This is a genomic window from Gloeocapsopsis sp. IPPAS B-1203 (assembly GCF_002749975.1).
Taxonomy (GTDB): Bacteria; Cyanobacteriota; Cyanobacteriia; order Cyanobacteriales; family Chroococcidiopsidaceae; genus Gloeocapsopsis.
Genome location: NZ_PEIG01000021.1, coordinates 1 through 83,981 on the forward strand (window position 1 = coordinate 1; position 83,981 = coordinate 83,981).

Annotated in this window: 71 protein-coding genes, 2 pseudogenes and 1 CRISPR repeat array; of the genes and pseudogenes, 34 read left to right on the forward strand and 39 right to left on the reverse strand. The window is 41.7% G+C overall.

The genetic code is table 11. The features are described 5' to 3' along the window. A pseudogene (locus CSQ79_RS24900) lies at positions 1 to 102 on the forward strand (IS1 family transposase); the annotation flags it as partial. Positions 103 to 237: 135 nt separating this feature from the next. On the opposite strand, the gene CSQ79_RS24905 reads toward CSQ79_RS24900, so the two are convergent. Then, entirely contained in the window at positions 238 to 5,442 is a 5,205-nt protein-coding gene (locus CSQ79_RS24905) for a translocation/assembly module TamB domain-containing protein (RefSeq protein WP_099703808.1), read from the reverse strand. Between the two features lie 184 nt (positions 5,443 to 5,626). Between CSQ79_RS24905 and CSQ79_RS24910 the strand changes: the two genes are divergently transcribed. The 3 genes from CSQ79_RS24910 (at position 5,627) to CSQ79_RS24920 (ending at position 8,075) form a co-directional block, all read left to right on the forward strand. After that, complete coding sequence (locus CSQ79_RS24910; RefSeq protein ID WP_502693966.1) at positions 5,627 to 5,992, forward strand: DUF3110 domain-containing protein; 366 nt, start codon at positions 5,627 to 5,629, stop codon at positions 5,990 to 5,992. A gap of 34 nt (positions 5,993 to 6,026) precedes the next feature. Beyond that, positions 6,027 to 6,944: an N-acetylmuramic acid 6-phosphate etherase gene (gene murQ, locus CSQ79_RS24915; protein ID WP_099703809.1), complete on the forward strand. Its 918-nt coding sequence runs from the start codon at positions 6,027 to 6,029 to the stop codon at positions 6,942 to 6,944. 300 nt (positions 6,945 to 7,244) lie between these two features. Continuing rightward, on the forward strand, positions 7,245 to 8,075 hold the full coding sequence (locus tag CSQ79_RS24920; RefSeq protein ID WP_099703810.1) for a DUF4351 domain-containing protein: 831 nt from the start codon (positions 7,245 to 7,247) through the stop codon (positions 8,073 to 8,075). Positions 8,076 to 8,233: 158 nt separating this feature from the next. Here CSQ79_RS24920 and CSQ79_RS24925 read toward each other — a convergent pair whose 3' ends face one another. The 6 genes and pseudogenes from CSQ79_RS24925 to CSQ79_RS24945 form a co-directional block, all read right to left on the reverse strand. After that, positions 8,234 to 9,229, reverse strand: a complete 996-nt coding sequence (locus tag CSQ79_RS24925; RefSeq protein ID WP_099703811.1) for an ABC transporter substrate-binding protein — start codon at positions 9,227 to 9,229, stop codon at positions 8,234 to 8,236. A gap of 75 nt (positions 9,230 to 9,304) precedes the next feature. Beyond that, the gene (locus tag CSQ79_RS28485; RefSeq protein ID WP_354000932.1) at positions 9,305 to 10,270 is read right to left on the reverse strand and encodes a TonB-dependent siderophore receptor; all 966 of its coding nucleotides are present in this window, start codon (positions 10,268 to 10,270) and stop codon (positions 9,305 to 9,307) included. After that, positions 10,240 to 11,952, reverse strand: a complete 1,713-nt coding sequence (locus CSQ79_RS28490; protein WP_289501528.1) for a TonB-dependent receptor plug domain-containing protein — start codon at positions 11,950 to 11,952, stop codon at positions 10,240 to 10,242. Before CSQ79_RS28490 ends, CSQ79_RS28485 begins: the two co-directional genes overlap by 31 nt. 129 nt (positions 11,953 to 12,081) lie before the next feature. Beyond that, positions 12,082 to 12,354: pseudogene (locus tag CSQ79_RS28730) on the reverse strand (ParE family toxin-like protein). Further along, positions 12,351 to 12,572 carry a hypothetical protein gene (locus CSQ79_RS24940; protein WP_099703812.1) on the reverse strand — a complete coding sequence of 74 codons (222 nt, stop codon included), beginning with the start codon at positions 12,570 to 12,572 and terminating at the stop codon, positions 12,351 to 12,353. The pseudogene CSQ79_RS28730 and the gene CSQ79_RS24940 overlap by 4 nt, the downstream one beginning before the upstream one ends. Before the next feature lie 109 nt (positions 12,573 to 12,681). Then, positions 12,682 to 13,665: an AraC family transcriptional regulator gene (locus CSQ79_RS24945; protein ID WP_099703813.1), complete on the reverse strand. Its 984-nt coding sequence runs from the start codon at positions 13,663 to 13,665 to the stop codon at positions 12,682 to 12,684. Positions 13,666 to 13,963: 298 nt separating this feature from the next. On the opposite strand from CSQ79_RS24945, the gene CSQ79_RS24950 reads away from it, so the two are divergent. The 5 genes from CSQ79_RS24950 to CSQ79_RS24970 all read left to right on the forward strand — a co-directional run bounded on the left by CSQ79_RS24950 (position 13,964) and on the right by CSQ79_RS24970 (position 19,580). Further along, positions 13,964 to 15,745: an ABC transporter ATP-binding protein gene (locus tag CSQ79_RS24950; protein WP_099703814.1), complete on the forward strand. Its 1,782-nt coding sequence runs from the start codon at positions 13,964 to 13,966 to the stop codon at positions 15,743 to 15,745. 12 nt (positions 15,746 to 15,757) lie between these two features. Beyond that, positions 15,758 to 16,342 (forward strand): protein-S-isoprenylcysteine O-methyltransferase, encoded by a 585-nt coding sequence (locus tag CSQ79_RS24955; RefSeq protein WP_289501529.1) that lies wholly within the window; start codon positions 15,758 to 15,760, stop codon positions 16,340 to 16,342. Positions 16,343 to 16,575: 233 nt separating this feature from the next. Beyond that, complete coding sequence (locus tag CSQ79_RS24960; protein ID WP_289501530.1) at positions 16,576 to 16,980, forward strand: SpoIIAA family protein; 405 nt, start codon at positions 16,576 to 16,578, stop codon at positions 16,978 to 16,980. Further along, the gene (locus tag CSQ79_RS24965; protein WP_289501531.1) at positions 16,964 to 17,836 is read left to right on the forward strand and encodes an ABC transporter substrate-binding protein; all 873 of its coding nucleotides are present in this window, start codon (positions 16,964 to 16,966) and stop codon (positions 17,834 to 17,836) included. Before CSQ79_RS24960 ends, CSQ79_RS24965 begins: the two co-directional genes overlap by 17 nt. A 4-nt stretch (positions 17,837 to 17,840) precedes the next feature. Beyond that, a complete protein-coding gene (locus CSQ79_RS24970) occupies positions 17,841 to 19,580 on the forward strand; it encodes an ABC transporter ATP-binding protein (protein WP_099703817.1) in 1,740 nt (579 codons plus the stop codon). Positions 19,581 to 19,757: 177 nt separating this feature from the next. On the opposite strand, the gene CSQ79_RS24975 is transcribed toward CSQ79_RS24970, so the two are convergent. From CSQ79_RS24975 to CSQ79_RS25035, 12 genes are all read right to left on the reverse strand, one after another. Beyond that, positions 19,758 to 20,873 (reverse strand): LptF/LptG family permease, encoded by a 1,116-nt coding sequence (locus CSQ79_RS24975; RefSeq protein WP_099703818.1) that lies wholly within the window; start codon positions 20,871 to 20,873, stop codon positions 19,758 to 19,760. Positions 20,874 to 20,999: 126 nt separating this feature from the next. Beyond that, entirely contained in the window at positions 21,000 to 21,731 is a 732-nt protein-coding gene (gene lptB / locus CSQ79_RS24980) for an LPS export ABC transporter ATP-binding protein (protein WP_099703868.1), read from the reverse strand. Positions 21,732 to 21,776: 45 nt separating this feature from the next. Beyond that, complete coding sequence (locus CSQ79_RS24985; RefSeq protein WP_099703819.1) at positions 21,777 to 22,268, reverse strand: LptA/OstA family protein; 492 nt, start codon at positions 22,266 to 22,268, stop codon at positions 21,777 to 21,779. Positions 22,269 to 22,383: 115 nt separating this feature from the next. Then, on the reverse strand, positions 22,384 to 22,788 hold the full coding sequence (locus tag CSQ79_RS24990; protein WP_099703820.1) for a DUF309 domain-containing protein: 405 nt from the start codon (positions 22,786 to 22,788) through the stop codon (positions 22,384 to 22,386). Further along, positions 22,785 to 23,150, reverse strand: coding sequence for a ferredoxin thioredoxin reductase catalytic beta subunit (locus CSQ79_RS24995; RefSeq protein WP_099703821.1), 366 nt, complete (start codon positions 23,148 to 23,150; stop codon positions 22,785 to 22,787). Before CSQ79_RS24995 ends, CSQ79_RS24990 begins: the two co-directional genes overlap by 4 nt. 281 nt (positions 23,151 to 23,431) lie before the next feature. Further along, positions 23,432 to 24,580: a DUF58 domain-containing protein gene (locus CSQ79_RS25000; RefSeq protein WP_099703822.1), complete on the reverse strand. Its 1,149-nt coding sequence runs from the start codon at positions 24,578 to 24,580 to the stop codon at positions 23,432 to 23,434. An 80-nt stretch (positions 24,581 to 24,660) separates the two neighbouring features. Next, the gene (gene typA / locus CSQ79_RS25005; protein ID WP_099703823.1) at positions 24,661 to 26,451 is read right to left on the reverse strand and encodes a translational GTPase TypA; all 1,791 of its coding nucleotides are present in this window, start codon (positions 26,449 to 26,451) and stop codon (positions 24,661 to 24,663) included. 267 nt (positions 26,452 to 26,718) lie between these two features. Beyond that, the gene (locus CSQ79_RS25010) at positions 26,719 to 26,874 is read right to left on the reverse strand and encodes a type II toxin-antitoxin system HicA family toxin (RefSeq protein ID WP_289501533.1); all 156 of its coding nucleotides are present in this window, start codon (positions 26,872 to 26,874) and stop codon (positions 26,719 to 26,721) included. A gap of 78 nt (positions 26,875 to 26,952) precedes the next feature. After that, positions 26,953 to 27,174 carry a type II toxin-antitoxin system HicB family antitoxin gene (locus CSQ79_RS25015; RefSeq protein ID WP_099703824.1) on the reverse strand — a complete coding sequence of 74 codons (222 nt, stop codon included), beginning with the start codon at positions 27,172 to 27,174 and terminating at the stop codon, positions 26,953 to 26,955. A 406-nt stretch (positions 27,175 to 27,580) separates the two neighbouring features. Further along, positions 27,581 to 28,450: an alpha/beta fold hydrolase gene (locus CSQ79_RS25025; RefSeq protein WP_099703825.1), complete on the reverse strand. Its 870-nt coding sequence runs from the start codon at positions 28,448 to 28,450 to the stop codon at positions 27,581 to 27,583. Between the two features lie 5 nt (positions 28,451 to 28,455). Beyond that, the gene (locus CSQ79_RS25030; protein ID WP_289501534.1) at positions 28,456 to 28,812 is read right to left on the reverse strand and encodes a DMT family transporter; all 357 of its coding nucleotides are present in this window, start codon (positions 28,810 to 28,812) and stop codon (positions 28,456 to 28,458) included. Positions 28,813 to 28,822: 10 nt separating this feature from the next. Then, positions 28,823 to 29,413, reverse strand: coding sequence for a TetR/AcrR family transcriptional regulator (locus CSQ79_RS25035; RefSeq protein WP_289501535.1), 591 nt, complete (start codon positions 29,411 to 29,413; stop codon positions 28,823 to 28,825). A 512-nt stretch (positions 29,414 to 29,925) separates the two neighbouring features. On the opposite strand from CSQ79_RS25035, the gene CSQ79_RS25040 reads away from it, so the two are divergent. Then, complete coding sequence (locus tag CSQ79_RS25040; protein ID WP_289501536.1) at positions 29,926 to 30,510, forward strand: BUD32 family EKC/KEOPS complex subunit; 585 nt, start codon at positions 29,926 to 29,928, stop codon at positions 30,508 to 30,510. Here the strand turns inward: CSQ79_RS25040 and CSQ79_RS25045 are convergent. Further along, positions 30,475 to 31,617, reverse strand: a complete 1,143-nt coding sequence (locus CSQ79_RS25045; protein WP_099703827.1) for an IS4 family transposase — start codon at positions 31,615 to 31,617, stop codon at positions 30,475 to 30,477. The two genes, CSQ79_RS25040 and CSQ79_RS25045, sit on opposite strands and share 36 nt — an antisense overlap. Positions 31,618 to 31,739: 122 nt before the next feature. Here CSQ79_RS25045 and CSQ79_RS25050 point away from each other — a divergent pair, with 122 nt between their 5' ends. Continuing rightward, on the forward strand, positions 31,740 to 32,144 hold the full coding sequence (locus tag CSQ79_RS25050; protein WP_289501537.1) for a hypothetical protein: 405 nt from the start codon (positions 31,740 to 31,742) through the stop codon (positions 32,142 to 32,144). A 25-nt stretch (positions 32,145 to 32,169) separates the two neighbouring features. Here CSQ79_RS25050 and CSQ79_RS25055 read toward each other — a convergent pair whose 3' ends face one another. Beyond that, the gene (locus CSQ79_RS25055; RefSeq protein WP_099703828.1) at positions 32,170 to 32,622 is read right to left on the reverse strand and encodes a hypothetical protein; all 453 of its coding nucleotides are present in this window, start codon (positions 32,620 to 32,622) and stop codon (positions 32,170 to 32,172) included. Between the two features lie 203 nt (positions 32,623 to 32,825). Here CSQ79_RS25055 and CSQ79_RS25060 point away from each other — a divergent pair, with 203 nt between their 5' ends. From CSQ79_RS25060 to CSQ79_RS25075, 4 genes are all read left to right on the forward strand, one after another. Next, positions 32,826 to 33,038 carry a helix-turn-helix domain-containing protein gene (locus CSQ79_RS25060; protein WP_099703829.1) on the forward strand — a complete coding sequence of 71 codons (213 nt, stop codon included), beginning with the start codon at positions 32,826 to 32,828 and terminating at the stop codon, positions 33,036 to 33,038. A gap of 91 nt (positions 33,039 to 33,129) precedes the next feature. Beyond that, a complete protein-coding gene (locus CSQ79_RS25065) occupies positions 33,130 to 33,342 on the forward strand; it encodes a helix-turn-helix domain-containing protein (protein ID WP_099703830.1) in 213 nt (70 codons plus the stop codon). Positions 33,343 to 33,876: 534 nt separating this feature from the next. Beyond that, positions 33,877 to 34,344, forward strand: coding sequence for a hypothetical protein (locus CSQ79_RS25070; RefSeq protein ID WP_099703831.1), 468 nt, complete (start codon positions 33,877 to 33,879; stop codon positions 34,342 to 34,344). Positions 34,345 to 34,641: 297 nt separating this feature from the next. Further along, entirely contained in the window at positions 34,642 to 35,298 is a 657-nt protein-coding gene (locus tag CSQ79_RS25075; RefSeq protein ID WP_099703832.1) for a response regulator, read from the forward strand. Here CSQ79_RS25075 and CSQ79_RS25080 read toward each other — a convergent pair. Then, on the reverse strand, positions 35,284 to 36,750 hold the full coding sequence (locus CSQ79_RS25080) for a sensor histidine kinase (RefSeq protein WP_099703833.1): 1,467 nt from the start codon (positions 36,748 to 36,750) through the stop codon (positions 35,284 to 35,286). The two genes, CSQ79_RS25075 and CSQ79_RS25080, sit on opposite strands and share 15 nt — an antisense overlap. Before the next feature lie 779 nt (positions 36,751 to 37,529). Here CSQ79_RS25080 and CSQ79_RS25085 point away from each other — a divergent pair. The 5 genes from CSQ79_RS25085 (at position 37,530) to CSQ79_RS25105 (ending at position 44,780) form a co-directional block, all read left to right on the forward strand. Continuing rightward, on the forward strand, positions 37,530 to 39,539 hold the full coding sequence (locus tag CSQ79_RS25085; protein WP_099703834.1) for an alpha/beta hydrolase: 2,010 nt from the start codon (positions 37,530 to 37,532) through the stop codon (positions 39,537 to 39,539). Between the two features lie 75 nt (positions 39,540 to 39,614). Further along, on the forward strand, positions 39,615 to 39,743 hold the full coding sequence (locus CSQ79_RS25090) for a hypothetical protein (protein ID WP_289501538.1): 129 nt from the start codon (positions 39,615 to 39,617) through the stop codon (positions 39,741 to 39,743). A 150-nt stretch (positions 39,744 to 39,893) separates the two neighbouring features. Then, positions 39,894 to 41,591 (forward strand): urease subunit alpha, encoded by a 1,698-nt coding sequence (gene ureC / locus CSQ79_RS25095; protein ID WP_099703870.1) that lies wholly within the window; start codon positions 39,894 to 39,896, stop codon positions 41,589 to 41,591. Between the two features lie 489 nt (positions 41,592 to 42,080). Continuing rightward, entirely contained in the window at positions 42,081 to 43,187 is a 1,107-nt protein-coding gene (locus CSQ79_RS25100; RefSeq protein WP_099703835.1) for a hybrid sensor histidine kinase/response regulator, read from the forward strand. A 195-nt stretch (positions 43,188 to 43,382) separates the two neighbouring features. Continuing rightward, positions 43,383 to 44,780, forward strand: coding sequence for an amidase (locus CSQ79_RS25105; RefSeq protein ID WP_099703836.1), 1,398 nt, complete (start codon positions 43,383 to 43,385; stop codon positions 44,778 to 44,780). An 83-nt stretch (positions 44,781 to 44,863) separates the two neighbouring features. Here the strand turns inward: CSQ79_RS25105 and CSQ79_RS25110 are convergent, their stop codons facing one another. Then, complete coding sequence (locus CSQ79_RS25110) at positions 44,864 to 46,258, reverse strand: glycoside hydrolase family 1 protein (protein ID WP_289501540.1); 1,395 nt, start codon at positions 46,256 to 46,258, stop codon at positions 44,864 to 44,866. Between the two features lie 272 nt (positions 46,259 to 46,530). Here CSQ79_RS25110 and CSQ79_RS25115 point away from each other — a divergent pair, with 272 nt between their 5' ends. The 3 genes from CSQ79_RS25115 (at position 46,531) to rpaB (ending at position 49,422) form a co-directional block, all read left to right on the forward strand. Further along, positions 46,531 to 47,187 (forward strand): HAD family hydrolase, encoded by a 657-nt coding sequence (locus CSQ79_RS25115; RefSeq protein WP_099703838.1) that lies wholly within the window; start codon positions 46,531 to 46,533, stop codon positions 47,185 to 47,187. Positions 47,188 to 47,277: 90 nt separating this feature from the next. Beyond that, positions 47,278 to 47,982, forward strand: coding sequence for a Crp/Fnr family transcriptional regulator (locus CSQ79_RS25120; RefSeq protein WP_099703839.1), 705 nt, complete (start codon positions 47,278 to 47,280; stop codon positions 47,980 to 47,982). Positions 47,983 to 48,693: 711 nt separating this feature from the next. Next, positions 48,694 to 49,422: a response regulator transcription factor RpaB gene (rpaB, locus tag CSQ79_RS25130; RefSeq protein ID WP_099703871.1), complete on the forward strand. Its 729-nt coding sequence runs from the start codon at positions 48,694 to 48,696 to the stop codon at positions 49,420 to 49,422. A 93-nt stretch (positions 49,423 to 49,515) separates the two neighbouring features. On the opposite strand, the gene CSQ79_RS25135 is transcribed toward rpaB, so the two are convergent. From CSQ79_RS25135 to CSQ79_RS25170, 8 genes are all read right to left on the reverse strand, one after another. Then, positions 49,516 to 51,819: a nitric-oxide reductase large subunit gene (locus CSQ79_RS25135; RefSeq protein ID WP_099703840.1), complete on the reverse strand. Its 2,304-nt coding sequence runs from the start codon at positions 51,817 to 51,819 to the stop codon at positions 49,516 to 49,518. Between the two features lie 207 nt (positions 51,820 to 52,026). Continuing rightward, entirely contained in the window at positions 52,027 to 52,356 is a 330-nt protein-coding gene (locus CSQ79_RS25140; protein WP_099703841.1) for a hypothetical protein, read from the reverse strand. A gap of 8 nt (positions 52,357 to 52,364) precedes the next feature. Next, entirely contained in the window at positions 52,365 to 53,315 is a 951-nt protein-coding gene (locus CSQ79_RS25145; RefSeq protein WP_099703842.1) for an NAD(P)/FAD-dependent oxidoreductase, read from the reverse strand. Positions 53,316 to 53,336: 21 nt separating this feature from the next. Next, positions 53,337 to 53,795 (reverse strand): transposase, encoded by a 459-nt coding sequence (locus CSQ79_RS25150; protein WP_099703843.1) that lies wholly within the window; start codon positions 53,793 to 53,795, stop codon positions 53,337 to 53,339. 126 nt (positions 53,796 to 53,921) lie between these two features. After that, complete coding sequence (locus CSQ79_RS25155; protein ID WP_099703844.1) at positions 53,922 to 54,284, reverse strand: group I truncated hemoglobin; 363 nt, start codon at positions 54,282 to 54,284, stop codon at positions 53,922 to 53,924. Between the two features lie 180 nt (positions 54,285 to 54,464). Next, positions 54,465 to 54,812, reverse strand: coding sequence for a cupin domain-containing protein (locus CSQ79_RS25160; RefSeq protein WP_099703845.1), 348 nt, complete (start codon positions 54,810 to 54,812; stop codon positions 54,465 to 54,467). A 38-nt stretch (positions 54,813 to 54,850) separates the two neighbouring features. After that, the gene (locus tag CSQ79_RS25165) at positions 54,851 to 55,666 is read right to left on the reverse strand and encodes an SAM-dependent methyltransferase (RefSeq protein ID WP_289501541.1); all 816 of its coding nucleotides are present in this window, start codon (positions 55,664 to 55,666) and stop codon (positions 54,851 to 54,853) included. A 114-nt stretch (positions 55,667 to 55,780) separates the two neighbouring features. After that, positions 55,781 to 56,644 (reverse strand): helix-turn-helix transcriptional regulator, encoded by an 864-nt coding sequence (locus CSQ79_RS25170; RefSeq protein WP_099703847.1) that lies wholly within the window; start codon positions 56,642 to 56,644, stop codon positions 55,781 to 55,783. A gap of 106 nt (positions 56,645 to 56,750) precedes the next feature. Here CSQ79_RS25170 and cas3 point away from each other — a divergent pair, with 106 nt between their 5' ends. From cas3 to cas2, 10 genes are all read left to right on the forward strand, one after another. Next, positions 56,751 to 58,877 carry a type I-D CRISPR-associated helicase Cas3' gene (cas3, locus tag CSQ79_RS25175; RefSeq protein WP_099703848.1) on the forward strand — a complete coding sequence of 709 codons (2,127 nt, stop codon included), beginning with the start codon at positions 56,751 to 56,753 and terminating at the stop codon, positions 58,875 to 58,877. Positions 58,878 to 58,931: 54 nt separating this feature from the next. Further along, on the forward strand, positions 58,932 to 58,994 hold the full coding sequence (locus tag CSQ79_RS28740; RefSeq protein ID WP_502693968.1) for a hypothetical protein: 63 nt from the start codon (positions 58,932 to 58,934) through the stop codon (positions 58,992 to 58,994). A gap of 73 nt (positions 58,995 to 59,067) precedes the next feature. Then, positions 59,068 to 62,352 carry a type I-D CRISPR-associated protein Cas10d/Csc3 gene (gene cas10d, locus CSQ79_RS25185; protein WP_099703849.1) on the forward strand — a complete coding sequence of 1,095 codons (3,285 nt, stop codon included), beginning with the start codon at positions 59,068 to 59,070 and terminating at the stop codon, positions 62,350 to 62,352. A 35-nt stretch (positions 62,353 to 62,387) separates the two neighbouring features. Continuing rightward, entirely contained in the window at positions 62,388 to 63,407 is a 1,020-nt protein-coding gene (gene cas7d, locus CSQ79_RS25190) for a type I-D CRISPR-associated protein Cas7/Csc2 (protein WP_099703850.1), read from the forward strand. A 5-nt stretch (positions 63,408 to 63,412) separates the two neighbouring features. Further along, positions 63,413 to 64,117 (forward strand): type I-D CRISPR-associated protein Cas5/Csc1, encoded by a 705-nt coding sequence (gene cas5d, locus CSQ79_RS25195; RefSeq protein ID WP_099703851.1) that lies wholly within the window; start codon positions 63,413 to 63,415, stop codon positions 64,115 to 64,117. Positions 64,118 to 64,375: 258 nt separating this feature from the next. Then, complete coding sequence (locus CSQ79_RS25200) at positions 64,376 to 64,993, forward strand: 2OG-Fe(II) oxygenase (protein ID WP_099703852.1); 618 nt, start codon at positions 64,376 to 64,378, stop codon at positions 64,991 to 64,993. After that, on the forward strand, positions 64,983 to 65,804 hold the full coding sequence (gene cas6 / locus CSQ79_RS25205) for a CRISPR-associated endoribonuclease Cas6 (protein WP_099703853.1): 822 nt from the start codon (positions 64,983 to 64,985) through the stop codon (positions 65,802 to 65,804). The genes CSQ79_RS25200 and cas6 overlap by 11 nt, the downstream gene beginning before the upstream one ends. 10 nt (positions 65,805 to 65,814) lie before the next feature. Next, the gene (gene cas4 / locus CSQ79_RS25210) at positions 65,815 to 66,408 is read left to right on the forward strand and encodes a CRISPR-associated protein Cas4 (protein WP_099703854.1); all 594 of its coding nucleotides are present in this window, start codon (positions 65,815 to 65,817) and stop codon (positions 66,406 to 66,408) included. Positions 66,409 to 66,425: 17 nt separating this feature from the next. Next, positions 66,426 to 67,430, forward strand: coding sequence for a type I-D CRISPR-associated endonuclease Cas1d (gene cas1d / locus CSQ79_RS25215; RefSeq protein WP_099703855.1), 1,005 nt, complete (start codon positions 66,426 to 66,428; stop codon positions 67,428 to 67,430). A gap of 13 nt (positions 67,431 to 67,443) precedes the next feature. Next, a complete protein-coding gene (gene cas2 / locus CSQ79_RS25220) occupies positions 67,444 to 67,713 on the forward strand; it encodes a CRISPR-associated endonuclease Cas2 (RefSeq protein WP_099703856.1) in 270 nt (89 codons plus the stop codon). A 264-nt stretch (positions 67,714 to 67,977) separates the two neighbouring features. Further along, positions 67,978 to 70,899: a CRISPR direct-repeat array (repeat unit 37 nt; unit sequence ATTTCAATTAACATAAATCCTTATCAGGGATTGAAAG). Between the two features lie 111 nt (positions 70,900 to 71,010). Here cas2 and CSQ79_RS25225 read toward each other — a convergent pair. From CSQ79_RS25225 to CSQ79_RS25240, 4 genes are all read right to left on the reverse strand, one after another. Then, the gene (locus tag CSQ79_RS25225) at positions 71,011 to 73,242 is read right to left on the reverse strand and encodes a glycoside hydrolase family 57 protein (protein WP_099703857.1); all 2,232 of its coding nucleotides are present in this window, start codon (positions 73,240 to 73,242) and stop codon (positions 71,011 to 71,013) included. Between the two features lie 123 nt (positions 73,243 to 73,365). Next, positions 73,366 to 73,596, reverse strand: a complete 231-nt coding sequence (locus tag CSQ79_RS25230) for a NifU family protein (protein ID WP_099703858.1) — start codon at positions 73,594 to 73,596, stop codon at positions 73,366 to 73,368. A 116-nt stretch (positions 73,597 to 73,712) separates the two neighbouring features. Beyond that, entirely contained in the window at positions 73,713 to 74,363 is a 651-nt protein-coding gene (locus tag CSQ79_RS25235; protein WP_099703859.1) for a DUF3386 domain-containing protein, read from the reverse strand. A 183-nt stretch (positions 74,364 to 74,546) separates the two neighbouring features. Next, positions 74,547 to 75,923 carry an S-layer homology domain-containing protein gene (locus CSQ79_RS25240; protein ID WP_502693967.1) on the reverse strand — a complete coding sequence of 459 codons (1,377 nt, stop codon included), beginning with the start codon at positions 75,921 to 75,923 and terminating at the stop codon, positions 74,547 to 74,549. Positions 75,924 to 76,190: 267 nt separating this feature from the next. Between CSQ79_RS25240 and CSQ79_RS25245 the strand changes: the two genes are divergently transcribed. Next, a complete protein-coding gene (locus CSQ79_RS25245; RefSeq protein WP_099703861.1) occupies positions 76,191 to 77,348 on the forward strand; it encodes a histidine kinase in 1,158 nt (385 codons plus the stop codon). A gap of 21 nt (positions 77,349 to 77,369) precedes the next feature. Here the strand turns inward: CSQ79_RS25245 and mutT are convergent, their stop codons facing one another. From mutT to carB, 4 genes are all read right to left on the reverse strand, one after another. Beyond that, complete coding sequence (gene mutT, locus CSQ79_RS25250) at positions 77,370 to 77,780, reverse strand: 8-oxo-dGTP diphosphatase MutT (protein WP_099703862.1); 411 nt, start codon at positions 77,778 to 77,780, stop codon at positions 77,370 to 77,372. Between the two features lie 227 nt (positions 77,781 to 78,007). Further along, positions 78,008 to 78,349 carry a DUF760 domain-containing protein gene (locus tag CSQ79_RS25255; protein ID WP_099703863.1) on the reverse strand — a complete coding sequence of 114 codons (342 nt, stop codon included), beginning with the start codon at positions 78,347 to 78,349 and terminating at the stop codon, positions 78,008 to 78,010. 259 nt (positions 78,350 to 78,608) lie between these two features. Beyond that, positions 78,609 to 79,565, reverse strand: a complete 957-nt coding sequence (locus tag CSQ79_RS25260) for an RNA polymerase sigma factor, RpoD/SigA family (RefSeq protein ID WP_099703864.1) — start codon at positions 79,563 to 79,565, stop codon at positions 78,609 to 78,611. Positions 79,566 to 80,529: 964 nt separating this feature from the next. Beyond that, entirely contained in the window at positions 80,530 to 83,796 is a 3,267-nt protein-coding gene (gene carB / locus CSQ79_RS25265; protein ID WP_099703865.1) for a carbamoyl-phosphate synthase large subunit, read from the reverse strand. Positions 83,797 to 83,981: the final 185 nt, after the last annotated feature.

Consider the following 83,981-nt stretch of genomic DNA (forward strand, 5'->3'; position numbering starts at 1 on the left):
CGCAAAACTTTGTGTTACTCAAAGTCTACTGAAATGTTAAAAGCATCCGTTCGCTTGTTACTTGATTATCTTAAGTATTGGACTATCCCTCTGCCACTTTAATCATGACTTTATTGTGCAACACCTAAATTAGGGCTAAGTAGCATATCTTGGTTTAGAGTTAGTACTGTGTAAGACATAGTAAAAACAGTATAAGAAGCACACTGCAGCAGATGTCATGAAGAATTATCAGTAGATTCAAAACCGATTTTCATATTCTAAAATTGCCCGTGTTTCTCCTGTAATATCTGTGGCAGCACGTAAGCGAAATTCTTCATTGAGTCGATAATTCAGACCAATGCGTGTTGGATCGTCAGATGTCAGAACTCGCAAAACAGAAACAGAAAGATTACCTGAGACATCAATACCAGCTTCTGCGGCTAAATCAAGTGCGGAAGTCCGTCCGCCAGATTCTGTGCCAACCGTCGGAAATAAACGTAACTCCGATAAACCAAAAGCATTACCAATATTTGTGACAGCGCTTTGGAAGTTACCTAATAAAGCTGTCCCTGCTATATTAGCAAGTCCTAACACACTATCTCCACGTCCTAAAGTGTCGATAAAACCACCACCCAGTAAAGCAACAATCTCAGATTCACTGCGAGAAGGATTGCTAGTTAGTTCTAAATTATCAAAAAGTTGACTTGCAGGACCTTGAACCTCAGCTTGGACGCGTACTGTCTCAAAACCACCTAAGTCTGTAGAAAGCGGTTGTGTAATATCACCTGATAAAGGAGTCGTTGCAACTCTAGTCCGCGTGACTTCTGGAACTCGCGTAACAAGACGAATATCTAATTCAGGATCAAGTCCTTGATTTGGTCTAAAGGTTGCTGTGTGTTCATAACCACGCGATAGCACAAATTGAGTTGTAAATAAATTCACACCACCACGACGTAACCGAACTACACCATCTGGACGCAGATCGTTGAGTGCGCCACTAATATTAAGCGAACCTGTTGCTTCTATATTGATAATAGGTGGACGAGTGACCGAAATACCATTACCCAAAGTCAACTGTAAGTTATTAAACTCTGGAACTGTAATTCCATCTTGATTTGCACCAACTGGTGTCGCAGTCTCTGGTGTAACACCATTACCATTTTCTTCAGGAATAGATATTTCACCTTGTGCAAGTTCAACTTCACCGCCAATAACTGGGTTAAGGACATTTCCAGTCACAACCACATTTCCACTAGCCCCACCACGATATAATCCATCAAGATTAAGAGCTAACTGATTGAGGTCGATTGTCAGAGGATTGCCAAAATCTGGATCAGTCGGTGAAAAACTACTGAAAATTGGTACAACTCCCTGAGCAACAACATTACCGCGTGAGAAATTACCTTGAAGACGATCAACTTGAATTCGGTCAAGATTAAAGTTAATTGTGCCTGTGACATCAGTGAGAGGTTCCGGCAAAGCTTGGGCAGTAATTGTCGCATTACTAACTGTCGCAATTCCTGTGGCAACAGGTTCTTGAGTTGTCCCACTGACTTGAAGTTGAACTTGTCCTTGTCCTCCTTCCCAAGCAACGGCATCGGTGAGTAAGTTAATTAATGATAAACCTTCGTTTTGGACGTTGATATCTAAACTAATTTGATCGCTATCAGGTGTAACAGTTGCAAAAGGTAGCTCTAGAGGTATGCTACCAGTAACTGTGATTGGTTCAGGTCCAGCCACAACGACATTACTACCAATATTAAATCGGGCATTAGCATAACTAAAGCTAGCAGTTGCCGACTCTACAGGTCTTTCATTGAGTGTTCCGGCGCTGAGTTCCACTTCTCCGATCGCTTGAGGATTTTCAATTGTTCCAGCTAAAGTTGCTGAACCGTTTAATTGTCCTGTGACATCTACTGGTAAATCGACAAAATCAGTTAATGTAGCAATTGGGAAGTTTGTCACTTGTAATTGACCGGATTGTTCTGCACCCCCTACTTGCCCTGTAAAAGCAACAAGAGATTCATCTGATTGAATCCGCAAAGGTAATAATGTTAAAACACCATCTTCAAAATTGCCTTGGGCAATGACTTGATCGGCATTATAAGAACCCCATTGCCAATCTTGACCTTGTAAATCAAAATTAGCGGTGACACCAGCGCTTATCGAACCACTTACTGCTACAGTTCCACTAAACGTCCCTTGAAAATCTGCAAGTTCAGGTAATGGCGATGCATCTTGACGTTGCTGACGCTGTTGTTGCAATAGTGTTGTAATTTCTGAATAACGGCGGATTTGTGTGAGTAGTGGTGCGTCTGGTAAACCTACTGGTGTGGTGTTGAGAGTGTCCGCACCAGCATAGGTGGGTGGTTCTATACCGCGTTGGAAATCTTCTAAATTAAAGTACCGCAGTGCAGCTAAAACAGTTTGCACTTGACCGTTAGCAATATTAACTTGAGCATCAAATTCTGACCCTGTAGGAGTTTGCGTTAAGCTACTTTTCAAAGCATAACGACTGTCTCCCTGAACAAACTCGCCTCCTGTGAGTGTTCCTGTACCATCTGCAAAACGAATTTGTCCGACAAATTGATTTCCGGTGAGAGTTCCAATTGTGGGTTCAGCGATCGCAATATTTCCGGCAACAGCAAGTGTTGTCGGATTAACTCTTAAATCGCCTGTGAGTTGTCCTGAAACTGGTGCATTACCTAATACGGGAAGATTAGGCGTTAAATCTAATACTGCTAAAGGAAAATTTTCAATATTGACTAATAAATCTTCGCCAACGCTACGCCCTCTGGCAATTGCTGCATCGCGCCGAACTAAAAAAGAAACTGGACGATTCTCAGGATCTAAGTTCAACGCAATTTGATCTTGACCGCCAGAAACATCTAATTGCAATCCCTCAGCAGCAGTTAGTTCAACATTTCCCGTTAACTGTGGGGCAAAGGCTAAATCGTTAACTGCCAAGTTTTGTAATTGTAATGCACCTACTACATTCGGTGCAGTTAAAGTTCCTGTGATATTACCAGCAAAATTTGCACTTCCTGCAAGGTTTACTGCCGCAGGCAACTCAAAAGGTAAATCTTGTAAACTGTAATCTTGTGCTTGAACATTGAGATCTAACTCAGTAACTTCCGGCGCACCCGATGGAGTCACTTGGGCAAAAATTAGTCCACTTGCTCTTAAATTTGGTGCTGTTGCTTGCTCAACAATCAGGCGATCGCCAGCCCAACCCACCCTTGCTGTTAGGGGTTGTTGTACAGGCCCAATTCCTTGAGAAAAGCGCAAATCTCCCACAGCGCGAACATCTGCTAAATCAAACGAATCAACTGTACCTGCTACGCGCAATTGACCATTCAGCTGACCTTGGAGTTGTTCTGAAAACCGTGCAAGTTGCACTTGTGAGGCATTAACTAGCGCTTGCCAACGACCTTGGGCAAGTTGAATATTGGAGGCGGTGACTGTTCCTCCTGCAACATTTAAACGTCCCGAACCGATCGCTTGAATTTGATTTGGCTGAAACGCTGTTGTCGTGCCAGCAACAGTAAACGTTCCTGTGAGCGCGCCTTGAAACTGTGGTGGAGCTTGGGGAACTAAATTTCCGAGTTGGACACCTGATGCTTGTACTTGCGCCCGCCAGCGACCTTGGGCAAGTTGAATATTGGAGGCGGTGACTGTTCCTCCTGCAACATTTAAACGCCCCGAACCGATCGCTTGAATTTGATTTGGCTGAAACGAGGCAGTAGAACCTGCAACATTAAATGTCCCACTAATCGGTGCTTGCAGTGCTGGGGGAACTTCTGTGACACGTCCTAACTGTACATTTGACGCTTGGACAGTTGCTTGCCACTGATCGTTTGTTAACTGTCCGGCAGCGCGTAGCGTACCACCAGCAAAATCGACAGTAGTATTGCGAAATAGCAAGTTTTGTGCATTGGCAATTAAAATTTGACCGCGTGCGGGATAGGTTGCATTTGCTGCTTGCCAATTGACAATTGTTTGGGGTTGTGTTGGCGAACCAACAACATTAGCTTTTGCTTGAATTGTGCCAATTTGAAATTCAGGTGTTGCACCATAAAGACGGGCGATCGCATCTCCAGGAATATTCCGTGCCTCGAGGTTAAATCCCAAGCCTGGAGTTTCTCCAATTTTGATTGTACCGCCACCAGTAATTTGACCCCCGACTGTCGGAACTGCTTGAATGTCTTTAAAAGCAACTACCGATGCCGTAGGAGAAAAAGCAAATCGTGCACTGGCATTTTTAAAATCTACGCGGTCGATTCGAGCTTGCTTAGTAGTGGTTACACTGCCCGATAATGTTGGCTTTTCGATGGGTCCGCTGAGTTGAACTTCTGCTCTTGCTTCACCTGCTACAGGTACGGGAAGATCTAATTCCAACGTCTTTTGGGCATTGGCAAAACTAACTGCTGGGACTTTGGCAGCAATATTAAAACCAACTTCCGTATTTAGGACACCGTTAGCGATCGCTGGAATACTTCCGTAACTGGTTTGGACGTTATCAAGCCAAATTTGCGTACCTTGAAACCCTAGCGTGCCATTAGATTTATTAAATGCTTGTGGTAGTTGCTCGACTTGTGCTGTAACTTCTTTCAGTTGCGCAGTACCAAATAGCTGTGGGTCTTGCTCTTGTTGCCAGCGAACATTTAAATTACCATCAACTCGCCCACCTTGCAGGTCAATTGGTAAATCAATTAAGCGCGTCACTTCTGAGGCGAGGACGTTTTGAGCTTGAATTTGTAAATTAGTGCGTTCGGTGCTAAATTGCGATTCGCCTTGAATCTCAATATTGCCTTCTGTTGCTATGCCACTAATTTGGTATCTAATTAATTCATTATTATCTAAAAACTGCCCAAATCCATTGACTTGGCTGACTCTAACTGGTTCTGACGATCTCGCAATAGGTTTGCCTCTTGCCTCTGGATTTGCTAATAGAGCAACATTGGCATTACGAAACTGAATGCGATCGAGTTCAGTTCTAATTAGCCCTGTCCCTTCTTCAGTTGCTAAAGCAGTAGAAATCCAGCGCCCTTGGGCATCTTGCTCTAGATAAACGTCAGGATTAACTAATGTAACATCAAGTCTGAGTGTGCGAGTAATTAATAGTTGTAATGGGTTAAACGCAACATCTACGGCTGCTACTGAAGCGCGGTCTGGGTCGGTAGCCGTTGCCGGAATCGCAGAAGCACCAAAGCGTAAACCAGTTAGAGAAAAGCTTTCTACTCGTCCTAATTCTACTGGTCGATTCAGTGTTTGTGTTAAATTGCGTTCCACAAGTGGTGCTAACTGTTCGTTCACAAAAGTCCACAACCACCACCCACCTGCTATGAGTCCTAACAACACAGGCGCACCAATGGCGATTCCAGTGCGATAACTTAGTAACGATCGCGAATTTCTTTGAGAACGTGGTTCGGTTTGGTTATCTAAATCAGGAGGATTCTTCATTGAGCTTTAGGGGGTGTCAGCTGAAGGCAGCTAATAACGCAAAAGACAAATGGCACACTTATAAAATACCGATATCCGCATCCGCTGGCTACTAAATTATGCGATGGTAGTTGGGGTTTTATAACAAATGTTTGCAGAAATAGTTTGTAACTGTACCATAGTTCACTAAAGAAGGAGGAGACAAATGATTACTCCCATGCGAGTTTTTGTTTTATTATTTAATGCGCGAACTGAAAACGAAGGTATTCACACCATCCGAGTTGGCGATCGCAATCGAGTTTTGATGTTTGAATCTGAAGATGATGCCACTCGCTTTGCACTTATGCTAGAAGCTCAAGACTTTCCGACACCAACTGTTGAAGTCATGGACGCTGAGGAAATTAAAGAGTTCTGTGAAAGTGCCGATTATGATTGGGAACTGATTCCCGAAAATGGTTTAGCGCTTCCCCCAGAACAGAACATCGAACAAACAGATTGGCAGATAGAAACTGAACCCGAATCTGATCCAGATATAGACGATATTCGTCGTAAATTGGAAGGGTTATTATAGTACAACCTACCAAGGTGCAAGCGAGGCACGCAACATGACTCAGGTGGAGGGGCGGGGTTACTTGTTGACAGAACAGGTCAATCTCAATAGTCGCAATTTAGATCAATTAAGTTCCTTAGAGTTTGTCGAACTTTTTAATCGCGAGGATCAACACGCGATCGCTGCTGTTGAGAAGGCAAAACACGACATTGCTGTGGCGATTGATCGCACTGCCAAAGCTTTACATCACGGGGGACATTTGTTCTACGTTGGTGCAGGTACTAGTGGTAGATTAGGTGTATTAGATGCTGCAGAGTGTCCGCCAACATTTTGTACTTCCCCAGATCTTGTGCAAGGAATTATTGCTGGTGGCGCTGGGGCTTTAGTCCGCAGTTCGGAAGATTTAGAAGACAAAGCCGAAGATGGCTATGATGCGATCGCCCAACGTCACATTACACAACTTGATGTTGTTGTTGGGATCACAGCAGGTGGGACAACTCCCTACGTTCACGGTGCTTTACAAGCCGCCCGCGAACGCGGCGCTACTACAATCTTTATCGCTTGTGTTCCCAAAGAACAAGTCAGTGCTGAAGTTGATGTTGATATTCGCCTTTTGGTAGGACCAGAAATTTTAGCAGGTTCAACACGCCTCAAAGCCGGAACCGCAACAAAGTTAGCCTTAAATATTCTCTCAACTGGGGTGATGGTGCAGCTCGGAAAAGTTTATGGCAATCGCATGGTAGATGTTGCTGTTACTAATAGCAAGTTACGCGATCGCGCCATTCGGATTTTGCACGATTTAACAGGACTCGACCGCGCTGCTGCGGCTACACTACTATCACAAAGTGGAAATTGGGTCAAGCTTGCGTTACTCATGCATTGGACAGGCGTTACCAAAGAAGAAGGCGATAAACTTCTAGCTCAACACAATGGCAATCTTCGCGCTGCTGTTTCTAGCTATAAAGGTGTCTAGTCATTTCTCCCGATCTGCAACCGATTAACTCGTGGCGCAATACTGTTATGACCGATCTTTATTTGCGATCGCTCAATAACTCAATTTATTTAGAAATGCGATCGCGGAGTGTGTGTCGCACAATCGCTTCTCCCAGAATTCTCAATGCGATCGACTAACTACATTTAGTGAAACGTAGACTTATCAATTATATTTTCCCTCTTCATTTTTTAGTAGCTTTAATTATGCGTCATCATTAACTTTTTTCAACTTATAGTAATATCTTCTTACAAGAGTTAGTGGAACTACCATCAAGTTTTAATGTCGTTTGATAACTTATGCAAACTTCTATCTGAAAAATATCCTGCCATCTTTGCCAGTTGGGTACTAGGTACACCGCAAACAAACGTTAAAGTCCTCAAAACTGAATTAAGTATTGAACCAATTCGCGCCGATTATGTCACATTTTTACAGTTACAAGGGCGCATTTTACATTTAGAATTTCAAACTCAACTCGCATCAACGCCACCGCTACCGTTGCGAATGCTCGATTACTGGGTACGGTTGTATCGGTTATATCGCCTTCCCATTACGCAAGTCGTCGTTTTATTACTTCCAAGCGCACCAGAGACAACTATTGAAACTTCATTCAATGTGGAAACGACTCGTCATGAATATCGTGTGCTGAGACTGTGGGAGGAAGATGCTACACAATTTCTAGAGAATCCAGCGTTGTTACCATTCGCGCCCTTAACCGCAACAACACAACCGCAAAGTTTGTTACAGCAAGTTGTACAACGAGTGAATCAACTCGAAGCAGTGGAACAACGTTCCGAAATTTCCGCTTATACGCAAATTTTAGCAGGGTTAAAATACAACAAGGAGTTAATACAGAGAATATTTCGGGAGGGAATGATGCGCGAATCCGTAATTTACCAAGAAATCTTGGCTGAGGGTGAGCAACAAGGACGGGAAGTGGAAGGGCGATCGCTTGTACTGCGTCAACTGAATCGGCGTGTAGGAGAGTTACCCCAAGATCTGCAAACTCAAATTGAATCTTTGTCGTTAGAACAATTAGAAAATCTGGCTGAAGCACTCTTAGATTTTCAAGAAATTACAGATATTGACGCTTGGTTAGCCGAGAATCGTTAGCGATCGCTCATTAGCTCAATTCAATTTGTCATAAATGCGATCGCACGAGCGGTTTTCATGAAATAATTTTGCTGGGTAGGGTAGATCATTGCTTTTGTATGAGAGTGTTTTAGGATACATTTGAAACAGTTATCAAGCATAATGTGTTCTGAAGTTAATTATGATCTCTCAAAATAGGGGTCTTTTTTACCCTCTAACAAATATTTGGAAATATCGTCAAGGAAAAGATTCATCCCTATGGGTCCACCAAAATCCCAGATCTTTCGACTAACGATGTACGCTCGGTTATTCTTAACGGATTCCAGAGATTGTATTAAGGGCTGTTGAGACAGGTAAGATGCCGATCCATCTTCAATAATAAAAAGAATATCAGCATCATATTGGTCAATTGCTTCTATGCTAAAGGTGGCTGCTTCGTTGTATTCCAATAACATGGGTTTAATTGGTATACCAACTTCCTTGAATACTTGAAAAATCGCTGAATCCTTTGGTCTTAACCAAAAGTTTTTGCCGAAATGATCGATTACAGAAATTTCTAATCCTGCCAGTTTGTTGCCCAGTTTCTCTTGAAATTCTGCGACTCGTTTTTCATATTGGCTGAGAAAGATTTCTGCTTTTTCTTCTCGGTTTACAAGTTGAGCAATATACCGAAAGGTGTCTTTAATAGAATCTCTAATTCTGTAAACATCAATCACCGCAGTAGGAGCAATGTCAGATAACTGTTCGTAAGTTTGAACGTTTCCATCTCTAACCAACAAGATCAAATCTGGCTTTAGCTTTAGAACTTTTTCGAGGGAGGGGGTTCCCTCTCTGCCAACTGTCTCAATTCCTGCAACTTCATCAGGCAACAGATTTGGAAAGTATCGTTCTCCTCCTAGATAATCAACGACCCTACCTACAGGTTTGATGTCGAGAGCTATCAAAGAGTCTAGTACTGTTGGAATATCTAATGCAACAATGCGCTGTGGTTGTAAGGGAATGCATATTTCACCAAGACTGTGTTGAATGATTCGACACTCAGACGAATTAGCTAACTGTCTTGCTGAACTGTCAGGTTCTTGAGTGGCTGGATTGTAGCAAGCCACAGTTGTTAAGAGAAAGGATAAAGCTACTAGCAGTAATGATCTTACGAAACGGAAGCGTTGATTTTTCATCAATAAGTTTGTCAGTATTTACAAATCAAATTACACTGCAAGGTGCGACTCTGCTGGTAACAATTGAAAAACTAATTAAAATGTCCAACTGATGGAACCAACAACTGTAAAGGGATCGCCTCTTTCAACAAAATTTCTGTCGAAACTGAAAGTGGCATAATCTAAGTCAAATAGATTACGGATATTGATTGCTGTATTAAAATTGCCTCTGCGGTAGTAGAGCGCTGCATCAGTTCGTAAATAGCTTCCTAGCTCAAACGAGTTTGCAGAGTCGCCTGGTCGTTCACCTACATAGAACAGTCCAAGCCCAAAGCCCAATCCTCTCAAACCTCCCTCTGGAATGGTGTAAGTTGTCCAAATACTGGCTTGATGCTCTGGTGCATTCGTTAGGCGGTTGCCTACTGGAGTCGTGTTATCTTCTGTAACAATTGCATCAGTGTAAGCATAAGCAGCAATGATATTCCAACCAGGCAAAACTTCACCTGTAACATCTAACTCAATTCCTTGGCTGCGTGCTTCTCCCGTTTGAATGGAGAACAGAGGATTGTCGGGATCAGGGGTTGTGATATTTGTCCTGGTGAGATAATAAGCTGCCAGATTTGTAGAGAGTTTACCCTCTAGAAAATCAGTCTTGACTCCGATCTCATATTGGGTTCCTCGTGTTGGCTCAAATTCTCTTCCATCGGGATTGAATCCTGTCGTTTGACGAAATGAGCGGCTGTAGCTGGCGTACAGAGAAACCGTATCACTAGGCTGATACACTAAACCAATTCGGGGACTGAATGCGCCATCAACTTGTACTGGATTGCCCGTTGGGCTACCCACGCCAAAGTCAGCGATTTCTTGTATGTAAGACACCCAATCATAGCGACCGCCAATTAATAATTTCAGATTGTCGCTAAAAGCGATTTGGTCTTGAGCGTACACCCCGTAAGACTGAATGGTCTCGTCATACTTGAAATTGGGAAATAATTCGGGTCTCGAAATGTTGTAATCTGGGTCAAAAATGTCTAAAAGAGGAATATCTGCTGCTCTAGCAATCCTGTTTTCAAATTTTGCACATAGCGATTAACATCAAAACCGATGAGAACTTGATGTGAAATCGATCCGGTATCAAAATTCCCAAGTAGTTCAATCAGCCCAAAATAATTAGTAAATGTAAAGTCAACCTCTTCAATCGCAACTGTTAAGAAGCGATCGTCTTCCAATCCAGTAGGAAAAACGGAATTGTGGTCAAAATCATTCAGAGTGACGGCAAGATTATTACGAACCTGCCAATCACCACTAAACTCGTGGTTTAGGACATAGCCAAATCTGTGAGTAGTGATATCAATTGAGGCAAAATCGGGATAGCCAGGATAGAGACTTCGTGGTAGAAGGTTATCATCACTGAGGAGGGGAGCCGCGTTGACAAAGTATGGATCTCCTGTAAAATCAATATGCTCGTAATATAAATTTACGCTTGTCTGATCTCCCAAGTTTAAGGTGATAGAAGGAGCAATCGTGATGAGGCTCTCCTCAACAAAGTCTTGATAACTCTCTTCACCTTGATAGGCGGCAATAAAGCGGTAAAGCAGTGTGTCATCATCCGTCAGAGGACCTGATAGATCGATACTGGGCTGATAGAAGCCATAATTGCCTGCCTCAAATCTTAAATTATAATAGGGTTCACTCAACGGTTGCCGAGTAATTACATTGATAACTCCACCAGGCTCTACAGCGCCAAACAAAACCGAAGCAGGTCCTCTCAGAACCTCCACCTGCTCGACTGTTTCAATTGGTCTAACGCCATAGAAACCACCATCGCGAGCACCATTTCGCAGGTTTCCACCCCCATCAGCAAAACCCTGAGAAAATCCTCTAATGATTCTATTGTTCAATCCTGGCGCACCGTAGATGCTTCCACCCTCAACCACACCAGGAACCGTTTCTACTGCCTCAGTCACTGTTCTGACGTTGCGATCTTCCAGCACTTGTCGTGGCACAACGGTAATTGACTGGGGAATATCTCTTAGTGGTGTATCTGTTCGCGTTGCTGTTGAAGCACTCGATGGGTTATAGCCTTCATCCTGCTCACCTGTCACGACGATCGCAATTGAGTCATCCCCCTGTGGTGTTTCACTTGTCGGCGGCGTGGGGGATGTTGCAGTCACTACCCCAACAATCAAACCCGCATCACTATCAAACAACTCAACAGTGGGTAACGCGGTTTCTCCTGTGACTGTTACTCTTAGAGTATTTGCATCAAGATTTGTGACTGTTATTTCCGTAACACCATCAACGGGTTTTTCGGAACGGAATGTAAAAGCATCGCCACTGGGTAAACGCAGTTGTGCATTTGGAATATCTGCAATATAGTTATTACCACTACTGCGATTTGTAATTTGCAGTTGTTCGCCAAAAGGAGTTTCTAAAATCACCTCCACACCTTGCTCAGTGGGAACTGCTCTTACTGCTGTAATTTGGATGGGAGATGAAACATTAGGAGTTGAGGATTGCGACAATAAATCTTTGACGCTTGTTGCTGGTAACTCAATTTCGCTGAGTCTTTGAATATTTGTAGTAGTAATGGGCTGGTTGCGATCGCTTCGTTGTGTATTACTCCTCTCAATCCTCCCTTGCAAAATGGGGACACTCGATTTTACTCCCTCAGCCCGTGCAGTGGAAGCCATCAAAACCGACAGCGCCATTACCATCAATGCCAATTGCAATCGACCCCTCATCCTCTCACACCTTTTGAAAATCTTTATCAAGAAATATCAGGGTGATGCCATGCTTGAAAAGCCATTATGAGGGGCTAGACGGATTTTATTTGAGGGTTAGACGGATTTTTTTAAATTTCTACTTTACTTTTACAATTTTTTAAATAATTTGTCATAACTACTGTGCGAACCGATCCAAAACCAAACAATTGTTTCAGGATCTTTCATTACGCCTACAGCACGCCAACCTATTCCTGCTCTTACCGAATATATAGGTTGTTTTGTATTCAGCTTCTTGAACTCCAAACTAGGATGAGATGGATTTTGCTTCCATAGTTGATAATTTTTTCTTGCTGTTTTCTAAACTCTTTCTGGTAACTCAGCAAAATATTCGATGAACTCTATGGTCAATTCTGACTTCATAGCTCATCAAAACCTATTTGTCTTGTCCTACCATTAATAGAATCATTTAACGCTTTTGTTGCTAACTCCTCTAATTGGCTATGTTGTGGGTGAGATAAAGATTGCTGCCAGTTAAGTTCATTTTCAATACCTTCAATTAACTGTTCTGCAAGTTCATCTTGTAGATGAGGAGGTAAATTTTGTGCTTTCTTAAAAGCCTCTGTAAGTAACTCAGTCACAACTGTAGTTTGTATGATGTTAATTCAATTTTATCAGGAGCAAGTAGTATTTAATTGCTACTTTATTTAGTATTTAAGGATTGGTCGCAAGTTATAGAATAATTCAAATTCAAAACTTGATTTTTAAATAATCTCTGGGACTCACGCCAAACTTTTTGCGAAATGCTGCTGCAAAATACTTGCGATCGCCAAACCCCACTGCTTGCATGACTTCAGTGACTCTCATGTCACCAGACATTAACAGTTGACTTGCTTGTTCCATGCGATAATCGTGGAGATAGCCAAATACCGTTTTGCCAAAACAGTAGCGAAACCCGCGTTTGAGCGAACAATCATTCAAGCCAACTTGCCGCGCCAATGTTATCAACGAAGGCGGTTGATGTAGATTTTGCTTCAAAATTTCGCGGGCGCGATGGATGCGATCAATATAATCGGGTTTTAGATTGTTTTGCGATCGCCTCCCCTGCTGTACCTCTTGCTCTTCTTCCAACACCAACGCCGCCACCTCTAGCACTTTTCCTTCTAAATACATCCGTTTATGCAACCCCTGATACGGACAGCGGATAATTTGCCAAAGGATGCGCTGCATTGCAGGCGAGATTGTCCCCACGCGGGTGTAGTATCGTTGACTCTGTTGGCGAATCAAGTGTTGTAACTCAGTTGGCAGTTCGCCACCCGCTCCTATAAACGACAATAAAACCTCTAGTTGCATCCAGATTATGACTTCTAAACTGTGGTATTCGCACGGACCAACGATAGTTTGCTTGGGAGATAGACCACTACCATAGAGCGCATATTCCAAATTACTCACTTCCGTAAAAGCATCAAGATGCTGTCCTGACAAATGGAAATGAAAACACAACTGTCCTTCTTCTTCTGGTAATGTAACTTCCCAGCGATCGCACAGCCGAAAATTATCGATTCTCAATTCTAGCCCTTCGCGCAATTCAATTTCCCGAACGTAGCCTTCAGACAACCACGACGGGCAATGCAGCAACAAATCCAGGTCATCTTTGGGGTCTGGATATTTTGCATGAGCAAGCATCTCTTCGTACAAATCATCAGCGGCTTGCTCGGACATAGAAATCGTCATCGCGATAGGATTACTGAGATTAATTATTATTAGTAGATTATCACATTAATTTTTATATTTGTGGTAGTAGGTAATGGGTGATGGGTAATGGGTAATAGATATTCTGTTCAATTACCACTTACCAATTCTCATTGCCAATACTTAAAAACTTGTGACTACCGAGTTATAACAAAACCTTAAAGATTTATTTAATCAAAGCAAACAAAGTTTATTTTCGCTATAATGCGTTCAAATTATTGATACATATTCTCATTAGATAAGAGATTAAACGTTGATATCCTGCACTTCATCTAAAGTCATGATCCATCAAGCATATCCCAAACCACCTACCAGCATTTGGGACATTATCGCTCCGGTCAAAGGTAGGATTATAAGTGCGATCGCGCTAGCAGCACTAAGTTCAATTGCTGGAATCGTTTCATTGCTAGCAATTCCGCCGATTGCAGCCGCGCTATTGTCTGAGTCATCACCTATTCAAGTTTGGCAATGGATTGCAATAGCATTAGGAATGGTAGCGATCGCCTTTACCGCCAGAGTTTTTGCATTTCATGTTTCCCATATCGCGGCGTTTAAACTTGAAGTCATCTTAAGAACAGCACTGACTACACACCTGGCGCAAGTTCCCCTCGGATATATTATTACAACAGGCTCAGGTGCAATTAAGAAAATTGTGCAAGATGATGTCAAATCACTTCATGCTTTTGTCGCCGACAGCACGCCCTTATTTGGGCAAGCATACACAATTCCAATGCTGTCATTAATTGCAATGTTTATTGCCGATTGGCGATTAGGATTAGTGACATTAGCACTACTTCCAATAGGCATGATTTTCATTCGGCTGGCATTACGCGACTACGCCGAACAACGAGATGCATACGATCGCGCCAACGAACAGATCAATAGCGTCATCATTGAATTTGTGCAAGGAATGCAAGTTGTTCGCACCTTTGACGATGGTAGTAGTTCCTTTGCTCGATTTCAAAATTCACTCGATGCATTCACCCAAAAGCTGCGTGAATGGAATGAAAAAACGCAAACTTCCGGTCGATTCGGAACATTGCTATTTGAACCGTTACCCACACTACTAGTTGTATCTGCGGTGGGAGCATGGTTCATGATGCAGGGAACTTTATCATTTCCGCGCCTGTTGGTATTTCTATTACTCGCCCCGCGATTATGTGGAGCCTTCAAGCCCATTTTCACACTCTCCTATTTCATCAATCAGGCAAATGCCGGAGCATTGCGGATTGGGGCAATACTAGCAGAACCGATACTACCACAGCCAGAACATTCTCAACAACCTGCCAATTCTTCAATTGCACTACGCAATGTGACTTTTTCCTACAGTGACGATCGTCCAGCATTACAAGATGTGTCGCTTGATATGCCAGCCGGAACCGTAACAGCGTTAGTAGGTCCTTCAGGTGCAGGCAAAACAACATTAGCACGACTCATTCCGCGCTTTTGGGATGTTGATCGTGGCTCAATTGAGATTGGCGGTGTAGATGTGCGGGAAATGAACTCTGATACTTTGATGTCCTGGGTTTCATTTGTCTTTCAAGATACCTTTTTATTGCACGACACGATCCGCAACAATATTAAATTAGGGAAACCAAACGCGACCGATGAAGAAATAGTCGCAGCAGCTTCTGCGGCACAAGCGCACGAGTTTATCCTCACTTTACCTAACGGCTACGATACCATCGCTGGCGAACGAGGAACTCGACTTTCAGGCGGACAGCGCCAGCGCATTACGATCGCCCGTGCAATTCTCCAAGATAATCCGATTGTGGTATTAGATGAAGCTACTGCCTTTGCCGATCCAGAAAATGAAGCATTGATTCAACAAGCGATCGCATCATTAACAACGGGAAAAACCTTGATCGTTGTCGCACATCGCTTAGCAACAATTATAAGTGCCGATCAGATTGCAGTCTTAGATCAAGGACAATTAGTTGAATGTGGCAAACATGAAGAATTACTTGCTCATGATGGTGTTTACGCACGACTCTGGTTGCGTCATCAGCAAGCACAAAATTGGGAATTGAAAGTGAGACAAGCCTTAGTTGAAATGCAGTAGTGAGGTAAAAATATGGACACGCAAATCCTCAAAATCGCCTTCCTGATTGGGCTAGCGGCAAGTACAATTATCCGCATTCCTTACCAGCGAGAAACTAAACAAAACACCATCATCGATAATCGCAAAACTCCTCAAGAAAACGGATTGCTGTTTTTGGTGTTTTTAGGGATGGTTGCTTTGCCACTCGTATACGTTTTTACTCCCTGGCTTGATATTGCCAACTATCACCTACCAATTTGGGCTAATGGCTTGGGCGTTGTGACATTTGCGATCGCAATGTGGCTATTTTGGCGATCGCATCACGATCTCGGTCGTAACTGGTCGCCCACGTTGCAAGTACGAGAAGCACACACACTGATCGTCAGCGGTATTTATCAAAAAATTCGCCATCCCATGTATACATCGATCTGGTTATGGAGTATTGCCCAAGCGCTATTACTACCCAACTGGATTGCAGGATTATCAGGAATCATCGGCTTTGGCATTTTATACATCGTCCGAGTTCGCAATGAAGAACAAATGATGCTCGATCAATTCGGCGATCAGTATCAAGAATACATGCACAAAACCAAGCGATTAATACCCTATCTCTTGTAGGCGTTAGAACTTCATTAAGGTTGGTAACTGGTAACTGGTAATTGGTAATCGGTAATTGTTTCCTTCCACACTCCTATTACCTATTACCCGACAGATGTTGTATGCGATCTTTAGTTATCCACACCTACTTAAAAATCCCTCTGCAACTCTTTTCTTTGTGTACTACCCTGCGGGAAGGCTGCGCCAATGTGGTTTGTTTCCAAAAAATTCTACAACTCAAATCATTTTCCCCTATGTTAACCATCACCGAAAAAATTCCCATCATTACCTTTACCTACGAAGGTCGCATGACAATGGACGACGCCAATCAATATATCTCCAAGTTAGAGGAACTCATTACCCAGAAAGAACCCTTTGCAATTCTTGCGATCGCCCATGAAGACAATAGTAAAAACCGAGAAAAAGGCGTTAATTCAACAATTGGTAAATGGATTAAGTACAACAAACCGCAACTAACCAAATTTTGTTTTGGGTACGCCACCGTAACAACATCAACAGTATTTGCCCTTTATAAACCAATGACAAAACTCATCGGAACCAAAATGATGGGATGTCCTTGCGATGTCTTTGTATCAGTCGAAGAGGCGATCGCGTGGTTAGAACAACAAAAGAGTCATGTTTATGCAACGCTCCAGTGATATACAAGTCATAGATGATACAGGAACATTGCTCACTCTGTTAAAACCTGCCAAGCGGATTGTGAGTTTAACAGCAACAGGTTTAGATACTTTATTTGAATTAGGGTTACAGCCTGTGGGATATCTAGCTAAAGGTATTGCCGATCAACCTGAATTTTATGGCGTTCAGGCACAGCAGATTGCATCAGTCGGTTCGTGGATGTTTCCCCAAATCAATCGCATCAAAGCACTACAACCAGATTTAATTCTCGGATGGGCGTTTCCGCATCGATTTTATAAACCTTGGTTGAACAACATTGCACCTGTGTATTTGATGAACAAAACTGGCTATGAAGTTACGCTGCAACGATTGCGAGATGTAGGGGATTTATGCGATCGCACCTATGCCGCAGAAAAAGCGATCGCCCAGTTTGAACAGTGTCTCAACATCCATCGTAACTCCATTACGACACCTCATAAAACAGTGCTGATGATGGGCGGTTCGAGTCTAAATCGTTGGATGGGTAAATTCCTAGTTGAGACAGATCGAGGCACACTTGGTAGCATTTTGCAACAACTCACAGATTACCCGTGGTATCAGCCACAAAACCATCGTGGAGAACCAGGGTTAATGACGCTCTCGCTGCGGGACATCTTAGCAGTCAACCCCGATATTATCTTTGTGCAAACTTATTCACCTGCCAAGGTTCCTCTTTCGCAACAGCTAACAAATCATGCGTTGTGGCAACAACTGCAAGCAGTACAAAACCACCAAGTCTACGAAGTCGATCAGTTTTGGCACAGTGGTACTGGCACTCGAATGCTGCGCCTGATCCTCGATCAACTGTTACCAAAAATTTATCCAAACTTAAGATAAAGCCATGCTTAATACCTATCGTCGGATGATGGATGTTGCCGGATCGTATAAGTCGCAGTTGCAATCTGCACTGCTGCTGTCTGTTATCGCCTCTATTATTCAAGGAGTCATCTTTGCTCTTTTCTTTCCCTTACTATCAGCATTGATGACGCAACCGATTGATGTTCAAAGAGTTTGGACACTCTTAGCTTTATTCGGATTTTTAGTTATCGTTGAAGGATTGATTCGCTGGCGAGAACTAGACTTTGCTTGGATAACATCTACTGATGTTGCCCATGAAACAAGATTACGACTCGCAGAACAACTGCGACGGATGCCTTTAGAAGAATTGAATCAACGACAGTCGGGCGATCTCAATGTTGTGCTGAGCGGTAATGTGAGTGAGATTGTGTTGTGGATTGGCAGTTTGGCAACACTGATTATTCAGACGTTAGTTGTGCCACTTGTTGTCATTATCGTCACGCTGTTCATCGATTGGCGATTAGCGGTGGCATTGTTAGTTACATTTCCCTTAGCTGTGCCAATTTACCGCCAAATGCGATCGCTTGTCAAAAGTTTGCTACGCGAAATAACAGACGCTGATGCCAACACGGCTTCACGGGTGGTGGAATATACCCAAGGTTTACCTGTACTGCGAGCGACAAAACAGGTTGGAGAGCGATCGCAACTTCTTCAAGCTGCACTCGTTCATCAACGTGATGTGCAATCGAAAGGACAGCGACTAGTCAATTTACCGCTAATCGCTATGGCAACTGTCGTTGAAGTTGGTATTTTTACAGTTATTGGCTTAGGAACACTGTTTGTTCTGCAAGGAAGCCTTTCAACTCCGGCTTTATTTGCGCTGGTGGCGATCGCCATGCGTTTTAGCGAACCACTCGCTCAACTAACAGGGCTTGCTAGTGTCTTCGACTTAATGGAAATTGGATTAGAGAGGATTGAAGCTTTGATGAGTATTCCTCCGCTTCCTGTACAAACACCACCCACTCAACTTAATTCTTTTGACATTACTTTTGAAAATGTTTCGTTTCGCTATGCCGATCAATCCGAATGGACGCTGCAAGATGTATCGTTTCACTCGCCTGAACGCACGTTGACAGCTTTAGTAGGATCGTCCGGTAGCGGTAAAACCACAATTACTCGTCTAATTAGCCGCTTTGCCGATGTGCAACAAGGTAGTATTCGCATCGGTGGGGTAGACGTGCGCCAAGTAGAACCAAGTCAACTTATGCGCTATATTTCTGCGGTGTTTCAAGATGTCTATTTATTTGATGACACGATTCGCAACAACATCCGCATGGCTAAACCTGACGCAACAGATATTGAAGTTGAAGCAGCTGCACGCGCCGCAAATTGTCATGAGTTTATTAGCCGTTTACCCAAAGGATACGATACTTCAGTGGGTGAGATTGGTGGTACGCTATCGGGTGGAGAACGTCAACGTATTTCCATCGCGCGTGCGATTCTTAAAGATGCGCCAATTGTCATATTAGATGAACCCACATCAGCTTTAGATACCGAAAGTGAAGTTGCTGTACAACAAGCCATCGATCAACTTGTTGCTAATAAAACCGTGATAGTCATTGCTCACCGTCTGTCTACTGTTATTGGTGCAGATTCGATTTTAGTCCTAGAAGACGGGTGTATTGTGGAGAGAGGAACTCATCCAGAATTATCACAACAAGGGCGCTACGCTACATTATGGAATGCACAACAGTACGCTCAGGGATGGCGAATTGCAGCGTGAATCCGCTTGCGAATAAATTCGCTACTGCGTAAACAAAGTCCACCTCCGTGGACTACGGGTAAGGCATGCTTTACCCTCTTAAATATATTGTTTACAGTGTGCGGAGGCACACTTCGTTTGAGTAGCCCCGACTTCAGTCGCAGGGCATTTGTGATTCGTGCAGGAGGTCTATTCTCTCTATCGTGCTGCGCGAACTAACAATAGCCCACCTGCAGTAAAGCCAAAGAGATTAGGTAGCCAGGCTGACATCACAGGAGTTAAAATCCCTGCTACTCCTAAAGCACTAGAGATAAAACTAAATAAGTAGTACGTAAAAATAATCACTACACTGACACCAAAGCTGGTTGCTTTTCCGGCGCGACGTTGCGGTTTAGTTCCTAAAGCAGTACCGACTAAGCCAAATACAACACAAACAAATGGAAACGCAATTTTTTCTTGAATGCGGACTCTCAGTTTGCGAATTTTTTGTTCGTCACCGCTAAAACGAATAATTTCTAAGCGATCGCGTGCTTCTGCAATATTCATTTCATTGTAATCTCGCCCTTTGCTGGAGATATCTAACGGCGCACGAGGTAACTGTAGTTGCTGATGTTTAAATCTGACAATGTTGCGATAAGAACTATCTGACGAAACAAGATAAATCGTACCATCATAGAAATCCCAAAGGTTTTGTTGCGGATTCCACGCCGCATTCTCTGCCATGACAATTTGATTTAAACCATCTTTAGAGCGATCAATAATAGTCAAGCCTGTCATTGTTTGACCGTCAAAGCGATCTGCATAAAATAACCGTGACAAGATCCTCATCCTCTCGCCATCAGCTTGTTCCACGTCTTCGTATTCAGGATAAATTATATTTTCTTCTTGAAATGTGGGGGTATCTCGCTTAAGTGCTTGATTTAAAGTTAGTGTCGCTTGATAGTTTGATGCAGGAACAATTTGCTCGTTAAATAAAAACGTAATTCCAGTAACAACTAAACTGAGAATGATTGCAGGTAAAGCGATACGATAAACACTAATTCCACAACCTCGTAAGGCAATAAGTTCGCTATCACTAGAAAAGCGACCGTATGTCATCAACACAGCCAATAGCGTAGACATTGGAAACGCCAACACTACAAACGAAGGAAACTGCAAGAGAAACACCTGCAACGCAATTTCCAATGGTAGTCCCGACTCTACGACTCGCCGTACTAAATCAAATAATGTCCCGATCGCAACTCCCACCGAAGAAAAAGCACCAACGCCAAATAAAAATGGTGGTAGCAGTTCCATCGCAATGTAGCGATCCATCACTGAAAACAGAGTCAGTGATGGGATTTTTGCAAATTTGTGACTAGCGATTGTCATTACATTGGGTAATAGGTAATAGGTGATGGGTAATTGGCATGATTTGCTGTATAATGTTTATCCTAGTTACTAAATCTGAAATTTATCGCCTAAATAGTATTGCCGTACTAAAGGATCGTTGTAGAGTTCTTCGGCGTTACCTGCTGCGAGGATTTGCCCTTCACGCATGATATAGGCGCGATCTGTAATTGCCAGTGTTTCGCGGACATTGTGGTCAGTGATCAGGATACCCATATGGCGATCGCGTAATTTTTTTACCATAGCTTGAATTTCGGCAACAGCGATCGGGTCAACACCTGCAAAAGGTTCATCTAAGAATAAAAAACTTGGTCCATTACGCCCAGATGCTAATGCCCTTGCTAATTCGGTACGTCGCCGTTCGCCACCAGAAACTTGGATTCCTTTTGTGTTAGCAACTTTTTCTAAGCGAAATTCTTGTAATAATTCATTTAACCGCCATTGCCATTCCCGCCGAGGAACATTTGTTTGTTGTAGAACTAATAAGAGATTATCTTTAACACTGAGGTTACGGAAAATACTTGGTTCTTGGGCTAAATAGCCAATTCCTAACCGCGCGCGTTGATGCATTGGTAGTGAAGTGATGTTCTTGTCGTCTAGCCACACAGTTCCTTCATTTGGCTTTTCTAGACCTGTCGCAATGTAAAATGTTGTTGTTTTTCCGGCACCATTAGGACCAAGTAACCCGACAACTTCGCCTTGCGCCACAGAAATATTGACGCGATTAACAATAACGCGTTTACCGTAAGATTTGTGGATATTTTCTAAGACAATCTTGTTCACTACCACTCCACTAACATACCCACAAGCATAACCAACTGATTTAGTTTACGATCCTGGGTTGGGTGCTAACGGTGGGACTGCGGGTGCAGGTGGGGTTCCTGGTAGTTGATTAGGATTAGGATCGGAAACAATATAGATAGATTGCACTTGCTGGTTTGCTTTAGGTGTCGCGATAAATCGCCCTTCGTCGATCAGATACGTGACATTTTCACCTCGAATGCTGTTTCCTTGTTGTAAAATATACACATCACCACTTAAAATAATTCTTCGTTCTTCGCTAAAATATTGTGCTTGCGCCGCAGTTGCTTGAATTTGCCGCGCTGGGTAATTCATTTGAACATTACCGCGTGCTGTAAAAATTCCTGTTTGCGAGTTAGCTTCTTGAACATCAGAATTGATGATCAATGAATTTTGGTCAGCAGTTTGACCTCTAGCACTTGGTAAAGGACTGTTTAAGGCGATCGCACTTAGTAACGTAAATGGTAGCAGTGCGATCGCTAAACGATGACGGATCAGAGAAGGCAAATGGGGCATCATAAGTTAGCATGAAAAAGAGCAACAACCCTGGCAGCGCAGACTTTATTTCATCTGACGATTACCGTTACGCTTAAGTTTCGACTTCTCAAGCATAACCAATTCAAATTTTACTCACTTATTCTGATTGCGCTATTGTAATTATTGGTAGCAAGTCTGAATTTTCGTTAACTTCTTTTTGAACTATCCACTCATGAACTTTTTCTGGTCCTGCTTGCTGCAATTGTGTCAATAACTGACAACTGGAATCAATGAGTTCTTCGACATCAATACCGCCAAAAGTCGGTGAGTACCGTTGCAGTTTATTTGTGCCTTCTCCCAGTAGAATAACTGCTCCCCGCCAGTTACTATTACCCAAGTGATAAAGCGCGACAGCAAGTTGTAAGATCCCTTGATAAAATGTTTTCTCTGGATCTGATGCTTCCATCCACAAAGCCTCTAATGTATCGTGACAGGCGTAGAACTGTCGTGTATTAAATTGCTCTACGCTTTGCCAAAACTCATCTGGTATTGATTCATTCATCCCATGCTAGAGCGTACTTCTTGAATCGTCTCTATAGGAATATCTTGCTGTTCGCCAGCAAACTCATTATCTGGCGTCAAAAACAACATACAGTGACACTCTTTACGTTCGCGCATAGGAACACAAGGACAATTCCAAAAAGCTGCACCTGCTTCTGCCTTTTTATCTTCGTAGTGACGGCAAGGACATAAAGGCGCACCTAAATCATCTTTATGTTTGGCAAGTCCTTCAATCACCACAGCTGTCACTGAAGGTTCAGCACAAAAGTAAGTTCCTGTGCGCTTAGCGTAAGTTTGAGCAAACTGCCACATCGCTTCCAAACTTTTATCCGTAGATAAGTTGCTGCTATCTGTGGGTTTCATAATCTTAAAAGTTCGTAATCAAGACGTTTCCTGCATTTTAACGTAGGTAGACACATCACATTCTGAGTTCTACAGCAAACCTAAATTAATTGTGACTTGTAGAAAATAGTAATTGGGAACGCGGTAATCGGTAATAGGGTAAGAATAGCTTGGATTGACATGACTTAAAGGCGATCGCCATAGAATCCTCAGTTATTAACTTTAATACTCTTCCTACGTCCTTTCTTTGTGACCTACGTGCCTTTGTGGTAGCATAAGGCAAGCTGCTACGCGTCTACGTTTCAAACACCACGCCCTACTCGCACAACCTGCTGTAATTGAGATGGCAATGGCTGATCTTTATCAATGACAATACCAAAAGAATTATGATTAACTGTTGAATCATCCCCCCATAGTATCCAATAACTATCGGGAGAAATTGTCTTCAAAATTGATGGATTTTGACTCAACCAAACAAGACAACTTTGAGGTACATTTGCTACTTGCACTTCATTAAAATGCGTTGCAGCTAAAGCGTGTAAGACTGCTCTATTTCCCTGAACTAAACCTGTTGCGGCTGTCCAAAGTTGTACGCTTAATTGTTGCTTTTGCGCATAAAAATATAATGATGCAGCAGTAATCACGGCTTGTTCAAAACTATTTTCTTCCCAAGTTGCAGCGCTATCTAAGCAAATGACTAGTTCGCGTCCTTCGGTCATTAATTCTAATTCCCTGACACGAAACTCTCCGTAACGGGCACTACTGCGCCAGTGGATTAAGCGTAAAGGATCTCCTTGACGATAAGGACGAAGCGATCGCGTTAATCCTTCAGTTGCTAATTCGACACGCTGTTGGTTATTTGACTTAGCATGATTTTCCTGTCCTATACTGTCAATAATCGGACACGTTGTTAGTGGCAAAACAGTAGGGTAAACAATGGCTGTAGCAGGGGTTTCTTGCTGACGACGACACCAAAATAACCCTACAGGTGCAGCAGTTCTTAATTGTACATTATGCCAACGGTAGACACCCCGTTGTTGTGTCGGCTGATGATAAACCCATTGATAACTTGATTGTGGTGGAATTATTTCGATGGGTGCTTGTACTGGTTGACCTAAAACAAAAGGTAATAAATCTTGAATTTGCAGGAGATTTTTAGGACGTGTTGTGTGGTTAGCAATTTCAATTTCTACAGTTAATGCTTCACCTGCACTCACTGGTTGAATGGTTGCACGACGAATTTGGATACCGCGAAGCGATCGCACAGGGACAACTGCAGCAATTCCTAATAAGGCAAAACCCAAGCCGCTTAAAACATATAGCCATCCTGCCATTGTATTAACAGCAGCACCAAAAAAACAGCTAGTGACTCCGATGAGTACCCAACCACTGTAAGCTGGTGTGACCCAACGAGACTCTAGCCAGTCAGCCATTTGTTTGTTTAAGGTCATTAGTAAAAAATAAGTGCAGGCAGGATGCCCACACTACTGATTTTATTCTCTAAGAATACCCTTCGCTAATTACTTTGCTATCAACGCTTTGCCAACTTTTTCGCCATTTTCCGCAGACGAATTGATTGTGGTGTGACTTCTACTAGTTCGTCAGAGCTAATATACTCTAAAGCACGTTCTAAACTCATTTCCATCGGTGCTTGCAACTGGACTAATTCTTCACCGCCAGAAGCACGATGATTCGTCAGTTGTTTTGTTTTGCAAACATTAAGTTCTAAATCTTGCTGGCGGTTGTGTTCGCCAACAATCATGCCTTTATAAACTTTAATCCCTGGAGTAATAAAGAAAACACCGCGATCTTCAGCGTTTCTCATTGCATAGAAAGTTGCGGTTCCTTCCTCAAAGGCAATTAATACCCCATTACGACGCGCTTCAATTTCGCCACTAAGTGGACGGTAATCGAGGAAGCTATGGTTCATAATGCCATCACCACGAGTCAGGCGCATGAATTCACCGCGAAAACCGACTAAACCGCGTGCTGGAATCACAAATTCTAATTGCGTGCGACCATTACCACCAACTTGCATATCTTGCATTTCGCCGCGACGTTGCCCTAAGCGTTCAATACAGCCACCGACACCTTCTTCAGGAATATCTAGCACTAAATATTCGTAAGGTTCGCAAGGTTGACCGTTAACTTCGCGGTAAATAACTTGTGGCTGGGAAACTTGAAACTCGTAACCTTCACGTCGCATTGTTTCAATGAGAATTCCCAAGTGTAATTCACCTCGACCAGACACTAAGAATTTATCGGGTGAATCTGTTTCTTCAATCCGCAGGGCGACGTTTGTTTCCAATTCGCGGAATAGGCGATCGCGTAATTGTCGCGAGGTGACAAAACTTCCTTCTTGTCCAGCAAACGGCGAATCATTCACTGAGAAAGTCATTTGCAGTGTTGGTTCATCGACTTTAATCAGTGGTAGCGCCTGCGGTTCGTTCGGACAGGTTATTGTTTCCCCAATGTTTGCATCTGCAAATCCGGCAACCGCAACAATATTGCCTGCAGACGCTTCTTGCATTTCAATGCGCTTGAGTCCCTCAAAACCCATCAACTTGGTAACTTTGGCTTTAACAATGTTGCCTGTTTCGGTAATTAAAGCCGCTTGTTGACCCATGCGGATTGTACCGTTGTGGATTCTACCAATGACAATTCGCCCTAGGTATTCAGAATAATCTAAGGTTGTGACTTGCAATTGTAAGGGTTTGTCAGGATCGCCTACTGGGGGTGGGACATGGTGGAGAACCGCTTCAAATAGGGGTTGCATATCTACCCCTTCAGCATCAAGATCTTCTTTGGCGTAGCCTTCTAAACCAGATGCGAATAAATAAGGAAAGTCGCACTGATCGTCGTCTGCACCCAATTCAATAAACAGATCCAAGACTTTATCAACTGCGCCATGCGGATCAGCTTGGGGACGGTCAATTTTGTTGACGACAACAATTGGACGTAAGCCTTTTTCTAGTGCTTTTTTCAAAACAAAGCGTGTTTGAGGCATTGGTCCTTCGTTTGCATCCACAATCAGGATACAGCCATCAACCATTCCCAGAACGCGCTCAACTTCACCGCCAAAATCTGCGTGTCCAGGAGTATCAACAATATTAATCAGCGTATCTTTGTAGCTAACCGCTGTATTTTTTGCCAAGATTGTAATGCCCCGCTCTCTTTCTAAAGCGTTAGAGTCCATGACGCAGTCTGGAACGTCTTCCCCTTCGCGAAAAATACCAGATTGTCGAAGCAAAGCGTCAACCAGGGTAGTTTTGCCGTGGTCAACGTGGGCAATAATGGCAACGTTACGAATAGGGAGCGTCATAGGAGCGTTCCAATGATGGTAGAGAGGGATTGATTGCAGCTTAGTAACAGATTGTGGCGGCGATCGCCAATTCTGTAAAGAAGCCTTAATAATTGTAGCTCATTAGTTACACACCTGGCTTGAGCAATTAAATCGGAAAGCTTGTGAGTTGTGTGTTTAAATTATTGAAGTTCAATCAACCTAAGGGCATTGAACCACCACAAATCATCTCTGGTTCTATAGATAATTTTGATCCGGTCTTTTTTGCCACAATGTTAGGCATTTTTTCTATAAGCTTTTCAATAACTCAATAAATTCTTCAACTGTTAAACCAGCATCACTGAGAATACTTTTAAAAGTCTTTAATTTAAGAATTGTATTGCCGTGATAAGGCGCAGTCACTCTTCTGCCTTCAGCATTTTCGGTAAATTTTGTGACTTCCACTTTGTTGAGATAGGGCGAATCCTATTTTTTCTAAAACTTTGATAGCTTCTGTAGCTGAAACTCTAGGAAGGCGAGAACTCAAACCTGCACCTCTACGGTGGTCAGACTCATGTGGGATTTGGGAACCTCTTCACCATTTGCTACTCTGTCTTCGATGTGTAGAAGGATGGTATCTTGAATATTTTGCAGAGCTTCCTCATAGGAATCCCCTTGAGTATAGCAGCCCTGTAGTGTTGGACATGATGCAAAATAGCCTTCCTCGTCCTTTTCAATTACGACAGGAAACAGAAAACGGTTCATACAACAACATAGTTGGGGTTTATGTGTGTCTATATTGTACTAGTTATGCAATCCTACTGGTTTGACTGACTGCTAGGGCATAGTTCTTGTACCTCATCTTCTGGATCTCGATGAAATTCACCAGGAAGTTGAGTAGATTCTATGCAAATTTTTGAGTTAAATCTAAAAGGCATATGCCAGGATACGCTAGAGCTTGGTCTAACCACTCATCAACTGGAATAGATAGCATCAATCTATTCCGTTCAACCAACTTCGCGACCTCCCAGCATGAAATTACACTAATACCCAAGCCTTGTGATTCCTGCTCTTGAATATAGTTGTGATACTCATGTGCAAGTTGAGTGTCACCATTTACCCACCAAATTCAAATATGGGTATCCAGCACAATCATTGTGCTACTTTCCATTCATTTTTCTACAGGCTCCGGTTGAGCTGCTGTCAAGAACTCTACAACTAACTGATTAAATTTGTGTGGGTGTTCAAACTGTGCCCAATGCCCACATTGATCGAAAACGTGCAAATAAGCATTAGAAATCTGTTTCGCTGCGAGATGAGCATGGGCAACTGGCACAATTGCGTCTTGTTTGCCCCAAATAATTAGAGTTGGCGCGGATATATTCGCAAGCTGGCTGACAATCGGGCGAAAAACACTTTGCTGAACACCTAGCAGATTGACATTGCTTCTCAAAAACGAAACAAATGCTTGTTTACGACCAGGTAATTTGAAAGCCTCAGAGCGCATTTCAACCCACTTACTGGGCACTAATTTAATGTCATAGACATTTTGTCGCAGGATTAACCTGACATTCTTGGGGCTGGGCTGAGATAAATGAATAATCAGGGGAAATGCAGCGAGTAAGCGACTGGCAATGCTGATTTCTCGCCCTAACCCAAAGCAGGAAACTAAGACTAATTTCTCCACCTGTTCAGGTGACTCTAATGCGAGTTTAAGTGCGAGACTTGCGCCTACTGAATGTCCAATAAAAACTGCGCGTTGAAGCTTGAGCGTGTTAATAAAGTTCCTCAGAAATTGCACTTGATATTCTAAAGAGTAGGTCGCGATTGGTTTATCGGATAAGCCAGAGCCAACCATATCAAAGGCATAAACTTGGTGCTCTTGAGCAAGTGCCCGAACGTTCTGACTCCAGGCTTCGATTGAGCTTCCGGCTCCGTGTAGCAAAACAATGGGACTTCCACAATCGCCTGCATACCAGTAACGAGTCTTGATCTGTTCAACCTTGAGATAGCGATCTTGCAGAAATTCAAGTTGAGTCATAGCAATTATGAACGAGTCATCACAGCAATTCCAGCAACAATTAAACCTAAGGCAACTAGCTGATTAAACGATAATCTTTCACCGAATAACACACTCGCGATCAAAGCGACCGAGATAAAACTAACACCCGCCATCACAGGTTGACTCGCAGAAACAGGCAATTGCCCCAAAGCTTTAGTAAAAAGCAGCAGCCCAAGAGTATAAATTAGCAATGCACTCAGAAACCAAGGAGAAAATAACACTGCGATAAATCCTGTCTTAGCAGCCGTAAGACGAGACTGTTTAAGGAAAATCGTACCAGTTGCATTTGCGATCGCGGCGGTAATAACCAGCAGCCAAGCATACCAGGAAGATTGCATCATTTGCGTATTTCTAATCAAAGAACTGTCGATGAGTCAGTCCAGCTAGGATAATACGGATTGTGTGGTTAAATCGTGCTGCGGCACTTGCCGAGTCTGTGAAATGTCCGGTTAGTTCTAATCCAACATGACCGTGAACAACTGCCCAAAGCATTTTCGCCACTTCTTGAGCGTTGTTCTCCACAAAAGTTTCTGCATCGATACATGCTTGTACCGTACTGACGAGCAGTGCAAAGCTTGACCAACTTTGTTGAATACAGCTTTTAGTTGGCGTAAACTCTGGACTAGTTTGGCAGAACATCACAGCGTAATAGGTTGAATTTGCCAAAGCAAAAGCTCGGTAGGCTTCTCCTAAAGCGATAAGATACTCCAGCCAGTTGTCAGATTGCGGAACAGCTTCTAATGTCTGACGCAGCATTGCAAAGCCTTTCAAATACAACTCCTCGACCAATCCTTGCTTACTGCCAAACATAGTGTAAAGAACAGTCGTTGAGCATCCGACTATTTGAGCAATCCGCCGCATAGACAGGGCTTGTAATCCCTCACGTAGTAGTAAATTACTAGCATCGTCCAAAATACCTTGACGTAGTGCTTGCTGATGCAAATCCTGCGCTTCTCGGTAGTTCGTAACGCCATTATTATTTATAACACTGTTTTTTTCATAACATCGTTATAACAGTATTGCAGGAAAACTGTCAAGAATTTATGAATTCTCGACATCAATAGAAAATCATCGAGTTGAAGAGAGCAATCGTTGTCAAGAATAATGCTTAATCTGAAGCTGATTACTGGCAGGTAGCCTTGAAATATCGCCAACAGCAGTCACCCAAAGCAGCCCAACTCTTATTTGGATCGCCTCAATAGAGGCTGTGTATCAAGCTAACATCTTAATGTGCGCATACTGCCTCATGCGGTTTCTCATGCTGTGGCTAGACGGGGAAAATGACTGAGAACTATATAGAACTTAGAAGGAAAAGGTACTTTAAGCTCAGTTCGCAAATTGCTCGATAGGATAATGCACAATTACGTTCTTTATTTGATGATAGTGAGTCAAATACGTCAAATTCGGGTTGAGGGCTAAACCACGCCATAGTGCTTGGACAATCCAAGGTTTTTGTGAAACGCCTTCCGGTTACGAGCATCGAATATGATAACCTGTTCTCCACTAGAAACCTTTATGACCTGCCGACTTACTGTAATTATGGCTTCGGTTCCACTGGATTTGGGGTTTTCCGCGAACTCGTGGCTCATATCAAGACAACCCAATGGGTATTAGAAGGTGCGATCGCCACTTTTCCACTGATGTACCATTATCGGATTATTCCCTTCTCTGGGCAGCGGGCGGATGTGGATAGGTCGCGTCTAAACAGTTATGTGGAATATTGGGGCAATAGTGAGAATGCTGGAAAGTATGTGTTAGATAGAGCGATCGCCAAATATGAGTTGGTTCTTTTCCTAGAGTACATACCGCATGTTCTTGGAACATGGCTGCGGGAAAACCTCGACAAACTTCAGCAACCCCTAGATGACTTACGCACGACGATTGACTTTTTGAGAACGAAGGGAATCATCCACTTCGACGCGCATTTTTACAATGTCCTCACTGATGGTGAACAGATTTATTTGACTGATTTTGGTTTAGTACCTGATGGGGTGACAAAAAGGCTAGAAAGCAAGCTGAATCAAGTCTATAGCGCGTAATCCCTGTTGATAATAGAGCCGCTTATTGCGATTAGAACGCATCCATTGACCTACCCAATCAACGCATAGTTGGAGATTATTCAGCCAAGCTTGACCATACAAACCTACCCAAAAGTTGCTATGACGGCGTTGACTTCGACCACTTTCCTTTGGACGGCAGATGTAACGTTCAACCTTTGATGTTCTGATGTTTACACCTTGAATAATTGCACTTGTATAGGCAATAGCAATGAGTAAAACAATTGCAGATAAACGAGTTTCAATTGCATGGCAGCTTTCAAGATTGTAGCCACCGCTTTTACAGTCGCGGAACATACATTCAATTCCACTACGTTGTTGATAAGCAGTTATGGCAGATGAAAGGTTTGTTAAGTTAGTTAATAAAAACCAGCCTTCAGTCGTTTGCTTTTGGCGGTAGTTTCGTTTCCACTTACACGCTACATTAAACTGGCTAAAACCAGCTGGCTTGGTAACATTGACTCCAGCAAAGAACATTGACATACCAGGTTTCAATCCCAGTAACTTCAACTGTTGTGTAAACTCGTTTTGGCGACGGATAGATTCATTGCACCTTAAGCGCAGACATATCGCTAGTCCTTGGTTTTCCAGCCATTGCCCTAATTCAACTGAGCAAAACTCTCTATCACCTAAAACAGTAACTTGATAGTCTTTAAGTAGCGGTAAGACGTTGGTAAATATGGCTTGTTGCTGAGTGAAGCTACTGTTACCCTTGCGCTGAAGAAATTGCCAATGTAGCGGGATAGCTCGCTGCTGCCAAATAATGCTTACCATCAGCAAATTTAATTCACGCCATTGTGTTCGCTCAACTACAACAGTTAACTCTTTACTGCTTGAAAAGTAGCTCGTTAGTAAGTAGTTGATGAGCGCAAACCACACTGATGAAGTTGTCAATTTTGGAGATAGTAAAAACCTTTGCAACTGGCGACGACGGCTCTCGAATAAAATCGGTAATGGTAGATTAGCTGCAAGTCTTTCCAGCCGTACTTGTTTTTGCCCTTGCAGTAGTTCAACCAGGAGATTGAGTAATATGTATTGATTTGCATTCAGTAGGGAGCGCAGATGAGTCTGATAGAATTTAGGCAGCATTTTTAGTGATGGGCGGGCATTGTCAATAGCCAGCCTATCTTTTTTTAGCTGTAATTACTCAACCTCTTCCTATTTATCCCCCTGTCACCCCGTCAGGTTTAGTACTGGACAAAAGTTTTGCGTTGACGAAAAATGAAGAGTTTTTCTTTGAGCAGAACACATTCTACGACTACGGAGAAGTTTTACGAAACCTTGGACATCTAATTCAACCGTTGTATGATGCCTGTTCAGATAATCATAAACGCCAGATATTGGAAAAATATGGCATCAACAAAGGCTTACAGCTTTATGAACAGCGATCGCGATTACTCGACAATATCGAACAGATCCATGCTGACGGGGATTTGGAGTTAGATGAATTCTATGTTGCTAGCATTGTCAAATACCGCAGTATCATTGCGCTGATGCAATTCTTTGCTGATATGTGGGAAAATCACAAGAAAGACACGAAACTTCCTCACGCAAAACTACAGATGCTGCTCAAAGAAACAGAGTTTATTCCTAGCGCTGGATACCACGGTAAATAGTTGCATATCATTTGCTCTTTCAAGCTTAAAATTCTTGTAAAACATACTTAGCACTAAGATAAGCATTACGTAGAGTTTGCAGCGCTTCCGAGGAGAATACTTGCTTGATCTTGCTAATGAGTTTTCCCAAGGCGACGAGATCGTCGAAAGCAACAACTTGCATGAACTTTTGCACGTAAAAATCTACCCAAAACTGAGGCGCGTGTTTCTGTTTTTGAACCGCGCAGCGCTTGCGCCAACGGCATATATCTGCTTGGGTGGGAGGTTCTACGCCTAATACTGGTGGTAAATCTGCATAGCTAACAAACCGACTAATTCCCTTTCCTACAACATGAATCACATGTCGCCAGCAATCGATGCGATAAATCTCTTCGGGTTCGCGGTTGAGGAGTAATGCAATTGCTTCTTTGGTGACAAATCGTGCGAGTGGATGAAAAGTCTTGGCTTCAGTTGATTTTGCTTGTTGTCTTGTTATCATAAAAGTGCTTTCCTAATTTTGGTAAGTACTCTCCCAATTTTGGTCATTCCGATTTTGGTAAGTTCTTTCCTTGTTTTGGTAAGTACCTCTCACAGTGTGGGAGATTTATGTATTGTTGGATCGCCCTTAAGTTTCCTAGGCTCTGGGGCGATCGCTTTTTAAGCGATACTCTATTTTAGTCGAAGTTTCGACCAATTGCAAGTATGGGTTTGGTTAGGTTACGAATTAAAGAGTTTGCAGCAAAACAAAACTGGACACTGAAAGAAGTTTCTGATCGTTCAGGTGTTCCATACAGCACGATTAAGACTTATGCAGTGTCTTCAGGGATGGCAATGGCTGATGTTACTGCTTTGTGCAAATTAGCGAAAACTTTTAATGTTCTGATTGAGGATTTAGTAGAAATAATCAAAGAGTAAATATAATTACGCGAACAGTAGCTTCTTTAGTAATCAACTGCGCAGTTTTATATATTACTATTAAATAGCGAAAACTCACTACTTGTCAAGCATGGGGCTAGTAAGGTTAAGAATTCAGGAATTTGCTGACAAACAAGGTTGGAACATCAAAGAGGTTTCAGATCGTTCTGGAGTGCCTTATGGTACAGTCAAAACTTATATGCGCTTGCCAGAAAGAGCAACTGTTGATCTGACGGCACTTTGCAAGCTGGCAAGGACGTTTGATGTAATGATGGAAGATTTATTTGAGGTAGTGGAAGATTAAAAGCTTGCCTCTTTAGTAACAAATTAAGCTACTGAGTTCGCTGAGTGTCTTGCTATTATAAAAAGCACCTGTCAGTTTTTAAAATAGATTTTGAAATTGCGATCGCTTAAAGAGTGAAACTGTTTCGACCAATTGCAAGCATCGGTTTGGTTACGAATTAGAGAGTACTATAAACTAAAGTCCACCTCTATGAAGTTCTAAATTATGAATGAGATTAACTCAAAACGTGCTAAGGCACCGCTACGCTAACAAAACTCTTGAAACTTTGCTTGGGTAGTCCCGACTTTAGTCAGAGGGCATCTGTGATTCATGCTTGGTAAAAACACTACAAATAATTAAATATCTCCTGTTCAAAAAATATTGAAGTACGCTAAATAAAAGTAAATTTTTGTACTAAAATTCTCTGAGAACTTGAGTAATTTGCTATTAATTCCAGATAATTGCCTGCTGAGGTTGAATAAAGCTGGTGTACTAGCCTGAGATCAATTACAATTGCTGCTCAAAGGTTTGTTAAGTTGTCGAGGAGATTTGAGTATGAAACACAAGCTATGGTTTAATTTGGTGGCAATTCCAACTGTAGTTGGCTCAATGTTGACTATGTTACTTACACCTGGTGTATCTGCCACGAAAACTCAAGCCTCCTGCGATGTACCAACTGACTTTCAGATATCTGCTATCAACCCCCACCACAACCGTGGTATTTTAATTGCATCCACTGATGTGACCTTTGAAGAGCACCCTTTTTTAGATTTTAGTGCAGCAGAAAGTGATGCTGCCGTTAATTTATTTGGCTGTGACTGTCCTGCTTGTTTAAATGTATTGCGTCAGTTACGCAATTCACCTGAAGTGAAAAGAGGTCAAGGTCATTGCTGGGATAATATGGAACTAAGAGTATCTCGGCAGACAGTACGGGAAGTGTTGACTAACTTAGAAAAAGAAGAAGCTTTAGAATTTAAACAAGAAGAGGCGATGGAGTTTGGCAGGATGAGAAGTTTCAACTAAAAAAATAGGTTTCATTGTTGGGGTAGCAGGAAGTAGATCCTGCGTCCATTCGTCTCTTACAAGGAGAGAGACCTAAAAAGCCTATTATCTCGTATCACATTATGGATTTTTTGCCCCAACCCTACCAGGGTTGGGGTTAGGTTCCGTTAAAACTTATATGCGCTTGCCAGAAAGAGCAACTGTCGATCTTACCGCGCTAAACGTTGTTATTTCTATGGCATGAGAGTATATCTTTTGAGTACGGCTAAGGGCATTAGGTACACTGAATTCAGATTAAAAATCCCCGTATTTATTTTTATGCAATCTCCTAGCCTGCAATTTTCTGATCTGCGCGTCTTGATTGTAGAAGATGACCCAGTGATGCGGTTAGGTTTAGAGCATCTTTTGGCAGAATATCCTCAATTGCAAATTATCGGTCAAGTGGAGGATGGTTACTCTGGCATTGATGCAGCACTTGAACTTAATCCAGACTTAGTGATTATGGATATTGGTTTACCAGAGCTAGATGGTATTGCTGCTACTCAGAAAATTAAAGCCAGCTTGCCAATGGTACGGGTAATGATGCTCACTTCGCATAAATCGGAACAGGAAATTATTGCAGCTTTATCAAGTGGAGCAGATGGATACTGTGTGAAAGGCTTAGGATTAGAAAAATTGGTAACGGCGATCTCTTGCGTTCAAGATGGAGCGACCTATCTCGATTCTCAAATTGCCCAGTGCGTCGTTAAACATCTACAACTTGCCGTTCGCTCTAAACCAGCAAATCCGCTGAGTGAAAGAGAGTTAGAGGTACTAAAGCTGATTGTTGAAGGACGCAGTAATCCAGAGATTGCATCCATTTTATACGTTAGCCTAAGCACTGTCAAAGCCCATATTCGGAGCATTATGAACAAATTAGCAGTTGACGATAGGGTGCAAGCAGCCGTGGTAGCATTGCGGTCAGGTTGGGTATAGAGGCAAGGTGAACCAAAACGTTGACCCGCCGCCCAGGTAACTAACGACGCCAATCTCGCCACCATGCGCTTGAATAATTTGCTTGCAAAGATACAATCCCAATCCTAAACCTGGCATATACCGCGCTCGTAATCCACGAAAATAGAGATCAAATAATCGGTGACATTGTTCTGGAGCAATGCCAACTCCATTATCTTGCACCACACAGAGCAGCACCGGAGCTTTAGGACGAATCAGCGTTTCTACTCCTACACGCCTGTGCCCAGACTCAACCACATTTGCGTCCAACGTTAGCTGAATTTCATAAGGGTTGTGTTTAAGTGCATTTCCGATGAGGTTACTAAACACTCGCCAGAGTTGATTGGCGTCAGCGTTCACCAATGGCAGATCTTCCCTGATGCGATGGGTAAGTTTAATCCGTTTTTTGGTCAACCCATAATTTAGATCAATTAATACTGAATCAACCAGTGGTTTCAGTTGAATTGGTTCACAATTGAGAGTGATACCTTTGATTGCAGTGGTGTGAGCTTCGAGGAGAGAATTAATCAAGGCAAGCTGGCGATCGCTTCCTTGTAGTAACCGTTTAATCGCTGATCGTTTCACACTAATCTCATCATCTAATTCACTTGTGGCTTTACCCAACAAGCTTTTCAATACAACCGAGCTGCCAATAACTGGAGTTTGCAAATCATGCGACACAGAATGCAGAAATATCTGTAGTTGGCGATTGGCTTCAAACTCTGAGCATTTCAAGCGTTCGTATAAGTACACCGATAGAATACTGACCGAGCAAGCGCAAGCAAGTTGGATAATAATTTCCCTGGAGTAAAGATTGTAGATTTTCGCATACTCAATAGTAGCTAGACCAGTTATGGGATAGAAAATTGCATAATAGGCGATAGATACGGCTTGATAGATGAGATGTAACACCCAATGCACTGGAACCAGAATCGCAATAATCAAAAATAAGAGTGATTTTGGTGTTTCAGGAAGACCAAAAAAGGTGAAAATAATATTTATCAGATTGCTCAAGGAACAAGTAAAAAGCAAAAATAGTGCTTCAGGATACCGTCGTCCCCAGGTCGTTTTTTGCCCAATCAAACAAGCTAATAAAAATAGATTAGCAGCTACATGATAGATGATGGATGCGCTTCTCCATTGATCTGCAATTGAGGCATTTCCGTAGTCACTGAGAGCAACTGCTTTTAATCTCTCAAACTCAAACAGAACAGAGTAAAGACCTTCAGCCGATATAATCAAGTGCCAAAATAGTGCCAGCCAAAGTCCTAGATGCAATCGCTTTTGTAAAAATTGATGCCGCCAGTTCAAGTAGTCTGTTGATTTTGGGGGTAACTTAAAGCAAGCTAGCCAATATTGAGTATATCGAATTAGCCAGTTCCAAGTCACCTGAATAAATTGCGACCATTGACCTAACCCGAGCGATCGCCACATAAATTTTAGAAATACTAATCTTCACGATGTTATCTCACAATTTCCCAAGTTGAAATTGACCGATCGGTTAGATCGCCATATCTCTCAATTAAGGGAGAACGGTGAGGAGAAAAGATAATATCAATTGTCTCCTTAGTTCTTGACCCTTTGCCTTTAACCCAAAAGAATGAAACCCAGCTGCGCTTCAACGTCTGCGATCAAAATCTTATAACCGGTTAGATGAATTCATATTATCCGATTGGTCTGACTAAATTGATCGGTAGATCAATTGAGAAACAGTTAATCCATTCATATGATAAAAACCAGCTTGGTTGTAATCACTTCAATAGGTAATACCTACAGGTTGAAATCAAGAAACATAATTCGATTGTACTCAACTTAGAAACCTGACTTGCGTCATGAATTTAATGATTCAAGTAATAACAGAGATTGCTCATGTTGAAGTGATTCGTTCAGCTACACTGCCCCTCAAAGTTTATTTAACAAGAGGTAATAATGCTACGAGCTTGGCTCCTGACAATTGATATTCTAATTGGAATACGACTTGTGAAATTGCCTCAGCAAGAGCAATCTGAATTGAATCGCCATCTCAATCAAAACAAAGAATAACAACACTGCAACTGTAATGAAAATACGGTTGATTAAATAGACCGTTTTGCCTGTTGTACTCAATTTTTCATCTGTGTTTGATACTACAGACCAGCAAAGCATGGGAATAAAAATCATAGATAGCCTCAGAACAAGTCGTCACAAAAAATACAACCTAGGATATTCCTGCGATGAAAACCAATGAAACTCAAGCGATTTCTTTCCCCGAACCAACAGGTAAGTATGCCGTGGGAACCACCTCTTTGTACTTTGCCGATCCAAAGCGAGAAGAACTTTTCACAGAAGATCCCAACGATGTTCGAGAGATTACGGCAAAAGTTTGGTATCCCAGTGAAGCAGTTCCAGGCGCTACGACCGCACCTTATATGAGTGAAGAATTGAGTAGTGCGTTTGCATCTGGGTTAGGAATACCAACAGATGAATTTGTCAACCTGGTTCAATCTATCCCGACTTACAGTATCGAGAACGCTTCAGTTGCCACGACACAATCCAAATATCCAGTGGTATTTTTGTCTCACGGCGGTACTGACATGCCTGAATTTAACACCTTTAGAGCACAAGAATTAGCTAGTCAAGGGTATGTCGTCGTTGCGATTAACCATACTTACGACTCAGCCTTGAACATCCTTCCTGGTGGACGAGTTGCTCCTCGTTCTTCGCTCTTTGATACAGCAAACATTGAAGCTGAAATTGACGAACTTCAAACTAAAAACGTTGCTATCAGAGCTGGAGATATCCAATTTGTCTTAGACGAACTTGAAAAATTTAATGCAGGAAACGATCCAACAGGTTTGTTTAACGGGAGATTGGACTTAGATCGAGTCGGTGTTTTTGGAGTTTCTACAGGTGGAGTGACTGCCGCCGAAGTTTTGGCAACCGATCCTCGTTTCAAAGCAGGAGCAAATTTAGACGGCTTGTTACAGGTAGACACATTTAACGCTAGTCTCTCCCAACCCTTTATGGTGTTCAACAACGTGGCATTTGGTACAGAGATCAGTTCTGATGCATTATCAAGAGAGGTGGACGATCAAACCTTCCTCAATAATCTCCAAAATGAAGGATATAAAGTGACCATTTTGGGGACAACTCACTTGCACTATACCAGTGATGTTCCCTTTCTATTTCCTCTCTTGCGAGAGTCTGGTATCGAGATCGGTGGTCTAGCAAACTCATTCAATTATTTCTTCGATCCGCAAGCGACTATCAAGACTTATGAACACAAAGATTTTGAACTGATTGACCCCAACCGAGTCACGCAGATCACTAATGATTACATCACTGCTTTCTTTAATCAGCATTTAAATAACCAGGAAAGCCCTCTGTTTAGGGATAGTTCCTTTCCGCTTCCAGCAGCCTATCCAGAAGTAATTGCCCAATCATATAAGGGGAACAATCTTCTGTCAGACAGAAGCGGGGATGATGTGCTTTATGGAGGGCGAGAAAATGACTTACTGCATGGAGGCGGGGGTGATGATGTCTTAAAAGGAGGCGATGGCAGCGATGCCTTACATGCAGGCAGCGGAAACAATTTGCTGTACGGTGGCAGAGGAAATGATTATCTATTTGGTCAAGACGGCAACGATTTCCTGCACGGTGGTAGAGGAAATGATTTTCTGCATGGGGATAGGGGCGACGATGAACTTCAAGGGGGCAACGGCAAGGATTCCCTGATTGGGGGTGATGGCGAGGATACGATGAGTGGCGGCAAAGGTGGCGATGTCCTCACGGGTAGTGCAGGTAATGATAGCTTAAGAGGCAATTATGGTCGCGATATTCTCTATGGTGACGCTGGCGATGATTGGTTGCAGGCAGGTCAAGGTGATGACACACTTCATGGCGATTCAGGTAACGATATCCTCATTGGGGGATGCGGTGACGATACATTAAATGGTGGTACGGGCGACGATCTGCTTCAAGGTGGCTCTGGGTTCGATCGGTTCTATCTGAGTAGTGGTCAAGATGTCATCCGAGACTTTCAGGATGGTCGAGATTTGTTAGGGCTGCCAACAACTATCAATGGTACCACTCTTAGCCTCAGTGACCTTAATGTTACTCAGGTCGGGCAGAATACTGAAATTCGCTGGAAGCTCGAAGGGTTGGGAGATTTGGGAAGTCAGATGCATATTACTCTTCTCGAAGGGATTCAAGCCAGTCACATCACAGTCAATGATTTTGTGTAAATGACAGATTAACCCTCTTGCAGGCTTTTAGCAGCTAAAACAAACGGCGGACAGCTATCGATTGCACAAGCAGCGATGTACACTGGGCTAGAACCCAAAGAAGCGAAGAAACTACTCCAAGAGGCTGAAAGGGTAGGATATGCTGAGGTTTGCAACGATCCGGTGACAGGTGCGATTCGCTATCGCTTCGATGTATGGTCATAATAAATGCGATCGCATCCTTACAACAATGTGACTACACAGTTGTCGTAGCACCAGAACGGGATAAAATACCCAAGAACCTCTTTATCTTCGTGTTTTTTTGGTTCAAAACACATTACCAGACCATAAAAGGAGCATCGCATGAGTTATCGCATGGATCGTCGTGCTTACGCTGAGACATTTGGTCCAACAGTAGGCGATCGCGTGCGACTTGCAGATACAGAATTGATTATTGAAGTTGAACAAGACTTGACAACCTACGGTGATGAAGTCAAATTTGGCGGCGGTAAAGTGATTCGCGATGGTATGGGACAATCGCCAATATCCAACGCTGATGGTGCTGTTGATGTTGTGATTACCAATGCTTTAATTCTCGATTGGTGGGGAATCGTTAAAGCTGATATTGGCATTAAAGACGGCAAGATTTTCAAAATTGGCAAAGCGGGAAATCCATATATTCAAGACAATGTAGATATTATTATTGGTCCTGGTACTGAAGCCATTGCTGGAGAAGGAATGATTCTCACGGCTGGAGGAATTGACGCGCACATTCACTTTATTTGTCCGCAACAGATTGAGACAGCGATCGCCTCTGGAGTCACGACAATGATTGGTGGCGGTACAGGCCCAGCCACAGGAACAAACGCAACAACTTGTACGCCTGGACCTTGGAATATTTACCGCATGCTGCAAGCTGCGGATGCATTTCCAGTTAATTTAGGATTTTTAGGTAAAGGTAACAGCAGTCAACCGCAAGGACTCGTCGAACAAGTTCAAGCAGGGGCGATGGGTTTAAAACTCCATGAAGATTGGGGAACAACACCTGCTGCAATTGATACCTGTTTGAGTGTTGCAGACGAATTTGATGTCCAAGTTGCTATTCACACCGATACACTCAACGAAGCAGGATTTGTTGAAGATACGATCGCTGCTTTTAAAAATCGCGTCATTCACACTTATCATACAGAAGGTGCAGGTGGCGGTCATGCACCAGATATCATCAAAGTCTGTGGAGAAGCTAACGTTTTACCTTCTTCTACCAATCCCACACGTCCTTATACATTAAATACTTTAGACGAACACTTAGATATGTTGATGGTGTGCCATCATCTCGATCCAGGAATTGCAGAAGATGTCGCCTTTGCTGAGTCGCGGATTCGCAGAGAAACAATTGCAGCCGAAGACATTTTGCACGATTTGGGTGCTTTTAGCATAATTTCTTCTGATTCTCAAGCAATGGGAAGAGTGGGAGAAGTGATTATTCGGACTTGGCAAACTGCTCACAAAATGAAAGTACAGCGCGGTGCGCTAGCAGAAGATACTTCAGAAAACGACAACTTTCGTGCCAAGCGCTATGTTGCTAAATATACAATTAATCCGGCGATCGCACATGGTATTTCTCATTATGTCGGTTCAGTAGAAGAAGGGAAACTGGCTGATTTGTGTTTGTGGCGTCCGGCGTTCTTTGGTGTCAAGCCAGAAATTGTGATTAAAGGTGGGGCGATCGCCTATGCGCAGATGGGAGATGCCAACGCGAGTATCCCTACACCACAACCTGTACATATGCGTCCGATGTTTGCTAGTTTTGGTGGGGCGATCGCAAAAACTTCGCTGACATTTGTTTCACAGGCTGCAATAGATTTAGGAATTTCTCAACAGCTAAACTTACAAAAAAATGTTGCCGCTGTCTCTGGTACTCGTCAGCTAAGTAAAAGAGAAATGAAGTTAAACGATCTTTTACCTCAAATCGAAGTAGATCCTGAGACTTATGAAGTGAAAGCAGATGGAAAATTATTGACTTGTGAGCCTGCGACAGTGTTACCTCTTGCACAACGCTATTTTCTCTTCTAGGTTTCTTACCTTGCTACCACAAAGTAAACAGCTTTGAGCTAAGTCAGTCAACAGACCTCCTACATGGGTGCAATTGCGAATCAATGTGCAGCTAAACAGATTTCTACTACCGTGGATTTACATATAAAGTTTTCGTTGTGAGTGTATGCAGACATACTTTACTTTGACAACCATAACTGTAGTTAACGTGTATCAAGGATGCATGATTGCAGTTTGAGTAGATAGTAACTCATAAATAGTTAGTAACGACTTTATGATAATCTAGTTATTCGACGAAAATAATGTCACTACAGTTTTTAACTTTAGCGATAGTGTATTTGCTTTCTCTTGCAAGCAATCGAAATAGTATTACAAAAAAACTTTTAATAACAAGTTGGTATAAAAACAATCCTTCGTAAGTAGGAGGTCAAGTGAGCAGTTAGGAGGAAAAATAATACAGATGCAAGCAGTTAATAAAATTTAACTTATAGTTGTAGATACTTGGATTCCATGTGTGCCCAACCCTCTCGCCCTGATAATATTCTTGTTGTAGATGACTCGCCAGACAATGTTTTCCTGATCCAAACAATTCTGGAAGAGGAAGGTTATAAAATAGCTACCGCAGAAGATGGTCCTACGGCTTTAAGACTAGTTGAACAGTCTCCGCCACACTTGGTACTACTTGATGTCATGATGCCAGGAATGGACGGCTTTGAGGTAACTCAGCGTATCCGGCGAAATAACCAGCTACCATTTATTCCAATTTTGCTAATAACGGCATACGATCAACCAAGTGTTGCACAGGGCTTGGACATGGGTGCAGACGATTTTATTCGCAAACCTGTAGAGGTTGATGAATTGTTGGCACGCGTGCGATCGCTATTACGGTTAAAACATAGCGTGGATGAACGCGATCAAATAGCTCGTCAAAGAGAAGATTTTGTATCTCGCCTAACACACGATTTGCGTACTCCTCTTGTCGCAGCAGATAGAATGCTGATGCTGTTTCAACAAGGGGCTTTAGGTGAACTTTCACCCACAATGAAAGAAGCAGTTACTACGATGGCGCGTAGTAATCAAAACTTGCTACAAATGGTGAATACTTTATTAGAAGTATACCGCTTTGAGGCAGATCGTAAAGTTTTAAATTTCATGCCTGTCAATTTACAAGAGGTGCTAGCAGAAGTTGTCAAGGAACTAGAACCACTTGCACAAGAAAAAAAACTTCCCTTACAGTTTGAACCAATGAATTTACAAGTTAATCCGAAAATCATCGGCGATCGCTTGGAAATTCACCGTTTATTTACAAACTTAGTGGGAAATGCAATCAAGTTTACTGATAATGGTTCTGTAACTGTATGCATGAAACCTTCTCAAGGCGCAGATTCAGATTCATACATCACAATTGAAGTCATAGATACTGGTTCTGGTATTCCTCAAGAAGAACAAGCTACTTTATTTGAAAGATTTCGCCAAGGAAGCCACAAACGCTCTGGTAGTGGTTTAGGATTATATCTTTCACGTAGAATTGTAGAAGCTCATCAGGGTACAATCGACGTTAAATCAACACCTGGGCAAGGTAGTCTATTTGCTGTTCATCTCCCTATTGCGCAGTAACTTCTAGCAATATGGAGATAGTTAAATAACTGCGAGAGTATTAATACTATCCAAAGGCTGGTCATTAAAGCAGCGGTCGTGTAAATAAGCTGATATTATTTTCATCAGCCATTAAGTTGATGAACGCTAAAGGTTCTTGCTCAACTTTCTTCGACGTGCTAACTTCGCAAACGCGATCGCCATTGACCACACCTCATGAGTAAAACTGATCTAGCCTTTACCTCAGCCCTCGATCAAGCGCAGTTAATCCGCAGCGGTGAAGTATCGCCAGTTGAATTAGTCGAACTTTACTTAGAACGCATTCAGCAACTCGATAGTCAAATTGGTAGTTATTTTACTGTGATCGCAGAAAAAGCGATCGCGGATGCTAAAGCTAAAACTGAGTTATTAAGTAAAAGCAACGAACTACCACCGTTTTTTGGCGTACCAATTGCGGTTAAAGATCTTAATTCTGTCGCAGGGGTTCCGTGTAGTTATGGCGTTCCAGTTTTAAAAAACGAAATTGCAGCCTACGATGATGGAGTTGTTACCCGCATTCGTCATGCAGGATTTATCATTTTAGGTAAAACAGCGACATCCGAACTCGGTTCTTTTCCCTACACTGAACCAACGGGCTTTCCGCCAACGCGCAATCCTTGGAATTTGCATCATACTGCTGGTGGTTCGAGTGGCGGATCAGCATCAGCTGTTGCTGCTGGGTTATGTGCGATCGCTCAAGGTTCGGATGCTGGGGGTTCCATTCGCGGTCCAGCATTTTGTTGTGGTTTAGTGGGAATTAAGCCATCACGCGGTAGAGTTTCTTGGGCACCTGTAGGCGATCGCTTAAGTGGTCTATCATCTAATGGTCCAATTGCGCGTACAGTTGCAGATGCTGCGGCATTACTTGATGTTATGTCTGGTTATGTCACTGGCGATCCTTATTGGCTACCCGATCCACAACCGAGTTTTCTAGCAGCAACCGCACAACAACTAGGACGTTTACGGATTGCGTTTACAACAAGCATCTCACCAGTTGGTGAAGCCGACGCAGCGTGTCAACAAGCAGTACGCGATAGTGTGAAGCAACTACAAGACATGGGACATATCGTTGAACCAGGTTGTCCTGACTTTAGTGGCTTAATTGAACCCTTCGCGTGTATTTGGCAATCTGCAGTAGGTGCTAGCGGTATTCCCCAAGAGGTTCTACAACCATTTAACCAGTGGTTACTCGCCCAAAATGGCACTGCGGGAGATTATTTGCGGGCGGTGTCTCAAATGCAAGCGATCGCCCGTCAGATTGTGGCATTCTTTGACAATATAGATGTGCTAATCACACCAACGTATATGCATTCTGCGATCTCTGTTGGCGAGTGGGCTAATTTGACCCCAGAAAACACATTGCAAAGAATAATTAATTGGATTGCACCATGTCCGCCATTTAATGCTAGTGGTCAACCAGCGATCGCACTCCCCACAGGCTTTGATGATCGTGGCTTACCAATCGGGATTCAACTTGTAGGACGTCCTGCAGCAGAATCAACATTAATTGCACTCGCCGCACAACTAGAAGCTGCGCAGCCTTGGAACCAACATCGTCCGGCGATCGCGGTGTGAAGCCGCCGACTGAAGTCGGGGCTAAAAAGACAAAGTGTACCTTCGTACACTAAGACAAGGACTTTGTTTATGAAGCTACGAATTCATTCGCCAAGCATTTCTTGAATAATCTGCTGATATGCGTAAAAACTTTGTTTTGGTATTCTTTGTTGAGAATCAAAATCAACATATACAATTCCAAAACGCTTATCGTACCCGAAAAGCCACTCAAAGTTGTCGCAAAAACTCCATAACATATATCCGCGTAAGTCTACACCATCACGTTTTGCTTGCAACGCAATATCAATATGACGTTTAACATAGTCTGTACGTAGAGGATCTTTAACTAAATCTCCCTCTAACTGTTCGTCAATTTCACCAAAGCCTGCACCATTTTCGGTTATATAAATTACAGGATTATCGTACTCATTTTTAATCCACATTAACAGCTTGTACAGATACTCTGGTCGAACGGGACCGTTAAACATTTTTACTTGATCAGGGTTAGTTGAAAACCACTCTGCTTTGTAAGGAGCAGAATTATCAGCTTTTACATATGCAGGCGCATAGAAATTAACACCAATAAAATCCGGTTGATTTGCAACAATTAATTGCATGTCCTCTATTGATACTTGAAAAGCAGGATTATATTTCTGGTGCAATTTCACAATGTCATCTGGATATTCACCTCCATACATTGCATCCAAAAACCAACGATTATGCAAACCATCAAAGATTGTAGCCGCTTGCACATCTTCTGCGTTGTTTGGATCTAACGGGAGAGTAGGAGTAAAGCTTAAAGTAATGCCAATCGCGCCATCTAAACTTAACTGGTGATAATTTTGAATTGCTGTTGCACTTGCAAGTAATAAATGATGGACTGCTTCAGCTTGTTTACCATAAGTTTCATGACTAATTGCAAAAGGATTTGTTTTTTTCTCAATGGCGTTGTGTGCTAAAGGTTCAATGAAAAATATATTAATAAAAGGCTCGTTAAATGTTATGAACTTTTTTACTCTATCACTATAGTTTTTAAAAAGAACATTAGCATATTCTGCATACCACTGCACTGAATCTAAATTACCCCAGCCACCTTTTTCTTGTAATTTGTATGGTAGATCCCAATGAAAATTAGTGACGACAGGTTCAATTTCATTTGCTAAAAGATCGTCAATTAGCTGATTGTAATAAGCCGTACCTTTTGAGTTTATTTCTCCTATTCCATCAGGAAGAATGCGCGACCATGCAATTGAGAAGCGATACGCATTAACACCAAGTTGTTTCATCAAGGCAATATCTTGCAAATACTGCGATCGCTCATAATAATTGATGGCAACATTACCCGTATCTTGTTTACCAATAAAAGCTTTAGTGACTTGATAGTCATTCGTATAAACATCCCAATTCGAGCGACCTTTACCATCAACTTGATAACCTCCCTCAACCTGATAAGCAGCACTCGCAACACCCCAAAGAAATTTATCTTGTGTAAACATCATCGTAATTCAGTAAGTGATGAACGCAGTTTGAAGATTGGTAATGGCTAATTGGAACTTGTGGAAAGAAAATTTTATAAAAGTTCTCCCTGTTACTCCATTGCTTTGTCTCCTGACTATAAACTAGCATTGAGCTGAGGAAACACCAGAAATTATGATATGGTTGTTGCTTAATAGTTACTAGTTGACTTTGATTACCAATTGCCGATCTGCACAGATATCATAAGTGTTTAATCAAACACAATATCAGCAATAAGCTTTTAATTTGAGGAACCATGCTGGCAGCAATTTTGTACGATCTTGATGGAACTATTGTCAACACCGATCCTCTCCATTACCAAGTTTGGCGCGAAATGTTGCAGGAATACGGTATCGAGATTGATGAAGAGTTCTACAAAAATCACATGAGTGGGAGACTCAATCCCCAAATCGTGCGCGATTTTATGCCAGAGTGGTCAGATGCAGAAATCTATCAGTTTAGCGATCGCAAAGAAGCCCGTTTTCGCGAAGTTGCGGGTACTCTCACAGCACTACCTGGACTCTACGATGCGATCGCCTGGGGAACTGAACGCCAACTTAAACAAGCAGTGGTCACTAATGCACCGCGTGCTAATGCAGAATATATGCTAGATGTACTGAAGCTTGCAACTGCATTTGATCAAGTAGTCATCTCAGCCGAAGTTGGTATTCCTAAACCCGATCCTGCTCCTTATGAGTATATTCTTAAAGAGTTTGGCATCACATCAGGTGAAGCTTTAGCCTTTGAGGATTCTCCTTCAGGAATGCGCTCAGCCGTTGCAGCAGGTATTAAAACTGTCGGTATTGCTACAACTCAAGAACCCACTGAGCTTTATGAACTAGGTGCAGTGTTAGTTATCCCTGATTATACTGACTCAAGGTTATGGGAATTATTGGGAGTTCCTCATCACTAAAATCCTAATCAGAGGGAATAGGAAACGGGTAACTAGTAGATATTCTTTCCAATTACCAATTACCAGTTACCAATTACCATTGATGACTATATGCAAGCAAGTATTGAGCAAATTTCGCAAGTCAGTGTGTTGGCAGGTTTAGAAACTCCAGACAAGTATAAATTGCAACCTTATACGCAAGTCCGCCAATATTTGCAAGCAGAAATTGTCTTTCATGAAGGCGATCGCTTACCAGCCAAATTGTATGCTCTCATTGATGGTGAACTGCGAGTCACTAAAATTGCAACTACAGGTAAAGAAACCATTCTCCGGACACTTACTCTAGGAGAAATTTTTGCTGCACCAGCACTATTGGGCGATGGAATTGCACCTGCAACGGTTACAGCAGAAACTAATTGTCAAATTCTCACTGTAGAACGCGATGCTTTACTCACAACGATTCAGCAGAATCCTGATGTTGCTTTAAAGATGCTGATGGTGTTTAATGCGCGCTTGCAGCAACTGCATGAAACTGTTCATGGCTTAGTTTCAGAACGTGCGATCGTGCGCCTAGCCCGATTGATTCATTATTCTGCGGTTGAATATGGCACGCAAACTACCAAGGATGGCGAGTTTTTAAAGGTTAAGTTACCTTACTATCGCATTGCGCGGAGTATTGGAATTACCTATGAAGAATGCGTGAGATTAATTAAAAGTCTTAATTGCCTTGTTTACCATCGAGGCGGTAAGATTGCTGTTTTGGATATGGAAAAGTTGGAAGCGATCGCGCGTGGAGAGTTAGCAGTTATGGAATAAACAGTTTGCTTCTGCAACAAAAATTCATCAAAATTGAATTACATATCTGGATGACGATCAAGACTGTGGTTCACATGATAGACGCTGTGCTTTTGCCTGTATGAGACCATCAGTTCTACGGCTTCTCTGACACTCTTTTCCAGCGCTGACAACCTTTGCTCAACGTTATCTAGCCTTTCATGGCAAGACATTATTCCTAAATAAGACCTAAGGGCACTAATCACGATTTCTGATTTAGACTGCCCTGTTTCTTTCATCCTAGTAAGAATCGCCTGTTCTAACTCAGGAGGAATCCTAACACCAAGGAAGGGATTTGCCATGTCAGTCTTCTGAGTATAAGCTTTGACTTTTGATAATAACAGTTCACTGCTGAGTCACCAACGTTGTAACAATGAATTATAAAACCTTGAAGTACTTACTTACCTTTGTGTAACATTGTGATAACTCAAATGCTGAACAGCAATCTAGCTTACTCAAGCGCACTTCTGTATGAACATAGTCTTTCATCTGAGAAACATTTCTTTAAGAGAGCTTAGCTTTTTTAGTTTCACCGTTTCGTGAAAAGATTTGTTATCATTTGTTATCAGAACCGTAATAACTCATCTCAAAACGCTTCAGGTTCAACGCGGAGCAATCTTAATGGTGAGTTATTTACCCGTGAAAAAAAAGATTGCTAGCGAGTTGCTGAACACAAGCAAGGAGTACTCGATAGTGGCGAGCGATAAGAAAAAAATTTTGGTGGTAGACGATGAAGCTATGATCCGTCGCATTCTCACCACAAGGCTTTCTATGGTGGGGTACAACGTTGTAGCAGCTGCGGATGGTAAAGAGGCTTTAGAGGTCTTCGCAACTGAAGATCCCGATCTCGTCGTCTTAGATGTGATGCTACCAAAGCTTGATGGATATGGTGTTTGTCAAGAAATTCGTGAGACTTCTGACATTCCTATTATTATGTTAACTGCCTTGGGTGATGTTGCAGACCGGATCACGGGGCTGAAGCTAGGTGCAGATGACTACCTTGTGAAGCCTTTTTCTCCTAAAGAGTTGGAAGTCAGAATTGAAGCAATTTTACGACGAATTGATCGTCCTAGCTTTTCAGGCTCAGGAGTTATCTGTGCAGGTAGATTGCAAATTGATTTCAACAAGCGACAAGTCACGCTGAACGAAGAACGAATTCGGTTAACTAATTTAGAATTCAATTTACTGAAACTATTAGTAACACGAGCTGGAGAAGTTATATCTCGCTCGGAAATCTTGCAGCAGATTTGGGGATATAGCCCGCGTCAGCAAGCTGATGTCCGAGTCGTTGATGTTCACATCTCGCGGCTACGAGTCAAGCTGAAAGAAGATCCTAAAAACCCAGAGTTTATTCACACTGACCGAGGTACAGGTTATTTTTTTCAGAAAGTGACTGAACTACCACAAGTTTTAGGTGCATAGAGGGCAATTAATGTCAAGATAAAGTGGCGATCGCTTTGACACAAAAAAATCTCCAAGCTCAAACTTGGAGACTAAAAATTATTCAACAATCAATTAACGTTTACTAGGCGTTAACTCTGCAACGCTAGTCTGTACTGGAAAGCGGAAGACTGCGAAAATTGCTCTGACAGTAAACGCAAACATTGCGAGTGTACCAACCGCAAAAATAATATCCCCTGGAATTCGCAGCCACACTGTCCATCGCATCCAAGGGCTAGTAATGACTTCTGCACTTCGCGCAAACCAAGTACCATGATTTACCGACTCAACAAGTTGATAAAATCCATTGGGAATTAAGCCAAAAACCAACATTACAACCAAACCACCGTTAATTGCCCAAAAAGCAAAACGCAGTAACTTTTCATTCCAAGCATCTTCGGGGACAAATTCGCGAAAAGCAAATAGCATGAGTGCCAAAGCAAGACAACCGTAAACCCCAAACAAAGCAGAATGGGCATGAATTGGCGTTGTATTTAAACCTTGGGAATAGTAAAGAATAATCGGGGGATTAATCAAAAATCCAAACACACCCGCACCGACTAAATTCCAAAAACAAGTAGCAATAAAAAAGCGTAAAGGCCAACGATAAAATCCTTCAGCTTCTTGCGAAAGTTTTAGTGTTTTTAACACTTCAAAACCAATCAGTGATAATGGCACAACTTCTAACGCGGAGAATACTGCTCCCATTGCCGCAATAAACGATGGCGTACCGGAAAAGTACAAGTGATGCAAAGTTCCAATTACGCCGCTACCAAGATATAAAATTGTCGTGAGATAAGTTGCTCTTAATGCCGAAGACCGCTTCAAAAAGCCTAATTCACTACAAAGATAGGCGATAACAACTGTAGCAAATACTTCAAAAAATCCCTCGACCCAAAGGTGAATCACCCACCATCGCCAATATTCAGCAATACTTAACGGCGTATGGTTGGTATACATTAAACCAACCGAATAAAACAAAGGAATTGTAATCGCACTATAAAGGAAAAAGTGACTTAGACCTGTCGGGTTTTTCTCTTTTTGCAGAGCAGGTTTAAATGCACGATACATCAACCACAACCAAAAAGTCATACCACCAATTAGCAGCACTTGCCAAACTCTACCCAATTCGATGTATTCATACCCCTGGTGTCCCCACAAAAAACTACTTTTTACATCCAAAACTCCTGTTACTGCTTGCCAAGTACCAATCATCGAACCACCGACAATGACAGCGAGTGCGATCAGAAGAATTGTGTTACCCAATGCTTGAAATTTAGGCTCAAACCCACCAAAACGCGGAGCAAAGTATAATCCTGCTGCAAGCCAACACGTTGCAATCCAAAATATAGCTAATTGTAAGTGCCAAGTGCGAGATGCAGCATAAGGAAGAAATTGATTCAAAGGAATTCCATAAAAACCTTCTCCTTCTACAGCGTAGTGTGCAGTGAACATTCCCATCAGAATTTGCACCAAAAACAGCACCATAGCTACACCAAAATATAGCGAGGTGACTTTTTGGCTAGGAGTAGGAATTCGGACTGCAGGGCGTGCTGGTACTGGCTGTACTTCGTCAGATTCTTCTTGCGCTAAATAGACTAATAAAAATACACCTATTCCGGCAATGAGAACGACAATTGATACAATTGACCAAATTAGAAATTGTCCTGGTGGTTGATTACCAATTAAGTCGTCGTGCGGCCAATTCGCGGTATAAGAAAATGGTGCATTTGGTCGATTTGCTGCCGCAGCCCATGCTGTCCAAGCAAAGAAAGCCGTAACATTATGAATTTGCGTATCGTCCTTAAACCATCCATCAGGAATTGAGTGAATTGCAGAACCGTGTGCTAAGAGTTTTTGGTAATCTTGAAAGACCTGTTTCAAACCTTGAGTTTGAGCATTTGTAAGAATCAAATCATGTGTTTGCGGATCGTATCGATTCGTTTTAAAGTGTTCGCTGACTTGTGCTTGTAAGCTAGCACGTTCTGCTACTGGTAAAGCTTCTAAATCAGCTTGCGAGAACTCAGGATTTTCATTGAATAAAACTCCCGCAGTTGCTAAACCCCAACGATGAAGAACATCAGCTGTCCAATCGGGTGCTAAATAGCTGCCGTGTCCCCAAATACTACCTATATGTTGTCCGCCACGCGCTAGATAAATTTCTTGTCCGGCTTGAATTTCTGGTTGAGTGAGTAAAATTTCTTGCTGAGGAGAACGAATCGTTGCTGGTACGGGTGGAGCATTCTTCCAAATAATCACCCCAGTTCCTAATAAAACTGAAAAAGCAATGATGCAGATTAAAACTAGCCATACAGGTAAGCTGAGTTGACGTGTTTTATGTAGCGTTTTGGATTGGGAATCTAACAGGGTTGATGACATAGTAAAACCTCAAATTCGGACAGTAGAGAATGAGGATTCGTCAAGAGAAAATCTTGCAATGCTTTTGAATGGAGGCATTTAAGGTAATACTTACATCCGAATACGCAATTGAGTTTCTCATGGCGTTTTCAAGCAGATAGAATGGTAAAATTTTTAACCGATGATATTTCACAATCTCATGTAGCAATTAGAAAAGTGCTGTTGCAGCTACCAACTAATAACAGCGCATACAACCGTAGCTGTAGATTTTTTTTGTGCGTTGTGCAACCATTCTTCAAATTCTGTTAATAAACTTTCTGGTAAATTTCTTACCATTGCTACAATTGCTCCTACGAGGTCATTTTCAGAAAGTTGTGTAGGCAACTTGGCTTTGAGTTCATTCGAGCGAATGTAATTGAGAAAACCACGAATTAAGACTGGTACATCACCTGTAGGAGTGGTGTAAATTAAAGCTTCATTATCAGCTAAAGAGGTTTGACGGAACTCCTGCAAGTTACCCCAGCCTAAATAACGACACTCAATGTTGCTAGCACTCATTGCTCTCCTTAACCCCAATCAGGTTTAACGTTCTTGCGCTGCTTGAGATAGCGATCAATATCCATCGCGGCGATGCAACCATCTCCAGCGGCTACGACTGCTTGCTTAAACGGTGTGTTACGGATATCTCCGATCGCCCAAACTCCTGGGATGCTCGTTTGCATCATTTCACTAACTTCAACGCCGCCATCTGGTTTAAGTTCAATCTGATCGCCAACAAAATCAACGATGGGTTTGGCTCCTTGCAAGTAAACAAAGACGCCCTCGGCGGGAATATGTTGAGTTTTTTTATCACTCATCAAGTACAAATTAACGCCTGTAACGCCGTTGTCGTCGCCTTCAATCGCAGATAAGCGGGCTTTTTTCCAAAGTTTAACTTGAGGATGCAATAGTAGTTCTTGCGCGTATTCGTTGCTTCTGGCAGGATCTTTAGCAGTTACCCAATGCACAGTTGCCGCAAATTTTGTCAACACTTGCGCTTCGGCGATCGCCTCATGGCTCATTCCCACAACAACCACGTCGCGGTTACGATAAAAAGCAGCATCACACGTTGCACAGTAGCTTACACCTCGACCCAAAAACTCGGTTTCACCAGGTATAGAAGGCATACGCCCCATTGCTCCCGTTGCGAGTACCAGCGATTTTCCGATAAAAGTGCCTTCGGGCGTGTAAACTTTTTTCTGAGGATCTTCAGCATCGATGCCAAAAACTTGAGCCTGTTTATAGTCAGTTCCAAATTCAATCGCCTGCTGACGCATCACGTCGAGTAATTCACTTCCTGTGACTTCACCACGCACCCCTGGATAGTTAGCAATTTTGTGCGTAATCGCCAGCGCTCCCGCCGAAGGGTTTTTATCCAAAATCACTGTTTTTAACTGATAACGGGAAGTGTAGAGCGCGCAAGTACAACCAGCAGGACCGCCACCAACAATTACTACGTCATAATCAAAGTTATCCATCGCATCGAATACCTCTGATAATCAAGCGAAAACGAGTTTCGGTTCTGGCGCGTGTCCGAGATAAATATGTGCAGCAGATTTGAGAACAATCTCAGAGTAAAGAATCTTTTGAATTTCTAAGCTGGGAGAACGCTTCGCGATCGCTCGGTATGCTGTAATTTCACCCTCAAGACTAAAATCAGAATGCGTTTGGTAATGATCGTAGTCATGAATCGCTAGAAATGCAAATCCGTAGAAGGGATTAGGGTAGAAATCTGCACCGTAGGTTTCCATTGATACCCATAAATGTCCTTTTTCAATGTCTGCGTACAGTTCTTCTACCGTGTCATACCGCATATACTCTGAGGCTTGAACCGCAAAAGGAAGTGCCCTGAATTGGCTCATAATGAAATCAATCAGCTCATTTGTAGTTTCTTCAGAAATTTCAGCAGGAGAACTTTCTAGATAAATTTTGGCAAGTTTCTCGGTTTTAGGTGCCATAAAAGTCACCTCCTACGTCAGGTGTTGAGATTGCAGTTTTGAATTGCATCTGTACTATCTCTAGCCTGACAAAAATTCTTAACTACTTTTATGAGCTAGCTCATAGATGCTTTAGAACCACTGTTGTCACTTGTACAAGACAGCCTGTTTTAAATTTGCGATGCGATCGCGAATTTTATTAATTTCTGCTGGTGGTACATGATGCACCTCTAATGCTTCACTTAGGTGTTTAACAATCGCATCAAAGTGTTTTGGTTGTAAATTTAAACCTGCATGTGCTTTTTCCATCGAGCGTCCTGTGTAAGGAGTAGGACTACCAAGCGCAAATGAGATGAAAGCAGTCTGGTGACGACGCTGTTTTTCCATATCTGTATGTGCAAAAAAAGAATTAACAGTATCGTCTGCCAAAACACGGGTGTAAAAATCATCTACGACCTGTTTAATAGCCTGCTCTCCACCGAGTTTCTCGTATAATGTTGCTGATTGCATATTTGTGCCTCAAGTCATTAATAATTGGCTGAAAAATGTAACTTAATAGCTGGTAACTGGTCATTGGTAGCAATTAGCCCTCTTCGCTTAGCTGTTGGCGTTTATGTGGCTAAATAATAGTTGCCAAGCTGCCAAAAGCTTTTCAAGTTCCCCATTACCCATTACCTATTACCAATTCCCCTAATTGCCCTGTGCGATCTTTTCAGAAAGTGTGAGGAGAAATGCTAAATTTTCTGTTGCTTTCAGTGCATGAGGTGCATGAGCAGGCATGAACACAAAAACACCTGGCTGTAAAGCAATTTCTTGCCCTTCAAGGTTTAATATTCCTTCACCTTCAATTACATTGATTGTGGCGTTGTAAGTAGAAGTGTGTTCAGATATTTCTGTATTAGCTGCCAGACAAAATAGTGTGTGTTGACAAGCGTTGTCTTTAATTAATACTTTGCTGAGAACTCCAGCACTAGGATATTCAATTTGTTCTCGCAGTTGAATTTTCGCAGACACATTAGTATTGATGGTAGAAGTCATATTTTCTACTTAAACTGAGTTGGTGGATTATTTAGGAATTACTGAGCAGTAGCACAGATGAGGATATAACCTAATTCGTCATGATATTTGTTAAAAACACGCCGCATTTCTAGAACTCGTTTACGGATTGGTTCGCGAGTTAGAATATTGCCTACAATTCGCAGCGTATTAATAATACCTTCATCCTGAAACATTTGTCTGAAATTTAAGAGACTCATTGCTCCAGTTTGAACTTTTTCAACGTGTAATCCTGCACTTTCATAGGTATTAATCCAGTTAGCTTCAGAAAGTGGTGTTGCATTAACGCGAATAACTTGTGCAAGTTCAGCGCGAATTTGTTCTTCGTTGTCACGCGCTAATAATTCATGCGAGAGAAACTTACCGCCAGGTTTGAGGCGATCGCGCACTCCTTGCAAAATTTTAGCCTTCCCCGGTGGAGATTGCATTGTCAGGATGGCTTCGGCTAAAACATAATCAAACTGTCCTGGTATCGCGTCAAGATGGAAAATGTCACCCTCGATGATTTCGATTTGATTTTCTAAATTTGCCGCACGAATATTGTCACGCGCCTGACGGACACTCTCAGGTTTTTTCTCGACACCAACAACTTTGACACCGTAGCGTTGTGCAAGCGCGATCGCGCTATAGCCAAAACTCGCAGCAAGTTCCAAAACTGTCTCGCCTGGTTGAAAATTAGCCGACTGAAGTAGTTGTTCTGTCGCTATTCTCCCACCTGGACGCAGATATTTTTTACCTGCGGCGGCAAGCACTTCGTGTCCTGGCGCGGTTTGCATGAGGGTAGCTTTGGTGAGGATGTTGGGCGGAGGTTGCCTCCGCCCTTTATCGTCCGTCATTTCGACCCTCTCAACTCAACTATCTTCAATGTGCCAGGAATTTATGGTTTCGTCTTTGAGCTAGCTCATACTACTGAGTGGTAATCGGTAATTGGTCATTAGTGGAAGGTATATTTAATCACGGGTTTCAATATCGTACAGCTGGCAGAGTGTACGTAACTTTGCAGCGACGCGATCGCGCATCGACTCTGGAGATACAATCACGCAATCAGGTGCATACTGCATAACTTCACGCAAAAACCAAAAGCTAGAAGTCACTTGTCTAACAACTCGGCGTATTCGCTGGTTATCTGCTAACCACTCGACAATCGTATCTTCGGGTTTGGCTTGATACGCAAATGCTAAGCCTTCTAATAAGTGCATTTCAACTTCAATACGATCCAACTGCGATCGCCACTCGCCAGCAATAGGAATCACTGCTGCATCTGTAATTCGATCTAAACGTAGACTCCAATTATGAGCGAGTTCGGGTATGTCTGAGTTGCCTTCTTCTTCACACCAGCAATCGAGGTACTGGCGTTTTTCGTGTAGGGTAATTTTGCCACAGCGCACAGTGAAGTTCCAGATTCGTCCCGCAGCATCTTGATAGGAAAGCTGAAAAGGCTGATGACGTAGCAGGTAACGGTCAATTTCTAACCGCCAAGCTGGAGGAAGATTCTCTAAAAAGCGCTCGATGTCTCGGCGTAAAGGTAAGGACACTTCGCTGCGTTCTAGTAGTAAGTTGGCAATAATTTGTGCTTGTTCTACTTGTCCAGTATCTGTTAAAGCTTGAAAAGACCTGGCTAATGCCTGAATACGTTCTGAAGACCAATTGCTGTTGGAAGCAATAAGTAATTGACGACGGGCAATCGCTTCGACAAGTTTTGAGATATTTGGGCGATCGCCCCACAGCATACCCAATTCACGAGCGATCGTTTCTAGCTGCGCTTTATCCCGCTCTGAAATTGATAGTGTTATTGACTGACCTTTACGACTCATTTTATACGGACACTTTACACGAATTTGATCTTGTCAATCTCTATTTTGCGTGCCAAGATGATATGCAACAACAAAAAACGAAAACTTACGGACACTATTTAAGTATATGTCCAATTATTGCATTACTCTCAAGCCTGTGTATTCTCAAACGGTTCCCACTCCAGAAGGCGTGAAACTACCAGAGGATTGGTCACTTTCCTGGCATCAAGCGGCAACTATAGAGGCATTACACAATTACGATGTAGTTTTTAATACGGCAATGACTGGTGATGGTAAAAGTCTAGCTGCCTATCTGCACGTGATGACAAGTCGTATCTCTACTTTGGCAATGTACCCGACGAACGAGTTGGCAAGAGATCAGGAAAAACAAGTACACAATTATAAGGACAAATTCCAACCAAAACACGATCCGCAAATTTATCGTTTGAATGCAGCAATCTTAGAAGATTTCATTAGTACAAATAAACTACCTACAAAACAGTCAGGATTAATTAATCTCTCAAATCAAGCAGAAATTCTGCTAACTAACCCTGATATTTTTCACTATATCCATGATTTTCGTTATCTCAGACGTTATAAAAAGGGTGATAAGCTTAAGGGAGAAAATGCCGACAAGTTATTTAGAAAAATAGACGATAATTATAACTTGTTCATTTTTGATGAGTTTCATGTTTTCTCTTCTCCACAAGTTGCTAGCATTCTTAATGCCATTCTGCTAATTAAACATACAACGACTCCTGGAAAAAAGTTTTTATTTTTATCTGCAACACCAAGCGAATTATTGCAAGAGTTTTTGACAAGATCGGGAATCAGTTATAAAATCATCAATCCAGTTTCTCAAAATGCTTATTGCTTTTCGCCTACTAATGACAACTGGCGACAAATTAGTCAATCAATTACCTTGAATTTTCCTAAAGGTTTAGAACCAAGTATGCGTTCTAGTTATGATTGGCTGCAAGAAAATGCAAAGTCAGTAATTTTGAAATTCTTTCAAGATTATCCTCATAGCAAAGGGGCAATTATCCTTAATTCAATTGCTGCTGTTAAGAAGTTAAAGTCATATTTTGAAGAGATTTTTGAGCCATTAGGATTTAAGGTAAGGGAAAACACAGGTTTAACGGGTGAAACCGAAAAAGCGGAATCAGTTGCTGAAGCAGACTTACTATTAGGAACTTCTACGATTGATGTAGGAGTTGATTTTAGAATTAACTTTTTGGTATTTGAGGGTGCTGATGCAGGTAATTTTATCCAACGCTTTGGCAGAATTGGCAGACATCCAGGTTTTCCTATCTATCAAGCCTATGCACTCGTTCCTCAGTTCATTGTTGAACGGTTATTTGAAGTTGAGTCGCATCCTTTACGAGATGGCGAAAATTATGACCGAGTAACTTTTACAGAAGCAATTCGTTTGCATTACCCTTTCGTGAATGAATTTAGACAGTATCCCAAACGCTGGGGTGCGATTCAATCAGCTTGTATGCATCAAGAATTAAAACGACTTTCTTCACAGTATCCAGAGACAGCAACAGACTTTAAAGAAGATGTTGAAAATGCATTTGATGTTAATATTTGGCACAAGTATAAACAAATTAATCAATGTTTGGAAACGAGTAAAAAGAATAAAAAGATTATTGAAGAGGCGCGGAGTTTTCGGGGAAGCAGTCAGTTAAATTGTGCAATTTATGATTCTACAAACCCAAATGAACCAGAGTATGAACGCTTCAAAATTTATAACTTACCAGGTATTCTCAGTAATTTTATATTCGAGTGGATGAATAAAGCGGAATTTATGCGTCAAGCAGAAACTTCTGAGGTAAATACTACTCGCTTTCAAGAGACTTTGTGCCGTTTGCAGTTGACTGGTTATCGAGATGTACGGGAAGACTGGCGGTTTTACTATCCAGAAAATATCAGCGAAATTGCTGCGTTGGGTAAAGTGCAGGTTTTGCAAGGTTTAGAAATATACCAACCACATGGTAGCGGGATTAATAAAATCAGTGATGCGGTGTCAAATCGAGGTTTGGTGTGCTTTATTTCAGATCGCGATCGCACTTATCTACGAGCGAAGTTAGGTTTACCTATCCACTTTCAAGCATATCCTCTAACTGACAAATACAGTAGCAGCGATCGCAGGTTACCACCGTACACCATTGCTTTTGGTAAATCTGCATTACTGCTAGAAACTCTACTTTGGTATTGGAAACCCAGAGAGGATGAAGGGTGGATTTGCTAAAAATTTTACAAATCCGAATGTCTGTTTGGGAAACTTTGTATTAAAAGACATCGGATTTGGGTTTCCTTAATATTAGACCTGCTGGCTGGTGGAGAAGCTAACGAGAACAAGGTTTAATGTCAGTCACAGCAAAATTGTGGATTATCCAACAAAAAACTATTCAAGAGTATCAACAAGAGGAACAAGATAAATGAGTGAAGATAACTTCGAGGAGTTTTTAGAAATTTCCAACTTTGATAATGACGATGAGGAGCAAGATACTCCGCTTCAACGGGAATTACTCACAATTCGCTTATTTAAAAATGCAATTAGAGAAGCAGCAGGCAACGAAGATGATCTTATTCTAACAAGTTTTGCTGAAAATGTTTTACCTAATTTGATTCATCAGTTAGTAGGAGCAACTGCTAAAGGAGGTCAATTTACTGAAGATCGTAAAGCTGAGAATAAAAATGTTGAACGTAGCAAGCACGATCAATCTTTTATTTCACATTTATTGAATGGCTTGTTTCCTACCTATCGCATCGTGCGAAAGCTTAGATCAGCAGATATAGGTACAAATCGAGTTAAACGTCAGTGCGAAGAGTTAGAGATTCGGTTATTTATTGCAGCTTACATTCTGCACGATTTTGATAAGTTCCCTAATTATTCTACCTGGCTTTTAACGACATCTGATAAGTTTGCAGAGCGTGACTGGCGTAAACAACCACCTCATAAATCAGATGCGCTTAACTTTGGGCGTGAATTTGTTCGAGAAAATATTATTGCATTTGGGTTAGATAAATTCTTAGGAAAAGATTGGGAAAGCTACATTGATGATATTGTTTGGCTGAGTCATAATGCAGGGGAAAAATATGATAGCGATCGCGGTTTAGATATACGTGGGTTACAATGTCGCCTTGATACTAGAGTAAGAGGAGTTTTGCAAACTCTCGTGCGAGTCGCAGACTTATTTGCATCGGTAATCAAATATCCCCAAGATATAGAAAGTAATCATCGCAGTGACGGTTTACCAGAGTTACTAAACGATTTGAGTAATGGTCAATTACAGTTTAGCTACCATGCTTTATCTGACAATCGGGGTGTCCTCACAAACATTTTAAATAACGCCTTAATTAATGCTCATCCAAAAAAATATTACATACCATTATTATATTTACCTAACGGTGTTGTCTATCTAGCTAATGTTGATGCTCCTGCTATTAATACTGATGATATTTCCGCTCAAGTTATTGCTAAAATTAAAAGCCTTTGTAGTAACCAGTTGACTAAAAGACAAATAGGTTTTAGTAGAGATGGTAAAGGCTTAAAGTTTGCTGACTACTACTGGTTATTTTTCAGTATTGATGAATTAATGAAAGTCAGCATCAATGCTGCTTGCAGAATTATTTCTGATACTAAAGTAGCATCAGCTAGTAAGCGTAGCGAAAGCCTACAAAATTTTCAGCAAAATGGTGAGTTATCAAGTAGTTTAAATTTAGTATTTGGTAATGAAATTCAAATTGATAGATTAGCAGAATTTGGTGATACTTTGTGTCGAGGTATATGGGGGAAATGGTGCGATCGCGCTAAAGAATATCAAAAAAAGTTTTCTAAAAATCAACGCAAAGTAATCCCAGATTTAGACCCTACTCAAAAATTAGCTGAATATTTAGGTTTATCACAGGAAATAACTGCTATCAAACAAATTCAATCATTAAAGAAAACTGGCGGTGTTCCGCTTGATTGGTACTATATAGCAGCTAGATACTACGAAAACAATCCAGGTAAAGATTTAGCACAAAGTATAGAGCTAATGGAAGGTATGGGAGCTTGTGCAGCTAATCTTATTCAGCCAATTATAGGAGACTTAGAAATTCCTGATGGTTGGGATGATTTGCGAACTTACGTTAGCAGAGTAATCTCATTACCTACAGGAGCAGTTATTGAACCCAAACCAGAGCAATTTTTAGTGGAGTTGAACCGATATCATGCTGCTAAAGTTACAACAGGAAGAGGTAGAGAAAATGTTTGCGCGATGTCCAGTTCTGCTTATACTGTAACTGAACAAATGGAATCAGCAACTTTATTTGCTCCCCAAGTTTACAGCAACCGCCAAATTTTATTCAACACGCAAGCAGCGAAACGGCAAATTTGCTCAATTTGGTCAATTGAAATCATGTTGCGGCAAATTTTGATGAGTAAAACAAATGCTACTGGTGCAGATTTTGAAAGTCAAAAATATCGGTATCTCTATCTCTACCCTACTTATTTCTTTACGCCAGAAACTAATAAATTTCTTCAAAAAGCTTACAATTCAATTGCTCAAACTCGATTTGATGCTGAACTGCGTAAACATTTCGTTTCTAAAGAACAAGTTGCTAATTTCAAAATAGATAATTATCAACAAGTTGATGATTTATTGATTAAGCAGAATATTCAGCCAGAAGATGATCGAACTTTTAAGATAAACTATCCTGAAGATGAAACTTTAACTTTTTTCTTTATCGGTTTACCACCAGGGCGCGATCCAACTGATACCGAATCGTGGATAATGCCAGCTTGGTTAGCTTTAACCTTGCCCTTGGTGATGGATGTTAAAGTTGTGGCATCTGAATCACCTGTACCACCTTTCATCAATGGTGCAGATTTTGAACAAACAACTCTACTCGATGGTGAACATCAAGCTATTCGTTCTTTAGTTAAGAAAGATAGCTATCGATTGGACAGTATTCTACCACGTGAATCACAAAAATTTTCTCCTCTAAATGCACTCACTGCTGCTTACTGTATTCACTTAGAAGTTAACCGGAAAAAAGATGGTAATCCTGACTGGGGTAAATTAGGAGATTTAGCACGCGACTTAGAAACTAATCCTTTATATGTCTTTCATTATCTGAATAAATGGCTAAGAAAACAGGACAAAATTGAAACTGTATCTCTTGCCAAAATTCGATTATATTTTGATTTTTACTACTACTTTGAACCCGAAGGAGACAAAGTGAATCAACTACGTCAACTTACTCAACTCTTCCGTCGATTTTATCGAGCTAAGAGTCAGTACGCCAAAGCAAATGCAATTCTTAAACCAATTGATGAGGCAGCTAACGTAATTTTGAAATTTGATAAAACTTTAGCTAATGATAATCAATGTATCACAGATGTCGTGTATGCACGCGTAGCAAAGCTAATGAATAATGTAAGACGCGGTACGGCTGAGGGAAAACCTACTTTAAAATTAGTTGATGGCAAATGGAAACCTGCTTTAACCCCAGAAGAGGAACGTCAAGCCGTTTATGTGTTTGCTGAGTATTTTGTGAGTGAGATTTTTGAGGGAAGTTTTAAAGGCGATCGCGCACGTTTAGCAGGTACACAATTAAATTTGATTCGAGATACGTGTGAATATTTATACCGCCTTGAAGACGACAAAGAACGTCAAGAAAGGAAAGTTGTTGAACCAGACGAAATTTCTGATATTGAAAATTCAGAAGTAGCTTAAGTTTTTACTAACGTAATCTTATAGGAGACAAAAAAATGCAATTTCTCAAAACTGTTGATGCTAAATTTTTCCACGACGAAATTCCTGCTAAACCAATGGGTAAATATGCTCATTTTATTACTATTCGTGTGACTGAATCTTACCCATTATTTCAAACTGATGGCGAATTAAATAAAGCAAGAGTCCGTGCTGGAGTTAACAATCCAGAACCAATTAGCCGCTTAGCAATGTTTAAACGCAAACAGTCTACACCGGAGCGTTTAACTGGGCGTGAATTATTGCGCAACTATCAGATCGGTGATTGGGAAAAGTGTGATTACAACGTAGATTTTAGTAAAACTACACCCGACTGCATTCTATATGGATTTGCAATTGGTGACTCTGGTTCAGAAAAATCAAAAGTTGTAGTAGACACAGCTTATTCAATTACTTCCTTTGATGATTCACATCTAAATTTTACGCTCAACGCACCATTTGAAAATGGCACTATGAGCCGCAAAGGAGAAGTAACCAGCCGTATTAACAGTCAAGACCACATCTTACCGCAAATTTTCTTTCCAAGTATTGTGACACTAAAAGATCCTACAGAAGCAAGCTTTCTGTATGTTTTTAACAACATTTTACGAACACGTCACTACGGAGCGCAAACAACTCGTACTGGTAGGGTTCGCAATCAATTAATTGGAATAGTATTTGCTGATGGTGAAATTGTAAGCAACTTACGATGGACACAAAAAATCTATGACTTGCTTAAAGATAAAGAGCAAATTAATCCTCCTGATCCACTTAGTGAAGATGATGTTTTACAAGCTGCCAACCACGCAATCACTGAATTAATGACTCAAGAGTGCATTTCTCATAGCGACTTCATTGGTAATAATTTCCAGCCTCTATTAATTGAAGTTAAATCAATTACTGGCGATGAAAATAGACTGAAAGAATTGTTAAATAAAGCGAATACCGAGTCATCTACTTATGCAAAGCAGTACATTCTTAAGCCAGGAAAAGAGAAGAAAGCTGACAATAAAACTAGAGCAAGTGCAGCTAAGGAGTAAAACAAATGGCTTTAATTTATTGCTGTCAATTAGAATTACACGATAGCCTCTACTATGCAACTCGTGAGATTGGAAGACTTTATGAAACAGAGCCAGTGCTTCACAACTATGCTCTTTGTTATGCGCTGGGTTTAGTTGATAGTGAAGTTTACGCGACTACAGTTGTCGAAGAACATTCATATCGTTACTTTTGTCCTGAACAAGTTCCTAAATATAAGGAGCATCTAACACCACTTAATCGGCAAGGAATTTATGTAACTCCAGCGCGTTCAATTGAACATACTGCTATGCTCAATACCTGGAAGTATACTAACAACAACTATCATGTCGAGATGGAAAAGACTCAAAAGAATATCCCTAGTTTTGGTAGGGCAAAAGAAGTTGCGCCGGAAAGTCTATTTGAGTTTTTTGTAATCTGTCAAAAGGAAATTCAATTACCGAAATGGATTCGCCTAGGCAAGTGGATGAGTAAAGCAGAAGTAAAGCAGTTAGATTATTTAGAAGTAAAACCTTCAACCACAGAAGAAAACTTTACTTTTCCTTACCCGCTCAATCCGTTAGATGCGATGTTGACCCATCAAATTATCAGTTACGATGTGGTAAATATGCCTCCTGTTAGCTTGATTCAAAATATCCAGATTCAAGGGCATTGCTATCAGTACGAGCAGTTACAAATCCCTGCTAGAATGCAATACCGTTTTCAAGGATAAGTTACTTGACAGTCACTGAGTAAAAATTGAGAAAGTCAAAGAAGCCTATAATTGCAGACTTTAAATAGATTTTTGAAAACAAATTTATTTTGTTTTGTGTGTTTACTCGCTCACTATGCTTCACATCTCAATTCTTAACTTACTTTCCCAATTTCCTATTCAACCTAGACACCCTAGTAGTAAACATCTCCAGGTATTTTTAAACTTGGTTAGTTCTATCGATAAAACATTAAAAAACTCATCCCCCTGGAACCCACTTTGAAATACTATCATCAACACCCCAATGCCTTTCCCAGCAATTACCTCAAGGATTTGTGTGGAGAAATTCAAGCTTGTTCTTACTTTGCTGTTAATAACCTCAACCGCGACTTTGTCAATACCAAGGGATTTTCTCTAGTATTTCAGCGATCGCACTTGGCAAAAGTAACGCAGCAGTTTCCTTTTTTCAAGCCTTATCTAAATCACGCTCTCCAGCCAAATTGTAATGCTTTTTACCTCAATCCCTTACTACTCAAGGAAGGCTCTCGCGTCGATCCACACGTCGATCGATCGCTACGTTCTTATTGTAAAACCATTGAGCCACCGGCGATCGTCAGCGTTCTTTATGTGCAAGTACCACCCAACTTACAAGGAGGAGAACTAGTACTGTGCTGTAACAAACGCCAAGTTGGGCAAATTAAGCCGCAAACGAATACTTTGCTTTATTTTCAAGGTGACTTAACTCATTCTGTTAATGCTGTGAAAACTCCAGGAACTCGCCTGAGTTTAGTTTGCGAACAGTATAGTTTAAGCGAGGCTGAACTTACAGAAATCCCGCCGTTTACCGTGGAGTCAAGAGTTGTTCAGTCTAAAACGAAGAAGAGATATGCCGCATAGTTTAGTTTTAAATTTACTCCCCAAGTCCCCAATTTATCCTAACTATCTTACAGGAAGACATCTTCATGCATTGTTTTTAACGCTGGTGAGTTCGGTAGATAAAACATTAGGAAATAGCCTCCACGCTTCCAGTGCAGATAAAGCTTTTACTCTTAGCCCTTTACAAACAAATAAATCAAAACATAACTTGCAGTGGGAACATCAACAACCTATCCCTGCTGGTACTCCTTGCTGGTGGAGGATCTCTTTACTCGATGATAGTTTATTTGGCAAACTTACTCAACTATGGCTAAATCTTAATCCAAAATATCCTTGGCATCTTGGTTCGGCTGACTTATACATTACCAGCATTTTAGGTACTCCCCAGTCAACGCAAGCTTGGGCAAATGCAACTACCTATGCACAATTATACGAGCAAGCTTCTGAGATTGAACGCGAACTTGCCTTTCGCTTTTACACTCCTACTTGCTTTCGTCAAGGTGAATTTGATGCTGCTTTACCGACAAGAGAATGCGTTTTCAATAGCTTACTCCATCGTTGGCAAAAACACAGTGGCATCGATTTTGAACCTAATCTTACAGCAGTTATCTTCCCCAGTTATTTCAATATTGGTACTACGATGGTTGCGGATTCTCGCAGTAAGTTTATTGGCTGTATTGGAGAAGTAACCTATCGAATTTTAGGTGAAGTTGATCCGGTAATCATGAAACAAATTAATACTCTAGCTGATTTTGCTCTCTACTGCGGTGCAGGTAGAAAAACAACAATGGGAATGGGAATGCTGCGGAGAATTAAACTTCCAAGAAAATAATCACAAGAATATGCATGATACTGATTATATTCCAATTGCGGCTCTGAATCAATATACATATTGTCCGCATCGATGTTGGCGGATGTTTTGTGCAGGTGAATTTAGCGATAATCAATACACAATCGAAGGCACTAGCTTACACGATCGCGTCCACACATTAGGAGATGGACACCGTGAAGAAACTTGGCAAATTCGCGCAATTTGGTTGAAATCTGAACGCTACGGTTTAATTGGCAAAGCTGATTTAATTGAATCCACTGACGGTCATTTTTATCCGATTGAATACAAACGGGGAAAGAAAGGAGAATGGGATAACGATGAAATGCAAGTTACCGCACAGGCGCTTTGTCTAGAAGATATGACTGGTTCGCCCGTAACGCAGGGATACGTTTACTACGCCCAGTCACATCAGCGTCAATCGGTCAAAATAACGCCAGAATTACGAGAGAGTGCGATCGCTACTATTGAGGCTGTTCATAATTTACTCGAAACAGGCAAAATGCCACCAGCAATATACGGTCAACGTTGTACGGGTTGTAGTTTATATTCGCAGTGCTTACCGCAAGCCACTGCAAAAGTTCAGCGCTATCAAGAAGCTAGTTAATTTTATTTGTAATTAATATGGGTACAGTTTACATTACACAACAAGATGCTTTTATTGGTAAAACTGACGAACGTTTGAGTATCAAAGCCGATAAACAAACTTTATTAGATGTACCATTAATTAAAGTAGATGGTATTGTCATTTTAGGACGCGCTACAGTCTCTCCAGCAGCAGTTTATGAGTTTTTAGAACGTCACATTCCTTTAAGTTTTCTCACAGCTACAGGAAAATATCTTGGACGCTTAGAACCAGAAGTTACTAAAAATATCTTTGTTCGTAAAGCACAATGGCAAGCTATCGGAGAATCTACACAAGCAGTACATATTGTCAAAGGTTTTGTGCGCGGTAAACTCAAAAATTACCGCAATGCATTATTACGCGCTCAACGCTCAAATACTGAACTTGACTTAAATAACAGTATCACGCGCTTAGAACAAGCGATCGCACCCCTAGACAAAACAAACACAATTGCTTCATTGCGTGGTTTAGAAGGTGCGGGTAGTGCTGCATACTTTGGTAGTTTGAATCAACTCATTCGTGCAGAAGGCTTTACATTTGAATCTCGACGCCGAAGACCGCCAACTGATCCTGTTAATGCTTTACTAAGTTTAGGCTATGCTTTACTTCGCCATGATGTGCAAAGTGCTGTCAACATCGTCGGATTTGATGCTTATCTAGGATATCTGCACGTCGAACGTTACGGTCGTCCTTCGTTGGCATTAGACTTGATGGAAGAATTTCGCCCTTTAGTTGTCGATGCAGTTGTGTTATCTGCGTTGAATAAGCGATCGCTTCTACCAACAGATTTCACCACCGAACCGTTAAGTCATGCTGTGTCTCTTACTACAGAAGGGTTACGAACATTTTTGCGGTTGTACGAACAGAAGAAACAATCTAAATTTAAGCATCCGGTATTAGGGCGACAGTGTACATACCAAGAAGCATTTGAAATTCAAGCGCGGTTATTAGCTAAATACCTGATGGGTGAAACAGATAAGTATCCTCCTTTAGTACTGAAGTAGAGGAGGCAATGAAATGTATATCGTTGTGTCTTATGATGTTTCTGAAGATAAGCGTCGCACCAAGATTCACTCAATTCTCAAATCTTACGGTCAGTGGGTACAATACAGTATTTTTGAATGTAACTTAACCGATGGTCAGTATGCGAGAATGCGATCGCGTTTATCCAAACTGATCAAAGCCGAAGACAGCATTCGGTTTTACTTTCTGTGTGGATGTTGTCAAGGTAAAGTAGAAAGACTTGGTGGAGAACAACCACGCGATGAAACAATCTTTTTTGCTTAGGTGAAACATTATTTGCGCGGAAGGGTAGCTGTTTATTCCTAGTTAGGCTTAAACAAGCCACGAAAGCCTTTATATAGAAGTATTATAAGCCTCTCTGTTCTGCCTCTAGATCCGCGCATTTTCTCAAATGCTCATCAGATATAACTTATCGCTTGTCATCCCACCTATTTATCTGTCTTCTTGATTTAGAAATGCTATATTGGCGTCTATATCGCGCAACTGCACCATGAAAACTACATACTGTAAACTTTTCAGCCACCTGCGATTTCAATTAACATAAATCCTTATCAGGGATTGAAAGCTAAACTAACAATAAGATAACCTAGGGGTAGTCGTAATTTCAATTAACATAAATCCTTATCAGGGATTGAAAGAGACTAGACATTGAGGTTTATTCCTTAGTAACAGATTTCAATTAACATAAATCCTTATCAGGGATTGAAAGAACCAAGTCCAAGCGCTTAGACGCCATTTGAGATTATTTCAATTAACATAAATCCTTATCAGGGATTGAAAGGGAGTCTGTACCAAAACGAGCATCACTGCTACCCATTTCAATTAACATAAATCCTTATCAGGGATTGAAAGTATTGAGCTAAAGCGATCGCAGTGGGGTAGCAATCCGGCATTTCAATTAACATAAATCCTTATCAGGGATTGAAAGGTTAAAACTCCAATTGATACGGGACTAACCACATATTTCAATTAACATAAATCCTTATCAGGGATTGAAAGCCAAGAAAGTGAAAAAGCAGAACGAGAGCTAACAATTTCAATTAACATAAATCCTTATCAGGGATTGAAAGAAAAACAAGCGGCGCAGAACTGGAAGCTAATGCAATTTCAATTAACATAAATCCTTATCAGGGATTGAAAGTGATGTGCAAACAGCTATAAATGCTGAAAGGGCAGAATTTCAATTAACATAAATCCTTATCAGGGATTGAAAGGAAAAAGATTATAACATGGGTTAGGGATATTTTATTTCAATTAACATAAATCCTTATCAGGGATTGAAAGAGGGATAGAGCGCGAAATTATTCAGAACAATATCATTTCAATTAACATAAATCCTTATCAGGGATTGAAAGGGATTTGATCGCGCCCAAAATGCGATCTTAAGCGATTTCAATTAACATAAATCCTTATCAGGGATTGAAAGCTGTGCAATTAAATTATGAATGGCAAACTTTAGCCGATTTCAATTAACATAAATCCTTATCAGGGATTGAAAGTTAAAACTCATCAACAAAATAATTATGCTACTTTGAATTTCAATTAACATAAATCCTTATCAGGGATTGAAAGGGATAGGCTTCTTTCCATTCCTCAAATGTTAATGAATTTCAATTAACATAAATCCTTATCAGGGATTGAAAGGCTGTTTGTGCTGCATTGATTCCAAAGTGCCGAGCATTTCAATTAACATAAATCCTTATCAGGGATTGAAAGTTGTAGAGGTTGGCTTTTCCCTTGCGTGTTTTTGATTTCAATTAACATAAATCCTTATCAGGGATTGAAAGATTTCAAGTACAGTACCACGCAGACAACTCAATATTTCAATTAACATAAATCCTTATCAGGGATTGAAAGATGGGCATCTAATCGTGGGAATACAATCCGCAAATTTCAATTAACATAAATCCTTATCAGGGATTGAAAGGATTACCAATTCCAACTTGGCATTGTCAGGAAAACTGACATTTCAATTAACATAAATCCTTATCAGGGATTGAAAGCTTTAATTTAGCGATAATCGGGGCGTAGCCATTGAATTTCAATTAACATAAATCCTTATCAGGGATTGAAAGCCAATTTTTGCGAGTTCATCTAATCCTTTTTGGTATTTCAATTAACATAAATCCTTATCAGGGATTGAAAGGGTTCATTCTCGCCATAGTCTTTAAATACTCTACCATTTCAATTAACATAAATCCTTATCAGGGATTGAAAGATTTCCTGCATTCCAAGTAGCAAATATTTGTTGTATTTCAATTAACATAAATCCTTATCAGGGATTGAAAGGAACCCAGTCACCAAGATTCTAAAATGACGATACGATTTCAATTAACATAAATCCTTATCAGGGATTGAAACAGTCTGTAGATGAGGCGATCGCTGAATTTATGAGTATTTCAATTAACATAAATCCTTATCAGGGATTGAAACGATGAGTTGCGCGATCGCCTTAGCTGGATGAATAAATATTTCAATTAACATAAATCCTTATCAGGGATTGAAACAATTTTCTAGCCATGCGTACACGCCACCAATAGTTTATTTCAATTAACATAAATCCTTATCAGGGATTGAAACTTAGTAATTCTGTTTTTGCTTTCACTCGTCCTAGTTTCATTTCAATTAACATAAATCCTTATCAGGGATTGAAACCCAATATAACATATTCATCAATCTTCCCAAGATTTTATATACATTTCAATTAACATAAATCCTTATCAGGGATTGAAACAAAGTTATTGACGGCGTTCACCCAAGCTTTTCCATTTCAATTAACATAAATCCTTCTCAGGGATTGAAACATTTACATCAGCAACAACTGCAACTTACTTTCGACATTTCAATTAACATAAATCCTTATCAGGGATTGAAACTGCAAAATGGCACAAAAATGAGCTTTGATTGCTGATTTCAATTAACATAAATCCTTATCAGGGATTGAAACGAATAGCTCAACCAACGCTTTATCTGATAGCGGTTTGTAAATTTCAATTAACATAAATCCTTATCAGGGATTGAAACTTCCGCCGTTTTCAAACTGCATTTGACCGATTCTATTTCAATTAACATAAATCCTTATCAGGGATTGAAACAACTTACAACCCTGCAGACGCAACTGAGACTTATATTTCAATTAACATAAATCCTTCTCAGGGATTGAAACACGTTGAAAGCAAGTTCATTCACATCTATTCAAGGATTTCAATTAACATAAATCCTTCTCAGGGGTTGAAACTACCTAAAATTAAATGAAGCTTCAGGCACAACTATTTCAATTAACATAAATCCTTATCAGGGATTGAAACAACACATCAAAAGTAACAGAAGTCATGGTGTATTATTTCAATTAACATAAATCCTTATCAGGGATTAAAACTTCAAGATATCGCGATTTTGATAGGGCTTCCAGTATTTCAATTAACAAAAATCCTTATCAGAAATTCAAACCCATTTGCTACTATATCTACTTATTTTTCTTACATAACACAGTTGAGTCCAAGGCTTGGATATATTGTAAAACCCTGGACTTTGACAAGCATTCTTATTCCAATACTTTTTCTAAGGTACTTCGATTGGAATCAAAGTATTTTCTGGTAGATAACTGCGGAAACTACCTTCATCTGCCAACAATAAAACCAATCGTAATGGATAATCTGGAGGCATTTGTAAATCAGCCCACGGAACAGCAACTTCCAAACATTTATTCAATGCTACAGTGGCGCGACTATAGCGCGGATGCCATTGATGGTGTTCTCCAGCCTCTTGAAAATGAACTGACTGAGTGAGCAAGTTAATTTCTAGCTGGTGATGATACAAATAGTTTATCGGAGCTTCATTCGGGATATCATCTAGTGGCACTGGGCTATTGTGCATTGTGCGATCAGGATAAAACCATAGTAAATGTAATTCTGAAGGTAAGTCACGCCCTGGTTGTACCCCCTGCTTTAAATCTACTCGCAGATAGAAATTTAGGTGATCTACCCCGTACCATAGACGCTGGATTGCACTGCTTTTGTGCATTGTTCCTCGCGCCCCACCAACTTCTAAACGTCCAGCCCGATCCCAGTCTTGCTCATCACCCATACCATCAATCACAGGATGTATAAAGCCTTGAGGACGATGATCGGCTTGAACTTCGTGAGATTCTACAGGTAGGCGCAAATACGGCGGAATCGGTTCATTTAGTGCTTGGTAAATTCCGCACAAATGTTCGCGAAATAGTTGATCAAAAATAGCATCTTGATTTGAAGTATGACCTTCGCCAAACCACCAAAACCAATCAGAACCTTCAGCCGCATACAAAGCTTCCCACGCTTCAGGATTATTTTCTTCCGTTGCTTCGGGATGTTTGGCAAGTACAGCCCTAGCCTCAGCTAACATATCCCAAGCGCGATTCTTAGCAGGATCGCCGATCCACGTTGTAAAGCTACCATCTACCCAAGAACCACTGTGTAGTTGTTCTCCTGGAATTGTTACAGTTGGAGGAAACTGTTCGATGAATTCTGAGACAGTGACAAGCTTAATGTGAGGATGATTGCTGAGAGTTTGATACAAATTCTCCAAGAACGGCTTACCATCTTGCGGATAAAATTCCCAGCAGTTTTCGCCATCCAGCGCGATTGTAACTAACCACGGCTGTTCAGGTTGACGATGTTTGTGCGAGTGCGCGATCGCTTCTAAGTGTCCGACTAAATCTGTCGCTGCTTGCTTAGAAGGCATTGAACCGTAAGTAAAACCAATTAAATCTGATAAGCGGTGATCGCGAAAGACAATCGATAAATCACCTGCTGGAGTTTCTAAACGATACGGACGATACAGCAATTCGGGTTCGCACACGTTTCCTGCACCATCACGGTGGAAAAAGTGATGCAGTGTCCAGCCCAAAACAGCTTCATCAGAGATGATCCAGTTGAAACCTTGTTTAACAATATAAGGCAAAATTTCAGGACTCACCGATTGTTCGGAAGGCCATAATCCACGAGGTTCTCGCCCAAAGCGATCTTGATACAATTCCCATGCTTTATACAAGTGTCGAGGAATATCTTCTGCCCACTGATATCGGTGTTGAGGCAATGTCATATTCGGTACAGCGACACGTCCCGCATCAGTATCTGCAAGTAACGGCAAAATTGGGTGCGTGTAAGGCGTTGTGGTGACTTCCAACTGCCCAGCGTCTTGCATATCTCGGTGTTGGGGAATAATTCTACCCAAGATGTCGCGTTGCTTGGAGTAGATCCGCTGGCGATCGCTTAAAGTAAAATTCCGCCCTTGTTGTAACCACGCCGCAATTTCTGGATCGTCCCAAAACAACGGATCGATCCATGCTAAATTATGCCATGCTAGTAAATCGCTATAATCTTGCAACTGCCAATTTTCTAGACACCACGCTTTGCCTTGTTCTTGTTTTTGGTGGTACAACTGGGCATAACGTGGATGCGGATCAATTAGTGTGTGGTGATTCGCATCAAAAAAATGTTCAATAATAAACTGTTTTTGTTGTTGAGAGAGTTGCTCTGTTGGCGTCAAGCTGACAGCTAAATACGGGTCAAACGCCGTGCCATTGATATAATCTTCGAGTTGCAAAATCAACGAAGGTACTAAGTTTACCGTTTGATGCAACTTCGGATAGCGTGCTAACAGTAACACTAAATCTAGATAATCTTTTGTGCCATGCAGCCGTACCCAGGGTAATCGGTATTGACTGTGTGCAGACAATATGCTGCTATCTCGACCTTTGTACAGAGGCTGGTGTTGGTGCCAAACAAATGCAACGTATAGAGGATGCGCCATAAGCTAAGGGCTAGAGGCTAGGTATTACTAGGTTTACCAGGTCAGAAAGAAAAACTATGATATTTTCTTAACCACTTTAGCCTAATTTACCTTCCTAGTCCCTAGTCCCTTTTACTTAATTAACTACAGCACTTGCTCAACTTCAGCAATTTCTGGAATCATTTCTCGTAAACGGCGCTCAATTCCCATTCTCAGCGTCATTGTTGAGCTAGGACAACTACCACAGGCTCCTTGAAGCCGTAATTTGACAACAGGACCATCGAGTTCTACTAACTCTACATTACCACCATCAGACATCAGGTAAGGACGCAATTCATCCAGAACTGTTTCCACGTTATTTGTTGTCAGTTCCATTAATTTAGACCTCGTTCAGCTTGCAAATGTTGATAAGTTGATCCTAGATCTAATTTACGCGATCGCGGAGCGTGGGCTTGGCGCGATCGCCGATACAACCACTAGTTCAATCATGCCTATACAGCTGCTGGTTCGAGCAACTTAATATTTGAGAAATTGAATTCTGTTGTAGTCCGTTTGCCATTTTCATACGAGTGCACAACCTGCTTGGTCATAACATAGTAGTCGCCGACTTTCTCGTAAGTATCTTCAAAATTCAAAACTCTCATCACATCGTTTGTTTGCGGATTGCGAAACACGGCATCATAGCGCGATGCAACATAACCTTTTCCGGTGTCTAAGCTTTCGTGAGTATCAATCACAAACGCCATACGCCCCATAACGCGACTCACTTGGCAAATTTCTGTACCGCGAATTTTGTAGTTAGACCCCATTGAGTCACCCTTCACTAAGATCTCAACAGCACCTGAAGAGTCAGTTTCACCTAGATTGAATTCGTGCTTGCTATGCGACTGCTCAAAACTAGAGCGCTTGCGATGCGTGACAATATCTCTTAGTTGCGTGTAGACACTCTCTTGCACTTCTTCGTTGTCAATATCTGTGACTTCTACACTCCAATCCTGATTGATGCGTACGTGACCTGTGTAGACTTCAGACTCTTGCTTTAACTCTACATCAGCACTATATCCAGGAAAGTTTTCATCCCAGGTATAGCGATTCTCGTAAGCACTTTTAAATAGTTCAGTGGCACTTAATTGCTGTGTCATGTAATCATTCTGACTTCAACTGTACTATTATCTCTTGTTTGAGAGGTGAGGAGTGAGTGATTAGTGGCTAGTGGGGGTGTTGGCGAGTGTTTGAGTAGTAGAGTAGGAGTGTGGGAGAGACGAAAATGCTATTTTTCCCTCTTACCCTACAACCCTCTTACCCGCCTACCCTCTGCCTCTATCTCATTCAGTAGTTGGTGGAGATTCTGATGTAGCTTGTGATGCACCTGATTGCTGTAACCGTAGTGCCTCTTGCGCTGAAACACCTTCGCTTGCAGAGCCAATGTACCACAAGGCAGCTGCGGCTTCTGCACGAGTTACCGTTTTCTTGGGTTGAAACAGCGTCGTATAGCCAAAAACGCGGCGAATGTTTGAGCGATCGCTATTTTGAAAATCTGCTAAGACGGCTTGTAATGCTCTTGGTTCAATTTTTGCTGCATCTTGAAAACCCCACGTTTGCTGTACTGCCTCTACTGAAGCATTAGGGAGCGAGGAGCGCGTATCTAGCGGAACTTTCCATAAAATCATTTGTTCCCGCGTTAACGGTGCATCAGGGCGAAATAGCACGGTTGTTGAACTCCCTGAGAGTGGACTAGGAATTAAACCTGCTTCTGCTAAACCCTGGATTATGGGAAAATCTGCATCGGATGACGGTACATCTTGAAATGCTGGTTGGGCAGAAGCAGATGCCTCGCGAATTTGTTGCGCAGGGCTATTAGCATAAAGTTGGTTATTTGCAGCAACTAACCAACGCGCATACTCTCGCCGTGTTATAGTTTTGTTCGGTTCAAATTGATTTGTAGAAGCACTACTTTTAGATGTTGCTTGCAGTGGCAGCGCACCTAATGCTGTTAGGTCTTGGAGATACTGACGCAGTTCTTGTGGTGCTTGGTTGGTATCGTTGAAAGTTTGTGCAGTATTTGTTTGTTGTGTAGTGTTATCTACAGTTTGTGCTGTTTGATTGTTTTGCTGCGATCGCACTGGACCAATAAAATCTGCATCTCCTGGTTGTGGTACGTTGTCTGTCTCAGCCGATGTTGATGGACTAGCTGTAGCCGTGGTATCGCGAGTGTATTGTATTGTAAATTCTGTATTTCCTGCTACGTTTGACTCAGTAGTACTGCTTTGATTGATCGTTGCCGGAATTGTTAGTGTAACGCGCAACCCGTTTTGCTGTGCTTCTAATATTCCCTCTTGAGTTGACTGACTCACATCCCAATTATTTGTCTGAAACTCGTTTTGATAAAAGCTTTGAACAGCATTCGTGGGGTCAGAGGTTGCCCAGCGCGTTGTTGATTGTGTTGCTTCCTGCAATTGAGCATTCGGATAACGCGGAATTTCTGGCGGAAAGTCTGCTGGTAGCTGAATATCGGGATTTGGAGTAGGTTGATTGTTGTTATTCCCTGTACCAAAGGCGATCGCAGGGTTATTCTCCAATCTGGGATCTGCAGCTAACATCTGCTCTAGACTTCTGCCAGATTGACTATTCGCACAGGCACTCACAGATGCCAATAAGACAGCTATACTGGCTACTCGGAAAAAGCATCTTGATGTCAACACAGTCGTTTAGAGAAGATACCGTCACTTCTTACGCTAACGTAATTTTTTGAGAGTTGCTGACACTGCTTATGCAGAAGGTTATGGGTGACTAGCTGGACAATATTTTTTTGTATGTTTTTTTACCAAATCAGGGAGATTTTGATGAGATGGTAGATGAGTTATGGAAAACTTGTGATTTGCCTAGTATCCAAAAGACAAAATAAATATTAAATTTAAGTATAAGATATTAGCAAGCTTAACCTGTTTCCTGTGCTGCAACAAAATTTCATGCAGGTTTTTCCTCAAAAGCTTAGCGATCGCGCACCGCTTCAGCTATTGCTGTTTGTTGATGAACGTTCCGGTTCCCAGCAACAGAATCAGCAAATATATCACTACCTCAAAGAGTTACAAGAAAAATATGTATTTGAACTTCAAAGTATTGACGTTGGCGAACAGCCTTATTTTGCAGAACACTTTAAATTAGTTGCTACACCAGCACTGATTAAAATTTATCCAGAACCACGGCAAACTTTAGCTGGCAGTAATTTAATTGCTCAACTACAATCTTGGTGGCCGCGTTGGCAACAAGCGATCGCAGAGAAATTAGAAAATAACAGCAAATCAGATATTACATCATCACAAGATGGTGTGTGTTCAATTGCCGATTCAGCAGAAGCAATGCTGATGGCAGACGAAATTTTTAGCTTAAAACGCGAACAAGAAAAATTATTAGAACAACTACATTTTAAAGAACAAGTCATTGCCATGCTGGCACACGATCTGCGGAATCCTCTGACTGCTGTATCGATTGCCCTGGAAACTCTAGAAACAAATTTAAATCCACGTCAAGGACAACCTCAACTCACACCAAATCTAATTGCACAGTTATTGAAGCAAGCTCGGACGCAAGCAAAGTCAATTGATAAAATGATTGCTGGGTTGTTGCAAGCAGCGCGTGGAAGTGCAGCTGAATTAAATATTCAGCCACAGAAGTTAGAACTACAGCAACTTTGTCACGATGTCCTCACCCAATTAAGCGATCGCGCGAATGACAAAAATCAGAAAGTAGAAACTGATATTCCCCACGATTTACCACGTATTTATGCCGATCAAGAAAGAGTTCGCCAAGTTCTAATCAACTTGTTGGATAATGCAATCAAGTACACGCCAACAAATGGCACTATCCGAGTTTCTGCGCTACATCGCACAACTCAAAAAATTCAATTGAGTATTTGTGACACAGGTCCTGGAATCCCTGAGGAAAACCGCGATCGCATCTTTGAAAACCATTTTCGCTTAGAAAGAGACCAAGCAAAAGATGGCTATGGAATTGGTCTTTGTCTGTGCCAGCGAATTATTAGAGCACACTATGGTCAAATTTGGGTAGATTGCCCACCCACAGGTGGCTCTTGCTTTCACTTCACGCTACCAGTTTATCCAACTTGAAGATGTTTTCTCAAACCGAAACTAGCTGCTTGTTTGGGCGTATCTTTTAAGAGCAGCAATAATTTGAGTATTAGCTGTAGGGAAAGAATACTGCTCAATTTCGTTTAAACTGACCCAGAGAACTTCATCGCATTCGATTGGCATTGGCTCACCAGATAAATGCTTGCACAAATGTACTGTTAAAGTCACTTGTAAGTGTGGGTAAGTGTAGTCAATTGTAATTAAATGTTCGCCAACGTCAATTTCAATTCCTAATTCTTCTTTAATTTCTCTTCTAATACACTCTTCCACCGTTTCTCCTGGCTCAATCTTACCACCAGGAAATTCCCATAGTCCGCCCAACTTTCCTTCTGGACGACGGCGATCTATCAGAATTTGTTTTTGGTCATTCCAAACAACAGCAACACCGATAATTTTATGCGGAACTATCACCCAGAAACCTCTTAATGGAGTTATCGAGCGTACAGATATATAGTCATCTATTCAACTACTACTGGCAATAGTATCTGTTGAGTTGTGAATACTGGTAATCTCTCTGCCAAAATTATATAACTCGGCTGAGCGAGATGTTTGCTTGCCGAGTTCATTGTTGGTTAGATATAGGGTGTACTATATGCTGCAGCGATGTTCGATGTAACATAGTACAAGTACAATCATAGCTATTCATGTGCTGAGTTACTGGCTTCAGCTGCTTGCAGAGATTTCTCAAATAGCATCCTTTGCTCTGCATTACGCAAGAAATAACCGCTCATCATTGCTGACGCTAGCAGACGCCCTAGATTCTCGCGGGTTGTTGTAATGCTAACGTTGAAATTTTCTGGAGGCAAATTTCCTAGAAGTCCGATAATATTGCGTTCCATAATTTGAAACACTTCCCCAGAAGTAGGTTTAGAGAGTTGATTAACGGATTCTGGACTTAGCCCTTGAACATACTGCCATAATAGACCGCTGTTCTCTTCGCCATCAAAAAATCTTGAAGCTTGGTTAGATACGTCGCTCACTGGTACCTCCGGTTTAGCTATAGTCTATTCTCAATTGAGAGGCTTGACTATGCTGTTAAAAATTGAACTAACTATCGTTTTCTTCTGCAAACTAATGTAACAAGCTCTAATGCTTGCTGTAGTTGGTGAAACCGAACACGACGGTGACGGATTCTCTCACCCTGAGAAGACAAGGGTAGGCGGGTAGTAGGGTAGTAAGGAAAAAACAGCTAATTAAATCTCTCAATCTCTACAACTCGCCAACTCTACAACACTCTTTCTAGCTTGCTAAGTACTGATCCATATCAGCTTTGCGTTTGCGCAGCTTTGTGAGGGCTTCACGCTCAATTTGGCGAACACGTTCGCGACTAATATTGAGGCGATCGCCAATTTTTGCTAGTGTCATTGATTGTCCATCGACTAAACCAAAACGGAGTGACAATACCTCACGTTGCTGTGGTGTCAGATCTGCCATCATCTGTTCAATGTCAGTAGACATACACGATTGCAGCACAAAATCTTCTGGAGAAACGCCGGTATCTTCTAACAACTCTCCGAGTTCTGTATCGTGATTATCTCCTACACGTAGGTCTAAAGATAATGGTAGTCGCGCCCGTTCTAAATATTCTCTTACCTGTTTGGGAGTTAACTCCAGTTCAGTGGCTAACTCGGAAATGGTAGCAGCACGCCCTAGTTGCTGAGATAGCTGTCGCTGTGCTTTTTTGATTTTATTCAGCTTCTCGGTGATGTGAATTGGTAGCCGAATTGTTCGACCTTTTTCTGCGATCGCCCGCGTAATTGCTTGACGAATCCACCAGTAAGCATACGTTGAAAACCGATATCCCTTTGTCGGGTCAAACTTTTCTACACCACGCTGCATCCCAATGGTTCCTTCTTGAATCAAGTCCAACAAGTCCACGTTACGCTTGATGTATTTTTTAGCTACCGACACAACTAGTCGGAGATTTGCCTCTACCATTTTTCGTTTGGCAATTTCTCCTAAAGCGATCGCCTTGCTAATTTCAGCAGGATTTATCCCCGCAGTTGCAGCCCACTCTTCTAGGGACGGTTCTCGATTTAACTCGACACTGAGAGTCTCTTTGATTTCTTGCAGGGCAGTTGAGCGCTGCACTTGTTTGCCATACAATATTTCTTGCTCGTGGGTTAAAAGTGGTACACGACCAATTTCTCGCAGATAAGTCCGCACGAGGTCTGTGGCTGTCTGAGCAGTCTTCATGGCACTACGCTAGTAAATTGATAATCAGAGGTTTGGCGAGATGGTGCAATCATTGACTGGCAACTTTTATGCAAAGTCACACTCAACAAAGATTAAATGATTGTTGATTATGAACAACTTAAGTGTTTGACCCCAAAGTTTGACCAAATTTGAACTTGGAAACGATAACTCGAGACAAAGTAGCTAAAACTTGTCTTGTCACCACTTCATTAAATTTGAATACTCCTATGTTAACTATTGTAACCTTTATTAGTCCAGTGTTGCTAATTTTCAGTGTTTGAACTCCCAGGGTAAGTGCTAAATTATCACGCTGCTGTTGTACTCCCCACCGAGCTAATAGCTGAACTGAGTTGCTACAAAGTTAGTCTGACTGATTTTTTTCTACAGCCTAACTACTAATCGTTCTCACAATTGCATCTTGGAAAACAAAACGTTGTAAAGTTTGATTTAATTTTTTGCTAGTTGTACTTAGGATGTTTATTTTAATGCAGGAATTGAATTTTCTGCCGTAAATTTGGTTTAGATACATTTCTTTACATTCTATTAGTTAAAAATGAGAGTTATGATATATGTGTATTTTTAGTTACCTTGTTTTTACTTACTTATAGCCTGTTAATGACGAGAGCAGTTGTGATTCATAGAGTTTTTGAATTACATAAAGTCCTACTACATCTAAAATACCGAAGTTAAATAATACAGCAGAATTTAGAAAGCCTTCTTGAAACTTCTAAACTCTTTATATCTTTAGGGAAGATATTTCATAATACTAAATGTTGCAACAAGCCATAGATTTAGGTAAAAGTTATGATAATTCGACAAAAAGATGCGACAGCTTAGTTCTCCAAGCCTTTATCAACCGAGTGTTGTGTAGTTCCCTGAAATAGGCAAATTTAGAATTACAGCCAAGCCGCCGCAGTATAAATAGAGCACATAGCCCTTCCTTTGGGCTACATATATCCGATTCTTACCTAGCACTGATGTAATCTTGAATCGCCTTCACACTCAAAGGCGTTGCTTGTAAAGAACGGATAGCCGCAGCAGTTGCTTTAGCACCAGCGATTGTTGTGATGATTGGAATTTTATAAGCTAGTGCAGTGCGACGAATTAGGCGCGCGTCAGTTTGGGCTTCTTCGCCAGAGGGAGTATTGATAATCAGTTGAATTTGTCGGTTCTTAATTGAATCTAGAACATTCGGGCGTCCCTCATGAAGCTTCAGAATTAATTCAACATCTAAACCATGCTCTTTGAGAACCCGCCGCGTACCGTCAGTCGCAACAACTTTAAAACCTAAATCGATGAAATCTTTGACAACAGGGACAACAAGTGTTTTATCGCGATCGCTCATTGAGACAAACACCGTACCCTGACGCGGTAGTGTTTCGCCAGCGCCTAATTCTGCTTTAGCAAAGGCTTTACCAAAATCACTGTCAATGCCCATAACTTCACCAGTCGAGCGCATTTCTGGTCCTAAAATCGTATCTGTACCAGGAAACTTATTAAATGGCAGTACAGCTTCTTTCACTGCGATGTGATTTGGCAAAGGTTCCTGCATAAAATTAAGTGATTCTAGTGTTTCACCTGACATAATCAACGATGCCATTTTTGCTAGGGGAATACCCGTTGTCTTGGACACAAAAGGAACCGTCCGCGAAGCACGGGGATTTGCTTCTAGGATGTAAACTTGAGGATTATAACCGTGAGCGCCGACAACCGCGAATTGAATGTTCATTAATCCAATTACTTGGAGTCGCTGCGCTAGTTGAACAGTCCAAGTCCGGATTTTATTTAATACCGAAGATGGTAGCGAAATTGCTGGTAAAGAACACGCTGAATCACCTGAGTGAATTCCTGCTTGTTCAATGTGTTCCATAATTCCGCCAATGACAACTTTACCTGTGCTGTCGGCGATCGCATCGACATCAACTTCAATCGCATTTTCGAGAAACTTGTCGATTAAAATCGGGTGATCTGGCTCTACTTGTACCGCAAATGTCATGTAGCGTTCGAGATCTGTATCCGAGTAAACTATTTCCATCGCCCGTCCGCCTAAGACGTAACTCGGACGCACAACAACCGGATAACCAATGCGACTAGCGATCGCCAGGGCATCTTGATAACTGCGTGCAATTCCATTCGGTGGTTGGGCAATATCTAACTCGTTTAATATCTTCTCAAACCGTTCGCGATCTTCAGCAGTATCGATTGAATCAGGAGAAGTTCCCCAAATCCGAGTCGGAAGCAATTCTTTGACTTCTGGGCGGTTTAAATATTCTTGTAACGGTACTGCCAATTTAAGTGGTGTTTGTCCGCCAAATTGAATGATGACTCCGACAGGCTGTTCTGCCTCAATGATATTTAATACATCTTCTTTGGTGAGCGGTTCAAAGTAAAGGCGATCGCTCGTATCGTAGTCTGTCGAGACGGTTTCGGGGTTTGAGTTTACCATAATTGTTTCAAACCCTGCGGCTTTAAGCGCATAGCTTGCATGACAACAACAATAGTCAAATTCAATACCTTGTCCAATGCGGTTAGGACCACCACCTAGAATCATGACTTTTTGTTTATCTGATGGTTGAACTTCGGATTCTGCTTCGTAGGTGGAGTAGTGGTAGGGAGTATACGCTTCAAATTCTGCGGCGCAGGTATCTACTGTTTTGTAAACGGGGACGACACCAAGTTGTTTGCGATACTCGCGTACTGCATCTTCGGTTGTTTTCGTTGCAAAGGCAATTTGGCGATCGCTAAATCCCTGACGCTTGACTCCATAGAGTTGCTCTTTTGTCAACTTCTCCAAGGGCGTCCGCTTCAGAAATTTCTCTGTGTCGAGCAACTGCTGCATTTTATCTAAGAACCAGGGGTCAATTCCCGTAAGTTCGTAAATATCTTCAGTACTTAGCCCAAGCTGCATGGCATGACGTACTGCAAAAATTCGTTCAGGGTTTGGCGTGCGCAGTTGAGCGCGAATTTGTTCGCCACTAGGAAGTTTTTCAGAGCGATCGCATCCCCAGCCAGCGCGTCCAGTTTCAAGCGATCGCAAGGCTTTTTGGAACGATTCTTGAAACGTCCGTCCAATTGCCATAGCTTCTCCTACTGACTTCATTTGTGTCGTCAGTACAGGTTCAGAACCAGGGAATTTTTCAAAGGCAAAGCGAGGAATTTTTGTAACTACATAGTCAATGGTTGGTTCAAATGACGCTGGAGTTTTCTTGGTGATATCGTTTTTGATTTCATCGAGCGTGTAACCAACGGCTAGTTTGGCGGCGAATTTAGCGATCGGGAAACCTGTAGCTTTAGACGCCAAAGCCGAACTGCGCGAGACGCGGGGGTTCATCTCAATCACGATGACATCGCCATTAACCGGATTCACTGCAAATTGAATATTAGAACCGCCTGTTTCTACACCAATTTCACGAATAATCTGAATCGAAGCATCGCGGAGGCGTTGATATTCTTTATCTGTAAGCGTTTGGGCAGGAGCAACCGTAATTGAATCTCCGGTGTGAATTCCCATCGGATCGAGGTTTTCGATTGAGCAAATAATCACGACATTATCTGCCAAGTCGCGCATCACTTCGAGTTCGTATTCTTTCCAGCCTAATAGCGATTGTTCAATCAAAATTTGGGAAACTGGACTGGCATCAATTCCCCCTTGTGCCATTATTTCAAACTCTTCTTGGTTGTAGGAGATACCACCACCACTACCGCCCATTGTAAAGGCAGGGCGAATAATCAGGGGATAGCTACCAATTGTGAGCGCGATCGCTTTTGCTTCATCAACCGTAGAAGCGATACCGGAGGGACACACACCCACTCCGATTTTTTCCATTGCCTGTTTAAATAGTTGCCGATCTTCAGCTTTTTCAATTGCAGGGAGCTTCGCACCGATTAACTCAACGCCATACTTTTCTAAAACTCCATTCTTTGACAAAGCTACAGCAATATTGAGCGCCGTTTGTCCGCCCATTGTTGGTAACAGAGCTTCAGGGCGCTCTTTGGCAATAATTTTCTCAACAATTTCCGGTGTCAGCGGTTCAATGTATGTCCTGTCCGCTGTCTCCGGATCAGTCATAATTGTTGCCGGATTTGAGTTCACCAGCACCACCTGATATCCTTCTTCGCGGAGTGCTTTACAGGCTTGCGTACCGGAGTAATCAAACTCGCAAGCTTGTCCAATCACAATTGGACCGGAGCCAAGCAATAGAATTTTATGGATATCGTCGCGGCGGGGCATAGTCTTTCTACCTAGAGAAGGAATTTTTGAATCCTGATTATTTTAAGCGGCAATGCCCCTATTAATTGTGGTTTATTTAGCAAGTTTTCCAAGATTTGATGACTTAGTGAGAAGTCAGGGGTCAGAGATCGGGGGTCAAAGAAGAAATTCGTTGCAATCACTTACTCTACTAACCACTTCTTTCA

Bases quoted from the DNA above. Each gene is read 5' to 3' on its own strand.
- CSQ79_RS25225 (WP_099703857.1), bottom strand. From the start codon at position 73,242: ATGGCGCATCCTCTATACGTTGCATTTGTTTGGCACCAACACCAGCCT.
- CSQ79_RS25000 (WP_099703822.1), bottom strand. From the start codon at position 24,580: ATGACCTTAAACAAACAAATGGCTGACTGGCTAGAGTCTCGTTGGGTC.
- cas6 (WP_099703853.1), top strand. From the start codon at position 64,983: ATGCCGCATAGTTTAGTTTTAAATTTACTCCCCAAGTCCCCAATTTAT.
- ureC (WP_099703870.1), top strand. From the start codon at position 39,894: ATGGATCGTCGTGCTTACGCTGAGACATTTGGTCCAACAGTAGGCGAT.
- CSQ79_RS25235 (WP_099703859.1), bottom strand. From the start codon at position 74,363: ATGACACAGCAATTAAGTGCCACTGAACTATTTAAAAGTGCTTACGAG.
- CSQ79_RS25105 (WP_099703836.1), top strand. From the start codon at position 43,383: ATGAGTAAAACTGATCTAGCCTTTACCTCAGCCCTCGATCAAGCGCAG.
- CSQ79_RS24975 (WP_099703818.1), bottom strand. From the start codon at position 20,873: ATGGATCGCTACATTGCGATGGAACTGCTACCACCATTTTTATTTGGC.
- CSQ79_RS28490 (WP_289501528.1), bottom strand. From the start codon at position 11,952: ATGAGGGGTCGATTGCAATTGGCATTGATGGTAATGGCGCTGTCGGTT.
- CSQ79_RS25015 (WP_099703824.1), bottom strand. From the start codon at position 27,174: ATGAACCGTTTTCTGTTTCCTGTCGTAATTGAAAAGGACGAGGAAGGC.
- typA (WP_099703823.1), bottom strand. From the start codon at position 26,451: ATGACGCTCCCTATTCGTAACGTTGCCATTATTGCCCACGTTGACCAC.
- CSQ79_RS25055 (WP_099703828.1), bottom strand. From the start codon at position 32,622: ATGATAACAAGACAACAAGCAAAATCAACTGAAGCCAAGACTTTTCAT.
- cas10d (WP_099703849.1), top strand. From the start codon at position 59,068: ATGAGTGAAGATAACTTCGAGGAGTTTTTAGAAATTTCCAACTTTGAT.
- cas3 (WP_099703848.1), top strand. From the start codon at position 56,751: ATGTCCAATTATTGCATTACTCTCAAGCCTGTGTATTCTCAAACGGTT.
- CSQ79_RS24925 (WP_099703811.1), bottom strand. From the start codon at position 9,229: ATGAAAAATCAACGCTTCCGTTTCGTAAGATCATTACTGCTAGTAGCT.
- CSQ79_RS24955 (WP_289501529.1), top strand. From the start codon at position 15,758: ATGGACACGCAAATCCTCAAAATCGCCTTCCTGATTGGGCTAGCGGCA.
- CSQ79_RS25080 (WP_099703833.1), bottom strand. From the start codon at position 36,750: ATGTGGCGATCGCTCGGGTTAGGTCAATGGTCGCAATTTATTCAGGTG.
- cas2 (WP_099703856.1), top strand. From the start codon at position 67,444: ATGTATATCGTTGTGTCTTATGATGTTTCTGAAGATAAGCGTCGCACC.
- carB (WP_099703865.1), bottom strand. From the start codon at position 83,796: ATGCCCCGCCGCGACGATATCCATAAAATTCTATTGCTTGGCTCCGGT.
- CSQ79_RS25025 (WP_099703825.1), bottom strand. From the start codon at position 28,450: ATGACTCAACTTGAATTTCTGCAAGATCGCTATCTCAAGGTTGAACAG.
- cas7d (WP_099703850.1), top strand. From the start codon at position 62,388: ATGCAATTTCTCAAAACTGTTGATGCTAAATTTTTCCACGACGAAATT.
- CSQ79_RS25115 (WP_099703838.1), top strand. From the start codon at position 46,531: ATGCTGGCAGCAATTTTGTACGATCTTGATGGAACTATTGTCAACACC.
- CSQ79_RS24965 (WP_289501531.1), top strand. From the start codon at position 16,964: ATGCAACGCTCCAGTGATATACAAGTCATAGATGATACAGGAACATTG.
- CSQ79_RS25230 (WP_099703858.1), bottom strand. From the start codon at position 73,596: ATGGAACTGACAACAAATAACGTGGAAACAGTTCTGGATGAATTGCGT.
- CSQ79_RS25090 (WP_289501538.1), top strand. From the start codon at position 39,615: ATGTACACTGGGCTAGAACCCAAAGAAGCGAAGAAACTACTCCAAGAG.
- CSQ79_RS25085 (WP_099703834.1), top strand. From the start codon at position 37,530: ATGAAAACCAATGAAACTCAAGCGATTTCTTTCCCCGAACCAACAGGT.
- CSQ79_RS25120 (WP_099703839.1), top strand. From the start codon at position 47,278: ATGCAAGCAAGTATTGAGCAAATTTCGCAAGTCAGTGTGTTGGCAGGT.
- CSQ79_RS25135 (WP_099703840.1), bottom strand. From the start codon at position 51,819: ATGTCATCAACCCTGTTAGATTCCCAATCCAAAACGCTACATAAAACA.
- CSQ79_RS25045 (WP_099703827.1), bottom strand. From the start codon at position 31,617: ATGCTGCCTAAATTCTATCAGACTCATCTGCGCTCCCTACTGAATGCA.
- CSQ79_RS25075 (WP_099703832.1), top strand. From the start codon at position 34,642: ATGCAATCTCCTAGCCTGCAATTTTCTGATCTGCGCGTCTTGATTGTA.
- CSQ79_RS25245 (WP_099703861.1), top strand. From the start codon at position 76,191: ATGCAGGTTTTTCCTCAAAAGCTTAGCGATCGCGCACCGCTTCAGCTA.
- cas1d (WP_099703855.1), top strand. From the start codon at position 66,426: ATGGGTACAGTTTACATTACACAACAAGATGCTTTTATTGGTAAAACT.
- CSQ79_RS25145 (WP_099703842.1), bottom strand. From the start codon at position 53,315: ATGGATAACTTTGATTATGACGTAGTAATTGTTGGTGGCGGTCCTGCT.
- CSQ79_RS25170 (WP_099703847.1), bottom strand. From the start codon at position 56,644: ATGAGTCGTAAAGGTCAGTCAATAACACTATCAATTTCAGAGCGGGAT.
- CSQ79_RS24905 (WP_099703808.1), bottom strand. From the start codon at position 5,442: ATGAAGAATCCTCCTGATTTAGATAACCAAACCGAACCACGTTCTCAA.
- CSQ79_RS25150 (WP_099703843.1), bottom strand. From the start codon at position 53,795: ATGGCACCTAAAACCGAGAAACTTGCCAAAATTTATCTAGAAAGTTCT.
- CSQ79_RS24990 (WP_099703820.1), bottom strand. From the start codon at position 22,788: ATGAATGAATCAATACCAGATGAGTTTTGGCAAAGCGTAGAGCAATTT.
- CSQ79_RS25065 (WP_099703830.1), top strand. From the start codon at position 33,130: ATGGGGCTAGTAAGGTTAAGAATTCAGGAATTTGCTGACAAACAAGGT.
- CSQ79_RS24945 (WP_099703813.1), bottom strand. From the start codon at position 13,665: ATGACGATTTCTATGTCCGAGCAAGCCGCTGATGATTTGTACGAAGAG.
- CSQ79_RS24995 (WP_099703821.1), bottom strand. From the start codon at position 23,150: ATGAAACCCACAGATAGCAGCAACTTATCTACGGATAAAAGTTTGGAA.
- cas4 (WP_099703854.1), top strand. From the start codon at position 65,815: ATGCATGATACTGATTATATTCCAATTGCGGCTCTGAATCAATATACA.
- CSQ79_RS25030 (WP_289501534.1), bottom strand. From the start codon at position 28,812: ATGATGCAATCTTCCTGGTATGCTTGGCTGCTGGTTATTACCGCCGCG.
- CSQ79_RS25160 (WP_099703845.1), bottom strand. From the start codon at position 54,812: ATGACTTCTACCATCAATACTAATGTGTCTGCGAAAATTCAACTGCGA.
- CSQ79_RS25060 (WP_099703829.1), top strand. From the start codon at position 32,826: ATGGGTTTGGTTAGGTTACGAATTAAAGAGTTTGCAGCAAAACAAAAC.
- CSQ79_RS25260 (WP_099703864.1), bottom strand. From the start codon at position 79,565: ATGAAGACTGCTCAGACAGCCACAGACCTCGTGCGGACTTATCTGCGA.
- murQ (WP_099703809.1), top strand. From the start codon at position 6,027: ATGACTCAGGTGGAGGGGCGGGGTTACTTGTTGACAGAACAGGTCAAT.
- CSQ79_RS24950 (WP_099703814.1), top strand. From the start codon at position 13,964: ATGATCCATCAAGCATATCCCAAACCACCTACCAGCATTTGGGACATT.
- CSQ79_RS24970 (WP_099703817.1), top strand. From the start codon at position 17,841: ATGCTTAATACCTATCGTCGGATGATGGATGTTGCCGGATCGTATAAG.
- CSQ79_RS25155 (WP_099703844.1), bottom strand. From the start codon at position 54,284: ATGCAATCAGCAACATTATACGAGAAACTCGGTGGAGAGCAGGCTATT.
- CSQ79_RS25070 (WP_099703831.1), top strand. From the start codon at position 33,877: ATGAAACACAAGCTATGGTTTAATTTGGTGGCAATTCCAACTGTAGTT.
- CSQ79_RS24910 (WP_502693966.1), top strand. From the start codon at position 5,627: ATGATTACTCCCATGCGAGTTTTTGTTTTATTATTTAATGCGCGAACT.
- cas5d (WP_099703851.1), top strand. From the start codon at position 63,413: ATGGCTTTAATTTATTGCTGTCAATTAGAATTACACGATAGCCTCTAC.
- CSQ79_RS25140 (WP_099703841.1), bottom strand. From the start codon at position 52,356: ATGAGTGCTAGCAACATTGAGTGTCGTTATTTAGGCTGGGGTAACTTG.
- CSQ79_RS24960 (WP_289501530.1), top strand. From the start codon at position 16,576: ATGTTAACCATCACCGAAAAAATTCCCATCATTACCTTTACCTACGAA.
- CSQ79_RS25100 (WP_099703835.1), top strand. From the start codon at position 42,081: ATGTGTGCCCAACCCTCTCGCCCTGATAATATTCTTGTTGTAGATGAC.
- CSQ79_RS24920 (WP_099703810.1), top strand. From the start codon at position 7,245: ATGTCGTTTGATAACTTATGCAAACTTCTATCTGAAAAATATCCTGCC.
- CSQ79_RS25110 (WP_289501540.1), bottom strand. From the start codon at position 46,258: ATGATGTTTACACAAGATAAATTTCTTTGGGGTGTTGCGAGTGCTGCT.
- CSQ79_RS25165 (WP_289501541.1), bottom strand. From the start codon at position 55,666: ATGACGGACGATAAAGGGCGGAGGCAACCTCCGCCCAACATCCTCACC.
- CSQ79_RS24985 (WP_099703819.1), bottom strand. From the start codon at position 22,268: ATGATGCCCCATTTGCCTTCTCTGATCCGTCATCGTTTAGCGATCGCA.